The sequence below is a fragment of the Polynucleobacter sp. AP-Nino-20-G2 genome, from assembly GCF_018688235.1.
In the GTDB taxonomy this organism is placed as follows: domain Bacteria; phylum Pseudomonadota; class Gammaproteobacteria; order Burkholderiales; family Burkholderiaceae; genus Polynucleobacter.
The window spans coordinates 1,569,178-1,683,514 of record NZ_CP061313.1 but is presented as its reverse complement, the minus strand read 5'-3'; the positions used below and the strand labels follow the sequence as shown (position 1 = coordinate 1,683,514).

The 114,337-nt window shown below is 44.9% G+C and carries 117 protein-coding genes and 1 pseudogene (1 of these 118 cut by a window edge); 78 read left to right on the top strand and 40 right to left on the bottom strand.

The annotated features are described in order from the left end of the window. Nucleotides 1-13 carry the 5' end (the start) of an isoleucine--tRNA ligase gene (gene ileS / locus FD960_RS08785; protein ID WP_215298735.1) on the bottom strand. Its footprint begins 2,849 nt before the window's first position, so 13 of the gene's 2,862 nt are visible here — the first part of the coding sequence; its start codon is at nt 11-13; its stop codon lies off the left edge, out of view. Continuing rightward, nucleotides 6-956, bottom strand: a complete 951-nt coding sequence (locus tag FD960_RS08780; protein WP_215298733.1) for a bifunctional riboflavin kinase/FAD synthetase — start codon at nt 954-956, stop codon at nt 6-8. The genes ileS and FD960_RS08780 overlap by 8 nt, the downstream gene beginning before the upstream one ends. 39 nt (nt 957-995) lie before the next feature. Here FD960_RS08780 and purN point away from each other — a divergent pair, with 39 nt between their 5' ends. The 3 genes from purN to FD960_RS08765 are packed head-to-tail and all read left to right on the top strand — an operon-like array spanning nt 996 to nt 4,433. Further along, on the top strand, nt 996-1,625 hold the full coding sequence (gene purN / locus FD960_RS08775; protein WP_215298731.1) for a phosphoribosylglycinamide formyltransferase: 630 nt from the start codon (nt 996-998) through the stop codon (nt 1,623-1,625). Then, nucleotides 1,622-3,211 carry an RsmB/NOP family class I SAM-dependent RNA methyltransferase gene (locus tag FD960_RS08770; RefSeq protein ID WP_215298730.1) on the top strand — a complete coding sequence of 530 codons (1,590 nt, stop codon included), beginning with the start codon at nt 1,622-1,624 and terminating at the stop codon, nt 3,209-3,211. Before purN ends, FD960_RS08770 begins: the two co-directional genes overlap by 4 nt. A 28-nt stretch (nt 3,212-3,239) precedes the next feature. Continuing rightward, entirely contained in the window at nt 3,240-4,433 is a 1,194-nt protein-coding gene (locus tag FD960_RS08765) for an acyl-CoA desaturase (RefSeq protein WP_215298728.1), read from the top strand. Nucleotides 4,434-4,532: 99 nt separating this feature from the next. Here the strand turns inward: FD960_RS08765 and rpmG are convergent, their stop codons facing one another. The 3 genes from rpmG to radC form a co-directional block, all read right to left on the bottom strand. Further along, nucleotides 4,533-4,700, bottom strand: coding sequence for a 50S ribosomal protein L33 (rpmG, locus tag FD960_RS08760; RefSeq protein WP_015421876.1), 168 nt, complete (start codon nt 4,698-4,700; stop codon nt 4,533-4,535). 11 nt (nt 4,701-4,711) lie between these two features. Beyond that, nucleotides 4,712-4,945 carry a 50S ribosomal protein L28 gene (gene rpmB, locus FD960_RS08755; protein WP_011903570.1) on the bottom strand — a complete coding sequence of 78 codons (234 nt, stop codon included), beginning with the start codon at nt 4,943-4,945 and terminating at the stop codon, nt 4,712-4,714. Nucleotides 4,946-5,089: 144 nt separating this feature from the next. After that, complete coding sequence (gene radC / locus FD960_RS08750; protein WP_215300659.1) at nt 5,090-5,773, bottom strand: DNA repair protein RadC; 684 nt, start codon at nt 5,771-5,773, stop codon at nt 5,090-5,092. Nucleotides 5,774-5,815: 42 nt separating this feature from the next. Here radC and FD960_RS08745 point away from each other — a divergent pair, with 42 nt between their 5' ends. Then, complete coding sequence (locus FD960_RS08745) at nt 5,816-6,262, top strand: peptidylprolyl isomerase (RefSeq protein WP_215298726.1); 447 nt, start codon at nt 5,816-5,818, stop codon at nt 6,260-6,262. A 3-nt stretch (nt 6,263-6,265) separates the two neighbouring features. Continuing rightward, nucleotides 6,266-7,219 (top strand): 4-hydroxy-3-methylbut-2-enyl diphosphate reductase, encoded by a 954-nt coding sequence (gene ispH, locus FD960_RS08740; RefSeq protein ID WP_215298724.1) that lies wholly within the window; start codon nt 6,266-6,268, stop codon nt 7,217-7,219. A 65-nt stretch (nt 7,220-7,284) separates the two neighbouring features. On the opposite strand, the gene FD960_RS08735 is transcribed toward ispH, so the two are convergent. Further along, nucleotides 7,285-8,478: an acetylornithine transaminase gene (locus FD960_RS08735; RefSeq protein ID WP_215298722.1), complete on the bottom strand. Its 1,194-nt coding sequence runs from the start codon at nt 8,476-8,478 to the stop codon at nt 7,285-7,287. Nucleotides 8,479-8,538: 60 nt separating this feature from the next. After that, a complete protein-coding gene (locus FD960_RS08730) occupies nt 8,539-9,579 on the bottom strand; it encodes a CDP-6-deoxy-delta-3,4-glucoseen reductase (protein WP_215298720.1) in 1,041 nt (346 codons plus the stop codon). Nucleotides 9,580-9,615: 36 nt separating this feature from the next. On the opposite strand from FD960_RS08730, the gene FD960_RS08725 reads away from it, so the two are divergent. Continuing rightward, nucleotides 9,616-10,503: an SDR family oxidoreductase gene (locus tag FD960_RS08725; RefSeq protein ID WP_215298719.1), complete on the top strand. Its 888-nt coding sequence runs from the start codon at nt 9,616-9,618 to the stop codon at nt 10,501-10,503. On the opposite strand, the gene FD960_RS08720 is transcribed toward FD960_RS08725, so the two are convergent. The 3 genes from FD960_RS08720 to FD960_RS08710 all read right to left on the bottom strand — a co-directional run bounded on the left by FD960_RS08720 (nt 10,484) and on the right by FD960_RS08710 (nt 14,322). Continuing rightward, complete coding sequence (locus FD960_RS08720) at nt 10,484-12,256, bottom strand: glutamine--tRNA ligase/YqeY domain fusion protein (protein WP_215298717.1); 1,773 nt, start codon at nt 12,254-12,256, stop codon at nt 10,484-10,486. The genes FD960_RS08725 and FD960_RS08720 overlap by 20 nt on opposite strands. A gap of 83 nt (nt 12,257-12,339) precedes the next feature. Further along, nucleotides 12,340-13,842 carry a tripartite tricarboxylate transporter permease gene (locus FD960_RS08715; RefSeq protein ID WP_215298715.1) on the bottom strand — a complete coding sequence of 501 codons (1,503 nt, stop codon included), beginning with the start codon at nt 13,840-13,842 and terminating at the stop codon, nt 12,340-12,342. Nucleotides 13,843-13,860: 18 nt separating this feature from the next. Continuing rightward, nucleotides 13,861-14,322 carry a tripartite tricarboxylate transporter TctB family protein gene (locus FD960_RS08710; RefSeq protein ID WP_215298714.1) on the bottom strand — a complete coding sequence of 154 codons (462 nt, stop codon included), beginning with the start codon at nt 14,320-14,322 and terminating at the stop codon, nt 13,861-13,863. 127 nt (nt 14,323-14,449) lie between these two features. Here FD960_RS08710 and alaS point away from each other — a divergent pair, with 127 nt between their 5' ends. Both alaS and FD960_RS08700 read left to right on the top strand, forming a co-directional pair. Continuing rightward, nucleotides 14,450-17,074, top strand: coding sequence for an alanine--tRNA ligase (gene alaS / locus FD960_RS08705; RefSeq protein ID WP_215298712.1), 2,625 nt, complete (start codon nt 14,450-14,452; stop codon nt 17,072-17,074). A gap of 8 nt (nt 17,075-17,082) precedes the next feature. Beyond that, nucleotides 17,083-17,310: a sulfurtransferase TusA family protein gene (locus tag FD960_RS08700; protein ID WP_215298710.1), complete on the top strand. Its 228-nt coding sequence runs from the start codon at nt 17,083-17,085 to the stop codon at nt 17,308-17,310. Nucleotides 17,311-17,399: 89 nt separating this feature from the next. Here the strand turns inward: FD960_RS08700 and galU are convergent, their stop codons facing one another. After that, a complete protein-coding gene (galU, locus tag FD960_RS08695; RefSeq protein WP_215298708.1) occupies nt 17,400-18,284 on the bottom strand; it encodes a UTP--glucose-1-phosphate uridylyltransferase GalU in 885 nt (294 codons plus the stop codon). Nucleotides 18,285-18,310: 26 nt separating this feature from the next. Further along, nucleotides 18,311-21,202 carry a valine--tRNA ligase gene (locus FD960_RS08690; RefSeq protein WP_215298706.1) on the bottom strand — a complete coding sequence of 964 codons (2,892 nt, stop codon included), beginning with the start codon at nt 21,200-21,202 and terminating at the stop codon, nt 18,311-18,313. Between the two features lie 24 nt (nt 21,203-21,226). On the opposite strand from FD960_RS08690, the gene FD960_RS08685 reads away from it, so the two are divergent. Further along, nucleotides 21,227-23,623, top strand: coding sequence for a UvrD-helicase domain-containing protein (locus FD960_RS08685; RefSeq protein ID WP_215298695.1), 2,397 nt, complete (start codon nt 21,227-21,229; stop codon nt 23,621-23,623). 35 nt (nt 23,624-23,658) lie between these two features. On the opposite strand, the gene FD960_RS08680 is transcribed toward FD960_RS08685, so the two are convergent. The 3 genes from FD960_RS08680 to FD960_RS08670 are packed head-to-tail and all read right to left on the bottom strand — an operon-like array spanning nt 23,659 to nt 25,867. Next, nucleotides 23,659-24,441, bottom strand: a complete 783-nt coding sequence (locus tag FD960_RS08680) for a BPSS1780 family membrane protein (RefSeq protein WP_215298693.1) — start codon at nt 24,439-24,441, stop codon at nt 23,659-23,661. Next, nucleotides 24,438-25,415 carry a homoserine kinase gene (locus FD960_RS08675; RefSeq protein ID WP_215298691.1) on the bottom strand — a complete coding sequence of 326 codons (978 nt, stop codon included), beginning with the start codon at nt 25,413-25,415 and terminating at the stop codon, nt 24,438-24,440. Before FD960_RS08675 ends, FD960_RS08680 begins: the two co-directional genes overlap by 4 nt. 44 nt (nt 25,416-25,459) lie before the next feature. Further along, the gene (locus tag FD960_RS08670) at nt 25,460-25,867 is read right to left on the bottom strand and encodes a hypothetical protein (RefSeq protein ID WP_251369780.1); all 408 of its coding nucleotides are present in this window, start codon (nt 25,865-25,867) and stop codon (nt 25,460-25,462) included. An 81-nt stretch (nt 25,868-25,948) separates the two neighbouring features. Between FD960_RS08670 and polA the strand changes: the two genes are divergently transcribed. From polA to FD960_RS08655, 3 genes are read left to right on the top strand one after another with little or no spacing between them, the layout of a single operon-like run. Next, nucleotides 25,949-28,777 (top strand): DNA polymerase I, encoded by a 2,829-nt coding sequence (polA, locus tag FD960_RS08665; protein WP_215298689.1) that lies wholly within the window; start codon nt 25,949-25,951, stop codon nt 28,775-28,777. A gap of 15 nt (nt 28,778-28,792) precedes the next feature. Next, the gene (locus FD960_RS08660) at nt 28,793-29,692 is read left to right on the top strand and encodes a dienelactone hydrolase family protein (RefSeq protein WP_215298687.1); all 900 of its coding nucleotides are present in this window, start codon (nt 28,793-28,795) and stop codon (nt 29,690-29,692) included. 5 nt (nt 29,693-29,697) lie between these two features. Further along, on the top strand, nt 29,698-30,471 hold the full coding sequence (locus tag FD960_RS08655; protein ID WP_215298686.1) for a ZIP family metal transporter: 774 nt from the start codon (nt 29,698-29,700) through the stop codon (nt 30,469-30,471). On the opposite strand, the gene FD960_RS08650 is transcribed toward FD960_RS08655, so the two are convergent. After that, nucleotides 30,468-31,298: a sulfurtransferase gene (locus tag FD960_RS08650; RefSeq protein ID WP_215298684.1), complete on the bottom strand. Its 831-nt coding sequence runs from the start codon at nt 31,296-31,298 to the stop codon at nt 30,468-30,470. The genes FD960_RS08655 and FD960_RS08650 overlap by 4 nt on opposite strands. 72 nt (nt 31,299-31,370) lie before the next feature. Then, on the bottom strand, nt 31,371-32,477 hold the full coding sequence (locus FD960_RS08645) for an aromatic ring-hydroxylating dioxygenase subunit alpha (RefSeq protein WP_215298682.1): 1,107 nt from the start codon (nt 32,475-32,477) through the stop codon (nt 31,371-31,373). 162 nt (nt 32,478-32,639) lie between these two features. Here FD960_RS08645 and xseB point away from each other — a divergent pair, with 162 nt between their 5' ends. Genes xseB through folE2 form a run of 4 tightly spaced genes read left to right on the top strand, consistent with a single transcriptional unit; the run spans nt 32,640 to nt 36,584 of the window. Next, nucleotides 32,640-32,873: an exodeoxyribonuclease VII small subunit gene (gene xseB / locus FD960_RS08640; RefSeq protein WP_215298680.1), complete on the top strand. Its 234-nt coding sequence runs from the start codon at nt 32,640-32,642 to the stop codon at nt 32,871-32,873. Nucleotides 32,874-32,895: 22 nt separating this feature from the next. Beyond that, nucleotides 32,896-33,798, top strand: a complete 903-nt coding sequence (locus FD960_RS08635; protein ID WP_215298678.1) for a polyprenyl synthetase family protein — start codon at nt 32,896-32,898, stop codon at nt 33,796-33,798. A gap of 16 nt (nt 33,799-33,814) precedes the next feature. Then, a complete protein-coding gene (gene dxs, locus FD960_RS08630) occupies nt 33,815-35,731 on the top strand; it encodes a 1-deoxy-D-xylulose-5-phosphate synthase (RefSeq protein WP_215298676.1) in 1,917 nt (638 codons plus the stop codon). A 25-nt stretch (nt 35,732-35,756) separates the two neighbouring features. After that, the gene (folE2, locus tag FD960_RS08625; protein ID WP_215298674.1) at nt 35,757-36,584 is read left to right on the top strand and encodes a GTP cyclohydrolase FolE2; all 828 of its coding nucleotides are present in this window, start codon (nt 35,757-35,759) and stop codon (nt 36,582-36,584) included. Between the two features lie 27 nt (nt 36,585-36,611). Here the strand turns inward: folE2 and tsaD are convergent, their stop codons facing one another. Continuing rightward, nucleotides 36,612-37,685, bottom strand: a complete 1,074-nt coding sequence (gene tsaD / locus FD960_RS08620; RefSeq protein WP_215298673.1) for a tRNA (adenosine(37)-N6)-threonylcarbamoyltransferase complex transferase subunit TsaD — start codon at nt 37,683-37,685, stop codon at nt 36,612-36,614. A 77-nt stretch (nt 37,686-37,762) separates the two neighbouring features. Here tsaD and rpsU point away from each other — a divergent pair, with 77 nt between their 5' ends. From rpsU to FD960_RS08585, 7 genes are all read left to right on the top strand, one after another. Continuing rightward, complete coding sequence (gene rpsU / locus FD960_RS08615) at nt 37,763-37,975, top strand: 30S ribosomal protein S21 (protein WP_011903537.1); 213 nt, start codon at nt 37,763-37,765, stop codon at nt 37,973-37,975. A gap of 142 nt (nt 37,976-38,117) precedes the next feature. Further along, nucleotides 38,118-38,564: a GatB/YqeY domain-containing protein gene (locus FD960_RS08610; protein WP_215298671.1), complete on the top strand. Its 447-nt coding sequence runs from the start codon at nt 38,118-38,120 to the stop codon at nt 38,562-38,564. 35 nt (nt 38,565-38,599) lie between these two features. Further along, nucleotides 38,600-40,549, top strand: a complete 1,950-nt coding sequence (dnaG, locus tag FD960_RS08605; protein WP_215298669.1) for a DNA primase — start codon at nt 38,600-38,602, stop codon at nt 40,547-40,549. Between the two features lie 224 nt (nt 40,550-40,773). Then, the gene (gene rpoD / locus FD960_RS08600) at nt 40,774-43,314 is read left to right on the top strand and encodes an RNA polymerase sigma factor RpoD (RefSeq protein ID WP_215298667.1); all 2,541 of its coding nucleotides are present in this window, start codon (nt 40,774-40,776) and stop codon (nt 43,312-43,314) included. 655 nt (nt 43,315-43,969) lie between these two features. After that, complete coding sequence (locus FD960_RS08595) at nt 43,970-44,884, top strand: hypothetical protein (protein ID WP_215298665.1); 915 nt, start codon at nt 43,970-43,972, stop codon at nt 44,882-44,884. A 2-nt stretch (nt 44,885-44,886) separates the two neighbouring features. Further along, on the top strand, nt 44,887-45,387 hold the full coding sequence (locus tag FD960_RS08590; RefSeq protein ID WP_215298663.1) for a hypothetical protein: 501 nt from the start codon (nt 44,887-44,889) through the stop codon (nt 45,385-45,387). Between the two features lie 57 nt (nt 45,388-45,444). After that, a complete protein-coding gene (locus FD960_RS08585) occupies nt 45,445-46,848 on the top strand; it encodes a hypothetical protein (RefSeq protein ID WP_215298662.1) in 1,404 nt (467 codons plus the stop codon). A gap of 87 nt (nt 46,849-46,935) precedes the next feature. Here FD960_RS08585 and FD960_RS08580 read toward each other — a convergent pair whose 3' ends face one another. Then, nucleotides 46,936-47,403 carry a hypothetical protein gene (locus FD960_RS08580; protein WP_215298660.1) on the bottom strand — a complete coding sequence of 156 codons (468 nt, stop codon included), beginning with the start codon at nt 47,401-47,403 and terminating at the stop codon, nt 46,936-46,938. Between the two features lie 88 nt (nt 47,404-47,491). Between FD960_RS08580 and FD960_RS08575 the strand changes: the two genes are divergently transcribed. Next, complete coding sequence (locus tag FD960_RS08575; RefSeq protein WP_215298658.1) at nt 47,492-48,904, top strand: RDD family protein; 1,413 nt, start codon at nt 47,492-47,494, stop codon at nt 48,902-48,904. A 3-nt stretch (nt 48,905-48,907) separates the two neighbouring features. Here the strand turns inward: FD960_RS08575 and FD960_RS08570 are convergent, their stop codons facing one another. The 3 genes and pseudogenes from FD960_RS08570 to FD960_RS08560 all read right to left on the bottom strand — a co-directional run. Then, entirely contained in the window at nt 48,908-49,270 is a 363-nt protein-coding gene (locus tag FD960_RS08570; protein ID WP_215298656.1) for a DUF6876 family protein, read from the bottom strand. Nucleotides 49,271-49,272: 2 nt separating this feature from the next. Beyond that, complete coding sequence (locus tag FD960_RS08565) at nt 49,273-49,419, bottom strand: hypothetical protein (RefSeq protein ID WP_215298654.1); 147 nt, start codon at nt 49,417-49,419, stop codon at nt 49,273-49,275. 59 nt (nt 49,420-49,478) lie between these two features. After that, a pseudogene (locus FD960_RS08560) lies at nt 49,479-49,925 on the bottom strand (DUF6641 family protein); the annotation flags it as partial. A 382-nt stretch (nt 49,926-50,307) separates the two neighbouring features. Between FD960_RS08560 and FD960_RS08555 the strand changes: the two are divergent. Both FD960_RS08555 and FD960_RS08550 read left to right on the top strand, forming a co-directional pair. Continuing rightward, entirely contained in the window at nt 50,308-50,841 is a 534-nt protein-coding gene (locus FD960_RS08555; RefSeq protein ID WP_215298651.1) for a hypothetical protein, read from the top strand. 271 nt (nt 50,842-51,112) lie between these two features. Further along, entirely contained in the window at nt 51,113-51,685 is a 573-nt protein-coding gene (locus FD960_RS08550) for a site-specific integrase (RefSeq protein ID WP_215298650.1), read from the top strand. 9 nt (nt 51,686-51,694) lie between these two features. Here FD960_RS08550 and FD960_RS08545 read toward each other — a convergent pair whose 3' ends face one another. After that, on the bottom strand, nt 51,695-52,654 hold the full coding sequence (locus tag FD960_RS08545) for a hypothetical protein (protein ID WP_215298649.1): 960 nt from the start codon (nt 52,652-52,654) through the stop codon (nt 51,695-51,697). Between the two features lie 214 nt (nt 52,655-52,868). On the opposite strand from FD960_RS08545, the gene FD960_RS08540 reads away from it, so the two are divergent. The 10 genes from FD960_RS08540 to FD960_RS08495 all read left to right on the top strand — a co-directional run bounded on the left by FD960_RS08540 (nt 52,869) and on the right by FD960_RS08495 (nt 60,499). Beyond that, the gene (locus tag FD960_RS08540; RefSeq protein WP_215298648.1) at nt 52,869-53,030 is read left to right on the top strand and encodes a hypothetical protein; all 162 of its coding nucleotides are present in this window, start codon (nt 52,869-52,871) and stop codon (nt 53,028-53,030) included. Further along, nucleotides 53,027-53,407 (top strand): hypothetical protein, encoded by a 381-nt coding sequence (locus FD960_RS08535; RefSeq protein ID WP_215298647.1) that lies wholly within the window; start codon nt 53,027-53,029, stop codon nt 53,405-53,407. The genes FD960_RS08540 and FD960_RS08535 overlap by 4 nt, the downstream gene beginning before the upstream one ends. 24 nt (nt 53,408-53,431) lie before the next feature. Further along, the gene (locus FD960_RS08530; RefSeq protein ID WP_215298646.1) at nt 53,432-54,451 is read left to right on the top strand and encodes a hypothetical protein; all 1,020 of its coding nucleotides are present in this window, start codon (nt 53,432-53,434) and stop codon (nt 54,449-54,451) included. 63 nt (nt 54,452-54,514) lie between these two features. Beyond that, nucleotides 54,515-55,240 (top strand): AAA family ATPase, encoded by a 726-nt coding sequence (locus FD960_RS08525; protein ID WP_215298645.1) that lies wholly within the window; start codon nt 54,515-54,517, stop codon nt 55,238-55,240. A gap of 20 nt (nt 55,241-55,260) precedes the next feature. Then, nucleotides 55,261-55,587 carry a hypothetical protein gene (locus FD960_RS08520; RefSeq protein ID WP_215298644.1) on the top strand — a complete coding sequence of 109 codons (327 nt, stop codon included), beginning with the start codon at nt 55,261-55,263 and terminating at the stop codon, nt 55,585-55,587. A 70-nt stretch (nt 55,588-55,657) separates the two neighbouring features. Next, nucleotides 55,658-56,077, top strand: a complete 420-nt coding sequence (locus FD960_RS08515; protein WP_215298642.1) for a hypothetical protein — start codon at nt 55,658-55,660, stop codon at nt 56,075-56,077. 359 nt (nt 56,078-56,436) lie between these two features. Further along, nucleotides 56,437-56,955, top strand: a complete 519-nt coding sequence (locus FD960_RS08510; protein ID WP_215298640.1) for an arsenate reductase (azurin) small subunit — start codon at nt 56,437-56,439, stop codon at nt 56,953-56,955. 15 nt (nt 56,956-56,970) lie between these two features. Beyond that, entirely contained in the window at nt 56,971-59,451 is a 2,481-nt protein-coding gene (locus FD960_RS08505) for an arsenate reductase (azurin) large subunit (RefSeq protein WP_215298638.1), read from the top strand. A gap of 65 nt (nt 59,452-59,516) precedes the next feature. Then, on the top strand, nt 59,517-60,095 hold the full coding sequence (locus tag FD960_RS08500) for a nitroreductase (RefSeq protein WP_215298636.1): 579 nt from the start codon (nt 59,517-59,519) through the stop codon (nt 60,093-60,095). Nucleotides 60,096-60,127: 32 nt separating this feature from the next. Next, the gene (locus tag FD960_RS08495; protein WP_215298634.1) at nt 60,128-60,499 is read left to right on the top strand and encodes a hypothetical protein; all 372 of its coding nucleotides are present in this window, start codon (nt 60,128-60,130) and stop codon (nt 60,497-60,499) included. A 2-nt stretch (nt 60,500-60,501) separates the two neighbouring features. On the opposite strand, the gene FD960_RS08490 is transcribed toward FD960_RS08495, so the two are convergent. From FD960_RS08490 to FD960_RS08480, 3 genes are read right to left on the bottom strand one after another with little or no spacing between them, the layout of a single operon-like run. Further along, nucleotides 60,502-61,392, bottom strand: a complete 891-nt coding sequence (locus FD960_RS08490) for a cation diffusion facilitator family transporter (RefSeq protein ID WP_251369779.1) — start codon at nt 61,390-61,392, stop codon at nt 60,502-60,504. Further along, on the bottom strand, nt 61,385-61,615 hold the full coding sequence (locus FD960_RS08485; protein ID WP_371817427.1) for a thioredoxin family protein: 231 nt from the start codon (nt 61,613-61,615) through the stop codon (nt 61,385-61,387). The genes FD960_RS08490 and FD960_RS08485 overlap by 8 nt, the downstream gene beginning before the upstream one ends. A 10-nt stretch (nt 61,616-61,625) precedes the next feature. Further along, entirely contained in the window at nt 61,626-62,666 is a 1,041-nt protein-coding gene (locus FD960_RS08480) for a permease (RefSeq protein ID WP_215298632.1), read from the bottom strand. A 142-nt stretch (nt 62,667-62,808) separates the two neighbouring features. Here FD960_RS08480 and pstS point away from each other — a divergent pair, with 142 nt between their 5' ends. The 5 genes from pstS to arsH all read left to right on the top strand — a co-directional run bounded on the left by pstS (nt 62,809) and on the right by arsH (nt 66,478). Beyond that, a complete protein-coding gene (pstS, locus tag FD960_RS08475) occupies nt 62,809-63,828 on the top strand; it encodes a phosphate ABC transporter substrate-binding protein PstS (RefSeq protein WP_215298631.1) in 1,020 nt (339 codons plus the stop codon). A gap of 75 nt (nt 63,829-63,903) precedes the next feature. Beyond that, nucleotides 63,904-64,233, top strand: a complete 330-nt coding sequence (locus tag FD960_RS08470; protein WP_215298629.1) for a helix-turn-helix transcriptional regulator — start codon at nt 63,904-63,906, stop codon at nt 64,231-64,233. After that, complete coding sequence (locus FD960_RS08465) at nt 64,230-64,709, top strand: arsenate reductase ArsC (RefSeq protein WP_215298627.1); 480 nt, start codon at nt 64,230-64,232, stop codon at nt 64,707-64,709. The genes FD960_RS08470 and FD960_RS08465 overlap by 4 nt, the downstream gene beginning before the upstream one ends. Further along, nucleotides 64,706-65,758 (top strand): ACR3 family arsenite efflux transporter, encoded by a 1,053-nt coding sequence (gene arsB, locus FD960_RS08460; protein ID WP_215298625.1) that lies wholly within the window; start codon nt 64,706-64,708, stop codon nt 65,756-65,758. The genes FD960_RS08465 and arsB overlap by 4 nt, the downstream gene beginning before the upstream one ends. Continuing rightward, a complete protein-coding gene (gene arsH / locus FD960_RS08455) occupies nt 65,759-66,478 on the top strand; it encodes an arsenical resistance protein ArsH (protein WP_256441660.1) in 720 nt (239 codons plus the stop codon). Between the two features lie 121 nt (nt 66,479-66,599). Here arsH and cadR read toward each other — a convergent pair whose 3' ends face one another. Continuing rightward, complete coding sequence (gene cadR / locus FD960_RS08450) at nt 66,600-66,998, bottom strand: Cd(II)/Pb(II)-responsive transcriptional regulator (RefSeq protein WP_011903514.1); 399 nt, start codon at nt 66,996-66,998, stop codon at nt 66,600-66,602. A 98-nt stretch (nt 66,999-67,096) separates the two neighbouring features. Here cadR and FD960_RS08445 point away from each other — a divergent pair, with 98 nt between their 5' ends. The 13 genes from FD960_RS08445 (at nt 67,097) to FD960_RS08385 (ending at nt 81,244) form a co-directional block, all read left to right on the top strand. After that, complete coding sequence (locus FD960_RS08445; protein ID WP_215298623.1) at nt 67,097-69,277, top strand: heavy metal translocating P-type ATPase; 2,181 nt, start codon at nt 67,097-67,099, stop codon at nt 69,275-69,277. Between the two features lie 41 nt (nt 69,278-69,318). Further along, nucleotides 69,319-69,831, top strand: coding sequence for a hypothetical protein (locus tag FD960_RS08440; RefSeq protein WP_011903512.1), 513 nt, complete (start codon nt 69,319-69,321; stop codon nt 69,829-69,831). 168 nt (nt 69,832-69,999) lie between these two features. Next, nucleotides 70,000-70,350, top strand: a complete 351-nt coding sequence (locus FD960_RS08435) for a hypothetical protein (protein ID WP_011903511.1) — start codon at nt 70,000-70,002, stop codon at nt 70,348-70,350. Between the two features lie 71 nt (nt 70,351-70,421). After that, nucleotides 70,422-70,703 (top strand): copper-binding protein, encoded by a 282-nt coding sequence (locus FD960_RS08430; RefSeq protein WP_011903510.1) that lies wholly within the window; start codon nt 70,422-70,424, stop codon nt 70,701-70,703. Continuing rightward, nucleotides 70,700-71,338, top strand: a complete 639-nt coding sequence (locus FD960_RS08425; RefSeq protein ID WP_011903509.1) for a hypothetical protein — start codon at nt 70,700-70,702, stop codon at nt 71,336-71,338. Before FD960_RS08430 ends, FD960_RS08425 begins: the two co-directional genes overlap by 4 nt. Before the next feature lie 22 nt (nt 71,339-71,360). Continuing rightward, complete coding sequence (locus tag FD960_RS08420) at nt 71,361-71,687, top strand: heavy-metal-associated domain-containing protein (protein ID WP_011903508.1); 327 nt, start codon at nt 71,361-71,363, stop codon at nt 71,685-71,687. Between the two features lie 11 nt (nt 71,688-71,698). Then, on the top strand, nt 71,699-72,079 hold the full coding sequence (locus tag FD960_RS08415) for a hypothetical protein (protein ID WP_215298621.1): 381 nt from the start codon (nt 71,699-71,701) through the stop codon (nt 72,077-72,079). A gap of 958 nt (nt 72,080-73,037) precedes the next feature. Then, on the top strand, nt 73,038-73,610 hold the full coding sequence (locus tag FD960_RS08410; RefSeq protein WP_215298619.1) for a hypothetical protein: 573 nt from the start codon (nt 73,038-73,040) through the stop codon (nt 73,608-73,610). A 145-nt stretch (nt 73,611-73,755) separates the two neighbouring features. Next, nucleotides 73,756-75,102: a hypothetical protein gene (locus FD960_RS08405; RefSeq protein ID WP_215298617.1), complete on the top strand. Its 1,347-nt coding sequence runs from the start codon at nt 73,756-73,758 to the stop codon at nt 75,100-75,102. Nucleotides 75,103-75,480: 378 nt separating this feature from the next. Then, the gene (locus tag FD960_RS08400; RefSeq protein ID WP_215298615.1) at nt 75,481-76,707 is read left to right on the top strand and encodes an amidohydrolase family protein; all 1,227 of its coding nucleotides are present in this window, start codon (nt 75,481-75,483) and stop codon (nt 76,705-76,707) included. 32 nt (nt 76,708-76,739) lie between these two features. Then, nucleotides 76,740-77,909 (top strand): ABC transporter substrate-binding protein, encoded by a 1,170-nt coding sequence (locus FD960_RS08395; RefSeq protein ID WP_215298613.1) that lies wholly within the window; start codon nt 76,740-76,742, stop codon nt 77,907-77,909. Nucleotides 77,910-77,939: 30 nt separating this feature from the next. Further along, complete coding sequence (locus tag FD960_RS08390) at nt 77,940-78,812, top strand: branched-chain amino acid ABC transporter permease (RefSeq protein WP_215298611.1); 873 nt, start codon at nt 77,940-77,942, stop codon at nt 78,810-78,812. Continuing rightward, nucleotides 78,809-81,244, top strand: coding sequence for an ATP-binding cassette domain-containing protein (locus FD960_RS08385; protein ID WP_215298610.1), 2,436 nt, complete (start codon nt 78,809-78,811; stop codon nt 81,242-81,244). Before FD960_RS08390 ends, FD960_RS08385 begins: the two co-directional genes overlap by 4 nt. Here FD960_RS08385 and FD960_RS08380 read toward each other — a convergent pair. From FD960_RS08380 to FD960_RS08360, 5 genes are all read right to left on the bottom strand, one after another. Beyond that, complete coding sequence (locus FD960_RS08380) at nt 81,241-81,666, bottom strand: lipocalin-like domain-containing protein (RefSeq protein WP_215298609.1); 426 nt, start codon at nt 81,664-81,666, stop codon at nt 81,241-81,243. The two genes, FD960_RS08385 and FD960_RS08380, sit on opposite strands and share 4 nt — an antisense overlap. Before the next feature lie 5 nt (nt 81,667-81,671). Beyond that, entirely contained in the window at nt 81,672-82,442 is a 771-nt protein-coding gene (locus tag FD960_RS08375; protein ID WP_215298608.1) for an ABC transporter ATP-binding protein, read from the bottom strand. Beyond that, entirely contained in the window at nt 82,439-83,212 is a 774-nt protein-coding gene (locus FD960_RS08370) for an ABC transporter permease (RefSeq protein WP_215298607.1), read from the bottom strand. The genes FD960_RS08375 and FD960_RS08370 overlap by 4 nt, the downstream gene beginning before the upstream one ends. A gap of 2 nt (nt 83,213-83,214) precedes the next feature. After that, nucleotides 83,215-84,210, bottom strand: a complete 996-nt coding sequence (locus tag FD960_RS08365; RefSeq protein WP_215298606.1) for an ABC transporter substrate-binding protein — start codon at nt 84,208-84,210, stop codon at nt 83,215-83,217. Between the two features lie 67 nt (nt 84,211-84,277). Continuing rightward, nucleotides 84,278-85,456, bottom strand: a complete 1,179-nt coding sequence (locus FD960_RS08360; protein WP_215298605.1) for an amidase — start codon at nt 85,454-85,456, stop codon at nt 84,278-84,280. A gap of 55 nt (nt 85,457-85,511) precedes the next feature. Between FD960_RS08360 and FD960_RS08355 the strand changes: the two genes are divergently transcribed. Further along, entirely contained in the window at nt 85,512-86,327 is an 816-nt protein-coding gene (locus tag FD960_RS08355; RefSeq protein ID WP_215298604.1) for an alpha/beta hydrolase, read from the top strand. A 148-nt stretch (nt 86,328-86,475) separates the two neighbouring features. Here the strand turns inward: FD960_RS08355 and FD960_RS08350 are convergent, their stop codons facing one another. The 4 genes from FD960_RS08350 to FD960_RS08335 all read right to left on the bottom strand — a co-directional run bounded on the left by FD960_RS08350 (nt 86,476) and on the right by FD960_RS08335 (nt 88,454). Then, nucleotides 86,476-87,132, bottom strand: a complete 657-nt coding sequence (locus FD960_RS08350; RefSeq protein ID WP_215298603.1) for a putative quorum-sensing-regulated virulence factor — start codon at nt 87,130-87,132, stop codon at nt 86,476-86,478. A gap of 4 nt (nt 87,133-87,136) precedes the next feature. Then, complete coding sequence (locus FD960_RS08345; protein WP_215298602.1) at nt 87,137-87,478, bottom strand: hypothetical protein; 342 nt, start codon at nt 87,476-87,478, stop codon at nt 87,137-87,139. A gap of 392 nt (nt 87,479-87,870) precedes the next feature. Continuing rightward, the gene (locus FD960_RS08340) at nt 87,871-88,020 is read right to left on the bottom strand and encodes a hypothetical protein (RefSeq protein ID WP_215298601.1); all 150 of its coding nucleotides are present in this window, start codon (nt 88,018-88,020) and stop codon (nt 87,871-87,873) included. Then, nucleotides 88,017-88,454: a DUF6641 family protein gene (locus FD960_RS08335; RefSeq protein ID WP_215298599.1), complete on the bottom strand. Its 438-nt coding sequence runs from the start codon at nt 88,452-88,454 to the stop codon at nt 88,017-88,019. The genes FD960_RS08340 and FD960_RS08335 overlap by 4 nt, the downstream gene beginning before the upstream one ends. Before the next feature lie 47 nt (nt 88,455-88,501). On the opposite strand from FD960_RS08335, the gene FD960_RS08330 reads away from it, so the two are divergent. Continuing rightward, nucleotides 88,502-88,870, top strand: coding sequence for a hypothetical protein (locus tag FD960_RS08330; RefSeq protein WP_215298597.1), 369 nt, complete (start codon nt 88,502-88,504; stop codon nt 88,868-88,870). 378 nt (nt 88,871-89,248) lie between these two features. Here the strand turns inward: FD960_RS08330 and FD960_RS08325 are convergent, their stop codons facing one another. Then, complete coding sequence (locus tag FD960_RS08325; RefSeq protein ID WP_215298595.1) at nt 89,249-89,737, bottom strand: hypothetical protein; 489 nt, start codon at nt 89,735-89,737, stop codon at nt 89,249-89,251. Nucleotides 89,738-90,016: 279 nt separating this feature from the next. Here FD960_RS08325 and FD960_RS08320 point away from each other — a divergent pair, with 279 nt between their 5' ends. Then, on the top strand, nt 90,017-90,589 hold the full coding sequence (locus FD960_RS08320) for a site-specific integrase (protein WP_215298593.1): 573 nt from the start codon (nt 90,017-90,019) through the stop codon (nt 90,587-90,589). Nucleotides 90,590-90,594: 5 nt separating this feature from the next. Here FD960_RS08320 and FD960_RS08315 read toward each other — a convergent pair whose 3' ends face one another. Then, nucleotides 90,595-91,398 carry a hypothetical protein gene (locus FD960_RS08315; RefSeq protein ID WP_215298591.1) on the bottom strand — a complete coding sequence of 268 codons (804 nt, stop codon included), beginning with the start codon at nt 91,396-91,398 and terminating at the stop codon, nt 90,595-90,597. 231 nt (nt 91,399-91,629) lie between these two features. Here FD960_RS08315 and FD960_RS08310 point away from each other — a divergent pair, with 231 nt between their 5' ends. The 4 genes from FD960_RS08310 to FD960_RS08295 are packed head-to-tail and all read left to right on the top strand — an operon-like array spanning nt 91,630 to nt 94,364. Further along, nucleotides 91,630-92,466: a hypothetical protein gene (locus FD960_RS08310; RefSeq protein WP_215298590.1), complete on the top strand. Its 837-nt coding sequence runs from the start codon at nt 91,630-91,632 to the stop codon at nt 92,464-92,466. Nucleotides 92,467-92,479: 13 nt separating this feature from the next. Then, nucleotides 92,480-93,298 (top strand): hypothetical protein, encoded by an 819-nt coding sequence (locus tag FD960_RS08305; RefSeq protein ID WP_215298589.1) that lies wholly within the window; start codon nt 92,480-92,482, stop codon nt 93,296-93,298. Between the two features lie 9 nt (nt 93,299-93,307). After that, nucleotides 93,308-93,832: a hypothetical protein gene (locus tag FD960_RS08300; RefSeq protein ID WP_215298587.1), complete on the top strand. Its 525-nt coding sequence runs from the start codon at nt 93,308-93,310 to the stop codon at nt 93,830-93,832. Nucleotides 93,833-93,842: 10 nt separating this feature from the next. Then, nucleotides 93,843-94,364 carry a hypothetical protein gene (locus tag FD960_RS08295; protein WP_215298585.1) on the top strand — a complete coding sequence of 174 codons (522 nt, stop codon included), beginning with the start codon at nt 93,843-93,845 and terminating at the stop codon, nt 94,362-94,364. A 261-nt stretch (nt 94,365-94,625) separates the two neighbouring features. Here the strand turns inward: FD960_RS08295 and FD960_RS08290 are convergent, their stop codons facing one another. Beyond that, a complete protein-coding gene (locus FD960_RS08290; protein ID WP_215298583.1) occupies nt 94,626-95,540 on the bottom strand; it encodes a LysR family transcriptional regulator in 915 nt (304 codons plus the stop codon). A gap of 100 nt (nt 95,541-95,640) precedes the next feature. Between FD960_RS08290 and FD960_RS08285 the strand changes: the two genes are divergently transcribed. The 17 genes from FD960_RS08285 (at nt 95,641) to FD960_RS08205 (ending at nt 113,265) form a co-directional block, all read left to right on the top strand. Then, nucleotides 95,641-96,786 carry a muconate/chloromuconate family cycloisomerase gene (locus FD960_RS08285; RefSeq protein WP_215298582.1) on the top strand — a complete coding sequence of 382 codons (1,146 nt, stop codon included), beginning with the start codon at nt 95,641-95,643 and terminating at the stop codon, nt 96,784-96,786. An 11-nt stretch (nt 96,787-96,797) separates the two neighbouring features. Next, on the top strand, nt 96,798-97,088 hold the full coding sequence (catC, locus tag FD960_RS08280) for a muconolactone Delta-isomerase (RefSeq protein ID WP_215298580.1): 291 nt from the start codon (nt 96,798-96,800) through the stop codon (nt 97,086-97,088). Between the two features lie 74 nt (nt 97,089-97,162). Continuing rightward, nucleotides 97,163-98,083, top strand: coding sequence for a catechol 1,2-dioxygenase (gene catA, locus FD960_RS08275; RefSeq protein ID WP_215298578.1), 921 nt, complete (start codon nt 97,163-97,165; stop codon nt 98,081-98,083). Nucleotides 98,084-98,126: 43 nt separating this feature from the next. Continuing rightward, nucleotides 98,127-99,497 carry a benzoate 1,2-dioxygenase large subunit gene (gene benA, locus FD960_RS08270; RefSeq protein ID WP_215298576.1) on the top strand — a complete coding sequence of 457 codons (1,371 nt, stop codon included), beginning with the start codon at nt 98,127-98,129 and terminating at the stop codon, nt 99,495-99,497. Next, a complete protein-coding gene (gene benB / locus FD960_RS08265) occupies nt 99,494-99,985 on the top strand; it encodes a benzoate 1,2-dioxygenase small subunit (RefSeq protein ID WP_071466649.1) in 492 nt (163 codons plus the stop codon). The genes benA and benB overlap by 4 nt, the downstream gene beginning before the upstream one ends. Nucleotides 99,986-100,002: 17 nt before the next feature. Further along, complete coding sequence (benC, locus tag FD960_RS08260) at nt 100,003-101,025, top strand: benzoate 1,2-dioxygenase electron transfer component BenC (protein WP_215298574.1); 1,023 nt, start codon at nt 100,003-100,005, stop codon at nt 101,023-101,025. Next, on the top strand, nt 101,025-101,810 hold the full coding sequence (locus FD960_RS08255; RefSeq protein ID WP_215298572.1) for a 1,6-dihydroxycyclohexa-2,4-diene-1-carboxylate dehydrogenase: 786 nt from the start codon (nt 101,025-101,027) through the stop codon (nt 101,808-101,810). Before benC ends, FD960_RS08255 begins: the two co-directional genes overlap by 1 nt. Beyond that, nucleotides 101,810-103,009 carry a benzoate/H(+) symporter BenE family transporter gene (locus FD960_RS08250; protein WP_215298570.1) on the top strand — a complete coding sequence of 400 codons (1,200 nt, stop codon included), beginning with the start codon at nt 101,810-101,812 and terminating at the stop codon, nt 103,007-103,009. The genes FD960_RS08255 and FD960_RS08250 overlap by 1 nt, the downstream gene beginning before the upstream one ends. Beyond that, entirely contained in the window at nt 103,002-103,670 is a 669-nt protein-coding gene (locus tag FD960_RS08245) for a 3-oxoacid CoA-transferase subunit A (RefSeq protein WP_215298568.1), read from the top strand. Before FD960_RS08250 ends, FD960_RS08245 begins: the two co-directional genes overlap by 8 nt. A gap of 2 nt (nt 103,671-103,672) precedes the next feature. Next, nucleotides 103,673-104,323: a 3-oxoacid CoA-transferase subunit B gene (locus tag FD960_RS08240; protein ID WP_215298566.1), complete on the top strand. Its 651-nt coding sequence runs from the start codon at nt 103,673-103,675 to the stop codon at nt 104,321-104,323. Continuing rightward, nucleotides 104,320-105,528: a 3-oxoadipyl-CoA thiolase gene (gene pcaF, locus FD960_RS08235; RefSeq protein ID WP_072582878.1), complete on the top strand. Its 1,209-nt coding sequence runs from the start codon at nt 104,320-104,322 to the stop codon at nt 105,526-105,528. Before FD960_RS08240 ends, pcaF begins: the two co-directional genes overlap by 4 nt. A gap of 8 nt (nt 105,529-105,536) precedes the next feature. After that, nucleotides 105,537-106,340, top strand: coding sequence for a 3-oxoadipate enol-lactonase (gene pcaD / locus FD960_RS08230; RefSeq protein ID WP_068949219.1), 804 nt, complete (start codon nt 105,537-105,539; stop codon nt 106,338-106,340). Nucleotides 106,341-106,342: 2 nt separating this feature from the next. Next, on the top strand, nt 106,343-107,653 hold the full coding sequence (locus FD960_RS08225; RefSeq protein WP_068949218.1) for an aromatic acid/H+ symport family MFS transporter: 1,311 nt from the start codon (nt 106,343-106,345) through the stop codon (nt 107,651-107,653). Next, entirely contained in the window at nt 107,640-108,629 is a 990-nt protein-coding gene (locus FD960_RS08220; RefSeq protein ID WP_228385062.1) for a tripartite tricarboxylate transporter substrate binding protein, read from the top strand. Before FD960_RS08225 ends, FD960_RS08220 begins: the two co-directional genes overlap by 14 nt. A gap of 273 nt (nt 108,630-108,902) precedes the next feature. Continuing rightward, nucleotides 108,903-109,679, top strand: a complete 777-nt coding sequence (locus FD960_RS08215; RefSeq protein WP_215298564.1) for a porin — start codon at nt 108,903-108,905, stop codon at nt 109,677-109,679. A gap of 962 nt (nt 109,680-110,641) precedes the next feature. Then, on the top strand, nt 110,642-111,769 hold the full coding sequence (locus FD960_RS08210; protein ID WP_215298563.1) for an autotransporter outer membrane beta-barrel domain-containing protein: 1,128 nt from the start codon (nt 110,642-110,644) through the stop codon (nt 111,767-111,769). A gap of 893 nt (nt 111,770-112,662) precedes the next feature. Continuing rightward, entirely contained in the window at nt 112,663-113,265 is a 603-nt protein-coding gene (locus tag FD960_RS08205; RefSeq protein WP_215298561.1) for a nitroreductase family protein, read from the top strand. Nucleotides 113,266-113,451: 186 nt separating this feature from the next. Here FD960_RS08205 and FD960_RS08200 read toward each other — a convergent pair whose 3' ends face one another. Further along, on the bottom strand, nt 113,452-114,018 hold the full coding sequence (locus FD960_RS08200; RefSeq protein WP_215298559.1) for a YceI family protein: 567 nt from the start codon (nt 114,016-114,018) through the stop codon (nt 113,452-113,454). Nucleotides 114,019-114,337 lie beyond the last annotated feature (319 nt).

The window sequence follows — 114,337 nt, the reverse complement described above, 5'->3', positions numbered from 1 at the left end:
CTTTTTCAGACATAAGTTTTTTTCTGGAAATAATTTCTGGCATGCGCTGCATCAGATGCAATCGCCTTGGTAAGTGTTTCGAGGTCGGAATACTTTTCCTCGTCACGAATTTTTTCTAAGAGTTCGACGGTAATAATTTTTCCGTAAACATCCGCGTTGTAATCAAAGATATGGGTTTCAAGTAAGACGCGCCCTTCATCCTCAACTGTTGGCCGCACCCCTAGGCTGGCTACCGCTGCTAGCGGCTTATCACCCAGACCTAACACTTGGGCCGTGAAGATGCCAGAGCAGGCGGGCTTGCGATGATGCAGGTGATTAGCAACCGCCAGGTTCAGCGTTGGGAAACCCAGGGTACGCCCTAATTTTTGTCCATGAATCACATGACCAGAAATGCCATAGGGGCGCCCGAGTAATTTGGTGGCCAATTCCATTTCGCCATTAGCCAATGCGTTGCGAAGTGCCGAACTGGAAATGCGCTCACCGTTTTCAGAAACGGTATGAATACTGGAAACTTCGAAGCCATATTTTTCACCGGCAGCCTTCAAGCTAGCAAAGTCACCAGCACGTTTCGCGCCATAGCAAAAATCATCGCCAATCAAAATCCATTTGGCATTGAGCTGTTTCACGATGATTTCAGAAACGAACGCTTCTGGTGTGAGTCGAGCAAACGCATGATTGAAATGCTCCACTACGACACGGTCAATTCCAATATCCGCAAAAGCGGCAAGTTTGTCGCGCAAATTGAGAATCCGGGGAGGGGCTTGCTCTGCGGAAAAGAATTCTTTGGGGTGTGGCTCGAAAGTCATGACGCAGCTAACGAGTCCCCGCTCGTGGGCACCATCCTGGAGCTGTTTTAGCAGGGTGTGATGACCCCTGTGCACGCCATCGAAATTACCGATGGTTAAGGCACAAGCTGGTCCTGCAGAAAACTGGGTGGGGCCACGGAATACGTTCACGAAATCGCTTTCAGGGTAGCCATCAATTATATTGTGGGCATGCTATCTATCGTCACCTTAATCTCAGGCCGCGGATCTAATTTCGAGGCTATCGTCAAAACGGCTCAAAAAGAGCATTGGCCGGTCAAATTTGCCGGGGTCATCGCTAACCACTCTGCGGCTAAGGGCCTTGATTTTGCTCGCTCCCAGGGCATTCCTGCATTCGCCATTGAGCACCGAGAGCATGCTACTCGTGAATCCTTTGATATGGCCCTGATCGAGAAAATCGATGAATTAGGAGCTGATTTGGTGGTTTTGGCCGGTTTTATGAGAATTCTGACCCCAGGCTTTATCCGTCATTTTGAGGGTCGCCTCATCAATATTCACCCCGCCTTGTTGCCAGCCTTCCCTGGCTTGCATACCCATGAGCGGGCTTTGGAGGCTGGGGTTGCTGAGCATGGCGCTACCGTTCACTTTGTTACGGAGGGGGTCGATGAGGGCCCGATTATTTGCCAGGCCTCAGTTCCGGTGCTAGCTGGTGATGATGCCGATAGCTTGGCAGCGCGCGTTTTGGCCGCAGAACATCAGATTTATCCAAGGGCCGTAAAATGGTTCCTTGATGGACGATTGCGAATAGTAGGTAATCAAGTTCAGGTTCAACCACCGGAGTCGCAATTAATAAAATTATGAGTAAAGAACGTTCATCCCGCGGAGCTGGTGCCGGCTCCAAATCAGGCGCAAGATCTGGTTCCCGCTTGGGCCCGCAAAAAAGTTATGCCGCCAAATCTAAGGATCCTTTGCGCCGTCCAGAGCGTCGCAATGCAAGTGGCAACATCATTGCACCCGAAGGCCAAAAAAACTTTTCCAATGCCAAAGCGTTGCCGCAGCACGCCATTCATTTGGAGCGTTTACTCCCTGAGTTGCTTAGTTTTGAACAGCCTGCCGATCGTGTTGTGAGTCGTTATTTCCGCTCCGAGCCGCAGTTGGGTAATCGTGATCGCGCTTTGATTGCGGAGAGTGCATTTGCTATTCTTCGCCGTAAAAATGAGTTCTCACAATTCGCCTCTAGTGGCGAGGGTTCCCAGGCTAGACGCTTGGCCCTATTGGGTTTGCTGTCCGCTCTCTCTGAGGGTGGGCTCGGTTCCGCCAACCGTGCGGAGAGCGCGATTGCTGACTTGGCGCATGTGCTTAAGACTGGTGAGTACGAGTGGTTGCAGCGTTTTGCAACGGTTGATCCAACCGCGCTAAATCCATTGGTTCGCAATAATTTGCCTGAATGGCTTTGGGATGCTTTTGGAAAATACCCCGGCGAAGAAACGCGTGAAGAGTTGGCTAAATCATTGATGCATCCCGCATTATTAGATTTGCGTGCCAACACAATGAAGACAACGCGCGAGCAATTGCTCGCCGAAATGAATGCCTTGGGTGGTCGCTATCAAGCCATTCCTACGCCTTATGCGCCTGATGGTGTTCGTATCATGGGTAAACCTGCTTTGCAAAATACCGTTGGCTTTAAAGCGGGAATGTTTGAGGTTCAAGATGAGGGTAGCCAATTGTTGGCTTACTTACTCGCTCCAAAACGGGGTGAGATGGTTGTCGACTTTTGCGCTGGCGCTGGCGGCAAGACACTGGCTATTGGGGCGCTCATGCGCTCAACAGGCCGTTTATATGCCTTGGACACATCTGAACGTCGCTTAGCGAATTTAAAGCCAAGACAGGCCCGTAGCGGCCTCTCAAATGTCCATCCCGTATGGATTGATAGCGAGAATGATGCCAAGATCAAGCGCCTTGCTGGAAAGATTGATCGAGTCTTGGTTGATGCCCCTTGTAGCGGTATGGGAACACTGCGTCGCAATCCTGATCTGAAGTGGCGCCAGACGCCTGCGGGTGTTTTGGAGCTAAATCAGAAGCAAATGAGTATTTTGGCTTCGGCAAGTCGCTTATTGAAGCCAGGCGGTCGCTTGGTTTATGCGACCTGCAGCCTTTTGCCCCAAGAAAATCAACAGATTGCCGAAGATTTTCTGGCAAAACATCCTAATTTTGAGGTTGTTCCCGCTGCTGAAGTTCTTAAACCATTGTTTCCAAAGGATAAAATTCCTTTGGGCTGCAGTCCAGATAATCCGTGGTGGCAGTTGTGGCCGCATATTCACGGTACAGATGGCTTTTTTGGGGCTGTTTTCCAGAAAAAGGCTGCTGCTCCAGTCTTAAATCCTGAAAAAGACGGGGAAAAAGAGATCAAGGTCAAAACCAAGAAGGCTGTCAAAGAACTAAAATAAGGGTTTAGACCTCTTTAGGGATACCCTTTTGAACACAGCATCAAGTTTTGATATTTTTCTGAATTGGCTCTCCAATGGATACTTGGATTGGGCTTGGTGGCAAATCCTGGTTTTCACTTTAGTGGCGACTCATATCACTATTGCTGGGGTCACCATTTTTTTGCATCGTTGCCAAGCGCATCGCGCCTTGGATTTGCACCCCATCATGTCGCATTTTTTCCGTTTTTGGCTTTGGCTGACTACCGGTATGGTGACCAAAGAGTGGGCGGCAATTCATCGCAAGCATCACGCTAAGTGCGAAACCGTTGATGATCCACATAGCCCCCAAGTGCTAGGTATCAATACGGTACTTTCTCGCGGCGCTGAGCTTTATAAAATGGAAGCAGGCAATCAAGAGACTTTAGATAAGTTTGGCCATGGCACTCCTGATGATTGGATTGAGCGCAATATTTATTCCAAGTTTTCTTGGCAAGGTGTTGCCTTAATGCTCATCATTGATGTGTTCTTATTTGGCGCAATTGGTTTAACAGTCTGGGCGGTGCAGATGTTGTGGATCCCAATTACTGCCGCCGGCATCATTAATGGTATTGGCCACTATTGGGGCTACCGTAATTTTGATTGCGAAGATGCTTCAACTAATATTTTTCCGTGGGGTATTTTGATTGGTGGCGAGGAGCTGCATAACAATCACCACACTTTTGCTACTAGCGCCAAGCTCTCCAACAAGTGGTATGAGTTTGATGTTGGTTGGATGTACATTCAGATGATGAGCGCTGTGGGTTTGGCGAAGGTAAAGAAGACTTCGCCTAAGCCAGTGCTCAGCGACTTACGTCCCGCGGATCAAGGTACTCTTGAGGCCATCATTGCTAACCGCTATGAAATCATGGCCCGCTATAGCAAGACCTTGCGAAGCTTCTTTAACAATGAGGTCCAGCATATGCAAGTGTTGGCGGCCCATCTCAAGGATGCTCGTACATGGTTGGGTAAAGATGAATCCCGCCTCACTGAAGAGGAGAAAACTAAGCTTGAAGAGCTAATCGCTACCAACGCTCAGTTGCGCAAGATGATTGAGATGCGCCGTGATCTTCAAGCGATCTGGAGTCGTTCAAATGCTACCGGTGATCAGTTGTTATTGCAGTTGCATTCTTGGTGTCAGCGCGCTGAAGACAGCGGCCTAAACAGTTTGCGTGATTTTTCTTTGAGGTTGCGTCGTTACGCTTAAGAAATTTTTTGAGAAGTAGTCTGCTGAAAACTAAGACAATAAAAAACCCGCTGATGTAGCGGGTTTTTTATTTACTGCAAGTAAGAGTGAAATCAGTTCTTACTTGAGCTTTGTTTCTTTGTAAGCAACGTGCTTGCGAATGGTTGGATCGAACTTCATGATCTCCATTTTCTCAGGCTTTGTACGCTTGTTTTTTGAAGTTGTATAGAAGTGACCAGTACCAGCTGATGACTCTAATTTGATTTTTTCTCTGCCGCCTTTAGCCATTTGTGCGCTCCTTAAATTTCGCCACGTGCACGGAGATCAGACAACACAGCATCAATGCCGTTCTTGTCGATAACGCGCAAACCAGCGTTGGTTAAGCGCAAGCTAATCCAACGGTTTTCAGATTCAACCCAGAAACGACGGTTTTGCAGATTAGGCAAAAAGCGACGCTTCGTTTTATTGTTTGCATGGGATACATTGTTGCCAACCATCGGCTTCTTCCCAGTGACTTGGCAAACTTTTGCCATGACGTGACTCCATTAATTGCGAAAAAAGAAGATTGTATCAGTCTCAGCCTAGTTTGATCTACCCCTAATTCGCTTTAGTTTTAATGATTTAGTCGTCCCGGGGAAAATCATGGCGTAAATTCACTCATAAGTTAGTAATTACTTTCAATTTATGTCATTATTCATAAGGCCAGCATCTGAAAATGAGAAAAAACCGCTGCCACTCACAATGCAGTGATCTAACAGGGGAATATCAACCAGTTGCAGTGCTTTGGAAAGCATATTGGTTAATTCTTGGTCTGCTTCGCTAGGAAGTGGGTTTCCGCTGGGGTGATTATGGGCCACGATAAGGGCGCTGGCGTTCCTCGAGAGGGCCTCCTTAAGGATTTCTCGTGGATAGACGGCGGTATGGGTAAGGGAGCCTCTAAAGAGCTCCTGACACTCAATGAGATGCAGGCGTGAGTCCAAGTGCAGGCAAAGAAAGACTTCATGGGGGAGTTTTCCGCATTTAGCCTGCAAAAACTCCCTGACACAGCGGGGCGAGGAAAAGATCGAGTTTTCAGATAGCTTCTCCTCGAGGCTGCGCTTTACTAGTTCATAAGCTGCTTGAATTTGGGACCACTTGGATATGCCCATGCCATGAATGCGGGTTAATTCCTCTGGGGTACATGCCAAAAGGCGCGGCAGGCTGCCAAAGTGGTGTAATAGATCCTGCGCCAGGGCTACAGCGGATTTTCCTTTGACGCCCACACGCAGGAAGATGGCTAGTAATTCAGCATCATTGAGCGCGGCTGCCCCTAGTGCCCGTAATTTTTCACGAGGCTGTTCAATTTTTGGCCACTCCGTAATGGGGGAGTGCGCGCTTGGGTCGGGCCTAGATACAATTACCTTATGACTAAGCTTACGGTTTTGCCCAACTCTTTTCTGACCCTCAACTATCGGCTGACTTTGCCCAGTGGAGAGGATTACATCAATACTTTTATCGATCGCCCTGCGACGGTCTTGATGGGTTCCGGACAATTTGCGCCTTGTTTTGAAAAGGTGTTGATCGGTTTGGGTGTTGGTGAAAAGAAAAGCGCCTTGCTTGCGCCAGAAGAAAGTTTCGGCGAGCGCAAGGAGGATTTAATTCAATGGGTATCTTTGGCTGCGCTTAAAGAGGGCCGTGATGATGACGTGGAATTTAATCCTGGAGATGTCATTGAATTTAATGCGCCTGGTGGCGCGCAATACGCTGGAGTATTGCAATCGATCAATGAAGAGGGTGCTTGGTTTGATTTCAACCACCCGCTTGCTGGAAGGCCTGTTACTTTCGAGGCTGAAATTGTGGCCATTCTCTAACTGATGACTAGCCAAGAAAATACACAATCCACGCCAGAAATTTTGATGGCGCAACCGCGCGGCTTTTGTGCTGGTGTTGATAGAGCAATCAATATTGTGAATGAAGCTCTGGCGCGTTTCGGGGCGCCGATCTATGTGCGTCACGAAATTGTGCATAACGCTTATGTAGTGAATGATTTGCGTGAAAAAGGGGCAGTATTTATTGATGAGTTGCATGAGGTTCCCAAAGGTGGAATCGTGGTCTTTAGTGCGCATGGCGTTTCTCAAGAGGTGAGGAAAGATGCCGGGGCTCGTGGTCTGCAGGTCTACGACGCAACCTGCCCGCTGGTAACCAAGGTTCATCTTGAAGTGGTCAAAATGTGTAAGGATGGGTTTACGGTTTTGATGATTGGTCATGCAGGTCATCCGGAAGTAGAGGGCACGATGGGGCAGGTAACCGAAGGCGTTCATCTCATCGAGAAAGTTGCAGATGTTGCGAACTTGCCGTTTCCTGCTGATGAAAAAATTGCTTTTGTTACTCAAACCACACTCTCCGTTGATGAGACAAAAGAAATTGTTGAGGCATTAACTAAAAAATTTCCCAATATCGTCCAGCCTCGAAAACAAGATATTTGTTACGCGACGCAAAATCGACAAGATGCTGTGAAATTTATGGCGCCTCAAGTTGAAGTGGTTATTGTGGTGGGAAGTAAGGCAAGCTCGAACTCGAATCGCTTGCGTGAATTGGCTGAAAAGTTGGGTGTACCTGCTTACATGGTCGATGCGCCAGAGCAGCTGCAAGCGGAATGGTTTGTTGGCAAGAAGAGAGTGGGCCTTACCGCAGGAGCATCAGCTCCAGAGAGTCTGGCTTTATCGATTGTTGCGAAGATTCAAGAATTTGGGCCGCGTAGTATTCGTAATCTTGAGGGTGTGGTGGAAGACGTTATCTTCTCACTACCAAAGAATTTGATTGATTAGTGCGCAGCTCGCTTTGAGCTTAGCTAGCTAAAGACTCGGGGCTATTTATTTGCTGAATGCCTTGCTTAAGCTACTTGTTTCAAAAGCTCTCGCAAAATATTGCACATCTGACGAATCTCATCATCGGCAACATTAAGGGCCGGCATGAATCGTAGGAGATTGGGCCTTGGGGAGTTAATTAACAGACCCTCTGGCGCGCGATCACGCGCAAGCTCAACCAACTTCCCGCCAATATCGCTACTAAGCATGAGGGCACGCAACAAGCCTTCACCGCGTTCGCCGTTGAGCTTGAACTCTTGGGAGATGGATAGCAACTCTGTTTTAAGCAACTCGCCTTTTGCGCGTACAGACTCTAAAAATCCTGGCGCCAGGAGTTGTTCGATGACGCTGATGCCAACCGCAGTCATTAAGGGATTGCCGTTGTAGGTACCGCCCTGATCGCCCGGTACAAAGCAAGCTACTGCATCGGTTGCCAAGAGGGCTGCCAAAGGAACGCCACCACCAATGCCTTTGCCTAAGGTCATGATATCGGGCTCAATTCCATAATGTTGGTAAGCAAAGAGTGCGCCAGTGCGACCGCATCCCGCCTGCACTTCATCCACAATCAGAAGAATATTATTTTCCTTGGTGAATTGACGCAGACTTTGCATAAATTCTTTAGTGGCAGGAATCACTCCACCTTCGCCCTGAACAGGTTCGAGCATCACTGCGACAGTTTTATCAGTAACCAGCCTCTTCACTGACTCTAAATCGTTTAAGTCCGCTTTTGGAAATCCGGGAACCTGCGGAGCAAACATCGTGTCCCAGCCAGGCTTTCCGGAGGCGCTCATGGTTGCTAAAGTACGGCCATGAAAGCTGTGATCAAAGGTAATGATTTCAAAAGCGCCTGACTTATTGAGCTGACCCCATTTACGGGCTAGCTTGATCGCGCCTTCATTGGCCTCCGCTCCGCTATTGGCGAAGAAGACTTTATTAAAGCAGCTGTTATCGGTGAGTAAATTCGACAAGCGAATCATCGGCTCGTTATAGAACGCAGGGCTTGGATTAATGAGCTTCTTGGCTTGTGTATTAAGTGCCTCAATCATTCCTGGGTTGCCATGGCCAAGACAATTCACAGCCCAGCCTTGCAGGAAGTCCAAATAGCGCTTGCCCTGGTTGTCTGTCATCCATGAACCTTTGCCCTCAACCATGATGACTTCAGGTCGCGGGGTAATGAACATAACTGAGTGGGCGTCGACGGATTGGGCTGGCTTATTCATGTGGTTCGCTTGGTTGGATCAAATGATTTTTCTATTATCGTGCTTAGTTTGCCGGGTGATTTAATTTGTTGCTAGATCGGCGGCGCTGGTAAAGGAATCCGCAAAGAATTCTTCCTCCGGCAGATGACATTGGGATGAAAAGTCTTGGCGGGCGGCATTCACCATTGCTGGAGCACCGCAGGCATAGACCTGAAAATCTTTTAATTGAGGGTAATCAGCCATGACTGCTTGGTGTACAAAGCCGGTGCGGCCCGTCCACTGATCCTCTGGTAAAGCTTCTGAGATCACAGGCGTATAGGTAAAGTCGGGAATGTCTTTTGCCCAAGTTTGGCAGAGTTGATCGAGATAGAGGTCGCTTGGCCTGCGGCCACCCCAATATAAATGCATGGGGCGTTGGATTTTTTTTAATTGCATTTGCTCGACGATCGATTTAATCGGCGCAAAGCCTGTGCCAGCCGCCAGAAAAATGATGGGCTTCTTGGAGTCCTCTCTCAAGAAAAAGCTGCCTAACGGGCCTTCAAAGCGCAGAATATCTTTTTCTTTGAGGGCTGGATCTTTGGCGCCAAAGACGAAGTCCGTAAAGAGTCCGCCTGGTAGGTGGCGCAGGTGTAATTCCAGAGGGCCCTCTTGATCTGGCGCATTGGCAATGGAGTAGGCGCGACGCTGCCCATCTTTGAGTAAGAACTCTAAATACTGACCAGCTAGAAATTGGAAGCGCTCAGTAGCGGGAAGCTGGAGTTTGAGAATCGCCACATCCTTGCCGGGTTTGGTGATGGAGTTCACTCGACAAGGAATCTTGCGAATGGCGATATCCCCAGCGCCCTGGACTTCACGAGCTTCAATGACGAGGTCAGAGTCTGGGAAGGCGCAGCAAAATAGGGTGCCGCCTGCGGTTTCGTCAGCCTTACTTAAGGCCGCTTCACTATGTTGGCCATGATGAACCTGTCCTTCTAAAATCTTGCCCTTGCAAGAACCGCAGGCGCCATTTTTGCAACCATAGGGCAAGGTAACGCCTTGTTGAAGGGCTGCCTCTAGAAGGGTTTCATCCTTCTCAACCGTAAATTGTTTTCCGCTCGCTTTGAGGGTTACTTGGTAAGACATTCTCAGTTCTTTCAATAAATCATTACGATGTAACTTATGCAATCTTTTGGCAAACCTCGAATTCTGATTATTGGCTGCGGCGACATTGGTCTGCGGGTAGCCAAACAGCTTGTTCGAAGCTATCGTGTATTCGCCCTAACTTCTCAGAAAATGCGTTTTCAGGAGTTGAGAGCAGTGGGCGCGACGCCTATCTTGGGAGATCTGGATAAGCCCGAGAGCTTGTGGCGCTTGAGTGGACTGGCCGAAACCCTGATTCACTTGGCGCCACCCCAAAACGCAGGTCATCGCGATTGCCGAACTCGCAACCTCATCCGAATTTTATCCCAAGGATCTAGTACCGTCAGGTGCTTGATTTATGTGAGTACTACAGGGGTTTATGGCGATCATGGGGGTGGTAGGGTCAGTGAGAGCACCCCCGTCAATCCTCAGAGCGAGCGCGCTAAAAGGCGTGTTGATGCTGAGAATAGTTTGCGATTTTGGGCGCTAAGCCATGGCGTGGCATTAACGATTTTGAGGGTGCCAGGGATTTACGCCTTGGACCGTCTGCCTCTTGAGCGTATTCGATCCAGAACCCCGGCATTACTACCCGCCCAAGATGCTTACTCAAATCATATTCAGAGCGATGATTTGGCGAGATTGGTTTGTGCTGCTGTGTACCACGGTAAACCGCAGCGAGTGATCAATACATGCGATGGCGGTGAAACGAAGATGGGTGATTATTTTGATGAAGTGGCAGATGCTTATGGATTAGAGCGCCCGCCACGATTGCCTGCTGAAGAGCTTGAGAAAATCGTATCCCCGATGTTGTGGTCCTTTATGCGAGAGTCACGACGCGTAACGAATACGCGACTAAAAGAATTAAAAACCCCGCTTCGCTATCCCAGCGTTGCAGAGTTTCTAAAGACTATTTCCAAGAATCCTTGAGGCCCACAGTCCGATTAAATACTGGTTGACCAGGTTTGGAATCTGCTTGATCTGCAATGAAGTATCCGTGACGCTCAAATTGGAAATGATCTTCCGCTTTTACATCCTTCATGCAAGGCTCTAAATATGCGGTAATTGTTTGTTTGGAGTTTGGATTAATCGCATCAAGGAAATTTTTGTCCCCACTATCTGGATGCGGATCATTGAATAAGTGGTCATAGAGACGCACTTGCGCAGGCACAGCTTCTGCCGCGCTCACCCAGTGAATATTGCCTTTTACCTTGTAATTGTTTGAGCCTGGCGTTCCACTCTTACTGTCAGGGAAGTGTGTGGCATTCACTTGAATGATGTTACCTGCAGCATCAACTTCAAATCCAGTGCACTCGATCACAAAGCCATGGCGTAGGCGCACGCGGCCACCTGCTTGGTCGCCAATGGGTGGGTAGAGTCTGAAGAAACCTTTAATCGGTTCTTTCATGAAATCATCTTGCTCAATCCACAGCTCACGTGTGAAGTTGAACTCACGATTACCCCATTCAGGATGTTGTGGATGGCGTGGTGCTGAGCAAGGCTCCTTAGCGGATGTATCAAAGTTTTCAATGACGAGTTTGAGCGGTTTGAGAACTGCTGTGGCCCGTGGTGCCTTGGCTTCGAGATCATCGCGCAAGGCCTGATCCAGGGTGCTCATGTCGATCCAGCTATCAGCTTTAGAAACGCCAATGCGTTCACAGAACAGGCGAATACTGTCTGGCGTGTAGCCTCTGCGACGAATGCCCACAATCGTTGGCATGCGTGGATCATCCCAGCCGTCGACATGTTTTTCTTCTACCAGTTGTAGTAACTTGCGTTTACTGGTGATGGTGTATGTGAGGTTGAGGCGGGCAAATTCATACTGGTGAGGAACAGGATTTTTGAAAATTCCCAATTCAGCTAATGAGGCAACTATCCAGTCATAGAGAGGGCGATTATTCTCAAACTCCAAGGTGCAAATCGAGTGCGAAACATTTTCAAGCGCATCCGAAATGCAGTGCGTGAAATCATATAAAGGGTAGATGCACCACTTGTTACCAGTGCGATGATGATCGGTATGGCGGATGCGGTAAACCACGGGATCGCGCATCACGATGTTCGGGTGCGCCATGTCAATTTTTAGACGCAGGACATGTTCGCCATCTTTGTATTTGCCATCTCGCATCTCGCGGAATAGCGCAAGATTCTCATCGGGAGTGCGGTCGCGATAGGGGCTATTTTTTCCAACTTGGCCAAAGTTGCCGCGATTGGTGTGAATGTCATCAGCACTTTGACTGTCTACGTATGCCTTGCCATTCTGAATCAGAATTTCAGCGAACTCATAGAGCTGGTCAAAATAATCACTCGCGTGATAGAGGTGAGTGCCCCAGTCAAAGCCCAGCCACTTTACAGCGTCCAATATGCTGTCAGCGTACTCGACATCCTCTTTGACGGGATTGGTGTCATCCAGGCGCATGTTGCAACGGGCGCCACCTGCTTGATGGTTGTAATCACTTGCTAAGCCAAAGTTGAGGCAAATACTTTTGGCATGACCAATATGTAGATAGCCATTCGGTTCTGGCGGAAAGCGCGTAATGATCGAGGGGATAGCCTGCCCATTTCTGTCGCTACGATTTTGGTAGGCCCCGCTGGCCAAGTCGTGATCAATGATCTGGCGTAAAAAGTTGGAGGGCTCGGCGATTGCGCCAGCGGTAGATTTAGGTGGTTTGCTATCTTGAGACATAGCCCCATTGTAGAGAAAAGCACCGCCCATAAAGAAAAAGCCCGCAAACTGCTGCGGGCCTGTTTCTTGGAGTCCTTCGAGAATTAATCCTCTACGAAAGCCTCTTCACGGGTTTTCTTAACCGCTGGTAAGGCCACGATCACCACTAAGAGGGCTGCTGCAATAAGCAATCCTAAAGATAATGGGCGGGTTACAAAGGTTGAGAAGTCACCACGGGATAGCAATAGGGCGCGACGGAAGTTCTCTTCCATCATTGGTCCGAGCACGAAACCGAGGAGCAATGGAGGAGGTTCGCAACCGAGTTTGAAGAAGAGGTAACCAATTAAGCCAAATGCTGCGGTTACATAAACGTCAAATACGGTGTTGTTCACGGTGTATACGCCGATACAGCAGAACACCAAAATTGCTGGGTAGAGGAAGCGATAAGGAATCTTCAAGAGCTTTACCCAGATACCAATCAAAGGCAAGTTCAAGAGAATCAACATCACGTTACCAATCCACATAGAAGCAATCAGACCCCAGAACAATGCTGGATTGCTGGTCATGACTTGTGGACCTGGCTGGATGTTATGAATAGTCATCGCACCAACCATCAAAGCCATCACGGCGTTTGGAGGGATACCCAAGGTGAGCAATGGGATAAATGAGGTTTGAGCTGCAGCATTGTTTGCCGCCTCAGGACCTGCAACACCTTCAATAGCGCCTTTACCAAACTCATGGCTGTACTTGGAGGACTTCTTTTCTACAGAGTAGGCGCCAAAGGCTGCCAATGCTGCACCACCGCCTGGCAGAATGCCAAGGATTGAGCCAATGGTTGTACCGCGTAAGATCGAAGGAACCATGCGCTTCACGTCTTGCTTGGTAGGAATCATGGTGGTCATCTTGTTTAAGAAGCCCTCATCATCGCCAGTCTTTTCTAGGTTGCCCATGATTTCAGCAAAGCCGAACACACCCATTGCCACGCTGACAAAGCCAATACCGTCACTCAGTTCAGGAATGTCAAATGCGTAGCGAGAAACGCCAGAGTTCACGTCTGTACCAATGAGGCCCATGAGCAAACCAAGAACGATCATGCCAATTGCCTTGATCAGGGAGCCGGACGCTAGTACCACTGCACCAATTAACCCTAAAACCATTAGGGAGAAGTATTCAGCAGGGCCAAACTTAAATGCCAACTGGGAAAGTGGCGCGGCAAATGCTGCCAAAACCAAGGTCGCAACGCAACCAGCAAAGAATGAGCCCATACCAGCGGTAAAGAGAGCTACACCCGCTCGACCATTTCTGGCCATTTGGTAGCCATCGATCGCCGTCACCACCGAGGACGTTTCCCCTGGGATGTTGAGCAAAATTGCAGTAGTGGAGCCGCCGTATTGGGAGCCATAGTAGATTCCGGCCAACATAATCAGGGCGGCAACTGGAGGAAGGGCGTAGGTTGCTGGCAATAACATCGCAATCGTTGCGATTGGGCCAAGGCCAGGCAAAACACCGATCAAGGTACCCAAAATACAGCCGATAAGGCAGTAAAGCAGGTTTTGTAAGGTAAATGCGGTATCGAAACCGAGGGCTAAATTAGCAAATAAGTCCATTTTCTAGAGTCCCGGTTTTTATTGTTGGAAAAATACTGGCAAGAGTGGGAATTGAAGCTTCAGACCCAACACAAAGACAGAGTAAGTAAAGGCAACTAGAAAGGCTGCATTAATGAGGGAGCCCTTCCAAGTAAATTCTTTGCTTGCGCTGGCGGAAACCAATACCAAGACCACGACCGCAATTAAGAATCCCATTTTTGGCAAAAGCAGGCCATAAAGGACTACCGCGCCGGTAATCTGAGCCATGATTTTCCAGTTGAACTTGGGAATTGACTCAATAGCCGCTTTAGCGCTAAATGATTTGATGGTGATAAAGAGGCCCAAAAGGGTCATCAGAATCCCTAAATAGTGGGGGAAGTAGCCAGGACCCATTTTGGCTGGTGTGCCCATGGGGTATTGGGTAGCAACTACCGTAAAGAATAGGCCGATGACCATGTACATGATCCCTGCGCCAAAATCCCGTTGATTGCGAATTTTCAAGTTGAGCTCCTTGTTTATCGACTTATTAAATGCCGATCTTTTATTGATGTTACGGGATTGTAAGGCAGGAAAGGGGAGGTTTGCTTAGGGTTTGCCCCCGACTAGTGCCAATGCGATAATTATTCGCATGAAAGTCTCCCAAATTCGCCAGGCATACCTGGATTACTTTGCCCAAAAAGGCCACCAAATCGTCCCTTCTAGCCCTGTAGTACCGGGTGATGATCCGACCCTCTTATTTACTAATGCTGGGATGAATCAGTTTAAAGACGTCTTTTTGGGCTTTGATAAGCGCCCTTATAGCCGCGCAACGACTGCCCAAAAATGCATTCGTGCGGGCGGAAAACATAACGATTTGGATAACGTCGGTTATACCGCTCGTCACCATACCTTTTTTGAGATGCTGGGTAATTTCTCGTTTGGTGACTATTTCAAAAAAGATGCCATCCAGTTTGCTTGGGAATTATTAACAGACGTTTTTAAGCTCCCAGAAGAAAAACTTCTCGTGACGGTGTATGCCGAGGATGATGAGGCTTACGAGATTTGGAATAGGCAAATCGGCGTGCCGGCTGAACGCATTATTCGTATTGGTGATAACAAGGGCGCTCGCTACGCTTCAGATAATTTCTGGATGATGGGTGATACGGGCCCGTGCGGTCCTTGTACCGAGATCTTTTATGACCACGGCCCTCACATCGCTGGCGGCCCTCCTGGCAGCCCTGAGGAAGATGGCGATCGCTATATCGAGATTTGGAATAACGTCTTCATGCAGTTCAATCGCGATGAGGCTGGCACTATGCATCCTCTGCCTAAGCCTAGTGTTGATACCGGCATGGGCCTGGAGCGTATTGCCGCAGTATTGCAGCACGTGCACTCCAACTATGAGATCGACCTCTTTGTGAACTTGCTTAAGGCCGCCAAGGAGGCAGTTGATGCCGCCGGTGGCGAGAACTGTGACTTAGCAAGTCCATCGTTGAAGGTCATTGCAGACCATATCCGTGCTTGTAGCTTCATTGTGGTGGATGGTGTAATTCCGGGTAATGCGGGGCGCGGTTACGTGTTGCGTCGTATTGCTCGTCGCGCTATTCGTCACGGTTATAAATTGGGTGCGCGTAAACCATTCTTCTACCAACTGGTTCCTGCCTTGGTTAAAGAGATGGGACTCGCTTATCCAGAGCTGCAGGCTGCAAAAGATAAAGTGAGCGAAGTCATTAAGCAAGAGGAAGAGCGTTTCTTCCAAACGATTGCCAATGGCATGGAAATTTTGGAAGGCGCACTTGCTGGCGGTGCCAAAACAGTTGATGGTGAAACTGCTTTCCGTTTGCACGATACCTTTGGCTTCCCATTAGATCTGACTGCGGACGTTTGCCGTGAACGAGACGTTACGGTTGATGCTGAGGGCTTTGAATTGGCAATGCAAAAGCAACGCGATCAAGCAAGAGCTGCAGGTAAGTTCAAAGTAGCGCAAGGCTTGGAGTACTCTGGCAAGCCAACCCAGTTTCATGGCTATGACACTCTGAAGCATGAGGGCGCGAAGGTTACCGCTCTTTATGTTGATGGATCTGCGGTTCAATCAGTGAAAGCCGGTGATTCAGCCGTGATTGTTTTGGACAACACCCCTTTTTATGCCGAGTCCGGTGGACAAGTTGGTGATAAAGGCGAGTTGCGTAATGAAGTAATGCGCTTTGCCGTTGAAGACACCTTCAAGATTCAAGCCGATGTATTTGGCCATCAGGGCGAAGTTCATGAGGGTGAGATCAAGGTAGGGGATACGCTCACTGCTCTAGTAGATGTTCAGCAAAGAACAGAAACGATGCGCAACCATAGTGCGACCCATATTTTGCATAAAGCCTTACGTGAAGTATTGGGCGACCATGTTCAGCAAAAAGGTTCTTTAGTTGATGCTAGTAAAACGCGTTTCGATTTTACTCATCATGCTCCAATTACTGCGGCGGAGATTCGTCGGGTTGAAGATATTGTGAATGCCGAGATTTTGGCTAATACAGCGACTTCCGGAAAAGTCATGTCTTTGGATGACGCGCAAAAAACTGGCGCCATGATGCTCTTTGGTGAGAAGTACGGTGATGAGGTTCGTGTTCTGGAGATTGGTAGCTCTAAAGAGTTGTGTGGCGGTACTCACGTAGCTCGCACCGGCGATATCGGTAGCTTAAAAATTGTTTCTGAAGGCGGCGTTGCTGCTGGCATCCGTCGTGTTGAAGCGGTCACTGGCAAGCACGCACTCAACTTCTTGCAAGGCTTGGAAGATAGGGTCAATGAAGCTGCGGCAATCTTAAAAACCCATCCAGGGGATTTGGTGAATCGCGTTGCTCAGTTGCAAGAAAGCTTGCGTCAGGCCGAGCGCGAGCTAGATAAGGCAAATTCCAAACTCGCTGCAAGTCAGGGTGATGAGTTGGTAACCCAAGCGATTGATGTCAATGGCATCAAGGTTCTTGCAGCGCGCTTAGATGGTGCTGACGCGCAGGTCTTGCGTGAGACTATGGATGCCTTGAAGACGAAGTTGAAAACTGCAGCGATCGTTCTCGCTTCAGTGCAGGGCGATAAGGTGAGTTTGATTGCCGGCGTTACTGCAGACTCTATTACCAAAGTGAAGGCTGGTGATTTAGTGAACTTTGTTGCTCAACAGGTTGGCGGTAAAGGCGGCGGCAAGCCAGAAATGGCAATGGCAGGCGGCACCGATCCAAGCAAGTTGGGAGCAGCTTTAGCGGGCGTTAAAGATTGGGTGGCCTCTAAATGAGTGGCGCCATGGAATTTAATCTCGAAGTTGATGCTATTGGTATGAATTGCCCACTGCCAATTTTGCGTACCAAGAAAGCCTTAGCCACAATGCAGTCGGGCGAGGTTTTGAAGGTCAAAGCGACTGATGCCGGTGCTGCTCATGACTTTCCTGCGTTTGCGAAACAAACTGGGAACGAGTTACTTTCTAGTACCACTGAAGGCGATGTCTTGGTTTTCTTTCTCAAGAGAAGATAAGTAACCTAGGCAAAACAATGCAAGCTACAAACAAAAAGGCAGAAAGTGATTTCTGCCTTTTTTCTTGCTGCCGAATAAAAAGGGGTCGCTTAAGCTAGTGAGCGATTTTTTAGGTAGGCCGCAAACTCAGTCTGCACTTCAGGGTGACGTAAGGCAAACTCTACAGAAGCTTTCAAGTAGCCTAGCTTGCTGCCGCAGTCATAGCGCACGCCATCGTACTCATAGGCAAAGACAGGCTCTTCCTTGAGTAAAGAGGCGATCGCATCTGTGAGTTGGATTTCACCGCCGGCACCAGGTTTAAGGTTGCGAATATGCTTGAAGATGTCGGATGACAGAACATAGCGACCTACTACAGCCAGATTGGATGGTGCATCCTTGGGTTGCGGTTTCTCCACAATCCCATTGAGACGATAAATGCCTTTGGATACCTCTATGCCGTCAACAATTCCGTAAGAACTGCTCTTGGCAGGATCAATCTTTTCAACTGCCAAGACAGAACCATTTTGTTCGTCAAATACTTTGAGCATTTGCTTGAGAACTGGAGGCTGACCATCAAGTAAATCATCTGCGAGGATGATGGCAAACGGTTCGTCACGTACTAACTTTTCTGCGCACAAAACAGCGTGACCCAAACCTAAAGCTTCGGGCTGGCGAACGTAGACACAATCCACGTGACTAGGTTTAACGCTGCGGACGATTTCTAGCAAAGCCTGCTTATTTTTCGCTTCGAGTTCGGCTTCTAATTCATAAGACTTATCAAAGTGATCTTCAATCGCACGTTTACTACGGCCGGTCACGAAAATCATTTCAGTGATGCCAGCCGCGATCGCCTCTTCAACAGCGTACTGAATCAGCGGCTTATCTACTACATTGAGCATCTCTTTCGGGCTGGCCTTGGTAGCCGGCAAGAAGCGTGTCCCCAAGCCCGCAACAGGAAAGACGGCTTTAGTAACGGCTTTAGTGCTTAATGGCATGTGATTTCCGATCCGTTTTGACTACGTTATTTCAGTCGCCCTAATTGTGCAACAAGCTTTTCGTGGTTCTGCTCAAATCCCGCAAGGCGTTGTTTTTCTTGGGCAACAACCTCTTCAGGGGCGCGAGCCACAAAGCTTTCGTTACTCAGTTTGCTGCGAGCCTTGGTGATTTCATTGGCTAGACGTTCAATTTCCTTGCCAAGACGAATTCTCTCTGCCGCAACATCGACTTCAATTTTGAGTAGCAGCTTAGAGTTGCCAACAAGGGCCATTGGCGCCCCTGGGGCATCTTTTTCTAAAGCGGATTCGTCATCGTAGATTTTGACTTCAGAGAGTTTCGCCAATGCGGTGAGGTAAGGGCTAGCTTGTTTGAGGAAGTCTTGAGGACCGCTAATCCAGAGAGGCACCTTGAGAGCGGGTGAAACTTGCATCTCGCCACGGAGATTGCGACAAGCGTCCACAATCGCTTTAATCTGCGCAACCCAAGCTTCGCTTTGCTCATCAATCTTATCTAGCTGAGCAACGGGATAAGGTTGCAATGCGATGGTTTGCTTCTCTTGTTTAGCCAATTCTTTACCAACTTTAGGTCCGACGGTTTGCCAGAGCGTTTCAGTGATAAACGGAATCAGGGGATGCGCCATGCGCAAGATAGTTTCTAGAACACGCAAGAGGGTACGACGCGTGGCGCGTTGCTGCGCGGGCGTTCCTGTCTGCAACTGAACTTTTGCCAACTCCAAATACCAATCGCAATACTCATCCCATACAAACTGATAAATACTGCTGGCGATATTGTCAAAGCGATAGCTCTGGAAGCCCTTGGCTACATCAGCCTCGGTTCTTTGCAAGAGGGAGACAATCCATTTGTCTGCTGGAGAAAAGTCTAAATAGCCTTCTGGACCGCACTGGTTATCGCAAGGGGCAAAGCCATTCTCTTCATCGCCACCAGGGCAATTCATCAGCACGAAACGGGTAGCGTTCCAAAGCTTGTTGCAGAAGTTGCGGTAGCCTTCACAGCGCTTTTGGTCAAAGTTAATGTTGCGACCTAGTGATGCGAGTGAGGCAAAAGTAAAACGCAGGGCATCCGTGCCAAATGCGGGAATACCTTCTGGAAATTCTTTCTTGGTTTTCTTTCCAATGCTTTCTGCTTGCTTTGGATTCATCAAACCAGTTGTGCGTTTGCCAACCAGATCTTCAATCTTGATGCCATCAATTAAATCGATTGGATCCAAAGTATTGCCTTTGGACTTGCTCATCTTCTGACCTTCGGCATCGCGTACTAAGCCATGAACATACACGGTGTTAAATGGTACTTTTCCGGTGAAGTGGCAGGTCATCATGACCATGCGGGCCACCCAGAAGAAGATGATGTCAAAACCGGTTACCAACACTGAAGATGGCAGGAAATGATTTAACGCGGGCGTTTCTTCTGGCCAGCCTAGGGAGCTGAAGGGAACGAGTGCGGAACTAAACCAGGTATCCAGAACATCTGGATCGCGATTGAGTGTGCCGGTGTAGCCAGCTGCGGCAGCTTTAGTCTTAGCCTCTTCCTCAGAGCGCGCGACAAAGATCTGACCATCTTCGCCATACCAAGCAGGAATCTGATGGCCCCACCAGAGCTGACGGGAGATGCACCAATCTTGAATGTTCTCAAGCCACTGGGTATAGGTGCTAATCCAGTTCTCTGGTACGAGCTTGATATCGCCCTTAGTTACTGCATCTAATGCTGCACCAGCAATGGATGAGCCCGGTTGATATTTGTTATCAGGACTCGGGTTAGATACGGCAACAAACCACTGGTCGGTGAGCATTGGCTCAATGATGGTTTGGGTACGATCACCGCGGGGCACCATTAATTTGTGTGGCTGCACTTTTTCTAATAGTCCTGCGGCTTCCAAATCTGCAACCACTTGTTTGCGTGCAGCAAAGCGCTCTAAGCCTTGATAAGCGAGGGGCGCATTCTCATTAATCTTGGCATCGAGTGTGAGAATATTAATAAGCGGTAATTGATGGCGTTGCCCAACGGCATAGTCATTAAAGTCGTGAGCTGGGGTGACTTTCACCACGCCAGTACCAAATGCTAGGTCGACATAGTCATCAGCAATAATCGGAATTTCACGATTGCACAGCGGCAAATTCACAGACTTACCGATTAAATGTTTGTAGCGCTCATCTTCTGGGTTCACCATGACGGCTACGTCACCCAATAAGGTTTCGGGACGAGTGGTCGCAACAGTAAGGTGGCCGGAGCCATCCGCTAGTGGATAGCGGATGTGCCACATAGAACCATCTTCTTCTTCGCTCACCACCTCTAAATCTGAAACTGCGGTGCCGAGAACGGGATCCCAGTTCACTAAACGTTTGCCGCGATAAATGAGGCCTTGTTCATGTAGGCGAACAAATACTTCAACCACTGCTTTGGACATCTTGCTGTCCATCGTGAAATATTCTTTACCCCAATCAATCGAAGCGCCTAAGCGACGAATCTGGCGGGTTATGGTGTTGCCGGAAGTTTCTTTCCACTCCCATACTTTTTCGAGGAACTTCTCGCGACCCAAATCATGACGCGATACTTTTTGCGCATCGAGTTGGCGCTCGACAACGATTTGAGTGGCAATACCAGCGTGATCGGTACCAGGCACCCACAGGGTGTTTTTGCCAGACATTCGGGCATGACGTACCAAGCCATCCATGATGGTTTGATTAAAAGCATGGCCCATATGGAGCGTGCCAGTCACATTCGGTGGAGGCAGCTGAATGGAGAAATCTCCCTTGCCCTCATCTAGGGAGGCGTCGGCAATGCCTCTACGCTCCCATTCCGGTCCCCAATAAGCTTCAATTGGGGCTGGTTCGTAGGATTTGGCTAGTTCGTCTACAGAACTGGCCGCTGGTGAATTGGGGGTATTCGAAGCATTTGGCATAAGAGGCAAATTATAATTGGGGCGATGTACTCAGACTTGCTCGCAAACCTTAATCCAGAACAACGCGAGGCAGTGACCCTCCCGCCGGTAAATGAAAATGGCCAGGCCCAGTCAGCCTTGATTTTGGCTGGTGCCGGGAGTGGCAAAACCCGCGTCCTCACTACCCGTATAGCTTGGTTGATCCAGACAGGGCAGGTTTCGCCTATTGGCGTCCTGGCTGTGACCTTTACCAACAAGGCTGCTAAAGAGATGATGGTACGCCTAGGGGCTATGCTGCCCATCAATACCCGGGGCATGTGGATTGGCACCTTCCACGGTCTTTGCAACCGTTTATTGCGCGCGCACCATAAAGAAGCCGGTTTACCCTCTACTTTTCAGATTTTGGATACCCAGGATCAGTTATCTGCCATTAAGCGCCTTTTGAAGGGTTTAAAGGTCGATAACGAAAAATACCCGCCAAAGCAGTTGCAATATTTCATTGCGCACGCCAAAGAGCGTGGTCAGCGTGCCAAAGAGCTATCCGTAGGGGATGACTTTCAGGCCAAGATGGCGCAGTTATATGCGGCTTACGATGAACAGTGTCAACGCGAGGGTGTAGTGGATTTCGCTGAACTCTTGTTGCGTAGCTATGAGTTGCTCAAGCATAACGAAGCGATTCGTACTCATTATCAAGAGCGCTTCCGTCATATCTTGATTGACGAGTTTCAAGATACCAACGCTTTGCAATACGCCTGGCTCAAATTGCTTTCTGGTCATGACGCTAGTCGCGTCAACGTCAGTGGTGCCGGCAGAAGTGCCGTCTTCGCAGTGGGCGATGATGATCAAAGTATTTACGCCTTTCGCGGCGCCGACGTAGAGAACATGCGTCTTTATGAAAAGCAGTATCACCCCATGATGGTCAAGCTAGAGCAGAACTACCGCTCGCATGGCCATATTTTGGATACTGCCAATTATTTAATTTCAAATAATTCGGACCGCCTTGGTAAAAACTTACGGACTGATGCTGGTCATGGCGAGCCAGTGCGTATTTACGATGCACCGAGCGATCACGCAGAAGCCGCATGGCTTGTCGATGAAATCAAAGCGCTGGTGAATAGTGGCATCAAGCGTACTGAAATCGCTTTACTTTATCGAAGTAATGCCCAGTCACGCATCATTGAGCACGCATTATTTTCTGCGGGTATTCCGTATCGCGTATATGGCGGCCTGCGATTCTTCGAGCGCGCCGAGATTAAGCACGCGTTGGCATATCTCCGTCTGCTTGAGAACCCTAATGACGACACTTCTTTCTCGCGGGTGGTGAACTTCCCAACCCGTGGCATTGGCGCTCGTTCTATAGAGGCTGTGCAAGATGCAGCGCGCGCACAGAACAGCTCTTTGTATTTGGCAGCATCTACATTGGATGGCAAGACAGGCGCCGCCTTGGGTGGTTTTGTGCGCCTGGTGGATCACATGCGTGAAGCGACTCGTCACAATACTTTGCCTGAGACCGTAGAGTTTGTGATTCAGCATAGCGGCTTGATTCAGCATTACCTATCAGAACGTGAAGGCCAAGATCGCGTCGAGAACTTACAGGAATTGATTAATGCGGCAACCGCATTTATTGCGGAAGAGGGGTATGGTCAAGATGCTACCGCTGCCACTCTGCCAGGCGAGAATGCACCAGGCATAGTCGAAGTGTCACCGCTTGCTGCATTTCTATCCCACGCTTCATTAGAGGCTGGTGATAACCAAGCGCAAGCAGGTCAAGATGCCGTGCAATTGATGACAGTGCACTCTGCTAAAGGATTGGAATTCACTTCAGTATTTATTACTGGCTTGGAAGAGGGATTGTTTCCTCATGAGAACAGCGTCAATGAGCAAAACGGTCTAGAAGAAGAGCGTCGCCTGATGTATGTCGCGATTACCCGCGCTAAGGAGCGTCTCTATCTTTCACATACCCAGTCCAGAATGTTGCACGGACAAGTGCGCTACAACATGCCATCGCGTTTCCTGGAGGAGCTGCCATCTGATTCACTCAAGTGGTTGACCCCAAAAGCCAAGGATGCGCGCTGGGGTGGTGGTAATAGCAATAGTTACGGCAATGCTGGGCGTTCTGGCTCTACTTGGCAGGATGGCTATACCCGCCAACGTGACTCCGAAACCAATGATTTCTTTGATTCTGGCAGTGATCGCCAAAGACCCGCTAGACAAATCGGTCGCGTAGGGTCTGCTTCAACCGCAGTCACTAGAATGGCATCGCCCCCTCGTGGAAATTACCCATTTAAGATTGGACAGAATGTCTTCCACACGAAGTTTGGTGAGGGGCGTGTGACTGGTTTAGAGGGTCAAGACGCAGACGCGCGTGCTCAAGTGAACTTCAAGCGCCATGGTGTGAAATGGTTGCAACTGAGTATTGCGAAGCTTGCTGCAATTGATTGATTCAGAAATACATTAATCAATCAAATAATCAGTAGCTAAGCAATCAGGGTTGCTGATTCTTTTTCAGCGAAACATGCTTTCCATGTGGCAAAGAAAGAGCAGTGCATCACTGTTAGTCCAGCCATCGAAATTGGTGCGATGATGAATGACGCCGCTTGACCCAAATCAAGCGCATCAAAGACGGAGCCAATCGTTAGCGGAATCGCGATGAGGATTGCACCCCAAAAAGCCAAATATAAGAAGAATGCGCCTCGGTTGGCCCAGCAGGCAATACAGCTAGAGAAGAGTGCTTGCGGTACCGGCATATCAGCCCATGCTACGAGTACCGGCGAGAACCACATCAGCATGGCTACGGGCACATAGAGCAGGCCGCCAAACAATAAGATGAGATAAATTTGTCGAATGGCTTCGGGTGTGATTGGCTTGTCAGAAGTCATGAGTGGAAGTAAAAGCTCGAAATCCACCAACATGCTTAGGATAAAACTCAAAGCAAGGATGAGTGCTGCGTAGACCAATCCTAGTTGCAAGATTCGCTTGCGAATAATCGGAGTCGATTGCAGGGCTATTAAATACACCATCGGACGAATGCGCTCTTTTTGAATCGCTTGTCTGCAAGCCGTCATAAAACCAACCGATAAGGTTGGCGTGAGTAGGAGAACGCCAAACACACCAATCACTGGCACCAGTACAGCTAATTGCGCAACAAAGACGTACATAAAAACCAGCATCAGAAATCCCAGAGGATTTTGTCTGAATAGCCAAATACCTTGACGTATCCAGGTGTAGCCTTCTTTTGGAGTGACGCTATTGAGTCTCATAGTGCCTTGCGACTGATCAAGATGTTCTCGAAATGACGGGGATCATGCGGTGTGAGCATTTGTGCGTCACGCGGCAAGTAAAAGTCCCATAAGCGAGAGATCCAAAAGCGTAAAGCCGCTGCGCGGATCATCAGTGGCCAACTGCTGCGCTCTTTATCTGTTAAGGGGCGAACGGATTGATAGGCATCCATCAAGGCATTAAAGCGAGTGGGATCTAAATCTTGCTTATTCTCAGCCAGACACCAATCATTTGCAGTGACAGCTAAGTCAAATAACCACTTATCTGTACCGGCGAAATAAAAGTCAAAGAATCCACCGAGTTGATCCTGCGAGCTATCACTTGCACCCTTTGGATCAAATAGCACATTGTCCCTAAACAGATCACAGTGACTCGCACCCTGTGGTAGCGAGGCGTAATCCGCTGATGAGAAAAATTGCTCTTGGGTTGCTAGTTCAGTAGTTAGCAATGTTTTTTGTGATTCGCTTAAATGGGAGGTCACTTGCGGTACTGTTTTTTGCCACCACGACAGGCTGCGAAGGTTGTCTTGTGTTTGCTTAAAGTCGCCGCCAGCCAAATGCATCTTAGCCAACATCTCGCCAACCAGGGCGCAATGCTTTGCCTCAGGCGCTAATCTGGATAAACCTGGGAGCTTGCTTACAATTGCGGCTGGCTTGCCTTTGAGAGAAAACAAAATCTTCCCGTCTTTGTTTTCAAGTGGCTTAGGAACGGGGATGCCTTTGTTGGCCAAATGACGCATGAGCTCCAGGTAGTAAGGGAGCTGCTCTGCGGACAATCTTTCAAAGATGGTTAAAACATATTCTTGTTTTTTACCATCACGCTCAGTATCTAGAAAGAAATTCGAGTTTTCAATGCCGCCGTGAATGCCTCGAATGTCTGTAGCTCGCCCAATATCAAAATCTTGTGCGATCCATTCGGAAATATCACTCAGTTCAACGGGGGTGAATACGGCCATATCTAGTTAAGCGGTGATGTATGTGAGTGAACTAAAAACCAAACTCAAAATGGAATACTGATGCTAGGTACGCTGATGAGATCAGTATCTTTTGGTGGGCCAGGCATGACCGTGGCAGGAGGCGCCATTTCATAGTTGGTATAGCGTGTTTTCACATCCACTTGAGTGGGGGAGTTGGCGTCTTTGTATTCGGTAATTTCGGTGCCAGTTGCCTCTTTATGCTTGAAGCTTGGTTTACGGCTTTCTGGGGCATTTGTTGCTTCGGAAGCGCTGACTGCTGGAGCAAGCGGCTGGCTATTGATTCGTTGCAGCTCTGATGGGCTGAGTGCTTGGCTATTGCCCTGTGCTAGTACTGAATTCATGCCAAAAGTAGCAAAAGCCACTAAAAAGCTTGCAAGAACAAGGGTTTGGCTCAATGAAGAGTGGAGTAAGTTAGTTAGAGCGTGCATCATTTTTCACCTTTTTAGGCCTCTTTACAGGGGGATTTGAACCTGATCTGTAGGCAGTTAGCAACTAGATTGTACGATTGCGGTATGACTAAACATAGACTCTTGTTGGTAGATGGCTCTAGCTACCTGTATCGCGCCTTTCATGCCATGCCAGATCTCAGAAATGGGGCAGGCGACCCCACCGGGGCAATTTACGGGATGGTCAACATGATGCGTCGGGCCCGATCCGAGATTAAGGCAGACCATATAGCCTGTGTTTTTGATGCCAAAGGGAAGACGTTCCGGGATGAAATGTACCCGGAATACAAGGCGCATCGCTCCCCTATGCCCGAAGATCTCGTAAAGCAAATTGAACCGATTCATGCCATGGTGAAAGCCTTAGGGTGGCCTGTATTGATGGTTTCTGGGGTTGAGGCAGATGATGTCATTGGCACCTTGGCGTGCCAAGCCACTCAGGCTGGCTGGGAAACCATCATCTCCACTGGTGATAAAGATTTAGCTCAATTAGTGAATTCATCGGTGACCCTTATTAATACGATGACTGATGAAAAGCTTGATATTGAAGGGGTGGTTGCTAAATTTGGCGTCCCCCCTGAGCGCATCGTGGACTATTTATCGATCATTGGTGACGCGGTCGATAACGTGCCTGGCGTTCCTAAGGCAGGCCCCAAAACGGCCAATAAATGGTTAGCTGAATTTGGTGACCTAGATAGTCTGATGGCCAATGCTGATCAGGTAAAGGGTGTTGTTGGGGAAAACTTGCGTAATAGCTTGCAGTGGTTACCGCAAGCTCGCCAGCTCATCACTGTTAAAACCGACTGTGATTTGTCGCCACATCTTCCTGGCTTGGATGACCTACATGCGAAGCCGGAAGATGCGCCATTGCTGCGGGAATTATTTGAACGTTACGCATTTAAAACTTGGTTGCGAGATGTCGAGAAACAGCTGGGTGGATCAAGCGCCGATAGCGCATCTGTCAGTTTTGATTTGGCGGGGAGTCCGATTAAAGACGCAAATGCAGATGAAAAAATGGTCAGCAAAAAATTTGGCCCCACTGCGACATCGGCGACTACAGCGCTATCGCAAGAAACTACGGACTTGCAAGGCGCCATTGAAAAAAGCTATGAGTGCGTTGTCGATGAGGCCGCATTGGATCGCTGGTTAAAAAAGATTGAGGGCGCGCAGCTTACTGCTGTTGATACCGAAACGACTGGCTTAGATGCACTCGCTGCGGAGTTGGTGGGAATTTCACTGTCGGTAACCCCGGGTGAAGCTTGTTATATCCCGGTAGCGCATCGTAATGGTGAAACCCAATTGAGTCGTGACCTGGTCTTGGCTCGCTTGAAGCCATGGTTAGAAAGCGCTAAGCACATGAAGCTTGGCCAAAACCTCAAGTACGACATCCATATTTTTGCGAACTATGGCATCACCTTGAAGGGCGTGCAGTTCGACACCTTGCTAGAGTCCTATGTGTTGGAGTCCCATATGCCGCACAACATGGACAATTTGGCTGAGCGCCACCTGGGCATGAAGACGATTCGCTATGAGGAAGTCTGCGGCAAGGGTGTGCATCAAATCAGCTTTGATCAAGTGGATCTCAAGATCGCAACAGATTATGCGGCTGAAGATGCAGATATTACTTTGCGTTTGCATTTGGCTCTATGGCCGCAAATTCAGGCGAGCCCTGGACTACTCTACGTTTATGAAAATATTGAAATGCCAGCAATGCGCGTCCTGGGCATTATGGAGCGCAATGGCATTCGGATAGATTCGGCATTACTTTCCAAGCAAGGACAAGAAGTAGGTAAACGCTTGCTTGCCTTAGAGGGTGAGATTCATCAGCTTGCTGGCCAACCTTTTAACATCCAATCGCCAAAGCAAATCGCGGAGATTTTATTTGGCCAATTAGAGTTGCCGGTAATCAAGAAAACGCCATCGGGCGCACCATCTACTGATGAGGAAGTGCTCCAGAAATTGGCTGAAGACTATCCGCTGCCTGCGCGTATTTTGGATTACCGCAGTCTTGCTAAATTGATGTCCACTTATATCGAGAAGCTTCCGCGGATGGCCGATCCCAAGACGGGGCGAGTGCATACCAGCTTCTCTCAAGCTACCGCAGTGACAGGTCGTTTGGCCTCAAGCGATCCTAATTTGCAAAATATTCCAGTGCGCACAGAAGAGGGGCGTCGTATTCGTGAGGCTTTTATTCCCGCTGAAGGTTGTAAGTTGCTTTCAGCAGACTATTCCCAAATTGAATTGCGCATCATGGCGCATATTGCTGAAGATGAAAATCTGCTGGCTGCCTTTGCGGCTGGTAAAGATGTGCACCAAGCTACTGCTGCTGAGATCTTTGGCGTGCCCCTGGAGTCGGTGACTTCAGAGCAGCGTCGTTATGCCAAGGTGATTAACTTTGGCTTGATTTATGGAATGAGCGCTTTTGGTTTGGCTGGCAACTTAGGAATCGAGCGGTCTGCTGCTCAAAACTACATCGCTAAATATTTTGATCGCTACCCTGGTGTTGCTCAGTATATGGAGCGTACTCGTCAAGAGGCGCGGGAGAATGGCTATGTGGAAACTGTCTTCGGCAGGAGATTGTGGCTGCCGGAGATTAAAGGTTCAAACGGCCCACGTCGCCAAGGCGCCGAACGCGCGGCGATTAATGCGCCAATGCAGGGAACTGCCGCTGACTTAATCAAATTAGCGATGGTGGCGGTTGAGAACTGGCTGGAAAAAGAGCAGCTCAAGACTCGCATGTTGCTCCAGGTGCATGATGAATTGGTATTTGATGTACCTTTGGATGAGCTTGAGCTTTTGCAAGCTAAGCTACCGGATTTAATGTGTAAAGTGGCTGATCTCAAGGTTCCCTTGGTGGTTGGTATCGGTATTGGCGATAATTGGGAAGAAGCGCATTAATTGGAAGGTAAGAAGATGACGACTAAAAAAACAACACCTGAATCCAAACCAGTTTCTGGCGATAGAAGAAGTTTTATAAAAGCTTCTGCATTGACGGCAACGACGATGGGGATTGGTTTTGTGGCTGCCTCTGAGCCCGTGATGGCTGCTGCGATCGAAACGGATTTCGTTGGAATCAAAGCGGGTGAGCAAATGATCCCTGTAGGTAGCTTTCAGTTACCGGCTTATGTTTCACGTCCAGAGAAGGCCAAAGGCGCCTTGCCAATCATCATTGTTGTTAGTGAGATTTTCGGAGTGCATGAGTACATTGCCGATGTCACTAGACGTTTTGCTAAATTAGGCTACCTTGCCATCGCCCCTGAATTTTTTACACGTGTTGGTGATCCGAATACTTACGGCACGATTGCTGAGATACAGAAAAACATCGTAGCCCCAACCCCAGATGCGCAAGTTTTAAATGATCTACAAGCTTCTTTGGTGTGGGCTGGAAAAAATGGCGGTGATTTGAAAAAAGTCGGCGTTACCGGATTCTGTTGGGGCGGTCGCATTACTTGGCTCTCCGCTACATTACCGCAGGTTAAGGCTGGCGTAGCTTGGTACGGTCGAGTGATTGGTGAAAAAACTGAGGGCAATCCTCGCCACCCTGTCGATATTGCGGCCGACCTCAAAGCCCCTGTTCTGGGTCTGTATGGCGGTGCTGATACCGGCATTTCTTTAGAGAGCGTTGAGCAAATGCGTGAAGCGCTTGCAAAAGCAGCCCCAAAAAATCCGGCAGCCAAAGCCTGTCGTTTTGAAATCTATCCAGATACTCCTCATGCATTTCATGCGGACTATCGTGCAAGCTATCGCGAAGGTCCGGCTAAAGATGGTTGGGAAAAGTGCATTGCTTGGTTTAAGCAAAACGGAGTTGTGTAATTTATATGTCAGTTCTGCAAAGCATCTTGTTGGTAACCGCCTTAGCGGGCACTGCTAGCGTCTTAGTTGCCGCTAGCTTCTCCTTGGCTCTGCTGTCTAAGATGGTTCACAACATGGTGAGCGTATCGGTTGGTATCTTGCTCGCAACGGCTTTATTGCACTCTTTGCCTGAAGCCTTCACGATGCAGGGAGCGAACACCCAGATGCTTTTTGCCACGTTGTTGGCGGGCCTTCTAGGATTTTTCTTGCTCGAGAAAATCGCTTTATTGCGCCACAGCCATCATCATGAAGGCGATGGACATGGACATCATCATGGTCACGATGCCGAGGTAGCGGGCCGCAGTGGTTGGATGATTTTGGTGGGCGATGGACTCCATAATTTTGTGGATGGCGTATTGATTGCCGCGGCATTTATGGCCGATTACCAAGTAGGTATTTTTACCGCTATTGCCATCATTGCTCATGAGATTCCCCAAGAGATCGGGGACTTCATCGTGTTGCTCAATGCCGGATTCTCTCGCACTAGAGCTTTGTTCTATAACTTTATCTGCGGGTTATCTGCCGTGCTTGGCGGAGTATTGGCATACTTCTTTTTAGAAAGAGCGCATGCCGCAATGCCTTACCTATTGGTGATTGCCTCTAGTAGTTTTATTTACATCGCTGTGAGCGATCTCATTCCCCAAATGCATCGTCGCCCGCACTGGGTGGAGTCTTTGCGTCAAACTGTTTTGATTGCGTGCGGCGTTGGCTTTGTAATCTTATTGTCGTTATTGCACTAGCTTGCAACCGGCCTACTGGGGTCGGCACACCACTCGCTCCAACTACCCGCATACAGGCGTGAGCCTTTAAGTCCAGCAATCTCCATTGCCAATAAGTTGTGGCAAGCGGTTACTCCTGATCCGCATTGGTGAATCACCTCAGACGCTTTGATAGACCCCAAGAGATCCACAAAATCTTTATAAAGTTGCTCAGGTGCTTTAAATGATTTTCCGGATAGGTTTTCTCTAAAGCAATGGTTGACTGCATTGGGGATGTGTCCGCCTACTGGATCCAAAGTCTCATTTTGACCATGGAAGCGATCATTGGCTCGCGCATCAATGACGATATTCTTTTGGGTCTGCAAGTTTTCAATAACATCATCAACCAAGATCAATCCCACATAAGGCATGGCCTGTAGCGGCGAAGGCGTTGGTGTGGGTGGACGTGGCAAGGTGCCAATCGGGCCATTCCAAGCGTCGAGGCCACCATCAAGAATTTGTACATTGGCGTGACCGGTGGCTTTGAGCATCCACCACAACCGGCTCGCATATACAGAGCCCTGATTGTCATAGGCAACGACTAGGGTTTTTGAATCAATGCCCAAGCGTGTTTTCGTATGCGCCCAAGCCTCGGGGGTGGGAAGGGGGTGGCGACCATTTTTGCCAGTCTTATTTCCGGATAAATCTTGATCAAGGTCGACATAAATTGCGCCAGGGATGTGCCCCTCTAGGTAGGATTTTCTTCCGGCTTGTGGATCAACTAAGTCGAAGCGGCAATCGCAGAGCAGAACATTTTCACCACTATTCAGAATTTCTTCTAATTGATTTGCGGTAATTAGAGGCGTCATTTGGTATTCCTATTCAAAACGAAATACAACACATCATGATGCTTGGAGAATTTCCCCCAAGTCGTACTCAAATTATGCGCCTTGGTAGCCCATCGCGCGACGGTACCATTCATGAAAATGCTGCATGCCATCTTCCATTGGGCTTTGATACGGCCCTACTTCATTCTGGCCACGGGCTAGCAGGGCTGCGCGGCCCGCATCCATACGCTCGGCAATCTCATCATCTTCGATGCAGGTTTCCATATAGGCGGCGCGTTCGGCTTCCACGAACTCCCGCTCAAAGAGCGCGATTTCTTCTGGGTAATAAAACTCGACAACATTGCGTGTCTTGTTTGGTCCCATGGGATGCAAGGTAGAAACGCACAGCACGCCTGGATACCATTCAACCATGACATTAGGGTAGTAGGTGAGCCAGATGGCACCATGGCGAGGTGTTTTGCCTTCGTGGTGGCGCAGCACTGCTTCATGCCATTTTTGATACACCGGTGAGCCTGGCTTTTCTAGATCCTTATGAATACCTACCGTCTGTACGCTATGCCAGTCACCGAATTCCCAACGCAAGTCTTCGCAAGAAACAAATTTGCCTAGGCCTGGATGAAATGGAACAACGTGATAGTCCTCAAGATAAACCTCGATAAAGGTTTTCCAGTTGTAATTGCACTCATGTACCTCAACATGATCAAGCACATAGCCGTCAAATTTCAGGTCATCAGCAACGCCAAGTTTTGCTAAATCGGTACGCACATCGCGAGGACCTTCAAATAAGAGACCTTGCCAGTTTTGCAAAGGGGACTTACCTAGATTCAAGCAAGGCTTATCTTCAAAATGTGGGGCGCCTAGAAGGCTGCCATTTAAATCGTAGGTCCAGCGATGCAGTGGACAAACAATATTGTCCGCTTTGCCTGCGCCATTGAGCATGAGTGCTTGGCGATGGCGGCAGACATTAGAGAGAAGTTCAACGCCCTGATTGTTGCGAACGAGCAGTCGACCTTCATTTTCTGAGGTCAAGGTTTGATAGGAGCCTATTTCAGGCACCATGAGTTCGTGGCCTACATAGCCAGGACCCTGCTTAAAAAGCAGTTCAATTTCGCGCTGATACAAGTCAACGTCAAAATATGCCGAAACCGGCAGTTGTAGATTGGACGGCGCAAGCTTCTGCGCGGTAGCCAGATTAGTCATTCTCCCCACCCCCGAAAACGTCAGCCGAAGCTAAGCGGAATAACCAATCCAACCATCGACGGATCGATATTGGAAAGGAAGGAGGGGATTATACCCATCCGACCCCCATCTCGCTTTAATATGTAGGGCTATATCTGTGAGAATTTTGAAGGAAATAAGTCAATGCCAGCAAAGAAATCCGAGGGTCAGAAGCCCGGTCTTGAGGTTCAAATCGACCCTCATTTGCGCTATGAGCAGGCAGTAAAAGAGCTTGAAAAGCTCATTTCCGACATGGAATCCGGCAAATTCTCCTTGGAAGAGACTTTATTGGCATATCAACGGGGCGCTGCTTTGTTGAAGCATTGCCAAGGAGTCCTTGCCCAAGTGGAGCAGCAGGTTCGGGTTTTTGAAGCCTAAGTTACCCCCAAATTCAGCCGTTATGACCAACGCACTTTCATTTGACGACTGGGTTCGCGCGCACGGACAACGTACTGAATTGGCGCTAGAGAGCTTGCTCGACTCGGCCGCTACCAATCCAATACGCCTTCATGAGGCGATGCGTTATGCCGCTCAAGGTGGTGGAAAGCGTATTCGCCCTTTGTTGGTATATGCCGCTGGTGAGCTGGCTCAAACAAGCAATCAAGCAAGTCAGACTGCCTTAGATGCAGCCGCTGTTGCGATTGAATGTATTCATGCTTATTCGCTAGTGCATGATGATTTGCCCTGCATGGATGATGATGATTTGCGTCGAGGGCGACCTACGGTGCATAAGGCATTTGATGAGGCGACTGCATTATTGGTCGGCGATGCTTTGCAAACCCGTGCTTTTGAGATTTTGGCAAACGCCCCATGTGATGCACAAGTTCGACTGGCGATGATTAGTATATTGGCTAGCGCATCAGGTTCACGTGGCATGGCTGGCGGACAAGCGATTGATCTTGAGAGTGTCGGTAAGAAATTAGACCTCGCTGGATTGAAACAAATGCACGCCATGAAAACTGGCGCCTTGCTTTCTTGCTCAGTGGCTTTGGGTGGCATTATTGCCCAGCTCAATCCAAGTCAAATGCAGCATTTAGCCAATTACTCTGAAGCTTTGGGATTGGCGTTTCAAATTGTGGATGACGTGTTGGATGCCACTGCTGATAGTCAAACGCTAGGTAAGACCGCAGGAAAAGATGCTGCGAATGACAAGCCAACCTATGTAACCTTGATGGGTTTAGACTATGCCAAGAAGGCGGCAAAAGATTTGCAAGAAACAGCAATTGCTAGCTTAGAGGGCTTTGGCGATAAAGCACGGGCCCTTCAAGATTTGGCTCTATTGGTGGTCAATAGGGGCAAATAAGATTACTTAAGATTTGATGACTTTAAATTCTATTCACTCTCCTGCCGATTTAAAAAAACTCCCCCGTGAGCAACTTCCTGCTTTAGCGGACGAGTTGCGCCAATTTGTTTTGGATTCGGTTTCTAAAACTGGCGGACATCTTTCTTCTAATTTGGGAACGGTAGAGCTATCTATCGCTCTTCATTATGTTTTTGATACACCGCATGATCGTATGGTGTGGGATGTGGGTCATCAAAGTTATCCACATAAAATTCTGACGGGTCGTCGTGAGCGCATGAATACCTTGCGTCAGTTCAACGGCCTATCAGGTTTCCCTCGCCGCTCTGAGAGTGAATACGATGCCTTTGGCACTGGACACTCATCTACAAGTATCTCAGCTGCAATGGGTATGGCCCGCGCTTTTCAAACTAAAGGCGAGAGGCAGGTAGCCGTTGCTGTGATTGGCGATAGCGCTATGACGGGCGGTATGGCATTTGAAGCGATGAACAACGCCGGTGTTTATGACGATTTGCCATTGGTGGTGATTTTGAACGACAACGACATGTCGATCTCTCCCGCAGTGGGCGCGCTCAATCGTCATTTGGCGAGATTACTCAGTGGCAACATTTACTCCGCTACCAAAAAAGGGATCGATAGCGTTTTATCGATTGCGCCCCCATTGCGCGAGTTCGCAAAGCGTCTGGAAGATCATGCCAAAGGTATGGTTTCACCATCGACGATCTTTCAAGAGTTTGGCTTTAATTATTTCGGCCCCATTGATGGGCATGATTTGGATGCCTTAATCCCCATGCTTCAAAACGTCCGTCGCTTGGCTATTGAAGGTCGTGGACCTCAGTTCCTGCATGTTGTGACGCGCAAGGGTCAGGGTTATGAATTGGCGGAAGCAGACCCTGTTCTGTATCACGGTCCGAGCAAATTTAATCCTGAGGAAGGCGTTAAAGCGCCAGTAGCCTCTGCTCAAAAAACTTTTACACAAGTATTTGGTGAATGGTTGTGCGATATGGCGCATGCCGATCCTTTGTTGATTGGTATTACGCCTGCCATGCGCGAAGGCTCTGGCCTTGTGGAGTTTGAAAAGAATTTCCCTAAACGCTATTATGATGTTGGCATTGCCGAGCAGCATGCTGTGACCTTTGCTGCTGGTATGGCATGTGAAGGCATGAAGCCGGTAGTAGCGATTTATTCCACTTTCTTGCAGCGCGCTTACGATCAATTAATTCATGATGTGGCGATTCAAGATCTGCCAGTGTTATTTGCCTTAGATCGCGCCGGTTTAGTTGGTGCTGATGGTGCAACGCATGCGGGTGTGTATGACATTCCATTCTTGCGTTGCATTCCGAATATGTTGGTTTTAACTCCTGCCGATGAAGCAGAGTGCCGTGATTTGTTGACGACCGCATTTCATCAGCCACACCCCAGTGCAGTGCGCTATCCACGTGGTGCTGGTGTTGGCGCTATCCCATCGAAAGAGTTGCGCACCGTCCCCTTGGGTAAAGGGGAGTTACGTCGTCAATCAAATGCAGCTACTGGCCAGCGCGTAGCAATTTTGGCGTTTGGTACCCTCCTGTATCCAGCATTAGAGGCTGCTAAAAAATGTGACGCGACTGTAGCTAACATGCGTTTTGTTAAGCCTTTGGATATCGATCTACTGAAATCATTGGCGCAAGACCATGATTATTTTGTGACGATTGAAGATGGCGCTATTCAGGGTGGCGCTGGAAGTGCATGCTTGGAAGCGATGTCTGCCATGGGCGTGAATAAACCTTTGTTGCAATTGGGTATTCCAGATGAGTTTGTTGAGCATGGCGATTACAAACTCTTGATGAGTAAGTGTGGTCTGGACTCTGAAGGTATTTCAAAGGCTATTTTTCAGCGCTTTCCAGTGCTAAATTCAGCAAATACCACCGCAAATCCGGTAGCGGCGGGCAAATAAGTCATTTTTGCCTGAAAATAGAGTGATGAACGATATCAATACCGCCTTTTTGAAACCTCAATCAATGCCAGATGTGCAGTCATCTCACGATGAGCGCGCATTGCCGATTGAGCAGGTTGGTATTCGTGGTTTACGTCACCCACTCATCATTCGCACAAAGGCTGGTGAGTTTCCGGCGGTAGGTAATTTTGAGATGGATGTGGCTTTGCCAGCGCATATCAAGGGGACGCACATGTCGCGTTTCATTGCCTTGTTACAGGATCAAAAAACCCCTATTGATAGTGCCGCAGTTGTGGCGATGGTCAAGGCGATGTTGCCATTGCTTAATGCCACTGAAGGTCGTATCCAATTTACTTACACGCATTTCGTTAAAAAGACAGCTCCGGTATCTGGTGTGGAGAGTCTGATGGATTACGAAGTGACTTGGATGGCTAAAGCCAAACAAGCTGTTTCCGGTGAAATCGATGTTGAGTTGAACTTGCGCGCCTTAGTCCCGGTGATGAGTTTGTGTCCTTGCTCCAAAGAAATTTCTGAGTACGGTGCGCACAATCAACGTTCGCATGTCACGATGTCTGTGACCTTAGACCCGCAAACCAAAATGACAGTGGAAGATTTAGTGCTTGCTGCTGAGAGCCAGGCTTCTAGTGAGTTGTGGGGCTTACTCAAGCGCCCTGATGAGAAGTGGGTTACCGAGCGGGCTTACGATAATCCGAAGTTTGTGGAAGATTTGGTGCGCGATGTCGCCGGTCAACTCAAGGGCGATCAACGTATTCTGTCCTTGGTGGTTGAGGCTGAGAACTTTGAGTCTATTCACAATCACAGCGCTTACGCCAAGATTAGTCTCAGCAAGTAATTCCACCAAAAGTGCTTAAGAAAATTCTTAAGCGAGGTTATTGCTAGCCAAATCCCAACGGGGTTTGATATCAAATGCTCCTGATTTTGTAGAACCGTTGTTCTCGGCTAGCATGCGTAGCGCCCCAGCGAATGCAATCATGACGCCGTTATCCGTGCAAAGATCTATCGGCGGGTAATGCACTTCAAATCGATTCTTTTTGGCGCTGGCATTGAGGGCTGAGCGTAATTGCAGATTTGCTCCAACACCTCCTGCAAGTACTAGATGTTTGCAGCCAGTTTGCTTGAGTGCTTTTTCTGATTTACTCTCCAATACTGCTACCAAAGAGTCCACAAAGCTTCTCGCTAAATCCGCATGGAATGTCGCAATTTCAGTTGCATCAGAAATGCTGAGGGCTTCAAACTTTTTCACTTGGTTCAGGACTGCCGTTTTGAGTCCCGAGAAAGAAAAATCAAGATCGCCAGAATGGAGCATTGGCTTGGGAAGCTCGAACCGCCCAGACTGCCCCCGTTCTGCCAGTTTGGATATGGCGGCACCCCCAGGGTAGTCCAAACCGAGCAATTTGGCAGTTTTATCAAAGGCCTCACCAGCGGCATCATCTAAGGTTTCACCGAGAAGTTGGTATTTACCAACGCCACTCACCAGCATGAGCTGCGTATGGCCGCCAGAGACCAAGAGGGCGATGAAGGGAAATTCTGGTGCTGAGGCCCCTAAAAGCGGGGAAAGTAAGTGTCCTTCAAGGTGGTGCACCCCGATAGAGGGCAAATTGAGGCCTTGTGCGAGGGATTTGGCAAAAGCGCTACCCACTAGGAGGGCGCCAGCCAGCCCGGGCCCTTGGGTGTAGGCCACCGCATCAATATCTTTTAATTGGAGCTTGGATTCATGCAAGGCTTCATCTAGAAGGGGTAAAACGCGCCGAATATGGTCTCTAGAGGCTAATTCGGGGACTACGCCCCCATAATCTCGGTGCATGGCTATCTGGGAGTGCAAAGCCTGTCCTAAGATGCCCTGGTGGGCTGGGGCGCGGTTTTCCCAGGGGGTGGTGTTGTATAAAGCCACCCCAGTCTCATCGCAAGAAGTTTCTATGCCTAAAACAATCATTTTTGGTTTGGTCGTGCTAGAATCCGTGATTCAGTTAATTTTTCGATATTTTTCGAGCATATACGAGTTAAACAAGTATGACTACAGTCCGCCTACGTGAGAACGAACCTTTTGAAGTGGCATTACGCCGTTTCAAGCGCACCATTGAAAAAAATGGTCTATTGACCGACTTGCGTGCCCGCGAGTTTTACGAGAAGCCAACGGCTGAACGTAAGCGTAAGAAGGCAGCAGCTGCTAAACGCCATTACAAGCGTATCCGCAGCCAAATGTTGCCTAAGAAGCTTTACTAATCGAATTTAAAAGCTCTCCTCACCGAGAGGCTTTGAAACCCGCTGACGGTGAAACGCAGCGGGTTTTTGCTTTTTAAGTTGTTACCAAAAAGCCAATACACTGAACCAAGAAATTATCTTACGCAGATTAGGAGTAAATCTCATGAGCCTTAAAGATCAAATCACTGAAGATATGAAAAATGCCATGCGTGCAAAAGAAGTCGCGCGCCTTGGAACAATTCGCCTTTTATTGGCAGCCATCAAGCAACGAGAAGTGGATGAACGTATTGTGGTTGATGATGCCGGCATCATTTCGACTATTGAAAAAATGATCAAGCAGCGTAAAGACTCCATCTCTCAATTTGAAAAAGCGGGTCGCGATGATTTGGTTGCTGTTGAAGCTGCCGAAATGACGATCTTGCAAACGTACTTGCCGGCACAATTGTCTGATGCTGAAGTGGAAGCGGCGGTTGCTGCAGCAGTTGCCTCGACTGGTGCATCTGGTCCGCAAGATATGGGTAAAGTCATTGGTGTATTAAAGGGTCAGCTAGCTGGTAAAGCTGACATGGGCAAAGTCTCTGGGCTTGTGAAAGCCGCGCTTGCCAAATAAGCTAGCGATCGTTTCTTAAGCCTCATCGATTGCTGATGGCTCTCATTCCTCAATCCTTCATTGCCGATTTATTAAATCGGGTTGACATCGTGGATGTGGTTGGGCAGCACGTGAAGTTAAAAAAAGCGGGTGCGAACTATCAAGGTTTGTGCCCCTTTCATTCAGAGAAGTCTCCTTCATTTTCAGTTTCGCCAACCAAACAGTTTTATCACTGCTTTGGCTGTGGAGCACATGGATCAGCCATCAGCTTTCTCATGGAGTACTCCGGCCTTGGTTATGTAGATGCTATTGAAGATTTGGCTCGCTCTGCTGGCTTAGATGTTCCTCGCGAAGAGCGCACCGCAAATGATGTGGCGCGCCAACAGCAGACGATGGCTTTAAGTGAGGTGATGAGCGCTGCTGCAGATTGGTATCGCCAGCAACTGAAAGTTGCCCCGCGCGCAGTGGAGTATCTCAAAGGTCGTGGCTTGACTGGTGAGATAGCGAAGCGCTATGCGCTAGGTTACGCACCCGATGGTTGGCAAGGTCTTGAAGCAGTTTTTGGTACTTATGCCAACGATGAAGTGGCTAAGACTTTATTAGAGGGTGGCTTACTCATTCAGAGCGAGCAAAGCGAGGGCAATCAAACAGCTAGACGCTACGATCGCTTTCGTGACCGGATTATGTTTCCGATTCGCAATCCAAAAGGTCAAACGATTGGCTTTGGTGGACGGATCTTGGATCAAGGTGAGCCAAAGTATTTAAATTCTCCCGAGACCCCGCTGTTCTCTAAGGGCAATACGCTTTACGGTTTATTCGAAGCAAGACAAGCGATTCGTGCGCAAGAGTATGTCTTGGTATGTGAAGGTTATATGGATGTTGTCGCGCTGGCGCAATTGGGTTTCCCTAATGCAGTGGCAACATTGGGTACTGCCTGTACTGCGAATCACGTCCGTATGTTGTTGCGTCAAACGGATCGCATTGTTTTCTCATTTGATGGTGACTCAGCTGGTCAGCGTGCCGCGCAACGCGCACTTGAAGCCTGCTTGCCCTTGATGTCGGATGACAAGGAAATTCGCTTCCTCTTTTTGCCCACAGAGCATGATCCTGATAGTTATGTTCGTGCCTATGGTGCGCCTGCATTTGAGAAAGTCATCAAAGAGGCGATGTCACTTTCAAGCTTCTTTTTCAAGATCGTCAGTCAAGGGCATGAGCTCACTACGCCTGAAGGTAGGGCGCAAACCCACCATGCGGCCAAGCCTTTGTTGTTGTCAATGCCGCCGATTGCTTTGCGTACGCAAATCTTGCGAGAGCTGGCGATACGCACGAACTCCACCCCGTCCGAACTAGAGGCTTTCTGTGGATTGACTGTAGTGCCTGCTCCAGTTCAACAGGGGTCTTATTCGAATGTCAATCAACGCGCGCCCAATTTTGTTCAGGCGAATTCGGGTAATCGAACGCAGGGCGCTCCTTGGCAAACATCCAAAGGCTCAGCGAAAAGGGTGGCCATACAAAATATCGCACCCCCTCAAGCGCCAACTGATTTAGCGGAGCAGATGTTGCGAGTGTTGATTCAGTTTCCGCATTTGGGTAAAGCCTTGGATCCCAATAAGCGAGCTTTGGCATTGCAGGCATCGGAGTTGCGCTCTGCAAAAGCATTGGAATTAATGAAAGATCTATTGGCCCAATGTGATTTGGTGGAGTTAATTCCTGGCGAGAATGGAAAACCCCCTACAGTGGGTGCTGGTGCATTTGCCTTGTTTCAGGAGCAGCTATCTCGCAGTGAGTTAGCCCCTTTGTATGAAGTTCTCCGAAAGCGGGTAATGGGTTCTGATCTCGATCTCGAGGGGGCGGTTGCTGACCTGGAAGGTGCCTTCAAAAAGCTCGAACTAAACCACCTCAAAACCGAAATGACCGAAATCGCTCAAAAGATTGCAGCAAGTACTGCTACAGAGCAGGATCGAGCTCGATATCGTGAATTGGGCGAAAGACTGAAATTCTCTTAAGTTTTTTCTGATTTAGCTCTAGAAAAACCCGAAATTTACCCCATATTTTTAGCAATAGGAGGGGTGAAAAAGTCGCAATCGACTATAATCCTCTATTCCCAGAAAAAAACCGAATTAATTCAGCCACTTGCGCTTTATTTTGTAGAAATTTGGGGCAAGTGGACAACGAGGCTGTTTTTAATCAGCTGAGATCAATCATCAGTAATGTGAGTAAGTGCTAATAAATGCCAAATATCAAGAAAAAACCAGCTAAACCAGTCAAGGCAGCAGCGAAGCCAGTAGCAAAAGCAAAGGCTCCAGCTAAACCAGTAGCGAAAGCGAAAACACCAGCCAAGCCAGTTAAGGCTGCTGCTAAGCCAGCTAAAGTGCCAGCAAAACCAGCACCGAAAGCAAAGGCTCCAGCTAAACCAGTAGCGAAAGCGAAAACACCAGCCAAGCCAGCTAAAGCGCCAGCAAAACCAGCACCGAAAGCAAAGGCTCCAGCTAAACCAGTAGCGAAAGCGAAAACACCATCCAAGCCAGTTAAGGCTGCTGCTAAGCCAGCTAAAGCGCCTGCCAAGCCGGTTGCTAAGGCTCCTGCAAAGGCGCCAGCGAAGGCTGAGAAAGTTGAAGCTCCTAAAAAAGGTAAGGCTGCGGCGCCCAAAGCTGAGGTGGTGAAGGAAGCAAAACCTGCAAAAGAAGTTAAAGAAACCAAAGGCAAAAAAGCTGCGGAAGTTGAAGTTGATGTCGAAGCGGTCGCTACTGAGGAAGTTAAAAAGGGTCGCAAGCCAAAGGCTGATGCACCTGCGGAAGGTGCTGAGCCAGTATTGACGGATCGTCAGAAAGCGCGCGAGCGTAAGGCAAAAGAAAAAGCACTTCTAAAAGAATTCGCAGCGCAACAATTAGGTTCTGAAGAGCAGCAAGAGTTGCGTCGTACTCGTCTGAAGACATTGATCAAGATGGGTAAGTCCAAGGGTTACTTAACTCATGGCGAAATGAATGACGTAATGTCTGATGAGTTGTCTGATGTTGACGCATTAGAGACTTTGATCGGATTGTTGAACGACATCAACATTACTGTTTACGAGCAAGCTCCTGATGCTGAAACGCTCTTGTTAAACGAGAATACTTCTGCTGCAACTACTGAAGAAGAGGCGGAAGAAGAAGCGGAGGCCGCTCTTTCTACGGTGGATTCAGAGTTCGGGCGTACAACCGATCCAGTGCGTATGTATATGCGCGAAATGGGTACGGTAGACCTGCTGACTCGCGAAGGCGAGATCGTCATTGCGAAGAAGATTGAAGCCGGCCTTAAAGATATGGTGATGGCTTTGGCTGCTTGCCCTGTAACGATCGCTGAGATCTTAGGCAATGTAGACAAGATTGCTAGCGGTGAGATGGAGATCGACCAATTCGTAGACGGATTGGTTGATCCAAATGCGGAAGATATTAAGCTTGGACCTGAAGAGCCAGAAGTTGACCCGGATGCCGAAGAGGGTGATGAAGATGGCGGTGAAGATGAAGGTGGTGGCGGAGGTGGCGGTGGCGCAGCCACAGCCAATGCTAAGCAATTAGAAGAGTTGAAGCAAATCTCTTTAGAGAAATTTGCGATTGTTCGTGCCCAGGCTGACAAGATGCGCCGTGCATTTGATAAAGAGGGTTATAACTGCCCAGCTTATATCAAGGCACAAGAAGCGATTCGTGGCGAATTGCTTGGTTTCCGCTTGACTGCAAAGAGTGTTGAGAAGTTATGCGACACCATGCGTTCACAGGTAGATCAGGTATGGAAACTCGAGCGCGGCATTGTGAGCTTGTTGGTAGATAAAGTTGGTGTAAATCGTGGTGAAGTATTGAAAGACTTCCCAAAGATGTCCATGAATCTAGAGTGGACTACCAAGCTCCTTAAAGAAAACAAGCCTTACACAGCATTATTGCAACGTAACGTTCCAGCGATTCAAGAGTTGCAACAGAAGTTAATTGATATTCAAACGCGCGTGGTATTGCCACTTCCAGAATTAAAAGAAGTGAACAAGCAAATGATCGCGGGTGAGAAGCGTGCGCGTGAAGCAAAGCGTGAAATGACGGTAGCCAACTTACGTTTGGTAATCTCGATTGCTAAGAAATACACCAACCGTGGTTTGCAGTTCTTGGACTTAATTCAAGAAGGTAATATCGGTTTGATGAAGGCGGTAGATAAGTTTGAATACCGCCGTGGTTACAAGTTCTCTACTTATGCAACTTGGTGGATTCGTCAAGCGATTACCCGCTCCATTGCTGATCAAGCACGTACGATCCGCATTCCAGTTCATATGATTGAGACGATCAATAAGATGAATCGTATTAGTCGTCAGATCTTGCAAGAAACTGGTCATGAGCCAGATGCCGCAACCTTGGCGCTCAAGATGGAAATTCCTGAGGACAAGATTCGCAAGATCATGAAGATCGCTAAAGAGCCTATCTCCATGGAAACCCCGATTGGCGATGATGCAGACTCCAATCTAGGAGATTTCATTGAAGATAACAATACATTGGCTCCTGCTGAAGCTGCATTGCACGACTCGATGCGCGATGTCGTGAAGGACGTATTGGATTCATTAACACCGCGCGAAGCAAAAGTATTGCGTATGCGCTTCGGTGTTGAGATGAGTACAGATCACACTCTCGAAGAAGTTGGTAAGCAGTTTGACGTTACACGTGAGCGTATTCGTCAGATCGAAGCCAAGGCCCTGAGAAAGATGCGCCATCCAAGTCGCAGTGACAAACTCAAGACCTTCCTCGAAGAGGATTGAACCAAAGACTAACGGGCCTATAGCTCAGTTGGTTAGAGCAGAGGACTCATAATCTAATTAAGTTTTTTGATTTATTAAAATTACTTAATTAAATCAAGCAGTTAAGTGTAGTAAAAGTAGTAAAAATTGCTTCTACAGTGCTTCTACACTTTTTAGACCTAATTACTGGCCTAGTGAGTGCAGAAGTAGTGCGGCAAGTAATGTGAAGTTTTAGGGCCTATAGCTCAGTTGGTTAGAGCAGAGGACTCATAGCGTAAGTTGTGCCTTACACGTGGAAACTGTGTAAGGGATGGTGTCAAATTCGGAGAAACCTAAAGACGTTTAAACGAATTGTTGTATTTGCTACTAAGTACACAAATCGTTTTAAACGAATATGGCAACGCCGAGCGAAGCTTCAATGCGAAAGTATTGTTGAACGTGTAGAGACTAGACGGCACCCATCTAAGTTGAGCGATCAATATGATGAAGGCATAGTCCAGGGAGTAGTGAAAGCTACACAAACCGGAATCCTTTGGTCCCAGGTTCAAGTCCTGGTGGGCCCACCAGAAAAGCAAAGCCCCAGTTAGAGATAGCTGGGGCTTTTGTTTATAAAAATTATTAAAAATAACAAGCTCAGACATAAAATGATAATCACATAAGTTAATTGGATCTAAATATGAAGGTTAAGTTACACGGCGTTGAATTTCGGACTGGCAGTCAGGTGCCATTGGGAGTGTTTCTTGATTATTTGGTTGAAAATCCAATTAAAGGTTATGAATTTGGTGGCTTTAAAAGATTCGTATATGTTCAGTCAAAAGATGGCTATTACTCTGGTCTTGTTATAACTACAAAAGACATCAGGCAGTTTATTGAGTTGATGGAAAAGGATGGGGAGATTGAAATAAATTCAAGAGACGTATCTCCGAATTCTGAGTTAGCCGAATTTAATTTTTTTATAGTCAATTCTAAAACAGGGAGGGGGCTTTATCAGCACTACTATCATTCTTGCGCATTAAATACGCTGGGATTTATGTTCCGTAAGAAGTTCGCTGAATTTTCAAAATCTATTTGCAATAGGGAGTTAGAGGCTGCTAAAAAGGAAAAAGATAAAAAGGCCATCAAAGAAAAATATAACGATACATTTGACTGGAACTATATCTGTAAAAAAGAAAATTTTGAAAAGTTGCTAATCAACATGGCTAGAGTGAAGTCTTTTGATTTCACTGTTGCGACTTTGAATGTGGATGAGCCCAGTCTTACACCATTATCTGGTATGGCTTCCAGGGTAAGCCAGAGCTATGGATTCGATAAGCAAGCAAGCCTTTCTTCAGTAGTTTCAGCCATTAAAAAGGCTGTAGCTGGAAAGTTATTTGATAAAGCCAAGTTAGTAGGGGAGGATCAACACGGAGAACAGCAGGTGATTTTTCTTGAAGACAATCTTGAGGTATTTGCAGAATTTGAGTTTGACGAGATTGCGGAGAAAATGAAGAGTCTTCATCCCCAAGACTTTAATGACTCTTGGTTTATGAAAAAAATGCAATCTACATATAAAAGTAAACTTCCTTTTTTTAGCACTCCTATTAAGGGTTAAGATTGAAAGCAATAGCTAACTTTTCTTTATACGGTGTTCCAGCTTTGGTTGGGATTCTAGTTTTTACATTGGTTCAATATTATTTTGGCGATGTGAACTTGTTCTATGAAAAGAATTTACGTGCCAGCTTGTTCACCGGCTTTCTTACTATGGGTGGTTTTTTGCTGTCCTTGAAAACGGGGATACTCATTAAAATAAAAGAAAGTCTTTATGACAATAAGCAATACATTGAGAAGGTTGAAGAGCTAAGGACCATAAATCCAAAGTTGACCCAATATGGACCACTTAAAAGACTTAGCAGGGTACTTTCATTTTCTGTATTTTTTTGCCTATTGTCGGCATCAACTCAATTTACAGTTGGCTTATTGATGAATTCATGGTCTACAGCTTTCTGCTTGGCTATAGCGGCATTTTCAATGAGCATGTTGATTGCTTCGTTTTTGGTCATACAGCTTAATTTAAGTAAATGGTTTCAGTTTCTCGAAAAGGGAAGCGACTCTTAATATTTCGCTTCTACAAAATCCGTTGACGTAATCGTTTTAAAAATTTAAAGTGTTGTGATGCCTGAAAAGCTCGACAGCACCTACGAAATCTACCCGCGTGAGCTCGTTCTCTATAAGCGCCCAAACAGTACGGTTTGGCAATGCCGCTACAAGGTGGATGACAAGTGGCTAATCGCTTCCACTAGATTACGAGATCGCGAAAAGGCCATCGACAAGGCCAAAGATCTCAAACGCATCGCTGAGCTTAAAAAAGAAGCCAATATTCCCGTAGTTACCAAGAAGTTCAAGGATATCGCTCGCCTAACCAAGAAACGCATGGATGACAAGGCGGAAAAAGGTGAAGCCCCAGTTTCTTACAGTGTGTACAAGCGCATCATTGATGATTTCTTAATCCCTTGCCTGGGTAATAAGAACATCAACAAGATTGATTACGCAGCACTCAAGCAATATGAGCTTGATCGTGCTGAGCTAATGGGTAAAGAGCCTGCCTACAGCACAGTACGAAAACATAATGTTACGCTGAACTACATCTTTGAAGAGGCCATTATTCGCGGCTTTATGACTAGAGCCATGAAGCCCGAGCTAGAGACCACAGGGCGCAAGGGTGAAAACTACGCAACCTTTAGCATAAAAGAGGTCAATGCCATTTTGGCCAACTTCCCAGCCTGGATTCTACGGGGCAGATCTGAAGCCAAGCGTGAGCAGCGTGAACTCCTTTATGACTATGTCCGCATCTTGATTGATACAGGGGCTAGGCCAGGTAAAGAGCTGCTGAATTTGCAATGGAAAAACATCAAGTACAAGACCAAGATTGTGGATATGCAGCCCCAAGAGACCAATGCAGAAGGTTTCTTGGCTGAAGATGAATCATCCCAAAAGCCCATTGAAGAATATGACGAAGAGGGCAATCTCATTGAGCAAATTGAGTGGCAGCCTACAGTGACCTTATCGGTATATGGCAAGACCAAGGATCGGGACGCCAATGGCTTTGATGAAACCTTCAAGGTGCTAAAAGAGATCGTGGCTCGTAATTACCCAGATGGTAAAACCACCTTGAAGAAGCTGACTGAGAGCAATGATCCCGGTTATGTCTTTAGAACCCGCAGTGGTGGCAAGCTGGGTACATCACACCATATGTTTGATCGCTTTTTGGATGAGCATAATTTGCTGCGTGATCCCAATAGTGGTAAGAAGCGGGTGTTTTATAGTTTCCGCAGTGCCCACACCACTACTGTACTGAATATGGATGGGGTACCGCTACGAGACATTGCTTTGCAGTTGGGTAATTCACCTGGGATTATTGCCAAGCACTATGACAGGGCTACGGGTGAGGCGATTGCTGAAAATGTACGGGCACCTAAAGCACGAGGGGCGCTGTTTAATAAGATTGAAGTGCCCGAGGTATATCAATCTAAAAAACTTAAGCAGCAGCAAGAAGCTCTCAAGAAGAAGAAATCTTGAGCATCTAATTTCGCATAGCCTCTGTCGTGCCGGTAGCGCACTTTTTTGCGTTATATAGATCCCCAGGACCACCGCTCTGCCGGCTCTCTAGCCTCGTTCTTTGTCCATATTCTTCTGCGCTATCGGGTCGGTTTTGGCATGGATCATAGCTACTTGACCGCTTGGTAATTCACGCATACTGGGCGGTAATTTGGCACTTTGTGGTGGGGGCTTGGATTGGTTTCTTGCTGCCACTCTTCTAGTGCCTGCAGGTAGTGGGGTGGGTGCTTTGATAGGTTGATACGCTGGGGTGCCACTTGTAGCAGGCAGGGGTAGTGGCTTGGGTTTGGGTAAAGGTTTGGGTGCTGCAACTTGGGGTGGTCGCTTGGCTTTACGTGCTGCTAGGGTACGTGCCTTTTTTGCTATCTCGGGTTTTAACTTTGCAGCAAGGGGCTTTGGGACATACTGCGCTGCACGTTGTTTTTGATAGGTGTTTAACGCTTCCAAGGTACTGGTGTACATAATTCGTTGCAAACGAATCCACTCATCATCACTTAAAAATTCATTCAATCTCATTTGCACTCTCCATTTCTTATATTTATAAGATTTCAGTAATTGCCGTAGAGCATGATGTTGATCGTTCTAAAAACGATATACTTTCCCTATGACTCCAAATTCAAGTAAACCGCTTATAACTAAAGAAGTGGCTTTAAGTCGACTCAAAATCGGTTTTAGCATTGCGCTAGTAATGGCCGTGATCTTTTCCGTTGGCATGACTGTTTTAGGGCTAATTAATTGGAATAAAGAGTCCGACCAGTACCAAGCTAAAGTGGTTGAGCAGCATAAATCTAGTTTTTGTACTGCGATTAACAGATATCCAGACGGCAGTGACTTCACGCTTGAAATAGCTGCCCTATATGGTGAGCAAACTGAGCAGTGGCCTGGTTGGAAGTATGCAAAGAATTTCCAGTACTGTAATGCTAATCCTTACCTCTATAGCAATTCATATTCGACCTGTTACTTTGCGCGAATGGAGTTATTTAATTATTTTGGCTGCGTAGATGCACCTTTATCAGTTGGCGAGACTCTTGGAAATATTTTTAAAAGATATTGGACTGCATTGCTATTCGGCTTTTTGGCTATTGGCTTAATTCCGCTTGTTGCATTCTTTGTGGGTCGACTAGTTCAGTCTGGTCTCTTGGTTGAGAGGCATCCAGGGTGGCGACGTGTGCAAATTGCAACTGTAGGTTTGGTGTTCTCTATAGGAGTCATTCGGGCATTTGTGCGCTTAAATAATTGGAGCGATACATTCATTGACGATCTCTTGATTGCCTTGCTGATTTCCATTATTAGCTGGCTTGGGTTTTTATTACTTCGTTTTGTTATGCGTTGGCTAAAAGAAGGCTTCCAAACTGCTGGGGCCCAAGTAGCGCAAGATACTTCTGCGCAAAACTTAAGCTATCCAGCTAAAGATATCGAGTCCAAAGTTGAGGCTGAGATGATTCAGGCAACTTTCTGGTCAAGATTGTGGGCAAGGACGATAGATATTTTTATTGTTTGGCTAGTGGCGGGGCTGATTGATTTGCCTGGCTTGCTATTGATTTTAATTGTGCCATCTAGCGCAACTATGTTTTTGATGATTGCAGAGTTAATTACTGGCTTGCTATGGCTGTGTTTGTTCTTGTATCTATATGACAGCTACATGATTTATAAATTTCAAACGACTATAGGTAAGTTGGCGGTAGGGATAAGAGTGCTTAATAAAAACTATCAGCCAATGAGTTTGGTTGAATCAAAGTCTAGGGCATACCTGGTGATATCTAAAGCACTTTCCTTTATGATTTTTTATCCATTAGTGCAGGCATTTAATGCTTGGCAGGCTAAAAAAGCTTTAGACAATGGTTTGCCTGTGGCCTGGGATCACTCAGGAACTGTAGTTCAGCAGAAGCGAATTAGTGTGGCACGTTTAACGATTGTTGCCGTGCTGGCAATAAGCCTATTACTGACCCAGTTGGTACTGCAAAAGGTTCAAAAAGAAATCACTAAGCAAGAAATCAGATCATCAGTCTTACGATAGCTACTAGTATTCACTAGGCAGTAGCAGTACCCAGAAGTCACCACTCCAGCAGGCATAGAGGGTAATGGTAGGCATGGGGAAGTCAGTAAATGGAATGTGCTGGCGATCAAGTACTTTCCCATTGCCGTTATCTAACGCTAGCTCAGCACTACCTCTTGTCACGTTGAGCTTGGCAGATATAAATTCCTCACGTCCTGTAAATTGGGGTAGATAACTAGCTATTGCATCCATTAGCCAATATGCCCCAGCTTCATCAGCTAGATATTTGCAGCCATCTGTAATGACTGTGCTGGGGCTAATGCGGTAATAGTGCTCAGTACCGGTAAATTGGCCAAGCGTTGCAGCATCAAACTCTGAATTTGACATCTTTAGTCGATTTGCTGAGGTAAATGCACCAAATTATCAGCACCATATTGGCCTTTGAGTAAAAAGATTGCATCTGAAACGCTGTTTGCACAGATTCTGGTTTGGACTACAAATCCATTGGCACGGACGTAAGCTGAGTAAGTATTCATGTAATTCTCCTAAAGTTAAAAATGGGCTAGTTGCACGATTGCAAACTAGCCCTGGGTCATCATTTCTTAAATGAATTGCGAGTCATCTCGCTTACTTCATTAATAGCTTCATCTAAATCACCGTTTAGCACGGCAGTCTGTAGATTCTTCAGTGTGGCTATGAGCTCATCGCCTGAAGCTAGTTCAATTGCATTAGCCCCTTTTTTATTCAGGGGTAATACTTTGCTGCCGTACTTAAGAGTTAAGTTGATCTTGCCCTCGGGGCTGATGTAAAACCACTGACGTACACGTTTTACTGTGTCTACAGTCATGCGTTCGCCCGTTTGCTTGTTTGTATAAGTGCGTGAGACTTTGGGTTGGTATAGCTGCCCTGACTTTTGAGCTTCGCAAAGTGCCAACTGCTCAGCAATCTTATTGGCCATCTTGTTTCTGCGCAGTACGATTGGGCTAGCTGATACCGGGCGCTTACCTGTTATTAATTTAAGACTTGTTAGAACGGACATTGAAAACTCCTTGTTGTTAGTAGAGTCTTAACGATAGTGTCGCCCTGCAAAAGGGTCGACCTGATCTGGCATGGAAAAACAACGGATCAATGAAGCAATAGCTAGATCAATAAGCAATGGGATCGAAATCTTGTGAAACCCAGCGAAAACCAAAGAATAAATTTCAGATCTTATCTAGAAGGCATAAATAAAAATGTGAGTTGCTTTGAGTTGCTATGGGTTACTAGGTAACAAGAAGAAACAAAGTTACAAGTAACTAGTTGCTAGTTACTAGCTACTGCTTAAGGCATGAAGCGACTAGTAACCCAGACAAGTGACTTCTTTTCTGGGTTTGTGACTAGAGGCAACAAAGCAACCCGCAACTAGACCATATCAGGAGAAAGAGATGGAGACAAAGCAAATAACAAAACAAGTAACAAAACAAGGAACAAAAATAGCAGTGCGTTTATATAACAACCCAAAGTTCGGCAAAACTTTTGGCAAGGGCATGTATTACAACGCAGTATTTAATGGAACTTTAGACCTTCCACAGCAGCACTTAAAGTATTTAATCGATCTAGTGCCATTTACCCAGTGGCAACATACAGCTACTACCGATATCGATATGGAGGCGCTGGGAATGGTCATTGCCCATTACCAAAAAATCAATATAGATGTCCAGTCCGCCAATCACGGCGAACACATCCTATGCAGCTGGATCAAGCGATTTGATAGTGCGATGTCAAAGCCCAAGGTCATGGGGTTTGTTACGGTGGATTTACGCACCTGCCAATTAACCGTGGCGCTTGTGGATGATAAGCATGAATTGGTGTTGAGCGAGCATTTCCCCATGCGCTCATGCCGGGAAAAGACTGGCAATAGCCCAGATTACTTTTCATCAAACTACGATGCAGACCTTAAACAAAGGCTCGCTGCTTAGAGCTGTTTATATTTGGATTTAGTAGTATGGCAGCCGATTGCATAGATAAAACGCAATTCGGCTGTTTTCTTCAATTGGGTGTAATTGGCTTTGAGATGTGTAAATGTAAGTAAATACGCAAAACCTTATATTTTCCTGCTGATCGTCTCTAAACCATTGTGATCATTGAAGAAATCTCACTAAATATCAGATGACCTTTTTAGGTCGACTTCACGCACATAAGAAATTACATTGAATGTGTGACTTTTATTTGATTTAGGGAGATTGCAGAATGAAACAAGCGAAAACATTAACCGCGCAAGAATTACGTAGAGTTTTAGATCACATTGCTACACGCAAGCATTGCGCTAGAAATAGGGCTATGCTACTGATTACACATTACGCAGGATTACGTGTTGCGGAAATGGCTTCTTTACGTTTTGCGGACGTAGTAGACGCAGAAGGCGCTATCAAAAATGAGATCATGTTGCGCCCAGAGCAAGCGAAGGGTGGTTACGCCCGCACCGTGTTTATTAGCGAGAAGCTTAAAAAAGAATTGGCTGCCTATATCAAGATCTATACCCCCAATGATCCCCGGGAAAAACTATTTTATTCCCAGAAGAAAGGCAGTGATGGCTTTAGTGCCAATACAGCCACTCAGTTCTTCCACTATCTATATCAACGTGCAGCTATTCCAGGGGCTAGTAGTCATTCGGGTAGAAGGAGCTTTATTACCAACTTAGCGGCTAAGGGTGTTGGGGTGAGGGTGATCATGGGATTGAGTGGACACAGACAGTTATCCAGTGTGCAGCACTATATAGACTGCAACGACGATCAAAAGCGTAAAGCAGTAGAACTAATCTAGTAATTCGTCTTAAACGATTTCAGGTTGTGGATATCGCTCATAAAACTCTGCTTCAGCAATTGCGTATTCAGCACTCATAAATGGGTAATCCATTTTTAATGTGATGGTCTTTCCGTCTTTATCGACAATTGGGTCAATGCTGGGAAATCTTCCTCGAGCAGCATTTTCCGCCAGTAGCAATGCATATTTGATCTGCCTATGCGCCAGTGTATTCATTGTCATTTTTTCAAGATAGGCGCTATCTTCTGGCTTTGGTCGCTTTCCCGTAGCTCTTTCAATCTCTTCTCGCATTGCCTCGGCTTTGCGAATCTCAATCGCCGCCTCTACATTCAGATTTACCTTTGTACCTACTTTCCAAAGCGGCCACTCATGGTTGCGGATCTTCGTATGGAGTGTCTTAAGGCTAGAGTCAAATGCTGTAGTTTTTAATTTATTTGCTCTAAATCTGTATAGCGGTACTTCAAGGTCAACTGGGTTGTTAGCTTTTCTAGGCGACTGCTTGTAAACATCGATTTTTTGAGCGATTTGCCTAAAGATGGATTGCTTGGAAAGATTTAGTGGAATTGATAGAAGTAGGGCATTGGGGAAATTTTGATTATCCCTAGTGCCATAAAGATGCTTCATTACATCATCAATAATCTTATTGGGATCACCTGCGTCACCACGGGGTATGCGGGTGATTGTAGAAACGCTCGGCAATTGCTTTTCGGTTCTAAATAGCACCTTATCTTTGCGTTTAAGCCAATCGGTAAAGGTGATATTGCCTACCCAGCCAAAGTTGTCATAGGTTTGCAAGACTCTACTGAAGTCCCAGGGTAGGCTGGCAATCTGCTCCGTGGAGAGCCTGCCCTCCCTGAAGGCGTGAGCTAAGACATAACTCTCACTTGCCATTAGCGCATAAAACCACCATCGCTTTAGTGCATAGCCACCCGTTTTTTTAATTTTGATGCGGAATTTGCGGTTTTCCATAAAAAAATCTATTGATAGTTATAGCATTAATTATAACAAGCAATTTTCAAGCATATGTGTTCAGGAATATTCTCATTACATACCGCAGCACTGCTGCCGCTCTTTAACAAATCAGTCGCTTTAAACACGCAATTTCACGTAGTACAGCACTACTTATATGTAGTTGCTGTGCAGGACTTATTAACGCAGTTACTAACTTGCACGGGGGTGCTACATGCAAAAAGCATTAACAACACAAAACTGCTACTTGCTTGACTTTAAGCGAGTGCAGGGATTAGCAGCACAGCGCACTACTAATAGTGCAGCAAATTTAATAACAAACAGTAAAGCAGCACTTAGTAATTTTTTTAAACACATATTGAAAGGTAGTAAATGAAAACAGCACGATTAAACACAAACGCAGCAACAAGCGGTAATACAGCAGCGGCACTGGCTTTAGCAAACATTGTTGCAAGCAAGCAGCAAAGTTTTGAAGCTGAAGCTGAAATATTGTTTTGCAGACAGATGCAAGAAGTTAAAGAGTATTACGACAGCATTAAACAGCGCAGCGATAAAGAAGAGCTGTTGCTAACGATGCTGACGGAGTTGGAAGAAGAATTAGATTTTGTAGTAGATGGAGATGGGCATATGACGGACGAATGCATTGTTGCACTGTACTTAACACGTAAATGTGCAAGCTTAACGGATACGTTAGTTAACGCAGCAGTAGCAACTTTGCAGGACGACGTAACAGCAGTAGCAGTAACACATTAATTTAACAAACAAGGAGTAGTAAAAATGGAAGCAACATTAGTAAACACACAAGCAGTAAACACAGCAGCACAGGCAATAGACATTGAAAAGTTTATGCAAGACACAGGGGCGGAGGTAACGGTTAGCGGTACTTCTGAAGAGCAAGCGCAGCAGGCTTTGCGTGAGCTAGAGAAGGCAAGCATTGGACAAAAGCAAGAATGGTACGACGTGCGAGCGCAATTTATGAGCGATGGCAGCGGTGCTGCTAAGTCTATTGACTTTGAAACGCTTATAGGGGCGGCTGCAATGGGTGATCTGATAACAGAGTTAGATGATCTTGCGGCAGAGTACGGGAAATATCAGCGAGAGCTAAATGTTGCAGAGGCCCGTAGCAATGCATTTTTAAATAGCATTGTGGGCAAGTGCTACGCAAAGTATGACTTGTTCTTGCAGCAGAGTGAGAAGGAGCAAAAGCGTATTTTAAATCGCTTGGATGCATACATGCTGGATCGCAACATTAATATGACACCAAAAACGTATGTGCTCAGCAAGTTTTTAATGTGCGTATTTATTGGTGCAGATGCTAGAAAAATTAATAGCTACTACTCAGCTATTGCTTACGCAAAAAAGAAAGGCTGCGAACCTGCTGATTTTGCACAATACGTGCAAAATTTTGAAGGGGGCTTAACTGCAATGCGCTTGGCTAATGCAGAAAGCAAAAAATCAAATGGCGCAGGTTCTGCATTACTAACACGTGACGAAAAACTGGTGCAAGCGCAGCAATGGGCAAATGCACGTGAGCTGGCCGTGTTTGACAGTGCAGTCTTAGCGCAAAAAGTGGACGCTACAGCAGGGCAAATCGTGCTCATTGCTACACCTTTATCGGGCGGCAAGTACGCAGTACGTGCTGGGCTTAGCGATAAAGCGGTAGTAAACGCAGCGTTGTTAGCATTTTACAAGGTTAGCAAAGATGCTATTGCTAACGAACAAGAAGAGCAGGCGCAGGCAAGCGATGTTGACCAAGTAGATCAGTTGGCAGCGCAAGCAGCGGCAATGGCTGAGTAATTTTTAACTAAACAGATTGCTGCGGGATTAATTGTCCTGTAGCAATCATTCATTGGAGGTTTTATGCAACCTGATTTTAGTAATTTTGATGAGAAGTTTCAGCCTAAAGTATTGGGCGATGTAGTTTTTAAAGATGCAAAAGCGAAGCAGATGATTGAGGACTGCATTGCTAAAAATGGCGGCTTTCCTGGATCGGGAAAAAACGGCATTTTGTTATATGGGGATGTGGGGACTGGCAAAAGTGCTTTGGCAAAAATATTGCCCGATTTGATTGAGCAAGCGCATAGCGGACAAGATGCACAGTTGCCGCAGTATTTTGACATTGCTGCTACGTCAAATCACGCACAAATGATGGTAAGTATTGCTAATCGCTGTAACTTCACACCCATCGATGCATTTCACTATTTTGTATTAGATGAGGTGGATAACTTAACTGGTGCTTATATGCCATCGCTTAAAACCGCGATGAATGGGGGCAGTCAACATGCAGTGTTTATTTTGACAACCAATAATTTATCAAAAATTGATCGTGCAGTAATTGATCGCTGTCATGTAGTCGATTTTACTGCGGCACCTAGTAGTCATTGGCTGCCTGTTATGAGCAGGGTGCTTAGTTATTACGGGGTATTGGGCATTCCCGATCAGGTGCTTATTGATGTGGCGGCTGCTTGCAAGGGTAGTGGTCGGGGTGTACTAAATGCCAGCAAGCAAATTGTGAAGCACTACTACGCAAATAAGTCAAATGTAGCAGCGCCCATAGTGTCACAGTGTCAAGCAGTCACCATCTAATAGGAATAAGGAGAAATACTATGGCAACAAAATTTGTAACGATGAATATTCAATTGGCAGCAAAGCATGCAAATGCTAAAACCGTAAAAGAGCTGGAGTTTTTCTTGGCTGATGCTGTTATTGAAGCTGACGGAGAGGAGTGTGCCTTTATCTCTGACGGAACCGATGAGACTGTGAGGTTGGCAATCCCCTATGAAGATGGCAGTGAATTAGCATTGTTAGAGGCTGGGGCATTGCTGGGTCAATGTATGGCGCAGTATGACTTAGCCAAATTACGCTATGGCTCAATTTTTTGGAAATCTATTAATGCGTTTGATGGCAGCGTTATCGAGACGGCCCACTTCTAAATCGTTTCAAACGATTTGCGTCTGCAATTAAACATTGCAGACGTTTTTATATAGCTAATGGAAATGAAAAATGAAAAATAAAGCAATGAGTGCCTTATACATGGGCGACTATGGTATCAAAACAGCGGTTTTAACAAGCCATGAAAAATTTGGCTTATATATCAGCGGTTATGAGGAGGATGGATTGAATCAGTGGCCTGAATTGCGCAAGCAATATGTATTTGAGCGGGTAAAGGCGCTGTTATTAAAGGAAGATGCGTACTTCAACCAGCATTTAGATCAGGCCGTGAGTGGCAATAAACGGTGGGATAAGTTTTGTGACGATTGCATTGAGTTAGCAACGCTAGATCAGTACTTTTTTGGCAAGCCCATTTTCTTGCTGCATCCAGATAGCTATATGAACGGTATAGCAAGTAACTCTCTGGATCCATTGTGGATGAGGGGACCTGATCTGATCGGTGGGATTCCAGTACTGCGACGAGATCACTAATTCGTTTTAAACGATTTGCCGGTAATTCTCAGGGATTGCCGGCATTTTTTTGTCAAAAATTAATGCTGTAAACATTCCAAATCAATTGGGATGGTGGTTAAGTGGCTGTTTTTAAGTGTACAAGCGACTCTCAAAGTAGGGTTTTTTATTAATTTGAAGGTCTCAAATCGGCCATGAGCAGTCAGCCACCATTGAAAATGATTTGTGCGCTGCACACAAATATTTCTATTTTTTTCATCAGCCTTTAGGGCTACTAGGGAAATCCTTAGTCATCAAACCGACATAATTTCTATGTTTGTCGAAATTTAAAACTTATACTTATTTCTAGAAATTGTTCACATTTATAGAGAGGGCAAAAGATGGAATCGAATGAAAGTAGACGGAATTTCTTAAAGGTAACTGGTATTGGTTCTGCAGTTGCGGTTGGTTCTGCAGCATCGCTTGTGAGTAGTCCTGCAAATGCGGCTCCAGGCAATGGTGCGGTTTTAGCCTATCCAGAGCGTAACATTGGTAAATCTGCAGGAATGAAGGTAAATACCCCAGTGAACTTTACTTACCCTGACGCAAGTTCCCCATGTGTTGCGATCAAAATGGATGGACCGGTCGCCGGGGGAGTTGGCCCCAATAATGATGTAGTTGCTTACAGCACACTGTGTACGCATATGGGTTGCCCCGTTAATTACGACCAACAGGCTAAGACATTTAAATGCCCATGTCACTTTAGCGTTTTTGATCCAGAGCACTTGGGTCAAATGGTATGCGGTCAGGCAACAGAAAATCTGCCAAAAATTGAATTGAAGTATGACTCAGGCACTGACTCGTTCAAAGCGGTTGGTGTGAATGGCCTCATTTATGGCCGCGCTTCTAATATTCTTTAAGACGGGATAATCGCCATGACAACATTTAATGACCGTATTGCATTACCCCCAGTTGATGCTCAAAAAACAAATATGACCTGCCACTTCTGTATCGTAGGGTGCGGATATAACGTGTACAAGTGGGATGCAAATAAAGAGGGTGGAAGAGCCCCAAATCAAAATGCGTTGGGTTTAGATTTCCGTAAGCAGCTTCCTCCAATGGCTGTAACTCTCACGCCAGCGATGACTAATACCATTGTGGACAAGAACGGCAAGCGTTCTAACATCATGATTGTTCCTGACAAGGCGTGCGTCGTGAATAGTGGTTTGAGTTCTACGCGTGGCGGCAAGATGGCAACGTATATGTATAACCCTCAAGGTATTACACAGGAGCGCCTACAGCTACCACAGTTTTATGCTGGTGATCAGTGGCTTGACACTACCTGGGATTACGCTATGGCAGTTTATGCGGGACTTATTAAGAAGATTATTGATAACGATGGCCCACGTTCAATTTTTTACTCTACGTTTGACCATGGTGGTGCAGGTGGTGGTTTTGAGAATACCTGGGGTTCAGGCAAGTTGATGTTTAGCGCCATTCAAACCCCATCAGTGCGTATTCATAATCGTCCAGCGTATAACTCGGAGTGCCATGCTACCCGTGAAATGGGCATTGGCGAACTGAATAATAGCTATGAAGATGCTCAATTAGCAGATGTTATTTGGTCTATTGGTGGCAATCCCTATGAGACTCAAACAAATTATTTCTTGAATCACTGGTTGCCAAATATTGTTGGCTCTACAGTTGATAAGAAAAAGAATATGTTTGGTAATGAGCCAGTCGGTGAAGGCAAAGTCATTTTTGTTGACCCTCGGAAAAATAACACCATCTCCTTATGTGAATTGCAAGCAAAAGACCGTACATTGCATTTAGATATTCAGCCTGGAACTGACATTGCTTTATTTAATGGTCTGTTTACCTATGTAATTGAGCAAGGTTGGATTGATAAAGACTTTATTGCTAAACATACAAAGGGCTTTGACGAGGCAGCTAAGGCTAATAATTTATCCCTTGAAGAGTGCAGCAAGATCACTGGCGTATCAATAGATAAACTTAAGAAGGCTGCGGAGTGGAGCTATAAGCCAAAGGCTAATGGTGCAATGCCGCGCGCAATGCACTCATATGAAAAAGGCATTATTTGGGGTAATGACAACTACCTTATCCAATCTGCTTTAGTGGATTTGGTCATTGCAACGCATAACGTAGGTCGTCGTGGTACAGGCGTAGTGCGTATGGGTGGACACCAAGAGGGCTACACACGTCCACCACATCCAACAGGCGAGAAGATTTACATTGATCAAGAGATTATTAAAGGCAATGGCCGCATGATGACTTGGTGGGGTTGCAACAACTTCCAAACATCTAACAATGCTCAGCAATTAAGAGAGGTGGTTCTTAAGCGGTCTCAGATCGTGAAAGAAGCAATGTCTAAAACTCGTGGCGCCTCACCCGAAGAGATGGTTAATGCCATTTACGATGCAACATCACGGGGTGGTTTGTTTGTTGCGAGTATTAACTTGTACCCAACATCTCTAAAAGAAGCTGCTCAAATTATGCTGCCAGCCACCCAGCCTGGCGAGATGAATTTAACTTCTATGAATGGTGAACGCCGTATGCGTTTATCTCAGAAGTTTATGGATGCTCCAGGCGAGGCAAAACCAGATTGCATTATTGCTGCAATGGTAGCTAACACTATCAAAGCTCAATACGAGAAGGAGGGTAATGCAGCAATGGCAAAACGCTTTTCAGGCTTTGATTGGAAAACCGAAGAAGATGCTTTCAATGACGGATTCCGTCAGGCAGGTCGTCCAGGCGCCGGCCCAATTGATAGCCAAGGTGGTGACACAGGTTACATGGCGACTTATGCCCTATTGGCTAAAGCAGGCAACAACGGAGTCCAGCTTCCAATTAAAGAAGTGCAGGGCGATAAGTTAATCGGCACCCCAATGATTTACGCTGATAACAAGTTTGATACTGATGACGGTAAGGCGCACTTTAAGCCTTCACCATGGCCAGGATTACCAAAGCCTGTTGAGGGTCAAAAGCAGAAATATGCCTTCTGGATTAACAATGGAAGAGCTAATGAGGTATGGCAGACGGCTTACCATGACCAGTACAACGAGTTTGTCCGTGGACGTTATCCAATGGCCTATTTAGAAATTAACCCAGCAGATGCTTCAGCACTGGGTATTAGTGCAGGCGATGTCGTTGAAGTGTTTAATGACTACGGATCTACTTTTGCGATGGCCTATCCAGTAAAAGATGCCAAGCCTAAGCAGACCTTTATGCTCTTTGGTTATGTTAAAGGTGTAGCAGGTGATGTGACAACTGAGTGGGTTGATAGAAACGTGATTCCGTACTACAAAGGCACTTATGCAAACATTAAGCGTGTTGGCACCATGAGTGACTTTAAACGTACTGTATCGTTTAAGCGCAGAGCATACGCTGATGTTTAATTGATTTTGTCCTGACTTGGGGGTGAGTTTTTCTCACCCCTTTTTTATTCCTAAATAGGTAAAAAATGGAAGACATTGTCCCGCTAGTATCTGAGTTGATGCGCACACGGCATCATATTTCTCCGAAGCGCTTGGGTGGTCCTGGGCCCACTGAAGAGCAAAAGAAAATCATTCTGGAGGCCGCTGGAACTGCCCCAGACCATGGGCTAGTTACGCCATGGCATTTTTATGAAATTTCCGATGCTGGCAGGGTATTGCTCGGCAGAGTGTTTTCTCATAACTTGAAGGAGCGAGATCCTGGTGCAACACCAGAGCAATTAGATGAGGCGCATGGAAAGGCTTTGCGTGGACCTTATCTACTGCTGGCTGTTGCTAAGTATGGAACAGGGGATAACAAAATTCCACGTAATGAGAAGTTAATTTCAGCTGGCTGCGCGGTTCAAAATATCATCCTCACTGCTCATGCCATGGGGTTTGGAGCGGGGTTATCTAGTGGTCATGCACTCTATAGTTCCGAGATGAAAAAGCTCTTTAAGCTTGAGGGTGATGATGAGCCGTTGGTATTTATTACGATTGGTACTGTCATTAAGCATAAAGATGGTCGAGTAAGGCCTGCCTATACTGATTACAGCTCTATTTTCTAATTGCAGGGTGCTACAGAGAGGCATTTGTACGCATGGACACTATTAAGCGAATTCTTGACGAATCGAAGGGCTCTATTCCAAATCACAGTAATACTGCGCTGGCAATTGATGCTGGACTATCTCCTGAGAAAATTGCATCAACAGCCACTAGCGAAGGAATGCATGAACTGGCTGGCGCAATATTTGAGGCGCTTCAGGTGGGAGAACCTCCCGAAAGCAACCCATTAGATATTGTTCGATCCCGTTTGTTGGAGTTTAGAAAAGGCCTGCCGGCTTCAAGCGAAACTGCCAAACTGATTGATGCTGGGGCACCTTTAGATCTGATTTCAGAGAATGCCGAAGAAGAAGGGCTCTTTTCTTTGGTTGCGATGATTGTTGAGGCTGAGCAAGAAGGCGAAACATAGATTTATAAATTTGAGCAAGATGTACTGGTGGGCGCTTTCGTTATTTGTATGGTGGCATGAGAGATATTAAATTGAGTTAACAATGCATCTTGGATCTCATCAATCAATCCATCATCATGCTGCCAGTTGGGAATAATGAGTTGGGTTGTTAAAGCAATGTCAGAGGTGCTCATTGCCCATACATGTAAATCCTGCACCTTGCTAACCCCTTGAATTGATTTTAAATAGTCATAAACCTTGGACAACTCGATTGAGTCAGGTACGCCATCGAACATCATGTGTAGCGTTTTCTTAAATAGATTGAGTGCGCTCACGATAATAATTACAGAGATAGCCAGGCTTAGCACGGGATCCAGCCAAGCCCACTCAAACCATAAATAGAGCACCCCTGCAATCAAAACGCCAAGAGAAACTAAGGCATCTGAAATCATGTGCAAAAAGGCGGCCCTTAAATTTAGGTCTTGATGCTCATTTTTAATAAAGAGTAGGGCTGCTAGGGCATTAATAACAATCCCTGAGGCTGCTACTGCAATAACTACCAATCCTTGCATTGGCTCTGGGGATTGCAGTCTTTGGATGGACTCTAGAATTAAGGAGCCCATTGCCACAAGGAGCAAGACTGAATTAATGAACGCTGCCATGATGGAGGCTTTTTGCCACCCAAAAGTATGGCGCATATTCGGGCGTAGGCTAGCCATAAAGGTTGCTGCCCAAGCCAGTAACAGCCCGGCCACATCACTTAAGTTGTGCCCAGCATCAGCAATTAAGGCCAGCGAGTTAATCTTCCAGCCATAAAACGCTTCCACAACTACATAGGCAATATTTAAGCCAATGCCAACAGCAAATATGGTGTTGTACCTTGGCTTATTTACATGTGAATCGTGATTATGCAAACCACTGCTCAACTTTGTCACGGCTCGGAATGCCACCAGTGTGAACTACCTTTCCGTCTACAACTACACCAGGAGTAGACATGATGTTGTAGGTCATGATGTCTTTGATGTCTTCTACCTTTTCCATTGTGATAGCAACACCTTTTTCTTTGGCAATTTCTTCCACTAGCTTGACTGTGGCTTTGCAATTGCTGCATCCGGTGCCGAGTACTTTAATGTCCATGATAATTCCTTTATAGAACTGCGTTAAAAATGTAACCTACGATGAGAATGCCTGTTGCTACGATGCTGGCAAAAATGATGATGAGGCGAATCTTCAAAACCTTACGCAAAATAATCATCTCAGGCAAAGATAGGGCAATGACGCTCATCATGAAGGCTAATACGGTTCCAAGAGCCGCGCCTTTAGCAAGTAGTGCCTCCACGATTGGAATAATCCCAGCAGCATTGGTATACATGGGCACACCAATAAGAACGGCTACTGGCACTGACCACCAGGCTTCTTTGCCCATCAAGCTTGCCATAAAGTCTTCTGGGACATAACCGTGGATCCCAGCACCAACACCAATACCCACAATGATGTATGGCCAGACTTTGACCACAATCTCTTTAATAGCAGCCTTTCCAGAGTCAATGCGATCACTTAAGGTCAGGCGGTCAGCATCTACGGTGGCCACTGTCTTGGGCATATTGATCACCCAATCTTCTAGATAGGCTTCTAGCTTGAGTTTGCCAATGACCCACCCAGCAACAATAGCTACCGAGAGTCCTAGCGCCAAATACAAACTAGCAATTTTCCAGCCAAATAATGTGAAGAGCAATGTCAATGCCACTTCATTAACCATTGGGGCTGAAATCAAGAATGAGAAGGTAATGCCGAGTGGCACACCAGCTTGCACAAAGCCGATAAAAAGCGGCACAGCAGAGCAAGAACAAAACGGTGTAACGATTCCAAGGCTTGCTGCCATGATGTTGCCCACGCCTTCAGATTTACCTGCGAGCAAAACTCTAGTGCGCTCAGGAGTGAAGTAGGAATTAATCATGCCCATGACAAAGACAACGCCAGTAAGCAGTAGTAATACCTTAGGCGTGTCATACAAAAAGAATTGCAACGCATCGCCCAATGGGCTTTGACGCTCAATTGGGAGCAATGAGACTATCCACTCAGAAACGGGTATGAGGGATTTGTATAACCCATACCAAATGAGGGTGGCACCGGCTAAAAATAGCTTAGGCCAGGTTTTTGACACTACTTGCATTGAAGCTACGCTCATTTTGATCCTTTTTCTTTATTTTGACCTATTAGGCGCTTGTCTAGTTTGATGTATGTCATCAATTTGTCATGTATTTCTATTATCTTGGAAACATTAAAAAGAAGCTGTTTAATCGTTCCAATCCAACAAAAAGGACAAATACATGTTAAAAAAATCAATTCTGGCCGGTATTTTTGCCATTAGTGCAATAACTACCACCTCAGCTGCCGAAATCACTGGTGCTGGCTCAACCTTTGTATATCCGTTGCTTTCCAAATGGGCCGAGGCATATAAGGCTAAAACAGGCAATAACATGAATTACCAGTCTATTGGATCTTCAGGTGGCCTAAAGCAAATTCGAGCAAAGACTGTTGATTTTGGTGCTAGTGATGCACCAGTGAAGTTTGAGGATTTAGAAAAAGACGGCATGCTCCAGTTCCCAACCATTATTGGCGGGGTTGTGCCTGTATTGAACGTGGAAGGTTTAAAACCAGGCCAACTGAAATTGGACGGCCAAACATTGGCTGATATTTTCCAAGGCAGCATTACCAACTGGAATGACAAGCGTATTGCTGCTTTGAATCCTGGCATGGCAATTCCTGCTGGTGATATTACTGTGGTACATCGTGCTGATGGTTCTGGTACTACAGCGGTTTTTACTGATTACTTGACTAAAGTTAGTGCAGACTGGAAGAGCGCTGTGGGTGCTGGTGCAGCTGTTAAATGGCCTGCAGGATCTTCTGTTGGTGGCAAAGGCAATGAAGGTGTTGCCGCAAACGTAACTCGTCTTAAGAACTCTATTGGTTATGTTGAGTATGCCTATGCGAAGAAAAATAAGATGACCTATGCCTTGATGAAAAATGCTGCAGGTCAATTTGTTGCTCCTGATGATGAAACCTTTGCAGCCGCTGCTGCTGGAACTGATTGGACAAAAATTCCAGGCATGGGCACCTACATTACCAACGCTGGAGGCGCTAAGTCTTGGCCTATTTCTGGTGCAGTCTTCATCTTGATTTATAAAAACCCAGAAAACAAAGCGAATGCATCTGAAGTGATTAAGTTCTTTGAATTTGGCCTTAAAGATGGTGGAAAAATGGCTGAAGAGTTAGATTACGTACCAATGCCTGCTGCAACCATTGAATTCATTAAAAAGAACGTTTTATCTAAAGTGTCATTGAAATAATTCATTAGTAACATGGGCATCTCGAATAGCTGGGGTGCCCTTCACTAATTAATATATTTCTATTAAAATGAAATTATGAAAAATACTGACGCAATTTCCGCTTTTTTAGCCTTAGGGCAGGAGTCCAGGTTGAACGTATTTCGTTTGATTGTTCAGCGGGGTGATGTTGGGCTTACTCCAGGCCAGTTAATTGAAAAATTAGGCATTCCAAACGCTACATTGAGCTTTCATTTGAAAGAATTGCTCCAGGCGGATTTACTTATCGTTGAGCGCCAAAGCCGGAACCTTATCTATCGCCCTAATGCACAAATGGTTCAAGACTTAAGTGAATTCCTTTTAGATAACTGTTGCGGCGGAAAATCTTGCTCAACCACTAAACCCCTTAGAAAAGTAAAGCAATCATGAAGCAATACAATATTCTCTTTTTATGTACTCATAACTCAGCACGTTCCGTATTGGGTGAAGCCCTGGCATCAACCCATCCGAGCGGTTTGTTTGTTGGCTATTCCGCAGGCTCAACACCGGGCACTCAAGTTAATCCATTTGCAAGAGAAATTGCCCTAGAGCTTGGATACGATGAAAGTAAGTTGCGTTCTAAGAGCTGGGATGAATATGGTTTGCCTGATGCTCCAAAGATGGACTTCATTGTGACGGTTTGCGATAATGCTGCCGGGGAAGTATGCCCATTCTGGCCGGGTAAGCCATCTACGGCTCATTGGGGCTTTCCTGACCCATCACAAGTGCAAGGTACAGATTTAGAAAAGAAGGCCGCCTTTAATGAAGTTAGAAATGGTCTTAAAAGACGTTTAGACATACTGGCTGCTATGCCATTAGAAAAACTTGACTCAATGAGTCTTAAAGAGATTCATACAAAAGCATGAGTTCGCTTACTAAAAAACTATCGTTCCTTGATCGCTACCTAACGGTATGGATCTTCGTTGCTATGGCGGTGGGTATTGGCTTGGGCTACTTTGTTCCAAGTGTTGAAGGATTTATTAACTCCTTTCAGGTTGGCACAACCAATATTCCAATTGCCATTGGTTTGATATTGATGATGTACCCGCCTTTTGCCAAGGTTCGATACGAAGACTTGCCTGATGTCTTTAAAGACAAGCGTATCTTTGGTATTTCTATTCTGATGAACTGGTTTGTAGCGCCAGCATTGATGTTCTTTTTGGCGATTACTTTTGTGCCAGATCAGCCTGAATATATGGCTGGCTTGATTCTGATTGGGATAGCGCCTTGTATTGCTATGGTGATTGTTTGGAATGACTTGGCTAAAGGCTCTACTGAGTATGCCGCTGGGTTAGTAGCTTTTAATGCCATCTTTCAAGTGCTGTTCTTTAGCGTGTACGCCTATTTCTTCTTAACTGTATTGCCACCGTATTTTGGTTTGGCTGGCGCTAATGTCAGTGTCAGCATGAGTCAGATCGCAGAAAGTGTCTTTATCTATTTGGGTGTTCCTTGCATAGCTGGAATACTTACCCGAGTAGTCATGCTCAAGTTTGTGTCTAAAGAGTGGTATCACGAGCACTTTGTACCCCGCATTGGCAAGATCACTTTGATCTCTTTGTTATTCACGATTGTGGTGATGTTTAGTCTCAAAGGTAGCCTGATCCTTACTTTGCCAATGGATGTCGTAACCATTGCCGTCCCGTTACTAGTGTTTTTTGTGGTGATGTTCCTCTTAACCTTCCTTGTCACTGGCAAGATGGGGATTGACTACAAACGCTGCTGCACTTTGTCGTTCACGGCGTCTAGCAATAACTTTGAGTTAGCCATTGCCGTAGCGATTTCGGTATTTGGTATTAATTCAGGGGCGGCATTTGCGGCAGTCATTGGCCCTTTGGTTGAAGTGCCGATCATGATTGGTTTAGTGGCGGTAGCTTTATGGTTTAAGGAAAGCTTCTTTTCTAAGGAAAAAAATTAAGTGTTTGAAAGTCCCATTGAATTCCCCGCATTAGTCGAAGAGCTCTTTCAAATCCCAGGAATTGAGAAACTAAATTCTCAAGTTAACTCACATCCTCCAAGATTCTTGATGCTTTATGGGTCTTTGCGTGAGAGATCATATAGTCGCTTATTAACCTACGAAGCAGCTAGATTGCTTACTGCAATGGGTGGCGAAGTAAAAATCTACGATCCAACTGGATTGCCTTTGGTTGACAGTGTTCCTGATACTCATCCAAAGGTAAAAGAGTTACGTGAATTGGCATTATGGGCGGAAGGTATGGTGTGGACTTCGCCTGAGCGTCATGGGGCAATGACGGGGTTGCTAAAGACTCAGATTGACTGGATTCCATTGTCTGATGGTGCAGTAAGACCGACCCAAGGAAAGACCTTGGCAGTGATGCAGGTCTGTGGTGGATCTCAATCATTTAATGCAGTCAATCAAATGCGAATTTTGGGTAGATGGATGAGAATGCTCACCATCCCTAATCAGTCCTCCGTAGCTAAGGCGTTTACTGAATTTGAAGAAGACGGCCGTATGAAGCCATCAGCCTTTTATGACCGGGTCGTAGATGTGATGGAAGAGCTCTATAAGTTCACTTTGCTAACTCGAAATATTAGCGCTTACTTGACTGACCGCTATAGCGAGAGAAAAGAATCCGCTGAAGAGTTATCCAAGCGGGTAAATCAAAGGTCAATTTAGGCTTTTGCTGTTTTAGGTTTATGGCGGGGATAGTCTGCTTTGGGTCGGAAGCTGTCCAATGGGATGAACGGACCCGGATGTCTCAACTCGGCCAATAAGAGGCGGTAGTGTCACCTCTTTTTTACTTCACGGGTAGCGATAATTTATTTAAGATCCCGCAGTGTGCTGAGTCCTGATTCGCATGACATTGTTTTCTGAGCAGCTTTAATTGTCGTTCAAGTTGGCGTAGCTCATTAATTCGATTGCTTACACCTTCAATATGAGCATCAAGCAATTCATTTACTGCACCACAGTTTTCATCTGGTAAATCTTTTAAGCGAAGTAATTGACGAACTTCACTTAAGGTCATATCTAGCGAGCGGCAGTGGCGAATAAATGTAAGGCGTTGCAGGTGCTGATCCCCGTAGATTCGGAAGTTACCCTCAGATCGAGCCGGTTTTGCTAACAAACCCTCTTGCTCATAAAATCGAATAGTTTCCACTTGAATGCCTGTGGCTGTTGCTAGTTCACCAATTCTCATTTGACCTCCAAGTTTTTACATTTTTATTCTAATCCCTTGACTCTATAGTTACTATAGGGTGTTAAATGTTCTATGTCTTCATCATTTAGGTTTCCGCTATGAGCGAATGCAATACCTCCTGTAGTTGTTCTGCATCAACTCCTGTGACAAAGGCTTCTGAGATGCCGAGCAAGAATAAGGCCATCTATCGCATTGAAAATATGGACTGTCCAACTGAAGAGGCGCTTATTCGCAAAAAGCTAGCGAGTGTAAGCGGCATTGAGTCGCTGGACTTTAACTTAATGCAAAGGATGCTCACGGTTGGTCACAATCTCAACTCACTTGACGCTATCGAGTCCGCTTTGGGTTCAATTGGAATGCAGGCGGTGCTACAAAGTGGTGAGACTTCTACAAAGGGCGGCTCGATTGAGCCTATGCCTAAAACCAATTGGTGGCCATTAGCTGTTGCAGGTATCACTGCAACCTTGGCTGAAATCATGGAATTGCTGCAACTTGGTAATCAGTGGATTGTCATCACTCTAGTAATCGCCTCAATTGCTTCGGGGGGCCTGACCACTTATAAAAAGGGCTGGATTGCATTAAAGAATAGCAATCTCAATATCAATGCCTTAATGTCAATTGCAGTCACAGGCGCGATGGCGATTGGAAGTTGGCCAGAAGCCGCCATGGTGATGTTCTTATTTACTCTAGCTGAAGTAATTGAAGCCAAGTCATTAGATCGTGCTCGTAATGCGATTCGTGGCTTATTAGACCTCACCCCTGAAACCGCAACCGTTCAGCAAGCCGATGGCTCTTGGGTGCTAACGGATGTAAAGGCTATCGCTTTAGGTGCTTTAGTTCGAGTGCGTCCTGGAGAGCGAATAGCTTTAGACGGCATATTAATAAGTGGTAACTCGGCAGTAAATCAAGCGCCAATCACGGGTGAGAGCCTACCCGTCGATAAGATAGTTGGCGATGAGGTATTTGCAGGAACGATCAATCAGACGGGATCATTCGAATACAAAGTTACTGCAGAAGCGACTCATTCAACGCTAGCTCGAATTATTCATGCAGTAGAAGCAGCGCAAGGAAGTCGTGCGCCCACCCAGCGTTTTGTTGATCAATTCGCCAAGATCTATACGCCAGCTATTTTTTTGCTTGCGGTGTTAGTCGCTGTTTTGCCTCCATTGTTAATGGCGCAGTCATGGCAGGAATGGATCTATAAAGCATTAGTCATGTTAGTGATTGCCTGCCCTTGTGCTTTGGTGATCTCAACACCTGTAACGATTGTGAGTGGCTTAGCAGCCGCTGCAAGAAAAGGCATCTTAATTAAAGGAGGTGCTTTTTTAGAAGCAGGACGGAGCATGAAGGTCTTAGCGCTCGATAAGACGGGGACGCTCACCTACGGGAAGCCTGCACAAACGGACTTTTTTGTATTAAGTGGCAATGACAAGTATATTCACGAAATTGCTATCAGTCTTGCGGCACGATCTGATCATCCCGTATCTCTAGCAATTGCCCATGCTAATCAAGAGCAAAAGAATGATTTAAAGACTGTGGATAGCTTTGAGGCGATTCTGGGTCGCGGAGTCAAAGGCGTTATTGAAGGTAATTTGTATTACCTTGGCAATCATCGACTGATTGAAGAATTGGGTTTCTGCTCTGATGATATTGAGAATCGTTTATTACCATTAGAGCAGCAAGGCAAAACGGCCGTATTGCTTACCAACCAAACAGAGGTTTTAGCCATTATTGCGGTAGCCGATACTGTTAGAGAAACAAGCAAGCAGGCTATTGATGAGCTTCACCAATTAGGTGTGACTACCATCATGCTCACTGGTGACAATGAGCACACCGCCAAGGCAATAGGTAAGCAGGTGGGTGTCGATGAGATTGTGGGTAATTTATTGCCTGAAGATAAGCTTAAAATAATTGACAGTCGCCTAAAAAAGGATCCCAATGTAAAGGTAGGCATGGTTGGAGATGGCATTAATGATGCCCCTGCTTTAGCAAGAGCAAGTATTGGATTTGCGATGGGGGCGGCTGGAACCGATACTGCGATAGAGACTGCTGATGTTGCGCTAATGGATGATGATTTACGCAAGATTGCTACCTTTATTCGGCTATCCAAATCAACCGCTCTAATTCTGACTCAAAACATTGTTCTTGCTCTAGGCATTAAGGCTATCTTCCTTGTGCTTACCTTTACAGGGCAAGCCACGATGTGGATGGCAGTATTTGCGGATATGGGTGCGAGCTTGCTAGTGGTGGCAAATGGATTGCGGTTATTAAGAAGCTAGGTGTTAGTTCATATCAAGCAGTTAACTCAAGGAGCACTAAAATGAAAAAGCTAGGATGGGTTGCGATTTTAAGTTTAGGTGTTTTACTAAGTGCGCCCGTTTTGGCGCAAACAGCAGGGGCGGGCACTAAAGCCTCACAGACACAACAAAAAAATGTTGATGTAGCGGAGTTTGATAAGCAAGCCGCTCAAATTCAAGAGAACTTTAAAAAGATGCAACAGCAGATGGATCAGATCCGTGCAACTCAAGATCCGCAAGAAAGGCAAAAGCTGATGCAGGCTCACTGGAGCACAATGCAGGGCAACATGAATATGATGCAAGGCATGTGGGGTTCGGGAATGATGGGTTGTTGTGGTGGTAACGGCGGCATGATGGGTGGACACATGATGGGTCCAATGATGGGCTGGAATGGTATGGGCCCTTATTACTCTAAATTAACACCTGAGCAGTTAAAGCAACGCCAATACATGATGGATCAATACATGGGTATGCAGCAGAACATGATGAACCAAATGATGCAGCAGAACTATATGTGGATGGATCGGTCAAGGTAGCAACTGGCTCGAGAATGGGGGGTGGCAGTTATAGCTTTGTAGCCCATTAGCAAAGGCTAATGCCATGTCGTTTAAAGCGACATGGCAGCTGTTAAAAGATTTCCAACCGTATTTCGTGGTTTTTTGGTGGGAAAAGCAGAATATCCCAAATGTAGCTAGAATCACAACATGCTTCGCGTTTGCCTACTTATCCTGTTAGTTGTCCTATTACCCATTCGCTCTTTTGCGTCTGAGAGTATGGGATTTAGTATGGCTCAGCCAACGCATTCCATGGAAATGATGGCTGATAGCGATGCCAGTCATTGCGAGATGATGCAAAGCTCTAGCAAGCAAGACCCTCAATCTGAGCAACATGACAAACCCACTTGTAATGCCTGCTCCTTGTGTATGGCATTTGCATTTGCGTTGCCATCCATAGCAATGAATTTTAAGCAACTCTCGTATCAATTTGCACAGCAAGAGCCATTATTCGTATATGGCGCACTCTTAGCTCTACCCATCAAGCCACCCATTTTGTAATCCCCCTAGCAGTAGTCCGTCCAAAATTTGGATGGAGTTGTTTATCTAATTAACTTTCCTTTGGGGGAAACATGAAAAAATTTGTATTTGGTATTTTATTTCTCATCACTTCACTGTCTTGGGCGGCGCCTGATTGGACCAAAGCGCAAATAGTCAAAGTAGAGCCTGAGCGTCATCGTATTGTGCTTAAGCATGAGCGGATTCAAAGCATTGATATGGATGCTATGACTATGCTTTTTGATACTGCGCCCAAGTTAAATCTTAAGGGCTATAAAGCAGGTGATCAGGTACGCTTTCAGGTCAAAATCAGTGATGGGGCGCTAGAAGTAGTTGCCCTGGAGAAGGCGCCATGAGGGTATGGCTTGTATTCATAGGCAGTCTTTTGCTCAGCCTTAGCGCTCAAGCCGCGCCAATGGGATTTAAGGATAGCTGGATGACGATGGGTGATTTTAGTAAAACCTTTCGAGAGCAAACAGCCAACTACGCCTTGACTCCTAGAGATGCTATTGGTGTGACTTCGACCTATATGCAAACGAATAACTATTCGCAAACTCAGCTTAATAATGAGCTCACCTACACTCGATTAGTTAAGCGTTGGAATATGCCAGAAGCACAAGCCAATATTTGGTTTATCGGCGGCGTTGGTGAGACTACAGGTAACTACTTTAGCGGCACTAAAGCTACGGTATCCCCTGGCATTCAGGCTGATTATGAGACTACTCGTTTGTATGCTTCAGCTAATGCTCGCATCTATGTGGCTGATGGCATTACCAATAATGTAGTTTCGGCAAGAGCTGGCTTTTCTTTCTATGAAGCGAACTACGATGAGACCCAACCATGGTTGATCGTGGAAGCTAGAAGAATGTCGATGGTATCAACCCAGTATGAAGTCACGCCTATGCTTCGGCTGATCCATAACCGTATTTTTGTAGAGGCAGGGGCGAACCTTCATGGCCAACCCCGCCTGAGCTTTATGTATGTCTACTAAATGAACTAACAAGGATTACAAAATGAAAAAGATTTTTATAGCAACGCTCTTAGCCCTCACTTTATCCCCAGCATTTGCTGTGACTAGCATGAAAGCAACAGTTAATGGCATGGTCTGCGCTTTTTGTGCTCAAGGCATTGAAAAACGGATTTCTAAAATGCCATCAACCAAGGCCGTCTATGTGGATCTCAAACAAAAGACCGTTGTTGTGGAGCCAAAAGAGGGTATGGCTTTAGATCAAAAAGCCATAATTGAGGAAGTCAAGGACGCAGGGTATGACATCGTCAAAGTAGAGTCAGTACCTAAAAGTGTTGCAGAACTCAAAGCAGAACTGGTGGCCAACAAATGATTCCTGAAAAAATGATTGCACCCAAAAGCAATCTCCTTACCAGCGTTGCTACGCTCTTTGCCAGTTCAAGCACTTTAATCTGTTGTGCAATACCAGCCTTATTGGTCGCTTTAGGAGCGGGTGCTACTTTATCCACATTTATCCCTATCTTTCCAAAGATCGTATGGATTAGTGAGCACAAGGTAGAAGTGTTTATTTTTGCGGGAGTGATGCTCTCTATTAGTGGTTATATGCAATGGCGCGGTAGATTTGCTCCATGTCCAACCGATCCCGTATTAAGAGATGCCTGTATGAGAACTCGTAAGGCTTCATTAATCGTTTATAGCCTGAGCTTATTGCTTTATTTAACCGGGGGTTGGTTTGCTTTTGTGCAACCACTGTTTTCAAGTTAAAAATAATAAGTCCATCATTCAAAAGTTCAAACCACCTTCGGGTGGTTTTTCTTTTTATGGCTGCTTTGGGTCGGCAGCAGTCAAAGCTCTTTATTAGAGCAGTATGTCTAAAGCCAGCAAGAAGCAGCTCATAGCAGGCGGTAAATCGTTTTAAACGTATTGCTATGTATTTTGGAATTCAAGCGCAGACAACTCTAACGAACGCGAATTCAAATATGTGATGGGTGCAAATCGTTTAAATGAATTGCTGAAAATTTAAAGCAACACAATGAAAGAGATGCTGTTTAAGTGCAGCTTTAAAACTATTAAATATTAATCTAATAATTTCACAAACTGCTTCTACATTCTCTTCTACACTTTGCTAAATTAACGTCTAAGCTATATTCTATATAGCCATAATAAGAGTTATTCTTCTCATAAGAAAGAAGCCCTAGGGGTCTTGTAACAAAGACCTCAATAGATTCAAGAGGTTAGTGGTGAATTAGGTAGTCAAAATTGCTTACACACCGCTTACACACCGAAGCAAAAACCGAGGTGTGTAGTAAATGCGGTTTTAGTGTGGTTTTGCAGTAAAAAACACCAGCAGTAAGGTGTGTAGTAAATGTAAAGTTTTAGGGCCCATAGCTCAGTTGGTTAGAGCAGAGGACTCATAGCGAAAGTTGTGCCTTATGCGTGGAAACTGCATAAGGGATGGTGTCAAATTCGGAGAAAGCTAAAGGTAGCCAAAAGCTGCACAAGCTAACGCCGAGCCAAGCTTCAGTATGAAAGTGCTGTTGAAGGTGTAGAGACTAGACGGCACCCATCTAAGTTGAGCAATCAATATGATGAAGGCATAGTCCAGGGAGTTAGGAAACTAACACAAACCGGAATCCTTTGGTCCCAGGTTCAAGTCCTGGTGGGCCCACCAGAAATGAAAATACCAACCTTCGGGTTGGTATTTTTTTGTCCATAATTAGGTATGCAGAAAAAAATTAAAGAATTCGAGAAAGCTAAAGAGCTAATAGAGCTCATGTCCTCAGTATCTAATCTAGAGGAGTATGAAGAGTATTGGAAAGAATTTCTACACAATTTAGATAGAGGCTTTAATAAGCTAAAAGATTTATATAAAAATGATAAGCGAGCTAAAAGGGTAATTGATGCTATAAACACGGCTAGAAATTCAGATCCTTTAATAGCCTACCTAATGCAAGCAAGAAATTCGGATGAGCATTCTATGCGTCAGATTACCGATAAGGCTGGAGGTTATACAAAAATTACAGGCGGATTAGGTGGTGGAAAAATAATTAGAGGAATTCTTGAAGGTGGAAAAGCGCCCGATAATTTAGTAATAGAGGGAAATTTTGATATTGAATTCAAAATTGATTCTTTACATATTATTTCGGTAATCAATTGTGGGAAAAAATTTGATCCGCCTAAAATATGTGCAGGTAAAGATATTTCTACCGAAACCCCGCATATCATTGCAGCAATTGGTCTAGATTTTTATCTTGAAAAAATATCTCAAATAGAAATAGCAATTAGCACATCATAGATAAGCGTTACTTTAAGTAACGCTCGTTCCCCGCAATCTCCCCAATAATCTCCACTCTTAGCCATACTTTCTTTTGGCTAAATTGACCTGAAAAATTCAGCCAACTTGGTTGCTCTAGCTGGGGCTCTGAAGCTAAAGTATATGTATGGCAACTAAAAAAGAAAGTACACATCAACTCATACACCGTAACCTAACCCTCTATCAACGCGAGCATAGTGCCGTATGGCAATGTCGCTATAAGGTGGATAACAAGTGGATACGGGCTACTACCAAAGAAACCCAGCTTGACTTGGCAGTCAATAAAGCTAAAGAGCTATTAGTAGAAGCAGAAATACGCAAGCGCTCTGGTATTCCAGTAGTAACCAAACGCTTTAAAGATATCGCTATGCTAGCAATTGATCGCATGGAGCGAGATTTAAAGGGTGGTTTGGGTAAGTCAATCTACAAAGACTACATCCGCATTATTAATGAGCATTTCATCCCCAGTCTTGGGCAAAGACTTATTACCAATATCGATTACGATGCCCTGCAGCATTACTACGATGATCGTGAAGCTAGGTATGGCTTGGCAATATCCAATAGTAATCGAAAGACTCAAAATGCTGCATTTAACAGAGTCTTTGATGAAGCTATCGTACGAGGTTACTTAACTGAAAGTAATCGCCCTAAACTGGATGGCAAGACTAAGGAGAGTGTGCGTCGCCCAGCGTTTGAGCTTCATGAGCTTAGAGCTTTATTAAAACTACTGGGCCCATACATAGAGTCAGGCAGAACCAAGGATGTACGTGAGCGCCGTGAAATTCTTAGAGACTATGTGGAAATGTTGGTAGATACGGGCGCAAGACCAGGCATTGAGTTACTCGATATGAAATGGAAGCAAATCCGTTTCATGATGAACCCCATTAGTACAGTCACAGATCAATTGGATGAAGAGGGTGAAGTCATTGAGGTGCATAGTCTTAACCGTAGCTGTGAGATGACGGTTAAAGGTAAAACAGGGCAAAGGCAGATTATTGGACGCTTACCAAGCATCAGAGTCTTAGAGCGGATTGCGCTTAGAAACTACGGAGTGGCTAGCTCAATTAAAGATCCTTTGGCTGAGCTGATTAAACCCACTAACGATGACTACATCTTTAGAACCAAAGAAGGCAGGGATTTAAGTGATGTACTTAACCATATGTTCGACGGCTTCTTAGCAGACCACGGTTTGCTCATAGATCCCAAGACCAATCAAAAGCGGGTGTTCTATAGCTTGCGCCATACCTATGCCACATTGGCACTTACTCACGATATGGTACCTATTCATACACTAGCTAAGCAGATGGGTACTAGCGTCTTGATGATTGAGCGGCACTATAGTCACCTACAGGTAATACAGGCTATTGAGCAATTACGCGGAGCCAATACTAGAAAGCTGCTTGAGGCTGATAGTAAGGCTGCGGACAACTATCCTAGTAAGAAGCGGGCAGAACGGAAGTTACGGGCAGCTTAGGTCAGGACAAGCGTTACTTTAAGTAACGCTTGCGATCGAGAACTCTCGCGACCAATGGATTAAAAGGCCTAGTTAGATGCTGACGGACTCACAACAACGCTGAATTTCACTGCTATTTAGCTATATTTATCTAAAAGTGAATTGCATAGCTTTTCTGTAGTATTTTTTCTTTAATCAAGTTCCTTCATTCTGGCCAATTTAGTGATGAAACTGCACTATTTAAAGGCTAAGGTATTTATATGCGCACTAGTTCGGTGCAGTGACTAGGGTGAGACCCCTAAGGCACGTCTAAATTCATAGGTATGTAGACATCGCAACTTCATAGCTCAATTGCTTGTAGTGCGCTTTCAATTTTTTGGTCTCAACTTAGTGAATGTCATGGATTTAATATTAAAAAACGCCCGAATTAACGGACGTACAGAGACAGTAGATATTGGCATCAATCAGGGAATGATTGTTGCTATTGAGAAGAGTCTTTCTGAGGCTCATGAAATCCTCGATCTAGGCGAGCGCCTGGTCGTTCCACCTTTTTGTGAAACTCATATTCATCTTGATAAGTCATGTATCTTGTCTCGCTGCCACAGCACTACAGGAACAATTGAAGAGGCTATAAGCCAAGTTGCACTACAGAAGAAATCGTTTACTCAAGATGATGTTTTCGAGCGGGCTTGTAAGACTCTAGAAAAATCAATATCTCATGGCACGATGCATATGCGGACCCATGTCGAGGTTGATCCTGTTATTGGCCTTCGAGGGCTTGAGGGTGTTTTTGCTGCAATTGATCAATATAAGTGGGCTATTGATGTTGAAGTATGTGTTTTTCCACAAGAGGGATTAACTAATAACCCTGGTACCGAAGAATTAATGATTGAGTCAATGAAAATGGGTGCCAGAGTGGTGGGTGCGGCGCCATATACAGACGCAGATTCGAGAGAGCAAATAGATCGAGTATTTCGTATTGCTAAGGATTTCGATGCAGATATCGATATGCATCTTGATTTCGGAAATAACGCTGACTATTTAGACGTTGAATACGTATGCCAAAAAACAAAAGAATTTAACTATGGCGGACGAGTAGCTATTGGGCATGTAACTAAGCTGACTTATCTCCCAACAGAGCACTTAGGTGACGTCACTCGAAAGCTTTCCGATTCTGGTGTGGCAGTAACGGTATTACCTTCAACAGATCTTTATTTGATGGGACGAGACCATACCTGTAGCCATAACCGTGGTGTTGTACGCGTCCATGAAATGCTAAAGCATGGAGTCAATTGCAGTCTTTCCACGAATAATGTGTTGAATCCCTTTACCCCTTTTGGTGATTGCTCATTGATTCGCATGGCAAATCTGTATGCAAATATTGCCCATGTTAGCGAGCCCAATTTCCATGACTGTCTAGATATGGTGACCACTAGATCTGCTCAATTAATGCGTTTATCTAACTATGGCATTGAAGTAAATCACCCGGCAAATTTAGTTGTGCTTGATTGCACATCTTCTTCGCAAGCCATTGCTGAGTTAGCTATCCCCTTATTTGGACTCAAGAATGGTCGTCGTAGCTTTACAAGAAATGCAGTAGAAATTCATCACCCACATCACATTTAACTTAACTTCACTTTTGCTAAAAAGGTAAATCTATGAAACTCACTCCAACTCAATATTTAGGATCTTTGCTCCTTCCTTTAGTGTTTCTCTCAACCCCCACTAGCGCACAAGAGCAAGTAAAAATTGGTCTTGTAGCAGCATTGTCTGGGGACTCAGCGCTTTCTGGAGAATCTATTACTCGTGGAATGACGGTGGCGATTGATGAAATTAATGCAAAAGGTGGCGTGCTTGGTGGTAAGAAATTGGTTTTGGTAAGACGTGATGACGAGTCCAATCCAGCCAAAGGTCAATTGGCCGCAAGAGAACTAATTGAGAAGGAAAAGGTTGCTGTAGTGTTTGGAGGAATCGATACGCCCGTATCAATGTCCTTAATTAACGTGATGTCAGAATTAAAGACACCTTATATGGGTGTTTGGGCAGCTGGTACAGGCATTACTAACAATAATAAAAATCCTAACTATATGTTTAGGGTCTCGGCTGTTGATGAGCGTGTAGATGCTGGAATGCTCAAGTATGCGCAAGATAAATTTAAGTCAAAGCGCCCAGGATCTATGTTGGTTAATAACCCATGGGGCGATTCAAATATGAAGGGCTTAGAAAAAGCCGCCGCCGCCCTCAATATCACGCTAGCAGGTCAAGAAAAATACAACGTCAACGATATTGATACTACAGCTCAATTAACACGCCTTAAAAATGCTGGTGCTGATTCCATTATTTTAGTTGGTAATACTGGAGTTGCAGCACAAGTAATGAAATCTATGGAGCGTATGAATTGGAATGTTCCAGTAGTTTCACATTGGGGTATTTCAGGTGGCCGCTTTGATGAATTAGCAGGTCCTCGCTATAAGGATGTTGTTTTTGTCCAGACTTATAGTTTCTTTGGCAAACAAAGTCCAGTTGGCGATAAGGTAATTGCAGAACTGAAAAAACGCTATCCAGAGATCAAGGGCGTTAATGACATCGTAGCCCCTGTAGGCACTGCTAATGCATATGATGCAACTATGCTGACAGCGCTAGCAATTAATAAAGCTGGCTCAACTAATGGCGAAAAAATTCGCGAAGCATATTACGACCTCCCTGAATACAAGGGATTAATCAAGACTTACAAGAAACCATTTTCAGCTGAAAGCCAAGATGCGCTCACAGATCGTGACTACATTTGGGTTCACTTTGTTGGCAATGCTGCCGTACCTGTTAATTAATTCAATCACCCCCGCTACTATCCTTAAATTATGATTTCTTTAGATGTATTAATTGCAGGCTTAGCAACGGGGAGCATTTACGGACTACTGGCGCTGGGGTACCACATTACCTTTGTAGTTTCAAATACCGTTAATTTTTCTCTTGGCGCTACACTGATGTTTGGTGCAGTCATGTTTTATGAACTGCATACACGTCTAGGCCTTGATATTTTTATTGCTGTTCCGCTAGTTTTGCTATTTTCTGGGTTGCTCGGAATGATTGTTGAACGTTTCTTCGTTCGGCCTTTTTGTCAAAATAATTCCGTTTCCTGGCTGCTATCTACTATTGCCTTTGGAATTATTTTAGAAAATATCGTTCGATTCACTTTCGGCCAGGAGCCTAGGAGTATTCCTATGCCGTCTATTTCTGAGCCTATTCGTTTATTCAATGCAGGAATTTATCCGATTGAATTCATTATTCCTGCAGTAGGCATCAGTGTCGCGCTAATGCTATGGCTCTTATCTAAAAAAACCATTGTTGGCAGAGCATTATTAGCTGCAGCTCAAAATCGAGATGCCGCAATCCTTCAGGGCATTAATGTTAAAAAATTAATTATTTTGGCGTATGTAGTCTCAACAGCTCTAGCGGGTCTGGCGGGAATGTTAATTGCGCCAAAATTAAATGTCTCTGCCGGCATGGGCACTCTGATTGGTTTAAAAGCATTTGCAGCTGCAATTATTGGTGGGATATTGAGTGCTCCAGGTTGTCTCGTAGCTGGAATTGGCTACGGCGTTTTTGAATCCATTGTTGCCGCCCAATTGCCTTCTGCATTTAGAGAAATTCTGGGTTTTGGCCTGCTTATCATTATCCTGATCTTCAAACCAAATGGCCTCTTTGGAAAAAAAGGGGTTTATAAGGTATGAAGATCAATTCAACAGCAGTAGTGGCTAGCCTCCTAATTTTATTAGGCATATTTGGTGTTATTTTTTCTCCGAATACCTATTGGCTCTACATATTGGGCATGGCCGGTATCTTTTCAATGGTTGGCTATGGCTTGGCCTTGTTGATTGGTATTGCTGGGCAGATATCAATAGGGCACGCTGCCTTTTTTGCAATTGGCGCGTACACCGAAGCAATTCTCACTACTAAATACGGATTTAGTTTTTGGCAGACTTTGCCTATAGGCATATTGTTAGCATTTGCCTTAGGTTTAATTTTGGCTGCGCCCGCGCTACGAGTCAAGGGTCCGTATCTAGCAATGGTGACTATTGCATTTGGACTGATATTGGAAAATATCATCATTGAAGCGGAGCCAATTACCGGAGGATTTAACGGTATTTCTGATATCGATAAGCCTAGTCTATTTGGGCTTGTATTTGATATCCGCTGGCATGTTGGGTTAATTGTCTTAATTGCAGTATTAACTGGTTTTGCTTATTCCTTCCTTACTAAATCACGATTTAGTAAATCACTTAAAGCTTCTAGCGATGCCGAAGCCGCTTCGATTGCTATTGGGATAAATCCGGTTCAAATTCGTAGTTTTGCTTTTGCAATTTCTGCGGGGATCACTGGATTGGCTGGAGCCCTTTTTGCTCCAATGGTGGGATTTATTAGCCCTGAAAATTTTAATTTATTCCAATCTATTTTATTTCTTTTGCTCACTATCTTAGGTGGAGTGGGAACCCTTACTGGACCAGTTATTGGTGCCATCATTATTGCGGGTCTACCCGAAGTCTTATCTGGATTAGCTGAGTATCGAATCCTTGTCTTTGGAATATTGTTAGTTTTAATTCTTTGGATTCGCCCAAATGGAATTGCCTCTCTTTATGAAGTGAAAGCAAGCTCTAAAAACCCGAAGAAACTAATTGGAAAGGGCAATATTGATCAATGGCTTAAAGCGGGACTCCGAAAAGGCTTATTAAAGATAGACGATCTTTCTATTCGTTTTGGTGGAGTGAAAGCCGTTAGTAGTGTCAGTTTTTCAATCGAGCCTGGAAAAGTCGTAGGCCTTATTGGGCCAAATGGTGCCGGTAAGACTACGCTACTGAATTTAATTAGCGGTTTTTATCAGGCCGGAAGTGGTCATGTAAGTCGCTTAGATGAAAATTTATCATCACATCCAACTTACCAACAAGCTGGCCTTGGTATTGCAAGAACGTTTCAGGCGACCCAATTATTTGGCTCACTTACAGTCTATGAAAATTTATACATAGCTTTGCCAAAAGGGGTTGATCATGACTTCATCATTTTTGAATTGCTCAATTTAGTTGGTTATAAGCAAGAGTTAGACTGCTATGCGAGTGATCTAGCGTTTGTCGACCGTCGTCTAGTTGAGATTGCGCGGGCACTAGCTTGTAATCCAGACCTAATCTTGTTGGACGAGCCCGCTGCTGGATTGTCTGCAAAAGAAAAAGACGAATTGAGTCAATTGCTCGGCTATCTTGCCGGTCTTGGCATTCGAATATTGCTAGTTGAGCATGATGTCAGGCTGATCATGGGTACTTGTGATGAAATCGTCGTGCTAGATAGTGGCCATGTAATTGCCCAGGGTGCGCCTGAGAAGGTGCGCGAGATGCCTCAAGTCATCGAAGCCTATCTGGGAGTTGCAAAGCTTCACGTTGTTCCTAAGACGGAAAATCTAGATCCAAAAACAGTTTTAGAGATTAGAAATTTATCGGCTGGCTATGGCAATTTATCGGTCTTGAAGGACATTGACCTCCTTGCGAAAAATCATGAGACCTTAGCTTTGCTTGGGGCAAATGGTGCGGGTAAATCTACGTTAATGAAGGCGCTGTCGGGATTAATTCCCAGTAAGGGAGCTATTCTATTTAAGGGCAAGGATATATCCGGTATCCCCGGGCATCAACGGGTATCGCTTGGATTAGCTCTTGTCCCGGAGGGTAGGCAGGTATTTCCAGAGTTAACGGTTGGAGAAAATTTATTACTGGGTGGTTATACAAAATCTGCTTCTATTCGAAAGCAAAGAGTTGAAGAGATACTCACGCTTTTCCCGCGTTTGCGAGAACGTTTTAATCAAGCTGCTGGAACTCTTTCGGGCGGTGAGCAGCAAATGCTGGCGTTTGGAAGGGCAATGATGTCTGCGCCAGACTTGCTTCTATTAGATGAGCCATCCTTAGGCCTTGCGCCTAAGCTAGTGGCTGAGGTTTATCAGGCAATCCAAAAAATTGCAGGCGAGGGTACAGGATTAATGGTGGTAGATCAGTTCGCGAAAACCGTATTGCAGATTGCTGATCGTGGATATGTATTTTCTTCTGGAAAAATTACCTTAGAAGGTAATGCAGCAGATCTGTTGCAATCAGAAGAAATGATTAGCGAGTATTTGGGAGAAGGTTAATCTGTTTTAACAAAGGTCAAAATGCTACGCTGTAGACCTTTATCTGCCCAATTAGGCATGACGCGCCAAGTAGTCAAAACACGCAGATGGTTATCTTTGATTTCAAATTGACGTCTTTGCTCGGTGTTAACCCAATCAGGCTTCCAGGCAACCTGAACGCTCGTGATCCACTCATTACCCTCTATGCGATAAGTACCTGCATAGGACACTAAGCTATTTAATAACTCTGTACTGTCTTCGCTGCTTGAGGCTGGCTTCCGACCTTCACCAGTAAGCGTCACCATGACATGGTTGTTCTCAGTAATGCAGATGAATCCAGTAGGATTTTCTCCCAGAGGATAAAAAAACTCACCAGATTCTTTGACCTCAACCTCATAGGAGAATAGTTTCCATGTCCCTACAAGCGACTTTTTGCTTTCCATGAGGCTTATTTTCGCATCTCTGCCTGAAAGATTTCAAGTGCTTTTGATTTGATCTGAATGAAATCGGGATGACTCACTGCTTCAGGTAAGCGTGGTTTTGGCATATCAAAATACAAAAGAGAGGCAATCGCCGTTGGCCTTCTTGTGAGAAGGAGGATTTCATCAGCTAGAAAGACTGCATCCTCAAGATCATGTGAGACGATCATCATCGTTGTTCCGGTAGCAATATTGGCTTCTTGCAGCTTTTCTCTGATGAAAAGTGTCATTTCAAAGTCTAAGGCTGAGAATGGCTCATCTAAGAAGAGTATCTCTGGCTTGGGCGCTAAGGCCCTCATGATTGATATGGTTTGCTGTTGCCCCCCAGACAGCTCATAAGGGTATAGATCCAGATTGAATCTAATTTCAAATAGCTGAACCAATTCTTCAACGCGAGCTGCTACCTTAGCCTCGCTCATTCCAGTGCGCCTCAGCGGATAGGCGATATTGTCACGGGAACTCATCCACGGAAATAGAGCATCTCTGTAGTTTTGAAATACATAACCAATCTTGGTATCTTTTAAATCTTTTCCATCAAACAAAACCTGACCAGAGTCATAGGGTATTAACCCTGCGATCATATTAATGAGGGTAGATTTTCCACATCCATTTGGACCAAATATAGAAACAATCTTTCCATACGGAATTTCAAAATTAAAGTCTTTATAAAGGGTTGCGCCGCCAAACTCTTTGCATAAGTTCTTAATAGTGACGTGCGTGCGTGGCGGATTTTGACTCATGCTTTTCCGCTCCAGTGAACTAACTTCGATTCAGTTGCCATAAAGATTAAATTGAGAGCGTAACCAAGAGCGCCGGTAATAAGGATTGAGCTATACATATCTTTGATATTGAAGACTTGCTGGGCATCGATAATTCGATGTCCAAGACCAGCCTCAGATCCAATGAACATCTCGGCAACAATCACAATGACCAGTGCGAGAGATACACCGGTTCTAAGTCCTACAAAGGTTTGCGGTAGGCTTTCCATGAGCAGTACGTCCTTGAAGATATGGAAGTTACTAATGCCCATAGTCTTGGCAGCCATCACTCGAGTTTTCTTAGCATTCATTACGCCATACGCGCTATTGAAGAGAATGACAAGTACAGCTGCAAAAGCAGCGATAGCAATTTTATTAATATCAGTAATACCGAAGATCAGCATAAACAAAGGAATCAATGCTGAAGATGGTGTTGATCTGAAAAAATCAATCAAAAATTCAACACTTCTGTAGGCTGGTACTGAGCTGCCTAAAATGACTCCAAGAGGAACGCCAATAACGCATGCAATCAGAAATGCATAGAAGGTACGAAGAACAGTAGCCCAGAGGTCCTTGAAAATAGCGCCCGTAACAAAAAGGTGACCCATGTATTCAAAGGTTGCATCCGGAGCAGGTAGCAAGGTTGGTGATACCCACTTGGCCGATAGTGTTAGTGACCAGAGTAGATAAAGCAGGATCGGCCCAATAAAGGGAAGCACCATAAATAGGTGCTTACGATGTTTCAAATTCATTATTAGGACTGCTTGTAGATGAGTGTTAGTGCCGAGATCGGTTTTTCAAACACCTTACGCTCGGTAAAGACATCAAATAATCTTTGCAAAGCCTTTACATCAGCAGCTTTCACTTCGTTATATTGAATGTATCCGCTAATTGGTACTTCTTTTGCTAAATCACCGTCAATCGCTGTGTAGCCCTTTAGGTATTGATTAGCAGCCATACCTTCTTTGCGAACATAATCAACACCCCCCGCATATCCCTTAAGGAATCCATTAACTAAGTCAGCTTTTTCTTTGAGTGTCTTTGTGTTTAGGGCAGCAGCACCACCAATCCATGGAAGGTTGTCACCCAAAACATATTTCGATACAACTCCTGCGCCAATTGAGCGAGAGATTTTTTGTTGTTTTCCAATAACGGCAGTTGGCTCTAGTACATAAGCGCCATCAATTTGACCGGCTACTAAAGCTGGAAGAATTTGAGCAATCGGTAATTCAATGACTTGCGCATTGGTTGCTCCTGCCCCTGCGAGTACAGCTTTAGCAAGGGTAACGTTATTAATTCCAGGGCCACAAGCCACTTTTTTACCAGCAAGTTCAGAAATTCCTTTAATGCTGGAATTGATTGGAACAATCACTTGGTCCAAGATATATTTTTCGTTTGCATAATTCATGCAGGTGAATTTGATTGAGCCAGGTGACTGGGCATCCGCTAAGGCAAGCGCTGTAATGGCTACCCCGTTTGCGCAACCATCAATCCTGCCAGCGATCATGGCTTCAACTACCTGGTTTGGGCTTGCAAACTTCACAGCCTCGACATTTACTCCGGCTTGCTTAAAGAGGCCGCGTTCTACAGCAGCATAAAAAGGTAGACCAGCTGCAATTGGCCAATAACCAATTAGTAACTTCTTTTCTTGTGCTTTTGCGCTAAGGCCCATAGATCCCATGGCCAAAGCAAGACTAGATTTAAGTCCGAGTACTAAAGCATTACGTCTTGAGTATTGTTTTGTGTTCATGCATCCATTCCTTTAAGTAATGTATGCATCCTAAGGCTAACTTGTAGGTGTTAACGATTACTATTCTTCACTTTGGTGCACTGATTTCACTCAAAAGGGGCATATCCATATTTTGCTTGGCCAGGATGGATACCCCAAATGGTGCATGTTCAACAGTAAGCAAGGGTAAAGTCACTTGTGGAAGTCCACAAAGACCAGCGATGCATAGTAGTTTGAAGCTATTTTTTCGAAAGGCATCTAATTCGCCGGGTGTGGAATTCAGGCGAGGGGCAATATCAATTACTGTTGGCAGTATGAGGTAGGTATTCTCGGTGAGCAATTGATCAAGGATTGATATCACTTGAATTTTTTTTAGTAGGGCAGCTTTCCGTTGCTCTTCCGTGATCAAGCTAGCAGCCTCAAAGCGCTCTTTTATCCCCGGCCCCATTTCATTAAAGTGCTCCTTGGCCCATTCCCCATGCTCTTTCCAGATTTCTGCTCCTTGAAGAATGCGGAAAGTTTCTGCCCATTCTTGAAGGTCATGATTACCGATACTCACAGTAGAAATTGGAGAATTTCCTAGTCGAAGTGCAATAGCTTCTTTTGCCTGTTCGGCAACATTAGCGGGCAATAAATCAAATGCCTCTTTTAAGAAAAAGTAGGATGGTTTTGATTTAGTAGCGCGAGTTTCATTGAGAAGGGTTTCGCCAACCCTCAGGAGAATTTCTGGATCGCGCGCAAACCATCCTAAGGTATCAAAACTTTTTGCGAGTGGACGAGCATTCTCAAGGCTTATACGGCCATGGGTTGGGCGGAAGCCATAAATACCGCAAAAACTTGCTGGGGTCCTAACAGAGCCACCAGTATCTGAGCCAATAGCAAAGTCAACTAATTTGGCGGCAACTGCAGCGGCTGATCCACTGGATGATCCGCCCGGAGCTCTATCAGGAGCGGCCGTATTTATAGGGGTGCCGTAATGTGCGTTTATACCCAAAATGCTATAGGTCAGCTCATCAGTATGTGTTTTGCCAACTAGTGATGCACCAGCATCAACAAGGCTTGAGATAAAAGGGGCGGTCTTGCTGGGAATGGGGTGTGTATTAAGCCAAGCTGGGCTTCCGAATCCGGTGGGAACATTGGCAATATCAAATACATCTTTCACGCCAAAAGTAAGTCCACTCAGTGGACCGGAGTCGTCAGAAATAATCTCTATCGGCGCTTCTTTACAGAAAGCATTGACGATATCGCGTTCGAAGATTGTGGGCATAATGGAAAATTGAAAGAGTATTTAGAATCTAGAAGCTACATAAGGAGTTTAGGGCATGTGGAAAAATTTATCCAAAGAAGATTTAGATAAGGCTTATAACAATTCCTTAGCCGTTGCTAAGAGTTCGGAGATTGTGCAGTCATGGGTTCAGTCTAGTATCTCCGCCAAGGAAAGGCTCCATGGTGATCGCGATATTTCATATGGGAATTCTAAATCTCAATCCTTTGATTTTTTTTCCGCAGGCAATAATGCTCCCGTGATTGTCTTTCTGCATGGCGGGTTTTGGCAAATGCGATCTAAGGACGACTTTACTTTTATTGCCCCGCCATTAGTTGAGGCTGGTTTTAGTGTTGCCATGCTTGGATATCGATTGGCACCCCATGCTAATATGAATGAAATTATTCAGGACGTAAGAGATGGTCTAAAAGCAATTAGAGCTTATATGAAAGAGCAGAACATTGCTTCTCAAAAGATATGGCTTTTAGGTTGGTCTGCGGGTGCCCATCTCGTATCCATGGTTCAGGATGAAGACTGCGTTCTAGGTGGAACTGCGATTAGTGGAATTTATGATTTAGAGCCGATGAAGCACTGCTACATCAATGACAAACTACAGCTAGATGAGAGCGCCGTATTAAAAAATTCTCCTATGCTACTTCAACAAGATCTCATTAAGCCATTAGATGTCTTTGTAGGTGGAGCTGAGTTACCTGAGATGCAGAGGCAGTCAATTGATTTTGCGAGCTATAGAAGTTCATTCAAAGCTGCAGGTAGTTTTAAAAATATACTCGAAAAAAATCACTACACAATAATGGATGAACTCACCGACAAGAGCGGGGAAATATTTAAATCCTTAAACAGCCGCCTAGCTTAAGTTTCCATGAATAAATGACCAGCGGACATATAGACCGTTGCACTAAATTCTTCAGTTTCTGTAATGAAAAAGCCCCTGAATCTGCATTCAAGGGCTTTATTTTTGGTGGGTCGGGCGAGATTGAATAAGCGTGCCATAGGATTTAAATCTATGCTCCTAATGCCTTCCGTAAGTAGGGATCAATATCTCCTTGAGTCAGTAGCCACTGTTTGTAATCACTGGGAACATCCGCTAGCAATAAGCCTTTATGTTTGCCAAATGGCATTGTGGTTGGGGTTCTAGCCTTCTCGGATTCCTTATATAAATCTTCAATAGTTTTAACGCCTAGCTGCTGGCAAATATGATCAAGGATCACAGCACAAACACCAACATCTGCAATGGCTGAGTGGGCATTGCGTAATTGCTCACGTGCTGTAGCCCGCTCTAAGTAATACATCAGTGCGCTTTGATTATGGCTATCTAAATCTGGCCAAAGCTTGCGAGCAAGTGCCAGCGTGCAAATACGTTTGATTTCAGGTTTGCCAATTACTTCCCAGTCAAAGTCCACGTTATGCCCAATGATGTAGTCCACATGCCCAGGCAAGGTGAAGCTAGCTGCTGGTGGGCAATCAACTAACTCTTCATCCATAATGTGATGAGTAGCTAGTGCACCAAGGGTAATGGGTTTACCAGGGTTATAACGCTGTACGAAAGGGTTGGTAACAGTAAAGGGCTCAATAGACTCAAGCTCAACCCAAGCAGCTTCAATTAATACGGGTTCTTTTATGCCCGTAGCTTCGGTATCGAAAATAATGGTTTTGGTCATGTAGTTATCTTGATTTGATAATTTCAGCTACAACCTCATCAATATTGTAGTTTCGGCATTCTTTAATTGCCTCTCTAAAATCACTCACAAATTGTTTCTTATCATCAACTGCCTTAAATAGCATATCTAGCATCGGAATCCCGCCAATATCATCTGGGTCCGAGCCTTCGTCAAGATTTCCATTCTTCATATTAATGCTACGAGTCTCATCAGGATATAGAGCGCTAATGATCATTCCGGCATTGTCATAGTGATCCCCCGTTATGATTCCATTATCTAAAGAGTCAGACAAGTATTGATCAAGGTGATCAAATTCAAGCTGATAATCTTCAAGTGATTTAGGCATGATTAGATTTTCTTTGCGGTTGCTTAATTTGAGTTTTCTAGTATTGCAGGTAGCCAATCGTTACTTAAAGTAACGGTGATAAAGGTATTTAAAGCCAGCGTAGCATAGCCTGACATCCGTCATGATAATTGATCCCTTTTTTGACTTAAAACCACCAAAAACCAGCCCGATTTCAGTCAAAATGAATCAAGGTCTCGAAAGATTAAAAATCTTACGTTGGGATTTAATCAGGTTTTGTCGCTCTCGTTCAGCCTTATAAAGTTTTTTGGCTCGCTCGCTAGATTGCTTGAGGTGGGCAAGGCGTGCTTTTTCAGGGGTTAGGGCTGATAAGGGTTTAATGGGTTTAATGCCAAATTCATAGAAGCGCATTAATGTATTTAACCCAATGCTTATTATTCATGAATTTCTGTGTAATTAAGTACATTTCCTATGCCGTACTGCATCTCACCCAATTGCCTGGCTTGATATTGACCTTCTGCATACACAATCGTATTGGCGGTTTGGGTTTGGTTAATACGTACCCATAGTAAGTATTTCTTCATTTGAGAAACCCTTCTTTAAGCAGTCCAGCCGCCCGCTCTATTTGTGCATCTAGCTCGCCAGCTTCTACAGCCGTTTTAATCATCTCTAATGTATGTATAAGTTCATAGGGCTTATCTAGCTCAATAGCCGATTTACCTTGTGATATTTCTAGCGTTTTGGATCCGTACCTGACAACAAGGCAGGACTTGCCATTTTGGGCAGTAAACCACCAAGGCTTGATACGTTTTGGCACTTCTAAGATTTTGATATTGCCTTCAATATCTTTTAATCGTTTGGTTTTCAATGGGGCATAGCTTGTGCCAGCGCTTTTAGCTTCAGCTAATTGGATCTGTTCCCAAAGCTTATCGGATAGCTTATTACGTCTTTGGACAACAGCGGGTAATTTAGTGGGTTTAGTAACGCTGACGAATTTCAGTGTTTCTAGTGTGCTCATGTTTACTCCTTAATAGTGAATGGGCACATACAACAATATGATCAGAAATGGTGGTTGAGCAACCTGAAAAATTGGTAACCACTAGAAACCAGAAATTTAGTGGTGATTTGTGTGGTTTGCTAAATAACTATATGAATAGATATAAGACCCTCAAAGACAGCAGTGCTACAGATCAATGGTTTAGATCGCAGGGACTTAATCCGGAAAAGTGCATCAATCCCGATTTGGAAGCCAAGTTTATTTTGGCAAAAAGAGCCGCTCACTGCTTATTGCAAGAACATAGGCTGCGATTAGATCAGGCGCAACTAAAGCAAGTACAGACATTTAATTTGAAGCAAACACAGGCAACGGCTAGGCAGATATTTGGAGTATTAAATCTTTATAAGAAGATTCGCAGGCAAATACATAGGCAATAGTAGTGAAGGTTAGCCCACCTAAAACGGCAGAAAACGCGGGTTGTAATACGTCGGCTAATGACCCCGCCCTGACATAATCGCTCTAGAGGTTATGTATAACAGGTGGCCGCAGGTTCCTATTAGGCAAATCAATGCCAAAATAGGTCGAAAGTTTTAATCCATCAGTCTTTCGGAATACCCTCTAGAGTCGTGTTAGCTGGAAGTGACATCAGACCAATCTACACGTAGCGGCGGCTCATAGTGCTTTTTAAGTGCTATAGCCGTCGTTTGGCTAAAAGTTCTATCACCCAATCATCAATTAATAAAAGAATCAGAGAAAAGAAAAATGTGATGAGCGAGAAGCGAAATCACAGGAGAACGCAGTTCGCCTATATGCATCTAGTCGGGAATGTAGATCGCTGCAATTTCTTCATGATCTAAAAAATTATCCTCCCCGAGAGGCTCTTGCTCAACCGAAGTAAATGCAATTCGAGCAGTTTTTAGCTCGCTTGGCATGAGACCAAGCCCTTCAGCATTAATTTCACCCATGGTATTTTTGTTATAGATTACAAATCCAGTGTCATTTAATCTAGAAAGTTTTTTTGGCAATATTGATATAGCAAGAATTTCTTCAAAAACTTCCTTAGATAAATTGAAATACTCTGAGTATTTTGATGTGAATTCTTTTTGTGAAAGTGTGCCTCCTGACTCAATTCTTCGAACTTCATGCTTTACTTGAAACTCAATACATTGCAATTCAGATTTCACTATTTGAACCATCATGTAGTTCATTTCGCCCATCTGGGCATTATTTAAATACCCAGACTCCCAGCAATCCGCCTCCTCAGATATGCCAACGTTAAAAAATATGTGATAAAAATTTTTCATGAAATTGAAAGTGAGTATCTGGGTGGGATTTTCTAATAATGGTTTGTTTTAATGCTAGTCATGTATTTCCTAGTACTTTAGCCATTTATGCCATGGTTTTCCAGTAAAAACTGGCTAAATAAAAAACTACAGGAAATAGTACTTTCCTGTAGTTGTCTTGTAAGTCGTTGAAATCGAAAGCCCTTTTTTCTGTGGCATTTAAGCCATAGTCGGTTGTCCAAACCAAACATCAGAAAACATACTGTAGCTGCGTATTTATTACATTTAAAGGACAGCTATATGCCACAAGCAAAATCGTTTAGTAGTACAGAACTTACCCAAGTTTTGGAGTATATAAAAGCCACCAAACACAGCGTACGTAATCGCGCTATGTTGCTATTAACGCATTGGGGTGGGCTCAGAGTAGGGGAGGTAGCGGCCCTACGTGTATGCGACGTTTTAGACCCTGAAAACCAAGTCAAAAGTGAGATCCGCTTATTGCCAGAGCAAACTAAAGGTCGCCATCCACGCACAGTCTTCCTAAATGAACGTTTAAAAGCGGAGTTACAAGCGTTTGCCAATGAGATCGCCATTAAAGACCGCAACTACGCATTCTTTCCCACGCAGAAGTATCCAAAACGCGGATTTACGGCTAATACACTTACGCAGCACTTTAAGCACATATATAAAGCAGCGGGTATCGCTGGTGCTACTAGTCATAGTGGTCGCCGTAGCTTCATTACTAACTTAGCAAGTAAAGGTATTGGGGTAAGAGTGCTGATGAGCTTAGCAGGGCACCGAAATATCAGCACAACGCAGGCTTATATTGATGTCAATGACGATATGAAGCGTAAAGCGGTAGAGCTAATTTAATAAGCTTAGCTCTTTTTGCGTTTTTCAGAGACTGCCCAAGGATGAGGATCAGTGCAGGGAAACTTCATCTCTGTAGCGTTTGCCATTAAAAAGTTAGCGGATTTCAAAATATCACTGGCAATATTTGCAGCTTGTATACGTAAATCCTCGGGCACATCCACATTTTTTCGCAAGCCTTTAAATAGCGTGGGGTGAAGGTCCATTTTGTAAGCAAAGTTGTAGAGCTTAAAGCCTGGTTTTGCAGATTGCTGCTGATAGGCTTTATAAACATCAAGCCATTTTTTAATCGTTTGATAGGTTAGTTTAGATTCACGGTATTGATGGGCTGGGGCAGTACTGTGATCCCAGCGATCATCCTTTTCCCGATAGTACTCACTGTAGCGCTCTAATATTTCATCAAATTGAGCTTTTAGTGCCTTAGGAGCTAAATTCAATGGAACTTCTATTTTTAGGGTTGGCAGTTTATTAACTGGCTGATTTAATTTGAAGGTTAATTCAGGTTGATCTTTATCTAAGACTTGTATGGCTTGGTATGGAACTTGCTCAGAGAAAATCTGATAGCCAGTACGTTGCCACCATGCTGAAAACTCTATGTCTCGTAAGTCTCCAAATAGCTCCCAGGTTCTTTGGGATACCTCGCTTGGAAACTCTAATGTCTGTGAAACCTTTTCATACCAAGGTGATGCCTTGAGGGTATCAAACCAAGATTCATAGAGGGTGCCTTTAGCCAGTTTTGAGGAGCTCTCCAGAGTTTGGGGGAATAGCCGATCTTCAGGGCTAAGCCCCTTTAAGAAGAAATGAATGGTCATTTGTATGGGCCCTCTGGAGCTACTGCGCTTAATTAACTAGCTAAATTGATTCCACATTAACACATCGAAAAATACAGGTATTGAGGTCATATTTTCAGTATTTTGTGCGATTTAGGGAGAAGGCGCAATAACCAAATCCCTAAAAAATTGATGAATTAAAAATTAAATTGTTACTCAGCAACAAACAAGTTCGGTGATTTTTAAACATCAATTTTTACAAAGGAAATAAAAATGTTAGCAAATCAAGAAGTGGTTCTGGAGGGTAATTTAGGCGTAACAAAGTCGCTGATTGGGCAGGCTGAGGATTTAGCGGCTGAGCATGAGGCATTTAATACAAATTATGTGATTGGTGGGCGTAAAGCGTTGTATAGCTTATTAGGGAAGATTGCAGTATTAGTTGATCAGTTTGATGCGGCTGTTGATAAGGCTGATCTGATCAAAATAGTTCGTAAAAACCTACAAGAGCAGTACGGCATTAAGACGCAAGACAATACCTCTGATGTCACTGTATTAGTGCGCTACATCACTCGTGCTGATCGTAAAACTGCACACGTGTATGCAAGGGCAATTCAAACTGCAAGGGTAAATCAAATTGCCCCAGCGCAGTTTACTGAGTATTTAGAGCAGGCTGGCGGTATTGAGCAAATACGCGCTATTGGGGTAGACACGCAGGCAGCAGAAGCTATTCAAGACTTAGAAGAAGAGCAGCTTAGCTTAGCGTATGAGTTTTTGAATGCACGCACCGAAATGCCGTTTGCTAGCTTTGATGCACCCAAAGCATTTAACGGAATTTACAGCAAGAGCTGCACTTATGAATATGTTATTTGCTCAGTAAGTGCTAATGGTCAGTACAACGTTCTTGGCAAGTTGCCAGCTGAAGTAACTTTTGAGCATTACGCGATCAGGTTTTTCTCAAAACACTTATGCAAAGACATAGATCAAGCAAGAACTGGCGTAGCTAAGGTTGTTACTGAAGCTCAAAAAAGACGAGCTGTGCGTGAAGCAGTAGACCAAGCTAAGCATGAAGTGCGCGAAGAAATGAATCAATCAAAAAATCAATCAATCTAAAGGAAAAATAATCATGTACGCAACTAAAACAAACGGCAATTTCGGATTACGGATGACAGCCAATAAAGCTGGATGTCAATACGACAAAGATAATTACAGGGATCTTGAGAAGCGTTATAGCAATGTTGAGACTTACATCAAGCAAATTGCAAACGGAAAAATACATAACTTAATTGTTAACGGGCCTCCGGGAGTTGGAAAGACATACTCTGTTGAAAACTACTTGAACAAATATGCCCAAGGAAAATACAAAGTAGTTAAGGGGCATATGACCCCGCTGAGCTTGTATGGCAATTTGTACTTGCATAGAGATGAAAACAGTGTTTTGGTATTGGATGATATTGATTCGGTATTTAAGAAAATTGAAGGAGTCAATTTATTAAAAGCAGCAATTGATACATCTGCGGTACGAAAAATTAGCTGGGAGAGTACTTCCCCGTTGAAAGGTACAAATATTCCGGACTCGTTTGAATTTAAAGGCAGCGTAATTCTAATTTCGAACATTGGCTTTAACGGACGTACAAAAGGCGATCTTTCAGCGCACTTAGATGCATTAAAAGATCGTAGTTATAAGCTTGTTATTGCTGACGGCTCAAAGGAAAGCTGCTTTAAACAAGTGTGCTTCATGGTTTCAAAGAAAAACTTACTGGGTGATTTTAAATTGAGCAAAAAACAAGAGTTTGCAATTTTGCAGTACATCGAGGACAACTTAGAAAAGTTAGACAAGATAAGTTTACGTACCGCGGTGAAATTAGCGCAGCTTATCGCGATCAATGCTAAAGATTGGCAATGTATGGCAGATAGCGGCTTACTTAACGAGACAGAGGAATAAGGGGGCTATATGAAAAATAACAATGTAATTATTTCTCTAGCAGATGGGCGGCAAGTAAGTTGGGAGGAGTTTTCCTCTTGGAGTGCGCATAAGCAAAGAATGGGGTTAAACCCACATGCTAAAAACATGGTCTGGGGTGTTGATCATTCGAACAAAATGCGGCAGATCGTAAAGGAAAGTTATGAAAAAGGTACACGAAAAATTAACTGGAACTTTGGTGGCAAGAATGGAATGGCTAAAGCCGTAATGACGCCAGCGGGCAAGTTTTCGTCGTTAAAAGAAGCTAGAGATCATTATGGTGTTAACACAGAAAAATTACGGGATTGGATGCGTAAAACACGCTGCGATGAATTTTATTTTCTAGATACGGCAAGCGGCGATACAGGGAAAGGATCTAAAGCAAAGGTTGTCATTACACCAGATGGAAAGTTTGACTCGATTAACGCTGCGGCAAGACGCTACGGTGTTGGCGCTAGAACGATTAAGACTTGGATTCGTACGATGCGAAAAAATGAATTTTTATATAGCGAATAAGGAGGCTTAAATGAACAATAGCAATCACATGATTAAGTTAAGTAATGGCACCGAAGTTACTTGGGAGGAGTTTTCTAGGTGGAATGGGAGTCGACAAACAATGGCGCTCAAGGGTAAGAGGCTTCCGGCCGATTTCGGTAAAAAAAGATCTGAAATTATGAATAGGGGTTATGCGCAAGGTACGATTGATAAATCGAAGTGGCAAAGAAGGGTAATGACCCCTTTAGGGGAGTTTGCTTCAATCAAGCTTGCTGCTGAGACTTATGGTGTACTAGGTCAAACTATCCATTGGTGGATTGAGCGATCGCAAAAGCCAGGATTTTATTTTTTGGATCCAAAGCTACCAAAGACGGTAAGAAATTTAAATGCTCCCAGTCAGGCTGGCATGAAGTCGGCTAAACCAATCATGACGCCTGATGGTGAATTTCCTACGATGCGAGCTGCAGCTGAGCATTATGTGGTGACTAAAGACTCTATTAGAAACTGGCTAAAGCGGAAGCCTGAATCGTTTTACCTTTTAAATAAAGTGTAGTTATATAGGAGACGTAACCCCTTGAAATCCTAATGGTCTACCTTGGATGTCTGCTCTCATAACCAGAGAACCTAAACAGGACCTAAACATTACAAAAAGCTAGCTTTTGAGACTAAAGGTGGGGTTTGGTCATTTGAGCGTTACTTTAAGTAACGCTGGGCATGCTAGAAAGTGTGTAGTCAAATACTACACATTTTTCAATGGCGATACTTTAAATAATCTACCTACAAAAATATATTGGGGTTGTAGTGTGCGGCAAATTTATAACTCTTCTCTCGTATAAGAAATACCCTCTTCGTCATAGATGCAATAAATTAAATCAAGCATTGCCTTAATTTCTTCAGACTTATCCATTGATCTAGTGCTCATGATGATGGGGGAGTAGGCATGCTTTTCATTTAATTCTAGATATACAACGTCATCACGTTTCATGCCCTGCAAGCTAAATGGAACAATGGATACACCTTCGCCTGCAGCAACAAGGCCAATAGCTATTTGTAATTCTCGAACTTCAATAATCTTTTTGGGATGAACATCCCTTTCTTTGAAACCATTTAATACTTGGTCTGCGTAACTAGGACGGGGATTTTTTGGAAAGACAATGAGATTTTCATCGGCTAAGTCTTTTAAGTTGATGGGCTTGTTTGATTTTGATAGTGGGTGCTCATAAGGAACTGCAGCAATGAGTTTTTCCTCCCTCAATACAATCCGTCTGATATTGGCGTCTTCATGACGTACTCGTCCAAAGCCAATATCAATCTTTCCATCTTTCAAAGCTTTGAGCTGTTCCATTGTTGTCATTTCATACATCCGCAATTCAATGGAATTAAATTTGGCTCGATATTTTCGAATAATTTTCGGAAGTTTTCCGTAGAGCGTTGATGCAACAAAACCGACATTCAGAATTCGGTTGATATTACCAACCCGTTGAGTCATAGCCTTGAGTTCGCCAGTTCTAGCTAAAACCTGCTTGGCATGCTCATAGAAAAAGTTGCCCGCGTCTGTCAGTTTGAGGGGTCGCGAGTTCCTTACAAACAAAGTTACGCCCAACTCTTCTTCGAGTTGTTGGATCTGCCTGCTCAAGGGCGGCTGTGCTATGAACAGTTTTTCAGAAGCTCTAGTGAAGTTCTTTTCTTCTGCAACAGCAACAAAGTAGCGTAGATGCCTTAATTCCATATGTATACCTTTTAAGTATCAAAAGGATACCAAATCAGTCTTGGACTCGTCAAAAAGACCTGTTTAGAGTTCATTTATCGAAAAACTATACGAAATAGATATGATCAAATCAGTAGAAACCCTAATAGTTGATGTGCCGACTATCCGCCCACACAAGTTATCTGTGGCCACGATGAATGCCCAGGCTCTTGTTTTGGTGCGCATTCTTTGTGATGACGGTATTGAGGGATGGGGTGAGGCCACCACGATTGGAGGTCTGAATTATGGTGAAGAGAGCCCAGAAAGTATCAAGACCAATATCGATACCTATATGGCACCCCTGATTGTTGGTATGAAAGCCGATCAGGTTGCCAAGGCAATGAATAAGTTGCGCTCTACTATACAAGGTAATCGTTTTGCTAAGTGCGCAATCGAGACTGCATTGCTTGATGCTCAAGGTAAGCGCCTTGGTGTTCCGGTTAGTGAATTGCTAGGCGGCCGCGTTCGGGATGAGCTTCCAGTTGCATGGACATTAGCAAGTGGAGATACCAAAAAAGATATTGCCGAAGCGGAGAAGATGATTTCACTGCGCAGACACAATATTTTCAAATTGAAAATTGGCTTGCGCTCTGTTGAAGCGGATGTAGAACACGTACTCGCAATTAAACGTGCATTAGGCTCTGATATCAGTGTGCGTGTAGATGTGAACCAGGCATGGAGTGAATTAGATGCTGTTAAAGGTATAGCTTCACTTCAGGCAGGTGGAATTGATTTAATTGAGCAGCCTGTCAAAGCTTCATATAAAGCAAGCATGGCTCGCCTGACTAATCAGTTTGATGTTGCCATCATGGCCGATGAAGCATTGCATGGTCCTTTTGATGCATTGGAACTAGCAAATAAATTTGCAGCCGATGTTTTTGCCGTCAAGATCAATCAGTCAGGCGGTCTCTTCCCAGCGCTTCAGGTAGCAACCATTGCAGAACTTAGTGGCATTAGTTTGTATGGCGGCACCATGCTTGAAGGTGCAGTTGGTACAGCAGCCTCTGCCCATGTGTTTTCTACTTTCAGCGACTTAGCATTTGGAACCGAATTATTCGGACCGCTATTACTTACTGAAGAAATTCTGACTGAGCCATTGGTTTACAAGGATTTTTCTCTACAGGTTCCTAAAGGTCCTGGTCTTGGCATTCGGCTAGACATTGAAAAAATTAATTATTTAAAACGTCAGCAAGGTCATTCAGACCAAGTTGATTTGATACCTGCATAAAAGGAGACAACATGTTATTCCACGTAAGAATGAATGTGAATTTACCCACTTCAATGCCAGAGGCTGAGGCAGCGGCATTGAAAAAGAAAGAAAAAGAAATTGCGCAAGGATTGCAAAGCTCTGGCAAGTGGCGTCATCTCTGGCGCATCGCTGGCCAGTACGCAAACATTAGCGTATTTGATGTTGCGAGCGTAGAGGAATTGCATACAGCTATTTCGACACTTCCACTCTTCCCATACATGCAAATTGAAGTAATGCCTTTGTGCAGACATCCATCTTCCGTAAGGGGGGACGACAGTTAATTATTTGAAAAATTTCACAGATATGCAGTTGGTAGCGAACTTAATTACACACATACAAATTAATAGGATACAAAATGAAACATACTGATATTGAAAAATTAGCAAAAGAATGGATTGTTGATGCAGCCGATTCTCCTGCGAACAAGCGTGTTCAAGAAATTACATTGCGCTTGGTTACTGACCTATGCAAAGCAATTGAAGACTTGGACATTACCCCAACGGAATTCTGGAAGGGCTTAGAGTATTTCTCAGAGGCTGGCGCACGTAATGAATTAGGCCTATTGGCTCCTGGCATTGGTCTAGAGCGCTTCTTAGATATGCGCGCGGATGAGGCCGATGAGAAGGCTGGCCTAACAGGCGGTACACCACGTGCTATTGAGGGTCCTTTATATGTTGCTGGTGCTCCAGAGTCAAAAGGCTTTGCACGCATGGACGATGGCTCTGAGGTGGATAAAGCAGAACCATTGTTTATGCAAGGTACAGTTTTTGGTGCTGACGGTAAGCCATTACCAAATGCCAAGGTAGAAGTTTGGCATGCCAATACATTGGGTGGTTACTCATTCTTTGATAAGACTCAGTCTTCATTCAATTTACGTCGCACCATCATTACTGATGAGAATGGTCGCTATTCATTCCAAAGCATCATGCCAAATGGTTATGGCTGCCCGCCGGATGGTTCTACTCAAGCTTTGTTGAATTTATTGGGTCGTCATGGCCAACGCCCAGCGCACGTTCATTTCTTTGTAACTGCACCTGGTCACAGAAAGTTAACTACTCAAATCAATATTGATGGCGATAAATATCTCTGGGATGACTTCGCCTTTGCAAGTCGTGAAGGACTTGTTCCTCCAGTAGTTCGCGTTAATGACGCAGCCGAACTTAAAGCTAAGGGTGTAAGCAAACCATTTGCTTCGATTGATTTCGATATTCAGATGGTGATTGAGAAGCCAGCCGCTGCCTCTGGAATTGTCGAGAGAACTCGCGCAGCTGCGTAATTTGAATATGGGATGCCAGCATCCCATTCATAAAGGATAAAAAATGATCCCAATTCATGTAGATAACAGTCCAAAACTCAAAAGCCTTGATGAATTCTTAATTGAGGATAAGGAGAAGGGCGACTATCGTCTTCACCGTAGTGCTTTTACCGATAAAGATTTGTTTGAATTAGAGATGAAGCACATCTTTGAGGGTAATTGGATTTATTTGGCGCACGAAAGTCAAATCCCAAACATCAATGATTACTACTCTACCTATATTGGTAGTCAGCCAATCTTCATTTCTCGTAATCGTCAGGGTGAACTGAACGCCATGATGAATGCTTGTAGCCATCGTGGCGCTCAGTTGTGCCGTCATAAGCGCGGCAACAAGGCTACTTTCACTTGCCCATTCCACGGCTGGACATTTAATAACAGCGGAAAGCTCTTGAAGGTTAAAGATCCAGAGGAGGCCGGCTACCCAGAGTGCTTTAACAAGGAAGGCTCACACGATCTCAAGAAGGTGCCTAAGTTTGAAAGCTATCGTGGCTTCTTATTTGGTAGCTTAAATAATGATGTTGCCCCTTTAAAGGACTTTTTGGGTGAAGCCGCCAAGATCATTGACATGATTGTGGATCAATCTGCTGATGGACTCGAAGTATTGAAGGGCGCCTCAACTTATACCTTTAACGGTAATTGGAAGCTTCAGGCAGAAAACGGTGCTGATGGTTATCACGTATCTGCTGTTCATTGGAACTATGCTGCAACTACCAACCATCGTAAAGAGCAAGAAGCAATTCGCGAAGACAACATCAAAGCAATGGATGCTGGCAAGTGGGGTAAGCAGGGTGGTGGCTTCTATTCATTTGATCACGGCCATATGCTCCTCTGGACAAAGTGGGCTAATCCACAGGACCGGCCAAATTTCCCGAGGCACCAGGAATTTTCCGATAAGTTTGGCAAACCAATTGCTGATTGGATGATTGAGCGCTCCAGAAATCTTTGCTTATATCCAAACGTGTATTTGATGGATCAGTTTGGTTCACAGATCCGCTTACTGCGCCCATTAGCTGTTGATAAAACTGAAGTCACTATCTACTGTATTGCTCCAAAAGGCGAGTCAGCAGAAGCGCGCTCTAGAAGAATTCGTCAATACGAGGACTTCTTTAACGTGAGCGGTATGGCTACTCCAGATGACTTGGAAGAGTTTAGAGCTTGCCAGGAAGGCTTTGCTGCAAAGACGATCGAGTGGAACGATATGTGTCGTGGTTCAGAGCATTGGATTGAAGGCGCTGACGATGCGGCTAAAGAGATCGGCTTGAAACCCGTATTAAGTGGCTTGAAAACTGAAGATGAGGGCCTGTACACAGTTCAGCATCGCTATTGGCTTGAAACAATGAAAAAAGCAGTTGAGCAAGAGCAGGTGAACGCATGAAAACAATCTCCATATTAGATATCAATGCATTTTTGTATTACGAGAGTCGCCTATTGGACGATGAGCAGTGGGATGAGTGGCTTAATTGCTATAGCCCAGACGCTGAGTTTTGGATGCCTTCCTGGGACGATAACGATGAGTTAGTCACAAATCCACAAGAAGAAATTTCTTTGATTTATTACCCAAATCGTCAAGGCCTTGAGGATCGTGTATTCCGCATTAAGACTGAACGCTCAAGCGCAACTATGCCCGACACAAGAACCTGTCACAACATTACTAATGTTGAGTTAGAGAAGCGTGATGGTGATATCTGTACGGTTCGCTTTAATTGGCACACCCTAAGTCATCGATACAAAACCAACTACAGCTACTTTGGTATGTCTCGTTATGTAATCGACTTCTCTGGCGATAAGCCAATCATTTTGAACAAATACATCGTTCTTAAAAATGATTACATCAGTCAAGTCATTGATATCTATCACATTTAATACATCGGCGGAATGCTATGAGCTATAACATCGCACTACAGTTTGAAGACGGGGTAACTCGCTTTATCTCCTGCAACGAAGGCGAAAAACTTTCTGATGCTGCATATCGTCAGAAAGTGAATATTCCGCTTGATTGCAGGGATGGGGCTTGTGGTACCTGCCGTGGTTTATGTGAATCTGGTGATTACGATCTACCTGAGTCTAGTTATATAGAGGATGCACTTACTCCGGAAGAAGCTGCTCAGCGTCAGATCCTGGCTTGTCAGATGAAGCCCAAGTCGGATTGTGTGGTGAAGATTCCCGCATCATCTGCCGCATGTAAGACTGGATCTTCATCATTCCCAGGCAAGATTGCACAGATTGAAAAACTATCGAACTCAACAATTGGGTTCTCAATTGAGCTTGATGATCCTGCTTCTTTAACGTTCCTACCTGGCCAATATGTCAATGTGCAAATTCCAGGAACAGACTTAACGCGGGCCTATTCTTTTAGCTCTCCGCCAGGCGCATCCATTGCATCTTTTGTAGTGCGTAATGTCCCTAATGGTCGTATGAGTCAGTATCTAGCAGACATTGGTAAGTCAGGCGATGCGATTTCATTTGCCGGACCAAATGGTAGTTTCTATCTGCGCGAAGTTAAGCGTCCGGTGTTATTTCTCGCTGGTGGAACAGGTATTGCACCATTTTTATCGATGCTAGACTCTTTAGCTGCATCGGGATCTGCGCATCCAATCAAGATGGTATTCGGTGTGACAAATGATATGGACTTAGTAGCCCTAGATCAGCTCGAAGCCATGAAAACAAAGCTGCCTGGTTTTGAGTACCGAACAGTAGTAGCTTCTCCTGAAAGTGCTCATGATCGCAAGGGCTATGTCACAGAGCATATTGAAAGCGAATGGCTAAATCAGGGCGACGTGGATGTCTACTTATGTGGTCCTGTAGCCATGGTGGATGCTGTAAGAAATTGGTTGGCTGGAGCGGGTGTTACCCCAGCAAATTTCTTGTTTGAGAAATTCTCTCCAAGTGCTGTAGGTGCATGATGACTCAGGCGCTAAGATTTAAGAATAAAGTTGCTATTGTCACGGGTGCCGCTCAGGGGATTGGCGAAGGTGTAGCAATTGCCTTAGCCAAAGAGGGCGCAAAGGTTGTTTTGGCTGACCGCTCTGATCTAGTTGATGAGGTGGCAAAGAAGCTAGGTAAGCTAAAAGCAAAGTCTTTGACGGTTAAAGTTGATTTAGAGACCTATGCTGGTGCTACCAAACTAATTTCCGAGGCAGTAAAGGCATTTAAAAAGATCGACATTATTGTTAATAACGTCGGTGGCACTATTTGGGCAAAGCCTTACGAGAACTATGATGAAGATCAAATAGAAGCAGAGATTCGTCGCTCCTTGTTTCCAACCTTATGGTGTTGTAGGGCTGTATTACCAGTGATGATTAAGCAACAGCATGGCGTTGTCGTAAATATTTCTTCTATTGCCACTCGCAGTATTCACCGCATTCCATATGCCGCAGCAAAAGGCGGAGTAAATGCGATGACTGCTAGCTTAGCATTTGAGCATGCTAAAGATGGTATTCGCTTTAATGCCGTCGCCACTGGTGGAACTGAAGCTCCTCCGAGAAAAATTCCCCGAAACAAGAATAAATTATCCAAGCAAGAAGAGGTTTGGTATCAAGGGATCATTGACCAAACGATTGATTCCAGTTTGATGCATCGGTATGGAACAATTGAGGAGCAGGTAAGGGCGATTTTGTTCCTGGCTTCTGATGAGTCATCTTATATCACTGGCACAGTATTACCGGTTGGTGGCGGAGATTTGGGCTAATGAAGCGCGCCTTTTTCAAAGATATTTCACCCTCTTCAATTACGGCTGGATTTCTAGTTGTATTGATTTCCTATGCTGGGCCGATGCTGATATTTTTTCAGGCCGCATCTCTAGCTCAGGTATCTAATGAAGTTCTATCTTCTTGGGTATGGGCGGTATCGTTTGGTGGTGGCATTTCCGGGATTTATCTCAGTTGGAAATACAAGATGCCGATCATTACTGCTTGGTCCGCTCCTGGCGCTGCGCTCTTAATCGCCTTATTTCCGCATATGTCGGTCAATGAGGCAATTTCTTCTTATATCACTGCCGCAATGATCATTCTATTAATTGGCATTACGGGTACCTTTGACAAGCTAATAAAGCATATACCCAAGGGAATAGCGGCCGGAATGATGGCGGGCATTCTATTTCAGTTTGGTATCAATATATTTAAATCTGTATCAACCATGCCTGCCTTGGCTTTATCGATGATTGGAATTTATCTGATATTCAAAAGGTTGATACCAAAATTCGCGATCTTAGTTGTTTTATTTTCAGGAATCGGGCTGGCATATCTCATTGGTGATGTTAATCCAGATAATTTCAGGCTAGCTTTGGCCCATCCTACATTCATCACTCCTGTGTGGACTTGGGAATCAACATTCAGCTTTGCAATACCGTTGGTTCTAGTAAGTTTGACCGGCCAATACTTGCCGGGAATGGCAATCCTCAAGTTATCGAACTATCACGTGCCCGCTAAGCCCATTATTACTTTTACAAGTTTCATGTCCCTGGTAACCGCATTCTTTGGTGGCATTACCACTACGACTGCAGCAATTACGGCAACCCTATGTACAGGCAAAGAAGCTAACGAAGATCCAAACAAGCGATATGTTGCAGGCATTTTCAGCGGCGTTTTCTTTTTAATTGGCGGTTCCTTAGCAGGTTCAATCGTTCTCATTTTTACCAGTCTTCCAAAAGAGCTCATCGCGCTTTTGGCTGGCTTAGCTTTACTTGGCGCAATCGTCACTAGCCTCATGAGCACTTTAGAAGAACCCGATCATCGTGAGGCTGCCGCAATCACATTTTTAGCAACTGCATCTGGCATGACTTTTTTAGGTCTGGGATCAGCATTCTGGGGAATTGTGATTGGATCTATTGCATATGTTGTTTTTGATAAAGATTTATTGAAATTAAAGAGTAAAGAAAAGAATGATTGATAAAACATCGGCTTCAATACATGAAGCTATAAAACAAATCAAAGATGGCTCAACCGTCATGATTGGTGGCTTTGGGACGGCTGGTCAGCCTGCGCAGTTAATTGATGCTTTGATTGAGCATGGAGCCAAAGAGCTAACAGTAGTAAACAACAACGCTGGAAATGGTGATGTCGGTTTGGCCGCCTTGCTCAAAGCAGGCCAGGTGAAAAAAATTATCTGCTCCTTTCCAAGGCAATCTGACTCTTATGAGTTTGATAAGTTGTACTACGCCAAAAAAATTGAACTCGAATTAGTCCCGCAAGGTAACTTAGCGGCTCGCATTCAGGCGGCAGGGGCTGGTCTTGGTGCTATCTATACCCCAACAGGATTTGGCACCCTCTTGGCTGAAGGCAAAGAAAGCAAAGTTATTAATGGCAAAGGCTATGTGCTTGAGTATCCGATTTATGCCGACTTTGCACTCATTAAAGCATTTAAGGGTGATCGCTGGGGCAATCTTACTTATCGAATGAGCGCTAGAAATTTTGGCCCCATTATGGCGACCGCAGCTAAATGCACCATCGCTCAGGTAAATGAAGTGGTGCCTCTGGGAGATCTAGATCCCGAGCATGTTGTTACACCGGGTATTTTTGTAAAGCACGTTGTTGCTGTGAAGGGGAAATAAAAATGGCATACCAACGTTTAACTAGAGAGCAAATTGTTCAAAGAGTGGCTCAAGATATTCCGGAGGGCTCTTACGTAAATTTAGGTATTGGGTTGCCTACAAAAATCGCTAATTACCTTGATGTTGATAAAGAGATATTTTTGCAAAGCGAGAATGGGGTTCTTGGCATGGGTCCAGCTCCAGCTAAGGGAGACGAAGATCCTGATTTGATCAATGCGGGGAAGGAATTTATCACCCTATTAAAGGGCGGCTCCTATTTCCATCATGGCGATTCATTCACGATGATGCGCGGTGGACATATTGATATCTGTGTATTGGGCGCTTTCCAGGTTGCTCAAAATGGTGATCTAGCAAATTGGCACACTGGTTCGCCAGATGCGATTCCCGCTGTAGGTGGAGCAATGGATTTAGCAATTGGCGCAAGAAATGTATTTGTAACGATGGAGCATGTCACCAAGAATGGTGAGGCAAAGATTGTTGAAAAATGCACATACCCACTTACCGGTATGGGTTGCGTAAATCGCATTTATACAGATCTTGCTGTTATCGATGTCACACCAAACGGTTTGGTTGTGAGTGAAATGGTTCCTGGGCTCACCTTGGGCGAGCTGCAAAAACTAACTGACGCACCTTTATCTATAGCTCAATCATGAAAAATAATTCAAATGCATATATTTGTGATGCCATTAGAACTCCTTTTGGTAGGTACGGTGGGTCACTATCTACTTTAAGGGCGGATGATTTGGCTGCATTACCAATTCAAGCTCTCATGATGCGTAATATTGTTGATTGGTCAATGTTAGATGACGTTATTTTTGGTTGCGCCAATCAGGCGGGTGAAGATAATCGTAACGTTGCTAGGATGGCCAGCTTGTTGGCTCGTCTACCAGTGGAAGTGCCTGGATCCACCATCAATAGACTCTGTGGCTCTAGTCTTGATGCCATTGGTATAGCTGCAAATGCAATTAAAGGTGGCGGCAACCATCTAATGATTGCGGGGGGTGTAGAGAGCATGTCTCGGGCACCTTTTGTAATGGGTAAAGCCGACTCTGCGTATTCAAGATCGGCAAAAATTGAAGATACAACTATTGGTTGGCGCTTCATTAATCCCTTAATGAAGGCTCAGTATGGCGTTGACTCCATGCCAGAAACAGCAGAAAACGTTGCCGAAGACTTTAGGATTTCCAGGGCTGATCAGGATCTATTTGCGTTTACTAGTCAGCAGCGTACTGCAAAGGCGCAGGCTGCAGGCATCTTTGACGATGAAATTATTCCGGTAAATATTCCGCAGAAAAAGGGCGATCCTGTTGTTTTTTCTAAGGATGAGCATCCGCGTCTCACCACCCTAGAAACTTTAGCTTCTCTAAAAAGCATTGTTAAACAAGGTGGCACAGTTACTGCCGGCAATGCTTCAGGCGTAAATGATGGCGCTTGCGCCTTGCTTCTTGCCTCAGAGCTTGGTGTAAAGCAGCATTCCCTGACTCCAAAGGCGCGTGTTGTGGCTGTGGCTGCGGCTGGCGTTGCTCCAAGAATCATGGGATTTGGTCCTTCGCCTGCAGTGAAGAAGGTTTTGGAAAAAGCAGGTTTAAAGCTTAGTCAGATGGATGTGGTTGAGCTAAATGAGGCATTTGCATCGCAGGCTTTAGCAGTTACTCGTGATCTTGGTCTTCCTGACAACGCGGCGCACGTCAATCCAAATGGGGGCGCTATTTCTCTTGGGCATCCACTAGGGGCATCTGGTGCGCGATTAGTAACTGCAGCTATGTATCAACTGATTCGCACTAAAGGTAGATACGCTCTTTGCACTATGTGTATTGGTGTTGGGCAGGGCATAGCCATGATTATTGAACGAGTTTAGGAGTAGTAATGAGTATTGCGCACATTAACGGAATTGACATCTTCTATTTGACAGATGGCGATCCTCACAAACCAGCAATTATTTTCTCTAACTCTTTAGGAACAGATCATTCTATGTGGGATGGTCAGCTTGAAGTATTAAGAAGAGATTTCTACTTAATCAGATACGACACTAGAGGTCATGGATTAACTCATTCTCCAAAGGGTCCGTACACCATTGCACAGCTAGCAAATGATGTTTTAGGTCTTCTTGATTACCTCAGTATTGATAAGGCTTTCTTCTGTGGAATTTCGATGGGCGGGCTTATTGGTCAATGGCTAGCGGTCAATGCGCCCGAAAGAATTGAGGCGTTAGTGATTGCAAATACTGCGCCAAAAATAGGTAATGAGCAGGCATGGAATGAGCGGGCGGCTTTAGCTAGAAAAGAGGGTCTCAATACTATCGCAGAATCCGCTCCTTCGAGATGGTTTACACCAGAGTTTTATGGTTCAAGCCCTAAAGCAGTTAACGAATTACTGATTAACTTGAAAAATATGAACCCTGAAGGTTATGCAAGTTGTTGCGAGGCATTGGCTACTGAGGATCTTAAGGGGGGGATTTCAGAAATCAATATTCCTGCATTAATTATCAGCGGGGATAAAGATCCTGTTACCACTATTAGTGATGCTCAGTATATGCAGTCCCAAATTAAAGGGTCTCAACTACAAGAGGTGCCTGCTTCGCACATTTCAAACATTGAAGCAGAAACTGAATTCAATCAAGTAATCAAGCAATTTTTTGCAAATCAAATCAAACACAAATTGGAGACATAAGCATGAGTCAAATTGATGTTCATAAGTTAATAGACGAAGCGAGGTTTAATAAATTTCACTGGGGTCTTTTATTTTGGTGCGGTCTAATCATCATTTTTGATGGTTACGATCTCGTCATCTATGGAGTTGTTTTGCCTAAATTAATGGCCGAATGGCAGTTATCACCCATGCAGGCAGGGACTTTGGGTAGTTATGCATTATTTGGCATGATGTTTGGAGCTATGTTCTTTGGGCCGTTATCAGACAAGATAGGGAGAAAAAAGACTATTGCAATGTGCGTTACATTGTTTAGCTTCTTTACCTTTATTAATGGTTTTGCAGAAAACCTTACGCAGTTTGGTATCTGTCGATTTATTGCTGGATTAGGCATTGGTGGCGTAATGCCTAACGTGGTTGCTTTGATGACTGAATATTCACCTAAAAAAATTCGTAGCCTGCTGGTAACGATTATGTTTAGCGGTTACTCAGTTGGCGGTATGTTATCGGCTGGCGTAGGAATCTATTTAATTCCGACCTATGGCTGGCCCTCAGTTTTTTTCGTTGCCATTATTCCACTGCTGCTGCTACCAATCATTCTTTACTATCTGCCTGAGTCACCTGGATTTTTGATTAAATCAAATCGGAACTCTGATGCTGGAAAAATATTAAAAAAAATCGCCCCAGAGCGCGGCACATTGCTTTCTAATGAATATATCTATCCATTAGGTAAAGCCTCTAGCTCTGTACCTTTGGTTTCGCTCTTTAAAGATGGTCGCGTATTAAGTACTTTAATGTTCTGGACTTCATTCTTTATGTGCCTATTAATGGTTTATGCGTTGGGATCTTGGCTTCCAAAGCTAATGAACAAAGCTGGGTATGAGATGGGTTCAAGCCTAATGTTCTTGATGGTGCTAAACATTGGCGCTATCTTTGGAGCGGTTGGAGGTGGTTGGCTTGCCGATAAGTTCCATCCACGCAAGGTACTTACCATTTTCTTTATTTGCGCTGCCGCTTCAATTAGTCTCTTAGGTGTTAAGAGTCCATTCATTGTTTTAAATCTATTGGTAGCTATTGCAGGCGCAACCACAATTGGCTCTCAAATCTTGCTCTATGCCTATGTTGCGCAATACTACCCATTAAAAATTCGTTCCACTGGTATTGGTTGGGCCTCTGGCATTGGTCGTGTGGGCGCTATTTTAGGTCCAGTGCTAGGCGGTACTTTGTTAAGCTTGGGTTTGCCATTGGAATTTAACTTCTATGCATTCGCAATTCCAGGCGCAATTGCATGTATTGCAATCTCATTAGCAGGGAAAAGTGGGCATGATGGGAAATAAACGGAAGCCATCCTGGATAGGAAAGGGCATTGGAATTGCTGCAATATTCCTGTACTTCAGTATGGCTAATGCACAGGAATGGCCCACTAAGCCAATTAAATGGATTGTTCCTTTTCCGCCCGGCGGGGCAATGGATGTGATTGCACGCGCACTTGCAGATAGCTCCTCCAAATCTTTGGGTCAGACAATCTTTGTCGAAAATAAGCCCGGTGCAGGCGGGAATATTGGAGCGGAATTAGTAGCTCGTTCTGAAGCTGATGGTTACACAATGATGATTACTTCAATTGGCATGGCTACCAATAAGTTTTTATATCCAAAATTAAGCTATGACCCGATAAAGGATTTTGCGCCCGTTAGTCTCATTGCTATTGTGCCTAATGTATTGGTTACTAATGCTACCCAGCCTAACGTAAAAACAGTTGCGGATGTGATAGCAAATGCAAAGGCGCAGCCTGGAAGGATTACCTATGCGTCAGCAGGTAACGGCACTTCTATTCATTTGGCTGGAGAGGTATTTACGTCGTTAGCGAAAATAGATATGCAACATATTCCTTATAAGGGTAGCGGCCCAGCAGTGACTGACTTACTTGGCGGTCAAGTGAATTACATGTTTGACAGCATCACTTCTGCAAAGCCTCATATTCTTTCTGGAAAGCTAAGGCCAATCGGTTTAACGACAATCAAGCGCTCTAAGGCCTTGCCAGGCATACCAACCATTGCTGAGTCTGGGTTACCAGGATATGATGTCACGCCTTGGTTTGCAGTTTTTGTGCCAGCGAATACTCCAAAGCCTATTATTAAGAAGTTGAATGTAGCCTTGGTAGCCAGTATGAATACTCTTGCCATTAAGGATAAGTTTGAAAGTATTGGTGCTGAACCTATAGGATCATCGCCAGAAGAGCTGGGGGTTTATCTAAATAAAGAAATTGAACGCTGGGGAAAGGTTATTTCAGTAAATCAAATTAAGGCTGATTAAGATCTAGCTACCCACATTTTCATTCTGAATGCCAACAGAGCTTGAGCCTTTGTTGGCATTTTTTTTGCTACAAATTTTCGTCCAAAAGTTTAGAAATTAATTGTGAATTCATTTATCTACTTCACTATAGCAATGTATTACATTTAATTATATTAAGTGTCATTAAAATGCATTAGACATCATGCAGTTCTTTACCTAGACTGGCTTCGATTGCAGGTTTTGCATTCGGGTCACCAAAATTAATTGAAAGTTAAAAGGTAAAGGAAATAGGAAATGAAAAAGATTATTACAGCGGCGGGCTTAGCAGCTGTTTGTGCAAGCGGCGTACAAGCACAATCAAGTGTAACGGTGTATGGAATTATTGATGCGGGTTATGTAGGCGGCAACTCAAGAGTAGTCAGCCCCACAACAGGCGCAGAAACAAAGACAACAGTAAGTCAATTTGGTCAGAATGCAGAGAGCTCTAGTCGTATTGGTCTAAAAGGAATTGAAGACTTGGGTGGTGGATCATCCGCATTTTTCACAACAGAATTTCAAATTTATCCTCAAGATGCAAACTTAGGTGGCAATGCAAATAATGGCTTATTTAATCGACAGTCATTCGTTGGTCTAAAAAAGAATGGTATTGGACAAGCGGCACTTGGTTTGCAATACACGCCAATTTTTAACGCAGGGTTAGCAACGGATCCAGGTAACTTTAACAACCTGACTGGTAACGTCATATACGCAAGTGCGCAGGGAATTGCGAGTGCAAGCGCTGGAACTAGCTACATTGGTTTTACAGCTCGCACGGCAAATACATTGTCATTTAAAACCGATTCAATTGCTGGGTTTACCGCAAGCGGTATCTATACTTTAAATAATAAAAACGAAACACAAACAACATCAGGGGCAACCATTACGGGTGGTTTTTCTTTGGGCGGCAGCTACGAATCGTTAGCTGCCCCTCGCTATATAAGCGTTACTTTAAGTAACGCTTATAAATCTCTCAAAAGGCACTGTGGAGCAACGAAGTGTGAAATGGTTGCTCCAAATATTCATTGGTTTTGAAAACCAAAGAGTGAGGCATTACTCCTTATGATCTAGTTAATCTAGTCACACAAATACTCACACACCGATAACCAGACAACGTAACCTCTTGAAATCCTAATGGTTTTCTTTGGGTATCTGCTCTCATAATCCTTTGGTCCCAGGTTCAAGTCCTGGTGGGCCTACCAATGAAATTAGCGACTTAGGGAGAAATTCCTAAGTCGTTTTTCTTTAATGTGTAGTCGGTGTGTAGCAAATATCACCGCTAGACCCCAATAGATATATGGCTCTAGCTTGGAGCAATGAACTATTTGTTGCCCTTGGTTTGCAAGTGCTCAAGGGCTGCTTTCGGCCAGTAAGCGACATTACGTATGTCGTAAATTGTTAGGAGGGTGACTTGCACTGTGTAAGCGCTTCCATTTCAACGCAAGTAACTTCAATCTTGTCTAAATCTTTAGTTTTACTTGGAAAGATTTGGACAGAAGCTCCAAACAAAGCGAACATAACCCGATTTTTATTTTGTAAGTCTAAGTAAGGGGTATTGGGGCGGGGTTGGTGAATGGGGTTTTATTGTCGCAGACTCTTGTCTCAACAAATTATTAAGCGCAATCTAGTAGGTTAGTCATAGATTGGAGGCATAATCGGTTTTTTAAAATATTAGCTCTACAGCCAACACTTATCCTCACGTAGCCATGTGCCTCTTAAAAAAAATCAAAATTGCTTTCTTTCTGACTTTAATTTCTGGCAGCTTATTAGTGACGAATGCCTATTCTCAAGCTAATTTGCTAGTTAATCCAACCTTTACTGGGGATAGCACATCTGGCTGGACAATAACTAATTTACTGTCAGCCTATGCTTCGAGTGGTGTATTTTATGCTTATCAGAATACGGGGACTGGTTCGCTTAGTCAGTCCATTACGGGTTCAGCTGGAACCTACGCCGTCTCAGGTGCTTACAATTTTAGTTATAGCCTCTCAAACACAATGTCTATTAAGTTGGGGGATAGTGCAACCACCTCATTGACTGGAAGCGCTTTAAATACTTCTACAAACTTTAGTATTCGTCTTACTACCACTACGGCAAACCCAAACATTTTCTTTTATATTGGCACCATCCCCGGTGGTGGAGAACCAAGCTGGGAGAATTTATCGGTGACTTACCTTGTTGAGGGTCCCTCTGCTGCGGACACCCAAACTTCCCTTGTCAACACTGCATCATCTTTGCAAAATATCTACACACTGCAGAACTCAGTTCTAGCTAACAGCTTTGCCTACGATTGCGCCTTATTTGATAAGAATAATGTTTGCGTATCTGCTGGTGGTCGAAATACGGCAGTCTCAGCGGCTAACGGCTTGAATAACACCAGCGGTCTTCTCATTGCTGCTTATCGCCCACACATTAATTATCGTGTAGGCGCGTATGTAGACCAGAACCTCTCAGTCAATAATGCAGGCTCTACCGTAAACCTCGGAAATAACACGCCACTCATTGGCCTGTTTGGTGCTTGGAATGAACGTTTAGATGGTGCTGGCGCTGAGGTAAAGGTCTCCTTGGCCTATGGTCAAAAGAACACTACGATTAACCGCCAAGTGGTTGGGACATCCGAAGCTGGTTCAGGCTCATCCCAGTTAAATAGCCAAGGCGCTCAAGCGGTAGTTAAGTATGGATTTGGGGTTGCACAGAGCGTGATTGTTTCTCCATATGCCGGTGTTCGCTATACCCAAAACAATATGGGTGGCTATACAGAAGGTACTTCTGCAACAGTCACAGCGCCGTTGACTTACTCAGCACTCAATACCAATGCCACTACTGCTTTAGCAGGCGTAGGGGCTAGCTATAGAGGTATCCCTCAAACCAATCTTTTTGCCAGTGCTGGGGTAGAGACTGATACCAATACCGCTAATGGTGCTGTATCTGCAACTGGTGTTGCTGGGTTAAGCCCGGTGAACTTTAACGCTAACCCCGTTAAGACTCGCCCAACAGCAATGGTTGGGGCTACTTACGATGTGGCAAAGAATCAACGCTTAGGTGTGACCGGCATTTATCGTCAAGAGCCGTATCAGGCTGTTTCTACAACTACTGTGATGGCTACGTACACAGTTGGTCTGTAAGCACTTGATTAATAGTCTTTAATAAAGCCCGCTTCGGCGGGTTTTTTATAAATGTGTGGCTGCTGTGGGTCGGTAGTTGCCCCTCGCTACATAAGCGTTACTCAAAGTAACGCTTATTCCTCTAGAAAGTACTTTGGAGCAACGAGGTGCTAGATGGTTGTTCCAAAATTCCTGTGGTTTTGAAGACCAAAGAGTCCGAGAGCTCTTCTAGTAAATGCGTGAATTTGCTCACACATTTACTTACACATCGACACTGACCACCCGCAGAGCCCCTGTTTATATGGCTCTATTATGGGCTTCTGCTCTCATAAGAAAGAAGCCCTAGGGGTCTTGTAACAAAGACCTCAATAGATTCAAGAGCTTAGTGGTGAATTAGGTGGTCAAAATTGCTTACACACCGCTTACACACCAGGGCATTTTTCATGGTGTGTAGTAAATGTGGTTTTTATGTGGTTTTGTAGTAAAAAACACCAGCAGCAAGGTGTGTAGTAAACGTAAAGTTTTAGGGCCCATAGCTCAGTTGGTTAGAGCAGAGGACTTATAGCGAAAGTTGTGCCTTATGCGTGGAAACTGCATAAGGGATGGTGTCAAATTCGGAGAAAGCTAAATGCAGCCAAAAGCTGCACAAGCTAACGCCGAGCCAAGCTTCAGCGTGAAAGTGCTGTTGAAGGTGTAGAGACTAGACGGCACCCATCTAAGTTCAGATGTTAAGTTTGAATATGATGAAGGCATAGTCCAGGGAGTAGTGAAAGCTACACAAACCGGAATCCTTTGGTCCCAGGTTCAAGTCCTGGTGGGCCCACCAGAAAAGCAAACCCTCATCAGCAACGGTGAGGGTTTTGTCTTTTGAATATTGCCGTATTATCAGAGCTTGAATCTCACTGAGGAAGTTAATGAATACATTTGATGCAATCCACGAACGTAGGGCCGTTAAGTATTTTGACCCAAGCCATGAATTTACTAAGCAAGAGACAGAGCAGTTGCTTGACCTTGCTATGCAGGCGCCATCCTCATTCAATATCCAACACTGGCGTTTGGTGAATGTTACAGACAAGGCTTTAAGGGCAAAATTACGAGAAGCTGCTCATGATCAGGCTCAAGTTACTGATGGATCTCTATTATTTGTAGTAACTGTGGATATCAAGGCTTGGGACAAGGATCCTGCCCGATATTGGGTAAATGCACCCAAAGAAGCTCAAGATATCTTAGTTCCTTGGATTCATCCTTTTTATGCTGGAAAAGAGCAATTACAAAGAGATGAAGCAATGCGTTCGGCTGGCATCATGCTACAAACGATGATGCTCGCAGCCAAAGCAATGGGTTATGACTCATGCCCAATGGTTGGCTTTGATTTTGATAAGGTTGCTGAATTAATTCATTTACCTAAAGACTATGCCATTGCTGCAATGTTAGTCGTTGGTAAGGGTATTAAACCAGCATGGCCTAAACCTGGATTTATTCCTAAGTCAGAAATGTTGATTGAAAACCATTTTTAAGCTGATATTTTCTGAATGGGTTTAAACGGTACGAGAAATTCAGCCTAAGCTCAGGTCCTAGTAGGTTGATTAAAGCCTTCATCAGAAATGGTGAGGGCTTTATATTTTTATATGGCTCTGTTGGGTTTGGCGCTCAAATGAAGCCTTATTGCTTGCAGACTCTATTGGCGACCAGTGTAATTAAGGCTATTCTCTTGACGCTTCAATCACTATATTTAAGCTTATTTCATCGCCAACAAATGGCACATATTTTCCTAGATTAAACTCTGAGCGAATTAACTTCGCGCTTGCGTTGGCGCCACACATATATTTCAAAGTAATCAAGTTACGACTGCAAGCAAAGTTACTTACTTCAATATTAATAGGCTTGGTAATGCCTTTAATGGTCAGCTCGCCAGTGAGCGATGTAATAGCCTGATTATTGAATGTAACCTTATCAGAGGTGAATTTGGCTACAGGAAATTTTTCAGAATTAAAGTAATCTTCGCTTCTAAGTAACTTATTAAAAGTATCGGAGCCTGTGCTAATTGAGCCAGTCTCAATGCCAATATCTATAGTGCCCCCATCCATTTGATCATTGAGTGTAATAGTTCCATTCACCTTATCAAAACGACTAGTTTGAATCGAGTAAGCTAAATGTTTGTAGCTAAAGCTAACAAAGGTGTGCTCAGGGTCGGTAATATAAATTTCTGCTGCTTGTACCGAGGAAGCCATCAAGGTCAGCAGTAGGGCACATATATAAAAAAAGTTCATTAGATATTTTAGGTGTTGATATGAGAATGTGCAGAATCAGCGCCCCTATCCTCAATAGAGGCCTAAATACCTTGTTTTTAGTCTTTCCGACAGTTAAGGCATCAATTGAGACTGTAAAAGGTAAGTAAGAATGAGCATAAAATCTATTTATATAAGTTCATTCATTTAATTAACAACCGTATCACGCCCAATACTAATATTACTAAATCAAAAGCCAGAAACAATGCTTCCCCGAAACTCACCAAGTCAGATGCGAGATTTAGATGATCTTAGTCAATTAAGCAATATTGTTTCTGATAAATGCAGGGGTCAACGCTCA

Coding starts and splice junctions, on each gene's coding strand:
- FD960_RS08225 (WP_068949218.1), top strand. CDS start 106,343: ATGAGTCAAATTGATGTTCATAAGTTAATAGACGAAGCGAGGTTTAAT.
- FD960_RS08350 (WP_215298603.1), bottom strand. CDS start 87,132: ATGACCAAAACCATTATTTTCGATACCGAAGCTACGGGCATAAAAGAA.
- FD960_RS08670 (WP_251369780.1), bottom strand. CDS start 25,867: ATGATGCACGCTCTAACTAACTTACTCCACTCTTCATTGAGCCAAACC.
- pcaF (WP_072582878.1), top strand. CDS start 104,320: ATGAAAAATAATTCAAATGCATATATTTGTGATGCCATTAGAACTCCT.
- FD960_RS08555 (WP_215298651.1), top strand. CDS start 50,308: ATGGAGACAAAGCAAATAACAAAACAAGTAACAAAACAAGGAACAAAA.
- FD960_RS08410 (WP_215298619.1), top strand. CDS start 73,038: ATGCAGAAAAAAATTAAAGAATTCGAGAAAGCTAAAGAGCTAATAGAG.
- FD960_RS08675 (WP_215298691.1), bottom strand. CDS start 25,415: ATGGCCGTATTCACCCCCGTTGAACTGAGTGATATTTCCGAATGGATC.
- FD960_RS08545 (WP_215298649.1), bottom strand. CDS start 52,654: ATGGAAAACCGCAAATTCCGCATCAAAATTAAAAAAACGGGTGGCTAT.
- FD960_RS08530 (WP_215298646.1), top strand. CDS start 53,432: ATGGAAGCAACATTAGTAAACACACAAGCAGTAAACACAGCAGCACAG.
- pcaD (WP_068949219.1), top strand. CDS start 105,537: ATGAGTATTGCGCACATTAACGGAATTGACATCTTCTATTTGACAGAT.
- FD960_RS08310 (WP_215298590.1), top strand. CDS start 91,630: ATGTTAGCAAATCAAGAAGTGGTTCTGGAGGGTAATTTAGGCGTAACA.
- polA (WP_215298689.1), top strand. CDS start 25,949: ATGACTAAACATAGACTCTTGTTGGTAGATGGCTCTAGCTACCTGTAT.
- FD960_RS08210 (WP_215298563.1), top strand. CDS start 110,642: ATGTCTATTAAGTTGGGGGATAGTGCAACCACCTCATTGACTGGAAGC.
- FD960_RS08730 (WP_215298720.1), bottom strand. CDS start 9,579: ATGTCTTACCAAGTAACCCTCAAAGCGAGCGGAAAACAATTTACGGTT.
- FD960_RS08680 (WP_215298693.1), bottom strand. CDS start 24,441: ATGAGACTCAATAGCGTCACTCCAAAAGAAGGCTACACCTGGATACGT.
- FD960_RS08470 (WP_215298629.1), top strand. CDS start 63,904: ATGAAAAATACTGACGCAATTTCCGCTTTTTTAGCCTTAGGGCAGGAG.
- FD960_RS08440 (WP_011903512.1), top strand. CDS start 69,319: ATGAAAAAGCTAGGATGGGTTGCGATTTTAAGTTTAGGTGTTTTACTA.
- FD960_RS08305 (WP_215298589.1), top strand. CDS start 92,480: ATGTACGCAACTAAAACAAACGGCAATTTCGGATTACGGATGACAGCC.
- folE2 (WP_215298674.1), top strand. CDS start 35,757: ATGAACGATATCAATACCGCCTTTTTGAAACCTCAATCAATGCCAGAT.
- FD960_RS08535 (WP_215298647.1), top strand. CDS start 53,027: ATGAAAACAGCACGATTAAACACAAACGCAGCAACAAGCGGTAATACA.
- FD960_RS08745 (WP_215298726.1), top strand. CDS start 5,816: ATGACTAAGCTTACGGTTTTGCCCAACTCTTTTCTGACCCTCAACTAT.
- FD960_RS08575 (WP_215298658.1), top strand. CDS start 47,492: ATGACTCCAAATTCAAGTAAACCGCTTATAACTAAAGAAGTGGCTTTA.
- FD960_RS08515 (WP_215298642.1), top strand. CDS start 55,658: ATGAAAAATAAAGCAATGAGTGCCTTATACATGGGCGACTATGGTATC.
- FD960_RS08550 (WP_215298650.1), top strand. CDS start 51,113: ATGAAACAAGCGAAAACATTAACCGCGCAAGAATTACGTAGAGTTTTA.
- catA (WP_215298578.1), top strand. CDS start 97,163: ATGAAACATACTGATATTGAAAAATTAGCAAAAGAATGGATTGTTGAT.
- FD960_RS08770 (WP_215298730.1), top strand. CDS start 1,622: ATGAGTAAAGAACGTTCATCCCGCGGAGCTGGTGCCGGCTCCAAATCA.
- FD960_RS08385 (WP_215298610.1), top strand. CDS start 78,809: ATGAAGATCAATTCAACAGCAGTAGTGGCTAGCCTCCTAATTTTATTA.
- FD960_RS08435 (WP_011903511.1), top strand. CDS start 70,000: ATGCTTCGCGTTTGCCTACTTATCCTGTTAGTTGTCCTATTACCCATT.
- FD960_RS08245 (WP_215298568.1), top strand. CDS start 103,002: ATGATTGATAAAACATCGGCTTCAATACATGAAGCTATAAAACAAATC.
- FD960_RS08400 (WP_215298615.1), top strand. CDS start 75,481: ATGGATTTAATATTAAAAAACGCCCGAATTAACGGACGTACAGAGACA.
- FD960_RS08720 (WP_215298717.1), bottom strand. CDS start 12,256: ATGTCTCAAGATAGCAAACCACCTAAATCTACCGCTGGCGCAATCGCC.
- FD960_RS08390 (WP_215298611.1), top strand. CDS start 77,940: ATGATTTCTTTAGATGTATTAATTGCAGGCTTAGCAACGGGGAGCATT.
- FD960_RS08335 (WP_215298599.1), bottom strand. CDS start 88,454: ATGAGCACACTAGAAACACTGAAATTCGTCAGCGTTACTAAACCCACT.
- FD960_RS08375 (WP_215298608.1), bottom strand. CDS start 82,442: ATGAGTCAAAATCCGCCACGCACGCACGTCACTATTAAGAACTTATGC.
- FD960_RS08380 (WP_215298609.1), bottom strand. CDS start 81,666: ATGGAAAGCAAAAAGTCGCTTGTAGGGACATGGAAACTATTCTCCTAT.
- FD960_RS08505 (WP_215298638.1), top strand. CDS start 56,971: ATGACAACATTTAATGACCGTATTGCATTACCCCCAGTTGATGCTCAA.
- FD960_RS08690 (WP_215298706.1), bottom strand. CDS start 21,202: ATGCCAAATGCTTCGAATACCCCCAATTCACCAGCGGCCAGTTCTGTA.
- FD960_RS08445 (WP_215298623.1), top strand. CDS start 67,097: ATGAGCGAATGCAATACCTCCTGTAGTTGTTCTGCATCAACTCCTGTG.
- ispH (WP_215298724.1), top strand. CDS start 6,266: ATGACTAGCCAAGAAAATACACAATCCACGCCAGAAATTTTGATGGCG.
- FD960_RS08345 (WP_215298602.1), bottom strand. CDS start 87,478: ATGCCTAAATCACTTGAAGATTATCAGCTTGAATTTGATCACCTTGAT.
- FD960_RS08510 (WP_215298640.1), top strand. CDS start 56,437: ATGGAATCGAATGAAAGTAGACGGAATTTCTTAAAGGTAACTGGTATT.
- FD960_RS08405 (WP_215298617.1), top strand. CDS start 73,756: ATGGCAACTAAAAAAGAAAGTACACATCAACTCATACACCGTAACCTA.
- rpsU (WP_011903537.1), top strand. CDS start 37,763: ATGACTACAGTCCGCCTACGTGAGAACGAACCTTTTGAAGTGGCATTA.
- xseB (WP_215298680.1), top strand. CDS start 32,640: ATGCCAGCAAAGAAATCCGAGGGTCAGAAGCCCGGTCTTGAGGTTCAA.
- FD960_RS08525 (WP_215298645.1), top strand. CDS start 54,515: ATGCAACCTGATTTTAGTAATTTTGATGAGAAGTTTCAGCCTAAAGTA.
- benA (WP_215298576.1), top strand. CDS start 98,127: ATGATCCCAATTCATGTAGATAACAGTCCAAAACTCAAAAGCCTTGAT.
- FD960_RS08645 (WP_215298682.1), bottom strand. CDS start 32,477: ATGACTAATCTGGCTACCGCGCAGAAGCTTGCGCCGTCCAATCTACAA.
- FD960_RS08300 (WP_215298587.1), top strand. CDS start 93,308: ATGAAAAATAACAATGTAATTATTTCTCTAGCAGATGGGCGGCAAGTA.
- FD960_RS08715 (WP_215298715.1), bottom strand. CDS start 13,842: ATGGACTTATTTGCTAATTTAGCCCTCGGTTTCGATACCGCATTTACC.
- cadR (WP_011903514.1), bottom strand. CDS start 66,998: ATGAGAATTGGTGAACTAGCAACAGCCACAGGCATTCAAGTGGAAACT.
- FD960_RS08610 (WP_215298671.1), top strand. CDS start 38,118: ATGAGCCTTAAAGATCAAATCACTGAAGATATGAAAAATGCCATGCGT.
- FD960_RS08420 (WP_011903508.1), top strand. CDS start 71,361: ATGAAAAAGATTTTTATAGCAACGCTCTTAGCCCTCACTTTATCCCCA.
- FD960_RS08325 (WP_215298595.1), bottom strand. CDS start 89,737: ATGAAAAATTTTTATCACATATTTTTTAACGTTGGCATATCTGAGGAG.
- FD960_RS08395 (WP_215298613.1), top strand. CDS start 76,740: ATGAAACTCACTCCAACTCAATATTTAGGATCTTTGCTCCTTCCTTTA.
- FD960_RS08370 (WP_215298607.1), bottom strand. CDS start 83,212: ATGAATTTGAAACATCGTAAGCACCTATTTATGGTGCTTCCCTTTATT.
- arsB (WP_215298625.1), top strand. CDS start 64,706: ATGAGTTCGCTTACTAAAAAACTATCGTTCCTTGATCGCTACCTAACG.
- FD960_RS08650 (WP_215298684.1), bottom strand. CDS start 31,298: ATGACGCCTCTAATTACCGCAAATCAATTAGAAGAAATTCTGAATAGT.
- FD960_RS08430 (WP_011903510.1), top strand. CDS start 70,422: ATGAAAAAATTTGTATTTGGTATTTTATTTCTCATCACTTCACTGTCT.
- FD960_RS08240 (WP_215298566.1), top strand. CDS start 103,673: ATGGCATACCAACGTTTAACTAGAGAGCAAATTGTTCAAAGAGTGGCT.
- FD960_RS08655 (WP_215298686.1), top strand. CDS start 29,698: ATGTCAGTTCTGCAAAGCATCTTGTTGGTAACCGCCTTAGCGGGCACT.
- FD960_RS08520 (WP_215298644.1), top strand. CDS start 55,261: ATGGCAACAAAATTTGTAACGATGAATATTCAATTGGCAGCAAAGCAT.
- FD960_RS08220 (WP_228385062.1), top strand. CDS start 107,640: ATGATGGGAAATAAACGGAAGCCATCCTGGATAGGAAAGGGCATTGGA.
- FD960_RS08315 (WP_215298591.1), bottom strand. CDS start 91,398: ATGACCATTCATTTCTTCTTAAAGGGGCTTAGCCCTGAAGATCGGCTA.
- FD960_RS08250 (WP_215298570.1), top strand. CDS start 101,810: ATGAAGCGCGCCTTTTTCAAAGATATTTCACCCTCTTCAATTACGGCT.
- FD960_RS08340 (WP_215298601.1), bottom strand. CDS start 88,020: ATGAAGAAATACTTACTATGGGTACGTATTAACCAAACCCAAACCGCC.
- FD960_RS08320 (WP_215298593.1), top strand. CDS start 90,017: ATGCCACAAGCAAAATCGTTTAGTAGTACAGAACTTACCCAAGTTTTG.
- FD960_RS08465 (WP_215298627.1), top strand. CDS start 64,230: ATGAAGCAATACAATATTCTCTTTTTATGTACTCATAACTCAGCACGT.
- FD960_RS08540 (WP_215298648.1), top strand. CDS start 52,869: ATGCAAAAAGCATTAACAACACAAAACTGCTACTTGCTTGACTTTAAG.
- dxs (WP_215298676.1), top strand. CDS start 33,815: ATGACTTTAAATTCTATTCACTCTCCTGCCGATTTAAAAAAACTCCCC.
- FD960_RS08285 (WP_215298582.1), top strand. CDS start 95,641: ATGATCAAATCAGTAGAAACCCTAATAGTTGATGTGCCGACTATCCGC.
- FD960_RS08565 (WP_215298654.1), bottom strand. CDS start 49,419: ATGAATACTTACTCAGCTTACGTCCGTGCCAATGGATTTGTAGTCCAA.
- pstS (WP_215298631.1), top strand. CDS start 62,809: ATGTTAAAAAAATCAATTCTGGCCGGTATTTTTGCCATTAGTGCAATA.
- FD960_RS08580 (WP_215298660.1), bottom strand. CDS start 47,403: ATGAGATTGAATGAATTTTTAAGTGATGATGAGTGGATTCGTTTGCAA.
- tsaD (WP_215298673.1), bottom strand. CDS start 37,685: ATGATTGTTTTAGGCATAGAAACTTCTTGCGATGAGACTGGGGTGGCT.
- dnaG (WP_215298669.1), top strand. CDS start 38,600: ATGGCTCTCATTCCTCAATCCTTCATTGCCGATTTATTAAATCGGGTT.
- FD960_RS08360 (WP_215298605.1), bottom strand. CDS start 85,456: ATGCCCACAATCTTCGAACGCGATATCGTCAATGCTTTCTGTAAAGAA.
- FD960_RS08295 (WP_215298585.1), top strand. CDS start 93,843: ATGAACAATAGCAATCACATGATTAAGTTAAGTAATGGCACCGAAGTT.
- rpoD (WP_215298667.1), top strand. CDS start 40,774: ATGCCAAATATCAAGAAAAAACCAGCTAAACCAGTCAAGGCAGCAGCG.
- FD960_RS08500 (WP_215298636.1), top strand. CDS start 59,517: ATGGAAGACATTGTCCCGCTAGTATCTGAGTTGATGCGCACACGGCAT.
- FD960_RS08700 (WP_215298710.1), top strand. CDS start 17,083: ATGGAATTTAATCTCGAAGTTGATGCTATTGGTATGAATTGCCCACTG.
- FD960_RS08205 (WP_215298561.1), top strand. CDS start 112,663: ATGAATACATTTGATGCAATCCACGAACGTAGGGCCGTTAAGTATTTT.
- FD960_RS08480 (WP_215298632.1), bottom strand. CDS start 62,666: ATGAGCGTAGCTTCAATGCAAGTAGTGTCAAAAACCTGGCCTAAGCTA.
- FD960_RS08685 (WP_215298695.1), top strand. CDS start 21,227: ATGTACTCAGACTTGCTCGCAAACCTTAATCCAGAACAACGCGAGGCA.
- galU (WP_215298708.1), bottom strand. CDS start 18,284: ATGCCATTAAGCACTAAAGCCGTTACTAAAGCCGTCTTTCCTGTTGCG.
- FD960_RS08255 (WP_215298572.1), top strand. CDS start 101,025: ATGACTCAGGCGCTAAGATTTAAGAATAAAGTTGCTATTGTCACGGGT.
- FD960_RS08355 (WP_215298604.1), top strand. CDS start 85,512: ATGTGGAAAAATTTATCCAAAGAAGATTTAGATAAGGCTTATAACAAT.
- FD960_RS08585 (WP_215298662.1), top strand. CDS start 45,445: ATGCCTGAAAAGCTCGACAGCACCTACGAAATCTACCCGCGTGAGCTC.
- FD960_RS08635 (WP_215298678.1), top strand. CDS start 32,896: ATGACCAACGCACTTTCATTTGACGACTGGGTTCGCGCGCACGGACAA.
- FD960_RS08290 (WP_215298583.1), bottom strand. CDS start 95,540: ATGGAATTAAGGCATCTACGCTACTTTGTTGCTGTTGCAGAAGAAAAG.
- FD960_RS08215 (WP_215298564.1), top strand. CDS start 108,903: ATGAAAAAGATTATTACAGCGGCGGGCTTAGCAGCTGTTTGTGCAAGC.
- FD960_RS08570 (WP_215298656.1), bottom strand. CDS start 49,270: ATGTCAAATTCAGAGTTTGATGCTGCAACGCTTGGCCAATTTACCGGT.
- benB (WP_071466649.1), top strand. CDS start 99,494: ATGAAAACAATCTCCATATTAGATATCAATGCATTTTTGTATTACGAG.
- catC (WP_215298580.1), top strand. CDS start 96,798: ATGTTATTCCACGTAAGAATGAATGTGAATTTACCCACTTCAATGCCA.
- FD960_RS08365 (WP_215298606.1), bottom strand. CDS start 84,210: ATGAACACAAAACAATACTCAAGACGTAATGCTTTAGTACTCGGACTT.
- purN (WP_215298731.1), top strand. CDS start 996: ATGCTATCTATCGTCACCTTAATCTCAGGCCGCGGATCTAATTTCGAG.
- FD960_RS08425 (WP_011903509.1), top strand. CDS start 70,700: ATGAGGGTATGGCTTGTATTCATAGGCAGTCTTTTGCTCAGCCTTAGC.
- FD960_RS08495 (WP_215298634.1), top strand. CDS start 60,128: ATGGACACTATTAAGCGAATTCTTGACGAATCGAAGGGCTCTATTCCA.
- alaS (WP_215298712.1), top strand. CDS start 14,450: ATGAAAGTCTCCCAAATTCGCCAGGCATACCTGGATTACTTTGCCCAA.
- rpmB (WP_011903570.1), bottom strand. CDS start 4,945: ATGGCAAAAGTTTGCCAAGTCACTGGGAAGAAGCCGATGGTTGGCAAC.
- FD960_RS08725 (WP_215298719.1), top strand. CDS start 9,616: ATGCAATCTTTTGGCAAACCTCGAATTCTGATTATTGGCTGCGGCGAC.
- FD960_RS08200 (WP_215298559.1), bottom strand. CDS start 114,018: ATGAACTTTTTTTATATATGTGCCCTACTGCTGACCTTGATGGCTTCC.
- FD960_RS08330 (WP_215298597.1), top strand. CDS start 88,502: ATGGTGGTTGAGCAACCTGAAAAATTGGTAACCACTAGAAACCAGAAA.
- FD960_RS08485 (WP_371817427.1), bottom strand. CDS start 61,615: ATGGACATTAAAGTACTCGGCACCGGATGCAGCAATTGCAAAGCCACA.
- FD960_RS08415 (WP_215298621.1), top strand. CDS start 71,699: ATGATTGCACCCAAAAGCAATCTCCTTACCAGCGTTGCTACGCTCTTT.
- FD960_RS08595 (WP_215298665.1), top strand. CDS start 43,970: ATGAAGGTTAAGTTACACGGCGTTGAATTTCGGACTGGCAGTCAGGTG.
- FD960_RS08660 (WP_215298687.1), top strand. CDS start 28,793: ATGACGACTAAAAAAACAACACCTGAATCCAAACCAGTTTCTGGCGAT.
- rpmG (WP_015421876.1), bottom strand. CDS start 4,700: ATGGCTAAAGGCGGCAGAGAAAAAATCAAATTAGAGTCATCAGCTGGT.
- FD960_RS08735 (WP_215298722.1), bottom strand. CDS start 8,478: ATGAATAAGCCAGCCCAATCCGTCGACGCCCACTCAGTTATGTTCATT.
- benC (WP_215298574.1), top strand. CDS start 100,003: ATGAGCTATAACATCGCACTACAGTTTGAAGACGGGGTAACTCGCTTT.